The organism is Streptomyces canus 299MFChir4.1 (genome assembly GCF_000383615.1).
Lineage (GTDB): Bacteria > Actinomycetota > Actinomycetes > Streptomycetales > Streptomycetaceae > Streptomyces > Streptomyces canus_C.
Map to the genome: position 1 here is coordinate 67,276 of NZ_KB911586.1, position 113,098 is coordinate 180,373.

Annotated in this window: 116 protein-coding genes, 1 tRNA gene and 1 pseudogene (1 of these 118 cut by a window edge); 94 read left to right on the forward strand and 24 right to left on the reverse strand. The window is 69.1% G+C overall.

Annotated elements, in window-relative coordinates; genetic code table 11:
• Positions 1–146 precede the first annotated feature (146 nt).
• The gene (locus H293_RS0113965; RefSeq protein ID WP_020118511.1) at positions 147–1,202 is read left to right on the forward strand and encodes a UDP-N-acetylmuramate dehydrogenase; all 1,056 of its coding nucleotides are present in this window, start codon (positions 147–149) and stop codon (positions 1,200–1,202) included.
• Positions 1,203–1,221: 19 nt separating this feature from the next.
• On the opposite strand, the gene H293_RS0113970 is transcribed toward H293_RS0113965, so the two are convergent.
• A complete protein-coding gene (locus H293_RS0113970; RefSeq protein WP_020118512.1) occupies positions 1,222–1,854 on the reverse strand; it encodes an NAD(P)-dependent oxidoreductase in 633 nt (210 codons plus the stop codon).
• Positions 1,855–1,972: 118 nt separating this feature from the next.
• On the opposite strand from H293_RS0113970, the gene H293_RS0113975 reads away from it, so the two are divergent.
• Entirely contained in the window at positions 1,973–2,590 is a 618-nt protein-coding gene (locus tag H293_RS0113975) for a TetR/AcrR family transcriptional regulator (protein WP_020118513.1), read from the forward strand.
• A gap of 16 nt (positions 2,591–2,606) precedes the next feature.
• Positions 2,607–3,248, forward strand: a complete 642-nt coding sequence (locus H293_RS0113980) for a hypothetical protein (RefSeq protein WP_020118514.1) — start codon at positions 2,607–2,609, stop codon at positions 3,246–3,248.
• Here H293_RS0113980 and H293_RS0113985 read toward each other — a convergent pair.
• Positions 3,229–4,269, reverse strand: coding sequence for an adenosine deaminase (locus tag H293_RS0113985; RefSeq protein ID WP_020118515.1), 1,041 nt, complete (start codon positions 4,267–4,269; stop codon positions 3,229–3,231). The two genes, H293_RS0113980 and H293_RS0113985, sit on opposite strands and share 20 nt — an antisense overlap.
• Before the next feature lie 119 nt (positions 4,270–4,388).
• The gene (locus H293_RS0113990) at positions 4,389–5,615 is read right to left on the reverse strand and encodes a pyridoxal phosphate-dependent aminotransferase (protein ID WP_020118516.1); all 1,227 of its coding nucleotides are present in this window, start codon (positions 5,613–5,615) and stop codon (positions 4,389–4,391) included.
• Between the two features lie 248 nt (positions 5,616–5,863).
• Here H293_RS0113990 and H293_RS0113995 point away from each other — a divergent pair.
• The 50 genes from H293_RS0113995 to truA all read left to right on the forward strand — a co-directional run bounded on the left by H293_RS0113995 (position 5,864) and on the right by truA (position 46,107).
• Positions 5,864–5,936, forward strand: a tRNA-Trp gene (locus tag H293_RS0113995).
• A gap of 109 nt (positions 5,937–6,045) precedes the next feature.
• Positions 6,046–6,333, forward strand: a complete 288-nt coding sequence (gene secE, locus H293_RS0114000; protein WP_020118517.1) for a preprotein translocase subunit SecE — start codon at positions 6,046–6,048, stop codon at positions 6,331–6,333.
• Positions 6,334–6,413: 80 nt separating this feature from the next.
• Entirely contained in the window at positions 6,414–7,268 is an 855-nt protein-coding gene (nusG, locus tag H293_RS0114005) for a transcription termination/antitermination protein NusG (protein WP_020118518.1), read from the forward strand.
• A 166-nt stretch (positions 7,269–7,434) separates the two neighbouring features.
• A complete protein-coding gene (rplK, locus tag H293_RS0114010; protein ID WP_007384044.1) occupies positions 7,435–7,869 on the forward strand; it encodes a 50S ribosomal protein L11 in 435 nt (144 codons plus the stop codon).
• 86 nt (positions 7,870–7,955) lie between these two features.
• The gene (rplA, locus tag H293_RS0114015; protein WP_020118519.1) at positions 7,956–8,681 is read left to right on the forward strand and encodes a 50S ribosomal protein L1; all 726 of its coding nucleotides are present in this window, start codon (positions 7,956–7,958) and stop codon (positions 8,679–8,681) included.
• Between the two features lie 113 nt (positions 8,682–8,794).
• Positions 8,795–9,637 (forward strand): SCO4651 family lipoprotein, encoded by an 843-nt coding sequence (locus H293_RS0114020; RefSeq protein ID WP_020118520.1) that lies wholly within the window; start codon positions 8,795–8,797, stop codon positions 9,635–9,637.
• Positions 9,638–9,752: 115 nt separating this feature from the next.
• The gene (locus H293_RS0114025; protein ID WP_020118521.1) at positions 9,753–10,580 is read left to right on the forward strand and encodes an SCO4651 family lipoprotein; all 828 of its coding nucleotides are present in this window, start codon (positions 9,753–9,755) and stop codon (positions 10,578–10,580) included.
• Between the two features lie 286 nt (positions 10,581–10,866).
• Positions 10,867–11,397, forward strand: a complete 531-nt coding sequence (gene rplJ / locus H293_RS0114030; protein WP_007384048.1) for a 50S ribosomal protein L10 — start codon at positions 10,867–10,869, stop codon at positions 11,395–11,397.
• Positions 11,398–11,520: 123 nt separating this feature from the next.
• Complete coding sequence (gene rplL / locus H293_RS0114035) at positions 11,521–11,904, forward strand: 50S ribosomal protein L7/L12 (protein ID WP_020118522.1); 384 nt, start codon at positions 11,521–11,523, stop codon at positions 11,902–11,904.
• Positions 11,905–12,464: 560 nt separating this feature from the next.
• The gene (gene rpoB, locus H293_RS0114040) at positions 12,465–15,950 is read left to right on the forward strand and encodes a DNA-directed RNA polymerase subunit beta (RefSeq protein ID WP_020118523.1); all 3,486 of its coding nucleotides are present in this window, start codon (positions 12,465–12,467) and stop codon (positions 15,948–15,950) included.
• A gap of 100 nt (positions 15,951–16,050) precedes the next feature.
• A complete protein-coding gene (locus tag H293_RS0114045) occupies positions 16,051–19,950 on the forward strand; it encodes a DNA-directed RNA polymerase subunit beta' (protein ID WP_020118524.1) in 3,900 nt (1,299 codons plus the stop codon).
• 273 nt (positions 19,951–20,223) lie between these two features.
• Entirely contained in the window at positions 20,224–20,844 is a 621-nt protein-coding gene (locus H293_RS49475; protein ID WP_397895343.1) for a DUF1707 and DUF4190 domain-containing protein, read from the forward strand.
• A gap of 330 nt (positions 20,845–21,174) precedes the next feature.
• Entirely contained in the window at positions 21,175–21,546 is a 372-nt protein-coding gene (gene rpsL / locus H293_RS0114060) for a 30S ribosomal protein S12 (protein WP_003948652.1), read from the forward strand.
• A 2-nt stretch (positions 21,547–21,548) separates the two neighbouring features.
• A complete protein-coding gene (gene rpsG, locus H293_RS0114065; RefSeq protein ID WP_007384059.1) occupies positions 21,549–22,019 on the forward strand; it encodes a 30S ribosomal protein S7 in 471 nt (156 codons plus the stop codon).
• Positions 22,020–22,058: 39 nt separating this feature from the next.
• Positions 22,059–24,185 (forward strand): elongation factor G, encoded by a 2,127-nt coding sequence (fusA, locus tag H293_RS0114070; RefSeq protein ID WP_020118526.1) that lies wholly within the window; start codon positions 22,059–22,061, stop codon positions 24,183–24,185.
• Positions 24,186–24,339: 154 nt separating this feature from the next.
• Positions 24,340–25,533, forward strand: coding sequence for an elongation factor Tu (gene tuf / locus H293_RS0114075; protein WP_020118527.1), 1,194 nt, complete (start codon positions 24,340–24,342; stop codon positions 25,531–25,533).
• 302 nt (positions 25,534–25,835) lie between these two features.
• Positions 25,836–27,038, forward strand: coding sequence for an acyltransferase family protein (locus H293_RS0114080; protein WP_051138105.1), 1,203 nt, complete (start codon positions 25,836–25,838; stop codon positions 27,036–27,038).
• 83 nt (positions 27,039–27,121) lie between these two features.
• Positions 27,122–27,475, forward strand: coding sequence for a hypothetical protein (locus tag H293_RS0114085; protein ID WP_020118529.1), 354 nt, complete (start codon positions 27,122–27,124; stop codon positions 27,473–27,475).
• Positions 27,476–27,548: 73 nt separating this feature from the next.
• Entirely contained in the window at positions 27,549–28,379 is an 831-nt protein-coding gene (locus H293_RS0114090; RefSeq protein ID WP_020118530.1) for a hypothetical protein, read from the forward strand.
• 508 nt (positions 28,380–28,887) lie between these two features.
• Positions 28,888–29,196 carry a 30S ribosomal protein S10 gene (gene rpsJ, locus H293_RS0114095; protein ID WP_003948644.1) on the forward strand — a complete coding sequence of 103 codons (309 nt, stop codon included), beginning with the start codon at positions 28,888–28,890 and terminating at the stop codon, positions 29,194–29,196.
• Positions 29,197–29,213: 17 nt separating this feature from the next.
• Positions 29,214–29,858 (forward strand): 50S ribosomal protein L3, encoded by a 645-nt coding sequence (rplC, locus tag H293_RS0114100; protein WP_020118531.1) that lies wholly within the window; start codon positions 29,214–29,216, stop codon positions 29,856–29,858.
• Positions 29,859–29,863: 5 nt separating this feature from the next.
• Entirely contained in the window at positions 29,864–30,520 is a 657-nt protein-coding gene (gene rplD, locus H293_RS0114105) for a 50S ribosomal protein L4 (RefSeq protein WP_020118532.1), read from the forward strand.
• The gene (rplW, locus tag H293_RS0114110) at positions 30,520–30,939 is read left to right on the forward strand and encodes a 50S ribosomal protein L23 (RefSeq protein WP_007384067.1); all 420 of its coding nucleotides are present in this window, start codon (positions 30,520–30,522) and stop codon (positions 30,937–30,939) included. The genes rplD and rplW overlap by 1 nt, the downstream gene beginning before the upstream one ends.
• A 38-nt stretch (positions 30,940–30,977) precedes the next feature.
• On the forward strand, positions 30,978–31,814 hold the full coding sequence (gene rplB, locus H293_RS0114115) for a 50S ribosomal protein L2 (RefSeq protein ID WP_007384068.1): 837 nt from the start codon (positions 30,978–30,980) through the stop codon (positions 31,812–31,814).
• 12 nt (positions 31,815–31,826) lie between these two features.
• Positions 31,827–32,108 carry a 30S ribosomal protein S19 gene (gene rpsS / locus H293_RS0114120; protein ID WP_020118533.1) on the forward strand — a complete coding sequence of 94 codons (282 nt, stop codon included), beginning with the start codon at positions 31,827–31,829 and terminating at the stop codon, positions 32,106–32,108.
• Positions 32,109–32,152: 44 nt separating this feature from the next.
• Positions 32,153–32,500: a 50S ribosomal protein L22 gene (gene rplV, locus H293_RS0114125; protein ID WP_006604878.1), complete on the forward strand. Its 348-nt coding sequence runs from the start codon at positions 32,153–32,155 to the stop codon at positions 32,498–32,500.
• Entirely contained in the window at positions 32,500–33,333 is an 834-nt protein-coding gene (gene rpsC / locus H293_RS0114130; RefSeq protein ID WP_020118534.1) for a 30S ribosomal protein S3, read from the forward strand. Before rplV ends, rpsC begins: the two co-directional genes overlap by 1 nt.
• A gap of 5 nt (positions 33,334–33,338) precedes the next feature.
• Positions 33,339–33,758, forward strand: coding sequence for a 50S ribosomal protein L16 (rplP, locus tag H293_RS0114135; RefSeq protein WP_004927269.1), 420 nt, complete (start codon positions 33,339–33,341; stop codon positions 33,756–33,758).
• Complete coding sequence (gene rpmC / locus H293_RS0114140; protein WP_005481220.1) at positions 33,758–33,982, forward strand: 50S ribosomal protein L29; 225 nt, start codon at positions 33,758–33,760, stop codon at positions 33,980–33,982. Before rplP ends, rpmC begins: the two co-directional genes overlap by 1 nt.
• The gene (gene rpsQ, locus H293_RS0114145) at positions 33,982–34,269 is read left to right on the forward strand and encodes a 30S ribosomal protein S17 (protein WP_007384073.1); all 288 of its coding nucleotides are present in this window, start codon (positions 33,982–33,984) and stop codon (positions 34,267–34,269) included. Before rpmC ends, rpsQ begins: the two co-directional genes overlap by 1 nt.
• A gap of 102 nt (positions 34,270–34,371) precedes the next feature.
• On the forward strand, positions 34,372–34,740 hold the full coding sequence (gene rplN / locus H293_RS0114150; RefSeq protein ID WP_003998823.1) for a 50S ribosomal protein L14: 369 nt from the start codon (positions 34,372–34,374) through the stop codon (positions 34,738–34,740).
• A 2-nt stretch (positions 34,741–34,742) separates the two neighbouring features.
• Positions 34,743–35,066 (forward strand): 50S ribosomal protein L24, encoded by a 324-nt coding sequence (gene rplX, locus H293_RS0114155; RefSeq protein ID WP_003992365.1) that lies wholly within the window; start codon positions 34,743–34,745, stop codon positions 35,064–35,066.
• Complete coding sequence (gene rplE, locus H293_RS0114160) at positions 35,066–35,623, forward strand: 50S ribosomal protein L5 (protein WP_007384074.1); 558 nt, start codon at positions 35,066–35,068, stop codon at positions 35,621–35,623. The genes rplX and rplE overlap by 1 nt, the downstream gene beginning before the upstream one ends.
• Before the next feature lie 5 nt (positions 35,624–35,628).
• On the forward strand, positions 35,629–35,814 hold the full coding sequence (locus tag H293_RS0114165) for a type Z 30S ribosomal protein S14 (RefSeq protein ID WP_003948630.1): 186 nt from the start codon (positions 35,629–35,631) through the stop codon (positions 35,812–35,814).
• A gap of 210 nt (positions 35,815–36,024) precedes the next feature.
• Positions 36,025–36,423 (forward strand): 30S ribosomal protein S8, encoded by a 399-nt coding sequence (gene rpsH / locus H293_RS0114170; RefSeq protein WP_007384075.1) that lies wholly within the window; start codon positions 36,025–36,027, stop codon positions 36,421–36,423.
• 25 nt (positions 36,424–36,448) lie between these two features.
• Positions 36,449–36,988 carry a 50S ribosomal protein L6 gene (gene rplF, locus H293_RS0114175; RefSeq protein WP_020118535.1) on the forward strand — a complete coding sequence of 180 codons (540 nt, stop codon included), beginning with the start codon at positions 36,449–36,451 and terminating at the stop codon, positions 36,986–36,988.
• Between the two features lie 3 nt (positions 36,989–36,991).
• Complete coding sequence (gene rplR / locus H293_RS0114180; RefSeq protein ID WP_007384077.1) at positions 36,992–37,375, forward strand: 50S ribosomal protein L18; 384 nt, start codon at positions 36,992–36,994, stop codon at positions 37,373–37,375.
• A 39-nt stretch (positions 37,376–37,414) separates the two neighbouring features.
• Entirely contained in the window at positions 37,415–38,023 is a 609-nt protein-coding gene (gene rpsE, locus H293_RS0114185; protein WP_013001409.1) for a 30S ribosomal protein S5, read from the forward strand.
• The gene (rpmD, locus tag H293_RS0114190; RefSeq protein ID WP_005481207.1) at positions 38,023–38,205 is read left to right on the forward strand and encodes a 50S ribosomal protein L30; all 183 of its coding nucleotides are present in this window, start codon (positions 38,023–38,025) and stop codon (positions 38,203–38,205) included. The genes rpsE and rpmD overlap by 1 nt, the downstream gene beginning before the upstream one ends.
• 2 nt (positions 38,206–38,207) lie before the next feature.
• On the forward strand, positions 38,208–38,663 hold the full coding sequence (gene rplO, locus H293_RS0114195; RefSeq protein ID WP_003974249.1) for a 50S ribosomal protein L15: 456 nt from the start codon (positions 38,208–38,210) through the stop codon (positions 38,661–38,663).
• A gap of 176 nt (positions 38,664–38,839) precedes the next feature.
• Positions 38,840–40,153, forward strand: a complete 1,314-nt coding sequence (secY, locus tag H293_RS0114200; RefSeq protein ID WP_020118536.1) for a preprotein translocase subunit SecY — start codon at positions 38,840–38,842, stop codon at positions 40,151–40,153.
• Positions 40,153–40,815 (forward strand): adenylate kinase, encoded by a 663-nt coding sequence (locus H293_RS0114205; protein ID WP_020118537.1) that lies wholly within the window; start codon positions 40,153–40,155, stop codon positions 40,813–40,815. Before secY ends, H293_RS0114205 begins: the two co-directional genes overlap by 1 nt.
• 138 nt (positions 40,816–40,953) lie before the next feature.
• On the forward strand, positions 40,954–41,790 hold the full coding sequence (gene map / locus H293_RS0114210; protein WP_007384082.1) for a type I methionyl aminopeptidase: 837 nt from the start codon (positions 40,954–40,956) through the stop codon (positions 41,788–41,790).
• A 153-nt stretch (positions 41,791–41,943) separates the two neighbouring features.
• Positions 41,944–42,165, forward strand: coding sequence for a translation initiation factor IF-1 (infA, locus tag H293_RS0114215; protein ID WP_003948620.1), 222 nt, complete (start codon positions 41,944–41,946; stop codon positions 42,163–42,165).
• 59 nt (positions 42,166–42,224) lie between these two features.
• Entirely contained in the window at positions 42,225–42,338 is a 114-nt protein-coding gene (gene rpmJ / locus H293_RS0114220) for a 50S ribosomal protein L36 (protein ID WP_003998809.1), read from the forward strand.
• Positions 42,339–42,524: 186 nt separating this feature from the next.
• Positions 42,525–42,905, forward strand: coding sequence for a 30S ribosomal protein S13 (gene rpsM, locus H293_RS0114225; protein ID WP_007384083.1), 381 nt, complete (start codon positions 42,525–42,527; stop codon positions 42,903–42,905).
• A 70-nt stretch (positions 42,906–42,975) separates the two neighbouring features.
• On the forward strand, positions 42,976–43,380 hold the full coding sequence (gene rpsK / locus H293_RS0114230; protein ID WP_003956432.1) for a 30S ribosomal protein S11: 405 nt from the start codon (positions 42,976–42,978) through the stop codon (positions 43,378–43,380).
• Positions 43,381–43,554: 174 nt separating this feature from the next.
• Positions 43,555–44,577, forward strand: coding sequence for a DNA-directed RNA polymerase subunit alpha (locus H293_RS0114235; RefSeq protein WP_003966937.1), 1,023 nt, complete (start codon positions 43,555–43,557; stop codon positions 44,575–44,577).
• Positions 44,578–44,662: 85 nt separating this feature from the next.
• On the forward strand, positions 44,663–45,175 hold the full coding sequence (rplQ, locus tag H293_RS0114240) for a 50S ribosomal protein L17 (protein ID WP_020118538.1): 513 nt from the start codon (positions 44,663–44,665) through the stop codon (positions 45,173–45,175).
• 77 nt (positions 45,176–45,252) lie between these two features.
• Positions 45,253–46,107 carry a tRNA pseudouridine(38-40) synthase TruA gene (truA, locus tag H293_RS0114245; protein WP_020118539.1) on the forward strand — a complete coding sequence of 285 codons (855 nt, stop codon included), beginning with the start codon at positions 45,253–45,255 and terminating at the stop codon, positions 46,105–46,107.
• Positions 46,108–46,125: 18 nt separating this feature from the next.
• Here truA and H293_RS0114250 read toward each other — a convergent pair whose 3' ends face one another.
• Positions 46,126–50,520 carry an Ig-like domain-containing protein gene (locus H293_RS0114250; RefSeq protein ID WP_020118540.1) on the reverse strand — a complete coding sequence of 1,465 codons (4,395 nt, stop codon included), beginning with the start codon at positions 50,518–50,520 and terminating at the stop codon, positions 46,126–46,128.
• Positions 50,521–50,683: 163 nt separating this feature from the next.
• Complete coding sequence (locus H293_RS49480) at positions 50,684–51,892, reverse strand: glycosyl hydrolase family 28-related protein (protein ID WP_020118541.1); 1,209 nt, start codon at positions 51,890–51,892, stop codon at positions 50,684–50,686.
• Positions 51,893–52,370: 478 nt separating this feature from the next.
• Here H293_RS49480 and H293_RS0114260 point away from each other — a divergent pair, with 478 nt between their 5' ends.
• From H293_RS0114260 to H293_RS0114285, 6 genes are read left to right on the forward strand one after another with little or no spacing between them, the layout of a single operon-like run.
• On the forward strand, positions 52,371–53,786 hold the full coding sequence (locus H293_RS0114260) for a glycosyltransferase family 2 protein (RefSeq protein ID WP_028807832.1): 1,416 nt from the start codon (positions 52,371–52,373) through the stop codon (positions 53,784–53,786).
• Between the two features lies 1 nt (position 53,787).
• Positions 53,788–54,801 (forward strand): glycoside hydrolase family 26 protein, encoded by a 1,014-nt coding sequence (locus tag H293_RS0114265; RefSeq protein WP_020118543.1) that lies wholly within the window; start codon positions 53,788–53,790, stop codon positions 54,799–54,801.
• Positions 54,798–56,627 carry an ArnT family glycosyltransferase gene (locus H293_RS0114270; protein WP_028807833.1) on the forward strand — a complete coding sequence of 610 codons (1,830 nt, stop codon included), beginning with the start codon at positions 54,798–54,800 and terminating at the stop codon, positions 56,625–56,627. The genes H293_RS0114265 and H293_RS0114270 overlap by 4 nt, the downstream gene beginning before the upstream one ends.
• A gap of 55 nt (positions 56,628–56,682) precedes the next feature.
• A complete protein-coding gene (locus H293_RS49485; protein WP_020118544.1) occupies positions 56,683–58,026 on the forward strand; it encodes a UDP-glucose dehydrogenase family protein in 1,344 nt (447 codons plus the stop codon).
• Positions 58,016–58,771 (forward strand): polyprenol monophosphomannose synthase, encoded by a 756-nt coding sequence (locus tag H293_RS0114280; RefSeq protein WP_020118545.1) that lies wholly within the window; start codon positions 58,016–58,018, stop codon positions 58,769–58,771. Before H293_RS49485 ends, H293_RS0114280 begins: the two co-directional genes overlap by 11 nt.
• Positions 58,772–58,779: 8 nt before the next feature.
• Positions 58,780–59,307 carry a GtrA family protein gene (locus tag H293_RS0114285; protein ID WP_020118546.1) on the forward strand — a complete coding sequence of 176 codons (528 nt, stop codon included), beginning with the start codon at positions 58,780–58,782 and terminating at the stop codon, positions 59,305–59,307.
• Between the two features lie 34 nt (positions 59,308–59,341).
• Here the strand turns inward: H293_RS0114285 and H293_RS0114290 are convergent, their stop codons facing one another.
• Complete coding sequence (locus H293_RS0114290) at positions 59,342–60,232, reverse strand: hypothetical protein (protein WP_020118547.1); 891 nt, start codon at positions 60,230–60,232, stop codon at positions 59,342–59,344.
• A gap of 325 nt (positions 60,233–60,557) precedes the next feature.
• On the opposite strand from H293_RS0114290, the gene rplM reads away from it, so the two are divergent.
• The 3 genes from rplM (at position 60,558) to glmM (ending at position 63,114) form a co-directional block, all read left to right on the forward strand.
• Positions 60,558–61,001 (forward strand): 50S ribosomal protein L13, encoded by a 444-nt coding sequence (gene rplM / locus H293_RS0114295; protein WP_028807835.1) that lies wholly within the window; start codon positions 60,558–60,560, stop codon positions 60,999–61,001.
• Between the two features lie 42 nt (positions 61,002–61,043).
• Complete coding sequence (rpsI, locus tag H293_RS0114300; protein ID WP_007384094.1) at positions 61,044–61,565, forward strand: 30S ribosomal protein S9; 522 nt, start codon at positions 61,044–61,046, stop codon at positions 61,563–61,565.
• 190 nt (positions 61,566–61,755) lie between these two features.
• Positions 61,756–63,114, forward strand: coding sequence for a phosphoglucosamine mutase (gene glmM / locus H293_RS0114305; protein WP_020118548.1), 1,359 nt, complete (start codon positions 61,756–61,758; stop codon positions 63,112–63,114).
• Positions 63,115–63,199: 85 nt separating this feature from the next.
• Here glmM and H293_RS0114310 read toward each other — a convergent pair whose 3' ends face one another.
• A complete protein-coding gene (locus tag H293_RS0114310; protein ID WP_020118549.1) occupies positions 63,200–64,120 on the reverse strand; it encodes a DUF389 domain-containing protein in 921 nt (306 codons plus the stop codon).
• Between the two features lie 26 nt (positions 64,121–64,146).
• On the reverse strand, positions 64,147–65,115 hold the full coding sequence (gene coaA / locus H293_RS0114315) for a type I pantothenate kinase (RefSeq protein ID WP_020118550.1): 969 nt from the start codon (positions 65,113–65,115) through the stop codon (positions 64,147–64,149).
• A 169-nt stretch (positions 65,116–65,284) separates the two neighbouring features.
• Here coaA and glmS point away from each other — a divergent pair, with 169 nt between their 5' ends.
• Positions 65,285–67,132, forward strand: coding sequence for a glutamine--fructose-6-phosphate transaminase (isomerizing) (glmS, locus tag H293_RS0114320; RefSeq protein ID WP_028807837.1), 1,848 nt, complete (start codon positions 65,285–65,287; stop codon positions 67,130–67,132).
• On the opposite strand, the gene H293_RS0114325 is transcribed toward glmS, so the two are convergent.
• From H293_RS0114325 to H293_RS0114340, 4 genes are all read right to left on the reverse strand, one after another.
• Entirely contained in the window at positions 67,119–68,936 is a 1,818-nt protein-coding gene (locus H293_RS0114325) for a M16 family metallopeptidase (protein WP_020118552.1), read from the reverse strand. The two genes, glmS and H293_RS0114325, sit on opposite strands and share 14 nt — an antisense overlap.
• 17 nt (positions 68,937–68,953) lie before the next feature.
• Positions 68,954–69,913, reverse strand: a complete 960-nt coding sequence (locus H293_RS0114330) for a hypothetical protein (protein WP_028807838.1) — start codon at positions 69,911–69,913, stop codon at positions 68,954–68,956.
• Between the two features lie 66 nt (positions 69,914–69,979).
• On the reverse strand, positions 69,980–70,168 hold the full coding sequence (locus tag H293_RS0114335) for a DUF397 domain-containing protein (protein WP_020118554.1): 189 nt from the start codon (positions 70,166–70,168) through the stop codon (positions 69,980–69,982).
• 7 nt (positions 70,169–70,175) lie between these two features.
• Positions 70,176–71,009 (reverse strand): helix-turn-helix domain-containing protein, encoded by an 834-nt coding sequence (locus H293_RS0114340; protein ID WP_020118555.1) that lies wholly within the window; start codon positions 71,007–71,009, stop codon positions 70,176–70,178.
• A gap of 174 nt (positions 71,010–71,183) precedes the next feature.
• Between H293_RS0114340 and H293_RS52695 the strand changes: the two are divergent.
• Both H293_RS52695 and H293_RS0114350 read left to right on the forward strand, forming a co-directional pair.
• Positions 71,184–71,598: pseudogene (locus H293_RS52695) on the forward strand (ATP-binding protein).
• A gap of 4 nt (positions 71,599–71,602) precedes the next feature.
• A complete protein-coding gene (locus H293_RS0114350) occupies positions 71,603–72,505 on the forward strand; it encodes a hypothetical protein (protein ID WP_028807839.1) in 903 nt (300 codons plus the stop codon).
• A 173-nt stretch (positions 72,506–72,678) separates the two neighbouring features.
• On the opposite strand, the gene H293_RS0114355 is transcribed toward H293_RS0114350, so the two are convergent.
• Positions 72,679–73,200 (reverse strand): SMI1/KNR4 family protein, encoded by a 522-nt coding sequence (locus tag H293_RS0114355; protein ID WP_020118557.1) that lies wholly within the window; start codon positions 73,198–73,200, stop codon positions 72,679–72,681.
• An 89-nt stretch (positions 73,201–73,289) separates the two neighbouring features.
• Between H293_RS0114355 and H293_RS61645 the strand changes: the two genes are divergently transcribed.
• Complete coding sequence (locus H293_RS61645; RefSeq protein ID WP_397895344.1) at positions 73,290–73,688, forward strand: hypothetical protein; 399 nt, start codon at positions 73,290–73,292, stop codon at positions 73,686–73,688.
• Between the two features lie 8 nt (positions 73,689–73,696).
• On the opposite strand, the gene H293_RS0114365 is transcribed toward H293_RS61645, so the two are convergent.
• Complete coding sequence (locus H293_RS0114365; RefSeq protein ID WP_020118560.1) at positions 73,697–74,320, reverse strand: histidine phosphatase family protein; 624 nt, start codon at positions 74,318–74,320, stop codon at positions 73,697–73,699.
• A gap of 86 nt (positions 74,321–74,406) precedes the next feature.
• On the opposite strand from H293_RS0114365, the gene H293_RS0114370 reads away from it, so the two are divergent.
• Positions 74,407–74,667 carry a hypothetical protein gene (locus tag H293_RS0114370; protein WP_020118561.1) on the forward strand — a complete coding sequence of 87 codons (261 nt, stop codon included), beginning with the start codon at positions 74,407–74,409 and terminating at the stop codon, positions 74,665–74,667.
• Between the two features lie 30 nt (positions 74,668–74,697).
• A complete protein-coding gene (locus H293_RS0114375) occupies positions 74,698–75,069 on the forward strand; it encodes a holo-ACP synthase (RefSeq protein ID WP_020118562.1) in 372 nt (123 codons plus the stop codon).
• 23 nt (positions 75,070–75,092) lie between these two features.
• Here the strand turns inward: H293_RS0114375 and H293_RS0114380 are convergent, their stop codons facing one another.
• On the reverse strand, positions 75,093–75,380 hold the full coding sequence (locus H293_RS0114380; protein WP_020118563.1) for a hypothetical protein: 288 nt from the start codon (positions 75,378–75,380) through the stop codon (positions 75,093–75,095).
• Between the two features lie 366 nt (positions 75,381–75,746).
• Between H293_RS0114380 and H293_RS0114385 the strand changes: the two genes are divergently transcribed.
• The 6 genes from H293_RS0114385 (at position 75,747) to H293_RS59165 (ending at position 81,291) form a co-directional block, all read left to right on the forward strand.
• A complete protein-coding gene (locus H293_RS0114385; RefSeq protein WP_020118564.1) occupies positions 75,747–77,186 on the forward strand; it encodes a bifunctional ADP-dependent NAD(P)H-hydrate dehydratase/NAD(P)H-hydrate epimerase in 1,440 nt (479 codons plus the stop codon).
• 212 nt (positions 77,187–77,398) lie between these two features.
• Complete coding sequence (locus H293_RS0114390) at positions 77,399–77,914, forward strand: M23 family metallopeptidase (protein WP_020118565.1); 516 nt, start codon at positions 77,399–77,401, stop codon at positions 77,912–77,914.
• Between the two features lie 92 nt (positions 77,915–78,006).
• Complete coding sequence (alr, locus tag H293_RS0114395) at positions 78,007–79,176, forward strand: alanine racemase (protein ID WP_020118566.1); 1,170 nt, start codon at positions 78,007–78,009, stop codon at positions 79,174–79,176.
• 72 nt (positions 79,177–79,248) lie between these two features.
• Complete coding sequence (locus tag H293_RS0114400) at positions 79,249–80,502, forward strand: alpha/beta fold hydrolase (protein ID WP_020118567.1); 1,254 nt, start codon at positions 79,249–79,251, stop codon at positions 80,500–80,502.
• Positions 80,474–80,980 (forward strand): tRNA (adenosine(37)-N6)-threonylcarbamoyltransferase complex ATPase subunit type 1 TsaE, encoded by a 507-nt coding sequence (tsaE, locus tag H293_RS0114405; RefSeq protein ID WP_020118568.1) that lies wholly within the window; start codon positions 80,474–80,476, stop codon positions 80,978–80,980. The genes H293_RS0114400 and tsaE overlap by 29 nt, the downstream gene beginning before the upstream one ends.
• Before the next feature lie 137 nt (positions 80,981–81,117).
• Positions 81,118–81,291 (forward strand): hypothetical protein, encoded by a 174-nt coding sequence (locus H293_RS59165; protein WP_020118569.1) that lies wholly within the window; start codon positions 81,118–81,120, stop codon positions 81,289–81,291.
• Positions 81,292–81,409: 118 nt separating this feature from the next.
• Here H293_RS59165 and H293_RS0114415 read toward each other — a convergent pair whose 3' ends face one another.
• Positions 81,410–81,955: a hypothetical protein gene (locus tag H293_RS0114415; protein ID WP_020118570.1), complete on the reverse strand. Its 546-nt coding sequence runs from the start codon at positions 81,953–81,955 to the stop codon at positions 81,410–81,412.
• Between the two features lie 177 nt (positions 81,956–82,132).
• On the opposite strand from H293_RS0114415, the gene tsaB reads away from it, so the two are divergent.
• The 4 genes from tsaB to H293_RS0114435 are packed head-to-tail and all read left to right on the forward strand — an operon-like array spanning position 82,133 to position 84,642.
• Positions 82,133–82,789: a tRNA (adenosine(37)-N6)-threonylcarbamoyltransferase complex dimerization subunit type 1 TsaB gene (gene tsaB, locus H293_RS0114420; RefSeq protein ID WP_020118571.1), complete on the forward strand. Its 657-nt coding sequence runs from the start codon at positions 82,133–82,135 to the stop codon at positions 82,787–82,789.
• Positions 82,786–83,316 (forward strand): ribosomal protein S18-alanine N-acetyltransferase, encoded by a 531-nt coding sequence (gene rimI, locus H293_RS0114425; RefSeq protein ID WP_020118572.1) that lies wholly within the window; start codon positions 82,786–82,788, stop codon positions 83,314–83,316. The genes tsaB and rimI overlap by 4 nt, the downstream gene beginning before the upstream one ends.
• Positions 83,309–84,394 carry a tRNA (adenosine(37)-N6)-threonylcarbamoyltransferase complex transferase subunit TsaD gene (gene tsaD, locus H293_RS0114430; protein ID WP_020118573.1) on the forward strand — a complete coding sequence of 362 codons (1,086 nt, stop codon included), beginning with the start codon at positions 83,309–83,311 and terminating at the stop codon, positions 84,392–84,394. The genes rimI and tsaD overlap by 8 nt, the downstream gene beginning before the upstream one ends.
• Positions 84,391–84,642, forward strand: coding sequence for a hypothetical protein (locus tag H293_RS0114435; RefSeq protein ID WP_020118574.1), 252 nt, complete (start codon positions 84,391–84,393; stop codon positions 84,640–84,642). Before tsaD ends, H293_RS0114435 begins: the two co-directional genes overlap by 4 nt.
• 9 nt (positions 84,643–84,651) lie before the next feature.
• Here H293_RS0114435 and H293_RS0114440 read toward each other — a convergent pair whose 3' ends face one another.
• Positions 84,652–86,952 carry a beta-xylosidase/alpha-l-arabinosidase gene (locus H293_RS0114440; RefSeq protein WP_020118575.1) on the reverse strand — a complete coding sequence of 767 codons (2,301 nt, stop codon included), beginning with the start codon at positions 86,950–86,952 and terminating at the stop codon, positions 84,652–84,654.
• Between the two features lie 131 nt (positions 86,953–87,083).
• Between H293_RS0114440 and H293_RS0114445 the strand changes: the two genes are divergently transcribed.
• The 6 genes from H293_RS0114445 (at position 87,084) to H293_RS0114470 (ending at position 94,840) form a co-directional block, all read left to right on the forward strand.
• The gene (locus tag H293_RS0114445) at positions 87,084–88,160 is read left to right on the forward strand and encodes a LacI family DNA-binding transcriptional regulator (RefSeq protein ID WP_028807842.1); all 1,077 of its coding nucleotides are present in this window, start codon (positions 87,084–87,086) and stop codon (positions 88,158–88,160) included.
• A 163-nt stretch (positions 88,161–88,323) separates the two neighbouring features.
• Positions 88,324–89,358 carry an LCP family protein gene (locus tag H293_RS0114450; RefSeq protein ID WP_078612575.1) on the forward strand — a complete coding sequence of 345 codons (1,035 nt, stop codon included), beginning with the start codon at positions 88,324–88,326 and terminating at the stop codon, positions 89,356–89,358.
• A 106-nt stretch (positions 89,359–89,464) separates the two neighbouring features.
• Complete coding sequence (locus H293_RS0114455; protein WP_020118578.1) at positions 89,465–90,874, forward strand: FG-GAP and VCBS repeat-containing protein; 1,410 nt, start codon at positions 89,465–89,467, stop codon at positions 90,872–90,874.
• A gap of 136 nt (positions 90,875–91,010) precedes the next feature.
• Entirely contained in the window at positions 91,011–91,367 is a 357-nt protein-coding gene (locus H293_RS0114460) for a YciI family protein (RefSeq protein ID WP_020118579.1), read from the forward strand.
• Positions 91,368–91,474: 107 nt separating this feature from the next.
• On the forward strand, positions 91,475–92,683 hold the full coding sequence (locus tag H293_RS0114465) for an RNA polymerase sigma factor (RefSeq protein ID WP_259294478.1): 1,209 nt from the start codon (positions 91,475–91,477) through the stop codon (positions 92,681–92,683).
• A 114-nt stretch (positions 92,684–92,797) separates the two neighbouring features.
• On the forward strand, positions 92,798–94,840 hold the full coding sequence (locus tag H293_RS0114470) for a cell wall-binding repeat-containing protein (RefSeq protein ID WP_259294470.1): 2,043 nt from the start codon (positions 92,798–92,800) through the stop codon (positions 94,838–94,840).
• Here the strand turns inward: H293_RS0114470 and H293_RS0114475 are convergent.
• A complete protein-coding gene (locus tag H293_RS0114475) occupies positions 94,818–96,014 on the reverse strand; it encodes a class I SAM-dependent methyltransferase (RefSeq protein ID WP_020118582.1) in 1,197 nt (398 codons plus the stop codon). The two genes, H293_RS0114470 and H293_RS0114475, sit on opposite strands and share 23 nt — an antisense overlap.
• A 91-nt stretch (positions 96,015–96,105) precedes the next feature.
• Here H293_RS0114475 and H293_RS0114480 point away from each other — a divergent pair, with 91 nt between their 5' ends.
• From H293_RS0114480 to groL, 4 genes are all read left to right on the forward strand, one after another.
• Positions 96,106–97,047 (forward strand): polysaccharide deacetylase family protein, encoded by a 942-nt coding sequence (locus H293_RS0114480; protein WP_199790160.1) that lies wholly within the window; start codon positions 96,106–96,108, stop codon positions 97,045–97,047.
• A complete protein-coding gene (locus H293_RS0114485) occupies positions 97,044–97,829 on the forward strand; it encodes a polysaccharide deacetylase family protein (RefSeq protein ID WP_020118584.1) in 786 nt (261 codons plus the stop codon). Before H293_RS0114480 ends, H293_RS0114485 begins: the two co-directional genes overlap by 4 nt.
• Before the next feature lie 299 nt (positions 97,830–98,128).
• Positions 98,129–98,437 (forward strand): co-chaperone GroES, encoded by a 309-nt coding sequence (gene groES / locus H293_RS0114490; protein WP_028807844.1) that lies wholly within the window; start codon positions 98,129–98,131, stop codon positions 98,435–98,437.
• Positions 98,438–98,549: 112 nt separating this feature from the next.
• Complete coding sequence (groL, locus tag H293_RS0114495) at positions 98,550–100,175, forward strand: chaperonin GroEL (protein WP_020118586.1); 1,626 nt, start codon at positions 98,550–98,552, stop codon at positions 100,173–100,175.
• Between the two features lie 81 nt (positions 100,176–100,256).
• Here groL and H293_RS0114500 read toward each other — a convergent pair whose 3' ends face one another.
• From H293_RS0114500 to H293_RS0114510, 3 genes are all read right to left on the reverse strand, one after another.
• Positions 100,257–100,946, reverse strand: a complete 690-nt coding sequence (locus H293_RS0114500) for an ester cyclase (protein WP_020118587.1) — start codon at positions 100,944–100,946, stop codon at positions 100,257–100,259.
• A 64-nt stretch (positions 100,947–101,010) separates the two neighbouring features.
• A complete protein-coding gene (locus tag H293_RS0114505) occupies positions 101,011–101,784 on the reverse strand; it encodes an SDR family NAD(P)-dependent oxidoreductase (RefSeq protein WP_028807845.1) in 774 nt (257 codons plus the stop codon).
• Between the two features lie 50 nt (positions 101,785–101,834).
• Complete coding sequence (locus tag H293_RS0114510; protein ID WP_020118589.1) at positions 101,835–102,503, reverse strand: MOSC domain-containing protein; 669 nt, start codon at positions 102,501–102,503, stop codon at positions 101,835–101,837.
• A gap of 81 nt (positions 102,504–102,584) precedes the next feature.
• Here H293_RS0114510 and H293_RS0114515 point away from each other — a divergent pair, with 81 nt between their 5' ends.
• The gene (locus H293_RS0114515) at positions 102,585–103,481 is read left to right on the forward strand and encodes a LysR family transcriptional regulator (RefSeq protein WP_020118590.1); all 897 of its coding nucleotides are present in this window, start codon (positions 102,585–102,587) and stop codon (positions 103,479–103,481) included.
• Positions 103,482–103,552: 71 nt separating this feature from the next.
• On the opposite strand, the gene H293_RS0114520 is transcribed toward H293_RS0114515, so the two are convergent.
• Positions 103,553–103,879 (reverse strand): WhiB family transcriptional regulator, encoded by a 327-nt coding sequence (locus tag H293_RS0114520; protein ID WP_007384136.1) that lies wholly within the window; start codon positions 103,877–103,879, stop codon positions 103,553–103,555.
• Between the two features lie 382 nt (positions 103,880–104,261).
• Between H293_RS0114520 and H293_RS0114525 the strand changes: the two genes are divergently transcribed.
• The 4 genes from H293_RS0114525 (at position 104,262) to H293_RS0114540 (ending at position 108,661) form a co-directional block, all read left to right on the forward strand.
• Positions 104,262–104,873, forward strand: coding sequence for a response regulator transcription factor (locus H293_RS0114525; protein WP_003948568.1), 612 nt, complete (start codon positions 104,262–104,264; stop codon positions 104,871–104,873).
• A gap of 295 nt (positions 104,874–105,168) precedes the next feature.
• Positions 105,169–105,756, forward strand: a complete 588-nt coding sequence (locus H293_RS0114530) for a sigma-70 family RNA polymerase sigma factor (protein WP_007384137.1) — start codon at positions 105,169–105,171, stop codon at positions 105,754–105,756.
• Between the two features lie 158 nt (positions 105,757–105,914).
• On the forward strand, positions 105,915–107,417 hold the full coding sequence (gene guaB, locus H293_RS0114535; RefSeq protein ID WP_020118591.1) for an IMP dehydrogenase: 1,503 nt from the start codon (positions 105,915–105,917) through the stop codon (positions 107,415–107,417).
• A 119-nt stretch (positions 107,418–107,536) separates the two neighbouring features.
• Positions 107,537–108,661 carry a GuaB3 family IMP dehydrogenase-related protein gene (locus H293_RS0114540; RefSeq protein ID WP_020118592.1) on the forward strand — a complete coding sequence of 375 codons (1,125 nt, stop codon included), beginning with the start codon at positions 107,537–107,539 and terminating at the stop codon, positions 108,659–108,661.
• Between the two features lie 480 nt (positions 108,662–109,141).
• Here the strand turns inward: H293_RS0114540 and H293_RS0114545 are convergent, their stop codons facing one another.
• Complete coding sequence (locus tag H293_RS0114545) at positions 109,142–110,359, reverse strand: nucleotide sugar dehydrogenase (RefSeq protein ID WP_020118593.1); 1,218 nt, start codon at positions 110,357–110,359, stop codon at positions 109,142–109,144.
• A gap of 311 nt (positions 110,360–110,670) precedes the next feature.
• Here H293_RS0114545 and H293_RS0114550 point away from each other — a divergent pair, with 311 nt between their 5' ends.
• Positions 110,671–112,377, forward strand: a complete 1,707-nt coding sequence (locus tag H293_RS0114550; protein WP_028807846.1) for a glycerol-3-phosphate dehydrogenase/oxidase — start codon at positions 110,671–110,673, stop codon at positions 112,375–112,377.
• A 99-nt stretch (positions 112,378–112,476) separates the two neighbouring features.
• Here the strand turns inward: H293_RS0114550 and H293_RS0114555 are convergent, their stop codons facing one another.
• Positions 112,477–113,098 carry the 3' portion of a serine hydrolase domain-containing protein gene (locus tag H293_RS0114555; RefSeq protein WP_028807847.1) on the reverse strand. The gene runs 422 nt beyond the window's last position, so the window shows 622 of its 1,044 coding nt (coding positions 423–1,044); its start codon lies off the right edge, out of view; the stop codon is at positions 112,477–112,479.

A 113,098-nucleotide genomic window follows, 5' to 3' on the forward strand; every position in this document is an offset into this window, starting at 1 on the left:
ACCGCACGCGCTACACAAGCCCCCACCGGGCCCGCAGCTGCGCCGCAGGCATCAGGGGCGCGGGGAACTGCGCAAAAACGCCCGCCCCCACCGAACCCGCACCCGAACCCCGCCCCACCGCCGGAGGCCCCCGTACGCTGTACCCCGTGCAGGAACGACACGACGCCCCCCTCGCCCCCCTGACCACCTTCCGCCTCGGTGGCCCCGCCACCCGCCTCGTCACCGCGACGACCGACGCCGAGGTGATCGAGGTCGTCCGCGAGGCCGACGCCACCGGCACCCCCCTCCTCGTCATCGGCGGCGGGTCCAACCTCGTCATCGGGGACAAGGGCTTCGACGGCACCGCTCTCGTCATCGCCACCAAGGGCTACGAACTCACCGGCACCCACCTCACCCTCGCCGCCGGCGAAGTGTGGACCGACGCCGTCGCACGCACTGTGGAGGCCGGACTCGCCGGGATCGAATGTCTGGCCGGCATCCCCGGCTCCGCGGGCGCGACCCCCATCCAGAACGTCGGCGCCTACGGCCAGGAGGTGTCCTCCACCATCACCGAGGTCATCGCCTACGACCGCCGCAGCGGTGCGACCGTCACCCTCACCAACGACGACTGCGCCTTCTCCTACCGCCACAGCCGCTTCAAGGAAGACCCCGCCCGCTACGTCGTCCTGCGCGTCCGCTTCGACCTGGAGGACGCCGACGGCCTCTCCGCGCCGGTCAAGTACGCCGAGACCGCCCGCACCCTGGGCGTGGAACCCGGCGACCGCGTCCCCCTCACCCAGGCCCGCGAGACCGTCCTGAAGCTGCGCGCGGGCAAGGGCATGGTCCTGGACCCCGACGACCACGACACCTGGTCGGCGGGCTCCTTCTTCACCAACCCCCTCCTCACGGCGGCCCAGTTCGCGGAGTTCCACGCGCGCGTGAAGCACCACCTCGGCGAGGACGCCGTACCGCCGGCCTACCCCGCGGGCGACGGCCGCACCAAGACCTCCGCGGCCTGGCTCATCGACAAGGCCGGCTTCACCAAGGGCTACGGCACCGGCCCCGCCCGCATCTCCACCAAGCACACCCTGGCCCTCACCAACCGGGGCAACGCCACCACGGAGGACCTCCTCGCCCTGGCCCGGGAGGTCGTGGCAGGCGTACGGGACACCTTCGGCATCACCCTGGTCAACGAGCCGGTGACAGTGGGCGTCAACGTGTAGCCGACCAGGTCCGAAAGCGTCAGTACGCCACCCCGACCCCCTGCTTCACGACTCCCGCGTCCCCCACCATCCCCAGCATCGCGTGCGCCACATCCGCCCGCGAGATGAACCGCCCCCGAGCCGGAAACCCCCCGGCCACCACGCGGTACACGCCGGTCACGGGCTTGTCCTGAAGGCGCGGCGGACGCACGACGGTCCAGTCCGCACCGCTCGCCGCCAGCTCCGCCTCCATCGCGCTCAGGTCGGCGTAGACGTCCTTCAGTACGGCGGACACGAGCCCCCGCATCCACCGGTCCACCGCCCCCTCGTCCACCGGCGCCGGCCCGACCGGCCCCGCGCTGACGGCCAGCACCCGCCGGACCTGCTCCGCCTCCATCGCGGCCAGCACGACGCGGGTCAGCCGCGTCGCGATCCCGGCGTCCTTGCGGGCGCGCGGCCCGAGCCCGGACAGCACCGCGTCCCGCCCGGCCACGGCGGGCCGCAGGACCTCCGGGCCGGTGAGGTCCGCGCGGACCACCTCCAGCCGTGCGCCGGTGACGGTCAGCCGGGCAGGATCCCGTACGACCGCCGTGATCTCATGGCCCGTCGCCAGGCCCTGCCGGACGAGCTCGCGCCCTATGCCCCCGGTGGCACCGAAAACCGTGAGTTTCATGGGTACTCCCGTACTCGAAGGAGGTGGGTGAGTATTCACTCACCCCTGCCTCCCTCTAGAGTGGGTAAGTACTCACCCACCCGTCAAGCCCGCCATCCGACCAAGGGGACCGAACAGCATGGAGCCCAAGCCCGGTCCGGCCCGCGTCCGCATCCTTGACGCCGCCCACGAGCTGATGCTCACCGTGGGGCTGGCGCGTACCACGACCAAGGAGATCGCCAAGGCGGCCGGCTGCTCCGAGGCGGCGCTGTACAAGTACTTCGCCGGCAAGGAGGAGGTGTTCATCCGCGTCCTCGCGGAACGCCTCCCGAGACTGGCCCCCCTGCTGCACGCCCTCGCCGCCGAGCCGGGCCGCCACAGCCTGGAGGAGAACCTCACCGAGATCGCCCGCCAGGCCGCCCTCTTCTACGAGCAGAGCTTTCCGATCGCCGCCTCGCTGTACGCCGAGACCCAGCTCAAGCGGCGCCACGACGACGCGATGCGCGAGATGGAGTCAGGCCCGCACAAGCCGATCGAGTGGCTCGACGCCTACCTCCGCGCCGAGCAGTCCATCGGCCGGGTCGCCCCCGATGCCGACACCTTCGCCGCCGCCTCCTTGCTGCTCGGCGCCTGTGCCCAGCGCGCCTTCGCCTACGACGCCACCGCGGACGGCGTACGGCCGCCGGTGGAGGAGTTCGCGAGCCGGCTGGCCAGGACCCTGCTGGGCGGAATCTCGGTTGCCGGGGAATCGGTGTGACCGTCACGCTGGGCCCATGCGGCTGAGGCTCACCGAGTTCAGACCCCGTATCGGTCCCCACGAACACCGGGTCGTCCAGCCCCGTCACACTCTGCGCCATGCCTCCTTGACCGCTCCGGAGCCGATCGGTCTGCTCCTCGGCGACCACGACGGGCTGAACCGGCTCGCCGGCCTGTTCTCCTTCGCCGCCCACTCGCGGCACACGATCGTCCATGTGCCGCTGCGGGACGGGGTCCCGCCGGACAAGGGCCAGGGGGAGCGGGTGAACCTCGTCCTGGCCCACCACTCGTACGGACTGCGTCCCAGCAAGTGGCCCGAGCTGCGGCACGCGCTCAGAACCGGTGCCCCGCTGTCCGTGGAGACCGACCAGGCCCGTACCCGCGACGACGCCGAGGCCTGGCGGCGACGGCAGACGCACGCGGACTTCCGGGACGAGCTGCGGCACGCCACCCACGCGCGTACGTTCTTCCTGTTCGGCAGCCGGGACGCGTTCGCGCAGACGGCCGTGGATCTCGCGTGGGCTGCGGACTGGGGGCCGCGCCAGAAGGGGGCCGACACGGGGGCGTCCGTCCTGGCCACGGGGGTCTCACCGAAGCAGCCGCCCGGCGGCGGCCACCCCTACGAGGTGCTCGTCTGCTTCAAGAAGCCGGCCCGCTGAGCCAGTCGTCCACCCCCGACAGCAGCTTGGTCTTCACGTCCTCCGGCGCCGCCGAACCCCGTACCGACTGTCGGGCCAGTTCCGCGAGTTCCGCGTCCGAGAACCCGTGCCAGCGCCGGGCGATCTCGTACTGGGCGGCCAGCCGGGACCCGAACAGCAGGGGGTCGTCGGCGCCCAGTGCCATCGGCACCCCCGCCTCGAACAGCTTCCGCAGCGGCACGTCCTCGGGCTTCTCGTACACGCCGAGAGCCACGTTCGACGCCGGGCACACCTCGCACGTCACCTGCCGGTCGGCCAGCCGCTTCAGCAGCCGAGGGTCCTCCGCCGCGCGCACCCCGTGCCCGATCCGCGTGGCGCTCAGGTCGTCCAGGCAGTCCCGCACCGAGGCAGGACCGCTCAGCTCGCCGCCGTGCGGCGCCGACAGCAGCCCGCCCTCGCGCGCGATGTGGAACGCCCTGTCGAAGTCCCGTGCCATGCCCCGGCGTTCGTCGTTCGACAACCCGAAGCCCACCACGCCCTTGTCCGCGTACCGCACCGCGAGCCGGGCCAGCGTGCGCGCGTCCAGCGGATGCTTCATCCGGTTCGCGGCGACCAGCACCCGCATCCCGAGCCCGGTCTCCCGCGAGGTCGTCTCGACCGCGTCCAGGATGATCTCCAGCGCCGGGATCAGACCACCCATCCGGGGGGCGTACGACGTCGGGTCGACCTGGATCTCCAGCCACCCCGAGCCGTCGCGGACGTCCTCCTCCGCGGCCTCCCGCACCAGCCGCTGGATGTCCTCGGGCTCCCTCAGGCACGAGCGCGCCGCGTCGTACAGCCGCTGGAACCGGAACCAGCCGCGCTCGTCCGTGGCCCGCAGTCTCGGGGGCTCGCCACTGGTCAGTGCGTCGACCAGGGCCTCGGGCAGCCGCACTCCGTACTTGTCGGCCAGTTCCAGAACCGTCGCCGGGCGCATCGAGCCCGTGAAGTGCAGGTGCAGATGGGCTTTCGGCAGCTCAGAGACATCACGTACACGCTCCATTCCAGGATCCTGCCGTACGTCACGGGCGTCCCGGTACCACTTTCCCCTTTAGTGGTCTTGCTCGCACAAAAAAAGGGACCAGCTACTCACGCGAGTAGCTGGTCCCTTTTGCGGCGACCTCAGTCGCGCGCCTCCGCCAGCAGCTTCTGGATCCGCGAGACACCCTCGACGAGATCCTCGTCACCCAGCGCGTACGACAGCCGCAGATAGCCCGGCGTGCCGAAGGCCTCGCCCGGGACGACCGCGACCTCGGCCTCCTCCAGGATCAGCGCGGCCAGCTCGACCGTGTCCTGCGGGCGCTTGCCGCGGATCTCCTTGCCGAGCAGGTCCTTGACCGACGGGTAGGCGTAGAAGGCGCCCTCGGGCTCCGGGCAGAGCACGCCGTCGATCTCGTTGAGCATGCGGACGATCGTCTTGCGGCGGCGGTCGAAGGCCGTGCGCATCTCCGCCACCGCGTCGAGGTTGCCGGAGACCGCGGCGAGGGCCGCGACCTGGGCGACGTTCGACACATTGGACGTGGCGTGCGACTGGAGGTTGGTCGCGGCCTTGACGACGTCCTTCGGGCCGATGATCCAGCCCACCCGCCAGCCCGTCATGGCGTACGTCTTCGCGACCCCGTTGACCACGACGCACTTGTCGCGCAGCTCGGGCAGGAGTGCGGGCAGCGAGGTGAACTTCGCGTCGCCGTAGACGAGGTGCTCGTAGATCTCGTCGGTCAGCACCCACAAGCCGTGCTCGACTGCCCAGCGGCCGATCGCCTCGGCGTCGGCCTGGCTGTAGACGGCGCCGGTCGGGTTGGAGGGGGAGACGAAGAGGACGACCTTCGTCTTCTCGGTGCGGGCCGCCTCCAGCTGCTCGACGGAGACCCGGTAGCCGGTCGTCTCGTCGGCGACGACCTCCACCGGGACACCGCCGGCCAGCCGGATCGACTCCGGGTAGGTCGTCCAGTACGGCGCCGGGACGATGACCTCGTCGCCCGGGTCGAGGATCGCGGCGAAGGCCTCGTAGATCGCCTGCTTGCCGCCGTTGGTCACCAGGATCTGGGACGCCTCGACCTCGTAGCCGGAGTCACGGAGCGTCTTCGCGGCGATCGCGGCCTTCAGCTCGGGCAGGCCGCCGGCCGGCGTGTAGCGGTGGTACTTCGGGTTCGAGCAGGCCTCGATCGCGGCCTGGACGATGTAGTCCGGGGTCGGGAAGTCCGGTTCACCGGCGCCGAAGCCGATCACCGGCCGCCCGGCGGCCTTGAGGGCCTTGGCCTTGGCGTCCACGGCGAGGGTGGCGGATTCGGAGATCGCGCCGACTCGGGCGGAGACCCGGCGCTCGGTGGGAGGGGTTGCAGCGCTCATGGGGCCCATCGTTCCAGACCGGAAACTTCTCCGGCACACGGGTTTCACAGACTGAACAACAGCTGAACAACCGTCCGGATTCGCCCCGCACACTGGACGATCTTCCGCCCCCAAGGCCCGTACGGGCGCTTTCTGTTCGACGAGGGCCCGTGGACCACGTACACTCTCACCTCGTTGGCCTTCAGCAGCCGCCCGTCCAGGTGCACACCGAGCACTCGGTCGGATGCGGTACGTTGGGGGGCACACAAAGGGTCGTAGCTCAATTGGTAGAGCACCGGTCTCCAAAACCGGCGGTTGGGGGTTCAAGTCCCTCCGGCCCTGCTACACACACCTTTCGCCAGGATGTGTGCGCATGTACGTACAGCAACGCACCGCCGTGCGGCTCCAACCGGGCGCGGCACGGCCACGACCCGGGAACAGGTGAGGACGAATGGCGGATGCCGTGGGCTCCATCGACACGCCTGGCGCCCAGGACGAAGTGCCGGAGACCAAGAAGAAGACCCGCAAGGGCGGTAAGCGTGCCAAGAAGGGCCCGCTGAAGCGTCTCGCGACCTTCTACCGGCAGATCGTCGCCGAACTCCGCAAGGTCGTCTGGCCAACGCGGAATCAGCTGACGACGTACACGACCGTGGTGATCGTCTTCGTCCTCGTCATGATCGGTCTGGTGACCGTGATTGACTATGGACTCAACCACGCCGCCAAGTACGTATTCGGCTGAGCACAGAGCGAAGGGCGCCGAGGTTACCGGCGCCCCTTTTCGCATGTTCCACCCCATGTATCCAGGAAGAAGCAGCCACCGTGTCTGACCAGAACCTGAACGACGCCATCGAGCCCGACGAGTCTGTCGACGACGAGCTCGACATCGTCGAGGGCGCGGACGAGGACCCGGATGAGGTCGAGGCTGCCGACGCCGAGGCCGGCGTGCCCGCCGAGGAAGCCGCCCTCCACGTCGAGGACGAGTCCGGCGGCGACGTCGAGGCCGTCGAGGACGAGGAAGAGGAAGAGGCGGACGCCGAGGAGGAGCCGGCCGAGCCGGTCGACCCCGTCGCCGCCCTCCGCGAGGAACTGCGGACCCTTCCCGGCGAGTGGTACGTCATCCACACCTACGCCGGTTACGAGAACCGCGTGAAGACCAACCTCGAGCAGCGTGCCGTGTCGCTGAACGTCGAGGACTTCATCTTCCAGGCCGAGGTGCCGCAGGAAGAGGTCGCGCAGATCAAGAACGGCGAGCGCAAGACGATCCGTCAGAACAAGCTCCCCGGCTACGTGCTGGTGCGCATGGACCTGACGAACGAGTCCTGGGGCGTCGTCCGCAACACCCCCGGCGTCACCGGCTTCGTGGGCAACGCCTACGACCCGTACCCGCTGACCCTGGACGAGATCGTCAAGATGCTCGCCCCGGAGGCCGAGGAGAAGGCCGCCCGCGAGGCCGCCGAGGCCGAGGGCAAGCCGGCTCCGGCCCGCAAGGTCGAGGTCCAGGTGCTGGACTTCGAGGTGGGCGACTCGGTCACCGTCACCGACGGCCCGTTCGCCACGCTGCAGGCCACGATCAACGAGATCAACGCCGACTCGAAGAAGGTCAAGGGCCTCGTCGAGATCTTCGGCCGCGAGACCCCGGTCGAGCTGAGCTTCGACCAGATCCAGAAGAACTGACGTCTTCCGGACAGAACTTCCGACCAGGTCAGGCGGGCTGTCACAGCTCGTCTGACCTGCTCGGTTTTTGGCCGCGCATCTATACCCGCTATCGTTGTGCGGTATGCCTGCGTCCGGGTGGTCCCCGTACGCGGGCAGGACCCGAATCGAAAGGACCCGGAGAGCTATGCCTCCCAAGAAGAAGAAGGTCACGGGGCTCATCAAGCTCCAGATCCAGGCCGGTGCCGCCAACCCGGCTCCGCCGGTCGGCCCCGCGCTGGGTCAGCACGGCGTGAACATCATGGAGTTCTGCAAGGCCTACAACGCCGCGACCGAGTCGCAGCGTGGCTGGGTGATCCCGGTGGAGATCACGGTCTACGAGGACCGCTCCTTCACCTTCATCACCAAGACCCCGCCGGCCGCGAAGATGATCCTCAAGGCCGCGGGCGTGGAGAAGGGCTCCGGCGAGCCGCACAAGACCAAGGTCGCCAAGATCACTCAGGCGCAGGTCCGCGAGATCGCCACCACCAAGATGCCCGACCTCAACGCCAACGACCTGGACGCCGCCGCGAAGATCATCGCCGGTACCGCGCGTTCCATGGGCGTCACGGTCGAGGGCTGAGCCCCACCCCCCTCGTACACCAAGCAGAAGTGGCAGGGCCTGCTCGGCCCGTACCACGACTCCTTTCAGAACACACAGGAGCAGTTGTGAGCAAGCGCAGCAAGGCTCTCCGCGCTGCGGACGCCAAGGTCGACCGGGAGAAGCTGTACGCCCCGCTCGAGGCCGTCCGTCTCGCCAAGGAGACCTCCACCTCCAAGTTCGACGGCACCGTCGAGGTCGCCTTCCGTCTGGGTGTCGACCCGCGCAAGGCGGACCAGATGGTCCGTGGCACCGTGAACCTCCCGCACGGCACCGGTAAGACCGCCCGGGTCCTGGTCTTCGCGACCGGTGACCGTGCCGAGGCCGCTCGTGCCGCGGGCGCCGACATCGTCGGCGCCGACGAGCTCATCGACGAGGTGTCGAAGGGCCGTCTGGACTTCGACGCCGTCGTCGCCACCCCGGACCTCATGGGCAAGGTCGGCCGCCTCGGCCGCGTGCTCGGTCCCCGTGGTCTCATGCCGAACCCCAAGACCGGCACCGTCACCCCCGATGTCACCAAGGCTGTCAACGACATCAAGGGCGGCAAGATCGAGTTCCGCGTCGACAAGCACTCGAACCTGCACTTCATCATCGGCAAGACGTCGTTCGACGACACCAAGCTGGTGGAGAACTACGGCGCGGCGCTGGAGGAGATCCTCCGTCTGAAGCCGTCCGCCGCCAAGGGTCGCTACATCAAGAAGGCCGCCATCAGCACCACGATGGGCCCCGGCATTCCGCTGGACTCCAACCGCACCCGCAACCTCCTCGTCGAGGAGGACCCGGCCGCGGTCTGAGACACCGGCAGGTTCACGGGCCCCGCACCTTCCGAGGTGCGGGGCCCGTTCCCATGTGCGGGGACGGTGCTCTGAGTTAGCGTGCGAGCAGGGCACTTGCACCAGGGGGACGCATGAAGAGGACGACGGTCTGGCTCACGACGGCCGCCGTACTGGCGGCACTCGCCGCCTGTACGTCCTCCGGCTCCTCCGACCGGCCCGAGGAGCGCAGGCGGACGGCCTCGACCCCCGCCTCCCTCCCGGCCCTGCGCACCGCGGAAGGCTCCACCGTGCGGGCCCGGAGCGCCCGGGTGAGATCCACCACCGTGATGGGCACCCAACTGTCCCTCACCGCCGACGGCGTCCTGGCCTGGCGCGAGGGCCTGTCCGGGGCCCTCACCCTCGACTACACCGGCGGCACCGCGGCCGAGACGATGCGCGCTCTCGGCGTCACGTCCATGGAGGCCCGCTACCTCGCCGACGCCTACTACGCGCGCATGGGTGACACCTTCGCCGCGAAGACGGGCGGCAAGCACTGGCTCAGGTACGCCTACGACGACCTGAAGAACCTCGGCGGGGGCGCCGACCTCGCCGACCAGATGCGCTCCACCACCCCGAACCAGTCGGTGCGGCTGCTGCTGGACTCCGCCGACGTGCGCGAGCTCGGCCGGGAGACCGTGGACGGCCAGGCCACCACGCACTACGCGGGCACCGTCGACGTCGAGGACGTCACCGACACCGAGCTCCGGCAGCGCCTCCAGAACGCCGACGTCACCGCCGAGACCCTCGACATCTGGATCAACGACAAGAACCTGTTGGTCAAGAAGGTCGAGAAGACCAGCACGGCGAACGGCAGGGTGACCCAGACCGCCCACTACAGCGACTACGGCGTCAAGGTCGCCGTACGGAAGCCGCCGGCCGCCGACACCGCGGACTTCAAATCCCTCCTGTCACAGTCGAGCACCAACCCCACCTGAGCCGCAGGCAATTCACGGCCCCCTCGCGCGCCTCTCGGTTAAGCTCGCGGTCTTGTCTGTGAATCGACCATGTGTTCCTTGGGGGGAATCAGTGGCTACTTCTGTACGACGTTCCGTGCGCGGTCGGACCATCGGCGCCGGGCTCGCCGCCGTGGCCCTCGCCGCGGGTGCGGTGAGCTGTTCCAAGGGGGGCGACGAGTCGCCCGAGATGACGCCCGCCGCTGCGGTCGCGAAGGCGGCGAAGAACACGGAGGACATCACCTCCTTCCACTACCGGATGAAGGGCGAGATGCCCGAGCAGGGGCGGGTCCAGGCCGAGGCCGCCATGCGGACCAAGCCCGACCTCGCGATGAGCATGAAGATGACCGCGGCCGGTCAGGGCTCCGCGGAGATCCGTCTCGTCGACAAGGCCATGTACATCGGCGGCAACGCCGAGCTGGCCAAGGAGATGGACGGCAAGAAGTGGATGAAGTTCGACCTGTCCTCGCTCGGCAAGGACGGTGGGCTCGGTGCCACCGCGCCCGGCGCCGGCCAGGCCGACCAGAACCCGGCCTCCATGTCCTCCTTCCTCAACGGCGCCAAGAACGTGAAGAAGGTCGGCACCGAGACCGTGGACGGGGTCAAGACGACCCATTACGCGGGCGATGTCACCCTGGCCGAGCTCAAGGCATCCTTCAAGGACGCCGACAAGTCGGTCCGTGAGCAGCGCGAGAAGAGCACCGAACAGCTCCAGAAGCTGGGCCTGGACAAGTTCACGATGGACATGTGGGTCGACGGTGAGAACCACGCCAAGCAGTTCCGCATGCGGGGCGACGCCGACAAGGGCAAGTTCGACATGACCTTCACCTTCCTCGACTACAACAAGCCCGTGACCGTCGAGGCACCGCCCGCGAAGGACACCGCCGACCTGGCCGAGATGATGAAGGAACTCCAGAAGAGCTGAGCGCCGTAGGACCGGATTTGCTTGACAGGGATCCGGTCCCGTACGCTCCTACAGAAGCCAAAGACCGCTGGTCGTTGCCGTGTCCTCGCAAGAGGGGGCGGTGGCCGAAGGATCCGCTGAAAATTGCGGACGACCCGCGCAGGTGACTGTGGATGTGCTCCCGGGAACACGTGCCTTGCGTATGTGATCGCGGTCGAGCTACGCCCCGTGCGCCTGCGCCGGGGCGTTTCGTTTTGTGCAGCCCCTTCTGAGCGGTCCTCATCACCCGGAAGGAGGCCGACGCTCTATGGCAAGGCCCGACAAGGCTGCCGCGGTAGCCGAGCTGACGGAGCAGTTCCGCAGCTCGAACGCCGCCGTGCTGACCGAGTACCGGGGTCTCACCGTGGCGCAGCTCAAGACGCTGCGTCGTTCGCTCGGTGAAGACGCCCAGTACGCCGTGGTGAAGAACACGCTGACCAAGATCGCGGCCAACGAGGCCGGGATCTCGACGCTCGACGACCTGTTCAACGGTCCGACGGCGGTTGCCTTCATCACCGGTGACCCGGTGACGTCGGCGAAGGGTCTTCGTGACTTCGCCAAGGACAACCCGAACCTCGTCATCAAGGGCGGTGTCCTTGACGGCAAGGCGCTGTCCGCCGACGAGATCAAGAAGCTTGCGGACCTCGAGTCCCGCGAGGTTCTGCTCGCCAAGCTGGCGGGTGCCTTCAAGGGCAAGCAGACTCAGGCTGCTCAGGTCTTCCAGGCGCTCCCGTCGAAGCTCGTCCGCACCGTGGACGCGCTCCGTGCCAAGCAGGACGAGCAGGGCGGTGCCGAGTAACTCGGCTCGCATCATGACCGCCGCCTGAGGCAGCCGCCCCGGGAAGTGGTCGTAGCGGGCCGAACGTACGCCCGCCAGACATGTACATCGGCACCAGCCGAATTAGTGGAAGGATCGCCCCTCATGGCGAAGCTCAGCCAGGAAGACCTGCTCGCGCAGTTCGAGGAGATGACCCTCATCGAGCTCTCCGAGTTCGTGAAGGCCTTCGAGGAGAAGTTCGACGTCACCGCCGCCGCGGCCGTCGCCGTTGCGGGCCCGGCCCAGGGTGGCCCCGCCGCCCCGGTCGAGGAGGAGCAGGACGAGTTCGACGTCATCCTCACGGGTGCCGGCGACAAGAAGATCCAGGTCATCAAGGTCGTGCGTGAGCTGACCTCCCTGGGTCTGAAGGAGGCCAAGGACCTCGTGGACGGCGCCCCGAAGCCCGTTCTCGAGAAGGTCGCCAAGGAGGCCGCCGAGAAGGCCGCCGAGTCCCTCAAGGGCGCCGGCGCCTCCGTCGAGGTCAAGTAACACCTCACAGGCCTTTTCGATCGGCCTGTAACGCGCAAGCACCGAAGAGCGATCATCCATCCGGGTGGTCGCTCTTCGGCGTTCCTGGAGGCGCGGTCACGGTTACCTTGCGGCCTCGTGGGCGAGGGGTATGGTGATCTTCGTCGTGTCTCCCGGAACCTCAGGTTCGGGCAGGGGGGCCTTGACGAACCGCACGCAGCGCGCAATTCTCAGGACGCGTCGCCAGAACGGTCCGAATCCGAGGCATGGATCGGCGACGAAGAGGGCAGTATCAACGTGCGTTGAGGGCACCATGCCGAGGACGTTGAGGGCAGCGAGAGTTTTTGAAGACCGGGCAGAAAAGCAGGGCTGGACATCAGTGCGCCAAGTGGCTACACTGACCCTTTGCGCTGCCTGTTAGCTGTCCCCTGCCCGTCACCAGGGGTCTGCCCTCGCCTCAGCATCGACGACCGGACCATCTCTGAGCTGGCCTTTTGGCCACATCGAAGAGACCTGTGTCTGTGCCGCGGAGAGGGCCCGGGGAGCGCGTAGTGAGTCCGAGCCCTCGGAAGGACCCCCTCTTGGCCGCCTCGCGCACTGCCTCGACCGCGAATACGAACAACGCCGCCAGCACCGCCCCGCTGCGCATCTCCTTTGCAAAGATCAAGGAGCCTCTTGAGGTTCCCAACCTGCTCGCGCTGCAGACCGAGAGCTTTGACTGGCTGCTCGGGAACACCGCCTGGCAGAGTCGGGTCGAGGAGGCTCTTGAGTCCGGTCAGGACGTCCCCACCAAGTCCGGTCTGGAGGAGATCTTCGAGGAGATCTCCCCGATCGAGGACTTCTCCGGGTCGATGTCGCTGACGTTCCGCGACCACCGTTTCGAGCCGCCGAAGAACAGCATCGACGAGTGCAAGGAGCGCGACTTCACGTACGCCGCCCCGCTCTTCGTTACGGCGGAGTTCACCAACAACGAGACCGGCGAGATCAAGTCCCAGACGGTCTTCATGGGCGACTTCCCGCTCATGACCAACAAGGGCACCTTCGTCATCAACGGCACCGAGCGTGTCGTGGTGTCGCAGCTGGTCCGCTCGCCGGGTGTCTACTTCGACTCCTCCATCGACAAGACGTCCGACAAGGACATCTTCTCGGCCAAGATCATCCCGTCCCGGGGTGCCTGGCTGGAGATGGAGATCGACAAGCGCGACATGGTCGGTGTCCGCATCGACCGCAAGCGCAAGCAGTCCGTCACCGTGCTCCTGAAGGCTCTCGGCTGGACCACCGAGCAGATCCTTGAGGAGTTCGGCGAGTACGAGTCGATGCGCGCCACCCTGGAGAAGGACCACACCCAGGGCCAGGACGACGCGCTGCTCGACATCTACCGCAAGCTGCGTCCGGGCGAGCCCCCCACGCGTGAGGCCGCCCAGACGCTTCTGGAGAACCTCTACTTCAACCCGAAGCGTTACGACCTCGCCAAGGTCGGCCGCTACAAGGTCAACAAGAAGCTGGGTGCGGACGCTCCGCTGGACGCGGGCATCCTGACCGTCGAGGACATCATCTCGACGATCAAGTACCTGGTGAAGCTGCACGCCGGCGAGACCGAGACCACCGGTGACAGCGGCACCTCGATCGTCGTCGAGACCGACGACATCGACCACTTCGGCAACCGTCGTCTGCGCAGCGTCGGCGAGCTCATCCAGAACCAGGTCCGCACGGGTCTGGCTCGTATGGAGCGCGTCGTCCGTGAGCGCATGACGACCCAGGACGTCGAGGCGATCACGCCGCAGACCCTGATCAACATCCGGCCGGTCGTCGCCTCCATCAAGGAGTTCTTCGGCACCAGCCAGCTGTCGCAGTTCATGGACCAGAACAACCCGCTGTCGGGTCTCACCCACAAGCGCCGTCTGTCGGCTCTTGGCCCGGGTGGTCTCTCCCGTGAGCGGGCCGGCTTCGAGGTCCGTGACGTGCACCCCTCGCACTACGGCCGTATGTGCCCGATCGAGACGCCCGAAGGCCCGAACATCGGTCTGATCGGTTCGCTCGCCTCCTACGGCCGCGTCAACGCGTTCGGTTTCGTCGAGACGCCGTACCGCAGGGTCACCGGCGGCGTCGTCACCGACGAGGTCGACTACCTGACGGCCGACGAGGAGGACCGCTTCGTCATCGCGCAGGCCAACGCCACGCTCAACGACGACATGCGGTTCGAGGAGTCCCGGGTCCTGGTCCGCCGTCGTGGCGGTGAGGTCGACTACGTCCCCGGTGACGACGTCGACTACATGGACGTCTCGCCGCGCCAGATGGTGTCGGTCGCGACCGCCATGATCCCGTTCCTCGAGCACGACGACGCCAACCGTGCCCTCATGGGCGCGAACATGATGCGTCAGGCGGTGCCGCTCATCAAGAGCGAGTCCCCGCTCGTCGGCACCGGCATGGAGTACCGCTCCGCCGTCGACGCCGGCGACGTGGTCAAGGCCGAGAAGGCGGGTGTGGTCCAGGAGGTCTCCGCGGACTACATCACCACCGCCAACGACGACGGCACGTACATCACGTACCGCCTGGCCAAGTTCGCCCGCTCCAACCAGGGCACCTCGGTCAACCAGAAGGTCATCGTCAACGAGGGCGACCGGATCATCGAGGGCCAGGTCCTGGCCGACGGTCCGGCCACCGAGAACGGCGAGATGGCGCTGGGCAAGAACCTGCTCGTGGCGTTCATGCCGTGGGAGGGTCACAACTACGAGGACGCGATCATCCTGTCGCAGCGCCTCGTGCAGGACGACGTCCTCTCCTCGATCCACATCGAGGAGCACGAGGTCGACGCCCGTGACACCAAGCTCGGCCCCGAGGAGATCACCCGGGACATCCCGAACGTCTCCGAGGAGGTCCTCGCCGACCTCGACGAGCGCGGCATCATCCGTATCGGTGCCGAGGTCGTCGCCGGTGACATCCTCGTCGGCAAGGTCACGCCCAAGGGTGAGACCGAGCTGACGCCGGAGGAGCGCCTGCTCCGTGCGATCTTCGGTGAGAAGGCCCGTGAGGTCCGTGACACCTCGCTGAAGGTGCCGCACGGCGAGATCGGCAAGGTCATCGGCGTCCGCGTCTTCGACCGTGAAGAGGGCGACGAGCTGCCGCCGGGCGTGAACCAGCTGGTTCGTGTCTACGTGGCGCAGAAGCGCAAGATCACGGACGGTGACAAGCTCGCCGGCCGACACGGCAACAAGGGTGTCATCTCCAAGATCCTGCCCATCGAGGACATGCCGTTCCTCGAGGACGGGACCCCGGTCGACATCATCCTCAACCCGCTGGGTGTGCCGTCCCGAATGAACCCGGGACAGGTTCTGGAGATCCACCTCGGCTGGCTCGCCAGCCGCGGCTGGGACGTCTCCGGCCTCGCCGAGGACTGGGCGCAGCGCCTCCAGGTCATCGGCGCCGACGCCGTCGCCCCGGGCACCAACGTCGCGACCCCGGTCTTCGACGGTGCCCGTGAGGACGAGCTCGCGGGTCTGCTCCAGCACACCATCCCGAACCGCGACGGCGAGCGCATGGTGCAGCCGACCGGTAAGGCGAGGCTGTTCGACGGCCGCTCCGGCGAGCCGTTCCCGGAGCCGATCTCGGTCGGCTACATGTACATCCTCAAGCTCCACCACCTGGTCGACGACAAGCTCCACGCCCGCTCGACCGGTCCGTACTCGATGATCACCCAGCAGCCGCTGGGTGGTAAGGCCCAGTTCGGTGGCCAGCGCTTCGGTGAGATGGAGGTGTGGGCGCTGGAGGCATACGGCGCCGCGTACGCCCTCCAGGAGCTGCTGACCATCAAGTCCGACGACGTGACCGGCCGCGTGAAGGTCTACGAGGCCATCGTCAAGGGCGAGAACATTCCCGAGCCCGGCATCCCCGAGTCCTTCAAGGTGCTCATCAAGGAGATGCAGTCCCTGTGCCTCAACGTGGAGGTGCTGTCCTCGGACGGCATGTCCATCGAGATGCGCGACACCGACGAGGACGTCTTCCGCGCGGCGGAAGAGCTCGGCATCGACCTGTCCCGGCGCGAGCCGAGCAGCGTCGAAGAGGTCTGACGGGAGTCCGGCCGGAGGACCTGGTGAGGGACCTCCGGCCGGCCCCTGGACCCCCGTTTCAGACCCCAAGACTTACAACCCTGAGAGGGATTGACGCATAGTGCTCGACGTCAACTTCTTCGATGAGCTCCGGATCGGTCTGGCCACCGCTGACGACATCCGTCAGTGGAGCCACGGCGAGGTCAAGAAGCCCGAGACCATCAACTACCGCACCCTCAAGCCCGAAAAGGACGGACTCTTCTGCGAGAAGATCTTCGGTCCGACCCGGGACTGGGAGTGCTACTGCGGCAAGTACAAGCGTGTCCGGTTCAAGGGCATCATCTGTGAGCGCTGCGGCGTCGAGGTGACTCGCGCCAAGGTGCGCCGTGAGCGGATGGGCCACATCGAACTGGCCGCCCCTGTCACGCACATCTGGTACTTCAAGGGTGTCCCGTCGCGTCTGGGCTACCTGCTCGACCTGGCTCCCAAGGACCTCGAGAAGGTCATCTACTTCGCGGCGTACATGATCACGTACGTCGACGAGGAGCGCCGTACGCGTGACCTGCCCTCCCTGGAGGCGCACGTCTCCGTGGAGCGTCAGCAGGTCGAGAACCGTCGTGACGCCGACCTCGAGGCCCGCGCCAAGAAGCTGGAAAGCGACCTGGCCGAGCTGGAGGCCGAGGGCGCCAAGGCCGACGTGCGCCGCAAGGTGCGCGAGGGTGCCGAGCGTGAGATGAAGCAGCTGCGCGACCGTGCGCAGCGCGAGATCGACCGTCTCGACGAGGTGTGGACCCGCTTCAAGAACCTCAAGGTCCAGGACCTCGAAGGTGACGAGCTGCTCTACCGCGAGCTGCGCGACCGCTTCGGCACGTACTTCGACGGTTCGATGGGTGCCGCGGCGCTGCAGAAGCGCTTGGAGTCCTTCGACCTCGACGAGGAGGCCGAGCGTCTCCGCGAGATCATCCGTACCGGCAAGGGCCAGAAGAAGACCCGTGCGCTGAAGCGGCTGAAGGTCGTGTCTGCCTTCCTGCAGACCTCCAACAGCCCCAAGGGCATGGTCCTCGACTGCGTCCCGGTCATCCCGCCGGACCTTCGCCCGATGGTGCAGCTGGACGGTGGCCGCTTCGCGACCTCCGACCTGAACGACCTGTACCGCCGTGTGATCAACCGCAACAACCGTCTGAAGAGGCTTCTCGACCTCGGTGCGCCCGAGATCATCGTCAACAACGAGAAGCGCATGCTTCAGGAGGCTGTTGACGCCCTCTTCGACAACGGTCGTCGCGGTCGTCCGGTCACCGGTCCCGGTAACCGCCCGCTGAAGTCCCTCAGCGACATGCTGAAGGGCAAGCAGGGTCGATTCCGTCAGAACCTGCTCGGCAAGCGTGTGGACTACTCCGCGCGTTCCGTGATCGTCGTCGGTCCGCAGCTGAAGCTGCACCAGTGTGGTCTGCCGAAGGCGATGGCGCTGGAGCTCTTCAAGCCGTTCGTGATGAAGCGCCTGGTCGACCTGAACCACGCGCAGAACATCAAGAGCGCCAAGCGCATGGTGGAGCGCGGCCGCACGGTCGTGTACGACGTCCTCGAAGAGGTCATCGCCGAGCACCCGGTTCTGCTGAACCGTGCTCCCACCCTGCACCGCCTCGGCATCCAGGCCTTCGAGCCGCAGCTGGTCGAGGGCAAGGCCATCCAGATCCACCCGCTCGTCTGCACCGCGTTCAACGCGGACTTCGACGGTGACCAGATGGCCGTGCACCTTCCGCTGTCCGCGGAGGCGCAGGCCGAGGCCCGCATCCTGATGCTGTCCTCGAACAACATCCTCAAGCCCGCCGACGGCCGTCCGGTGACGATGCCGACCCAGGACATGGTCCTCGGTCTGTTCTTCCTCACCACCGACGGCGAGCTGCGTGACACCAAGGGCGAGGGCCGCGCGTTCGGCTCCACGGCCGAGGCGATCATGGCGTTCGACGCCGGCGAGCTGGCGCTCCAGTCGCAGATCGACATCCGCTTCCCGGTGGGCACCATCCCGCCGCGTGGCTGGACGCCGCCCGCGCAGGAGGAGGGCGAGCCGGAGTGGCAGCAGGGGGACACCTTCCGCCTGCGCACCACCCTGGGCCGCGCGCTCTTCAACGAGCTGCTGCCCGAGGACTACCCGTTCGTCGACTACTCGGTGGGCAAGAAGCAGCTCTCCGAGATCGTCAACGACCTGGCCGAGCGCTACCCCAAGGTCATCGTGGCGGCGACGCTCGACAACCTGAAGGCGGCCGGCTTCTACTGGGCGACCCGTTCCGGTGTCACCGTGGCCATCTCCGACGTCGTCGTTCCCGAGGCGAAGAAGGAGATCGTCAAGGGCTACGAGGCGCAGGACGAGAAGGTCCAGAAGCAGTACGAGCGCGGTCTGATCACCAAGGAAGAGCGCACGCAGGAGCTCATCGCGATCTGGACCAAGGCGACCAACGAGGTCGCCGAGGCGATGAACGCGAACTTCCCCAAGACCAACCCCATCTTCATGATGGTTGACTCGGGTGCCCGAGGAAACATGATGCAGATGCGGCAGATCGCCGGTATGCGTGGTCTGGTGTCGAACGCGAAGAACGAGACCATCCCGCGTCCGATCAAGGCGTCCTTCCGTGAGGGCCTGTCCGTGCTGGAGTACTTCATCTCCACGCACGGTGCCCGTAAGGGTCTGGCGGACACCGCCCTGCGTACCGCCGACTCGGGTTACCTGACCCGTCGTCTGGTGGACGTCTCGCAGGACGTCATCATCCGCGAGGAGGACTGCGGCACCGACCGCGGCCTCAAGCTCCAGATCGCGGAGGTCGGCGCGGACGGCGTGCTGCGCAAGGCGGACGACGTCGAGACCAGCGTGTACGCCCGTGCGCTGGCCGAGGACATCACGGTCGACGGCAAGGTGCTGGCCCCGGCCAACACCGACCTCGGCGACGTCCTCATCGACGAGCTCGTCAAGCACGGTGTCTCCCAGGTCAAGACCCGCTCGGTCCTGACCTGCGAGTCCGCCGTCGGCACCTGCGCCATGTGCTACGGCCGCTCGCTGGCCACCGGCAAGCTGGTCGACATCGGTGAGGCGGTCGGCATCATCGCCGCCCAGTCCATCGGTGAGCCCGGTACCCAGCTGACGATGCGTACCTTCCACACCGGCGGTGTGGCCGGTGACGACATCACCCAGGGTCTGCCGCGTGTCGTCGAGCTCTTCGAGGCCCGTACCCCGAAGGGTGTCGCCCCGATCTCCGAGGCCCAGGGCCGCGTGCGGATCGAGGAGACCGAGAAGACCAAGAAGATCGTCATCACGCCGGACGACGGCAGCGACGAGACGGCGTTCCCGATCTCGAAGCGCGCGCGTCTTCTGGTCAGCGAGGGCGAGCACGTCGAGGTGGGCCAGAAGCTCACCGTGGGTGCCACCAACCCGCACGACGTGCTGCGCATCCTGGGTCAGCGTGCCGTCCAGGTCCACCTGGTCGGCGAGGTCCAGAAGGTCTACAACTCGCAGGGTGTGTCGATCCACGACAAGCACATCGAGATCATCATCCGGCAGATGCTGCGCCGCGTGACGATCATCGAGTCCGGCGACGCCGAGCTGCTGCCCGGTGAGCTGGTCGAGCGTTCGAAGTTCGAGACCGAGAACCGTCGTGTGGTCCAGGAGGGCGGTCACCCGGCCTCCGGTCGTCCGCAGCTGATGGGTATCACCAAGGCCTCGCTGGCGACGGAATCCTGGCTGTCGGCCGCCTCCTTCCAGGAGACGACCCGAGTCCTGACGGACGCGGCGATCAACGCCAAGTCCGACAGCCTCATCGGCCTCAAGGAGAACGTCATCATCGGTAAGCTCATCCCGGCCGGTACGGGTCTGTCCCGCTACCGCAACATCCGGGTCGAGCCGACCGAGGAGGCCAAGGCCGCGATGTACTCGGCCGTCGGCTACGACGACATCGACTACTCGCCGTTCGGCACGGGGTCCGGCCAGGCTGTTCCGCTGGAGGACTACGACTACGGTCCGTACAACCAGTAGGACCTGCGTCTGAACGACTGAAGGGCGCCCACTCCGTCTTCGTCCGGGGTGGGCGCCCTTCGGCGTTCGTACCGGGGCTACCGCGCTACCGGGCTCAGGAGGCCGTGGAGCGCGTCTGGAGCCCCGCGGGCTGGGTCCCGGCCCGGGGTCTCCCACCGGCTCTCCATCGCGGCTGAGCCGCCTGGGCGTTTCCGGTGGAGGATGCGGGAACCTGTCCCGGTATCGGAGCGTTGGAGCATCATGGAGGCATTCGACCGCCCAGGGGGTGCTCCTGTGTCGCAACCGTCGTGGCAACCGTGGCAGGGCAAGGACGAGTCGCCGTCAGGGCCGGGCAGGGACGGCCCGGTGGCGGGGTCCTGGTCCGGCGCGCACGCCCCTGTCGCGCGCCCCTGGCCCGGATATGCCGCTCCGCAGCCCGTCGGCTCCGCCATGCTCGCCTCGCACGCCGACCGTGAGCGGGCCGTCGATGTGCTGCGGGCCGGGTACGGGGAGGGGCGGCTGGAGAAGGGCGAGTTCGACAAGCGGGTGGAGCGGGCGTACGGGGCGCGGACCGTGGGGGAGCTGGCGCTGCTCGTCGCCGATCTGCCGCTCGGGCCCATGCCGCAGCCGGCGCCCGTCACCGCCGTACCGCGGACGTTTCTGCCGGCCCCTCGGCCGCGGGCGAACGGGAAGGCGGTCGGAGCCGCCGTGTGCGGGCTGCTGTGTGTGCCGACCTTCGGGTTCACCGGGATTCCGGCGGTGATCCTCGGGCACGCGGCGCGGGCGGAGATCGAGCGGACGGGAGAGGGAGGTGACGGGCTCGCGCTGACCGGGCTCGTGTTCGGCTGGCTGTCGATCGCCGCGTGGTCGATCCTGATGACGCTGGTGGTCGCGGTGGGGCTCGCCTCCGGGTGAGCGCCCGAAGGCGCCGCTCTCATGTGTGCGCCACGTGAAATCGAAGATCGTCCACGGCGTAGGGGCTTGACATCGACCCCTCCGCGAGGGTGCCGCCGTCCATCTGTTTTGACCGCAGCGAATGAGCTGGGTACGCTCAGACCTTGTGCCTGGGGTGTGCCCTGGCTCCCGTGCGTGCCTTCAACCGCATAGGGGGAGTCGTAAGCGGCCACCGTAATCTGCGCCCTTTTCGCCTCGCGGCGGAAGTCCGCGGCTTCGACACACCCGACCGCGTGGGTCGGCGAAGTTCCAGGTTAGCTTCACACTCGGCACACAGAAACCGGAGAAGTAGTGCCTACGATCCAGCAGCTGGTCCGGAAGGGCCGGCAGGACAAGGTCGAGAAGAACAAGACGCCCGCGCTTGAGGGTTCGCCCCAGCGCCGTGGCGTCTGCACGCGCGTGTTCACGACCACCCCGAAGAAGCCGAACTCGGCCCTGCGTAAGGTCGCGCGTGTGCGTCTGACCAGCGGGATCGAGGTCACTGCTTACATTCCGGGTGAGGGACACAACCTGCAGGAGCACTCCATCGTGCTCGTGCGCGGCGGCCGTGTGAAGGACCTGCCCGGTGTTCGTTACAAGATCATCCGCGGTTCGCTTGACACCCAGGGTGTCAAGAACCGCAAGCAGGCCCGCAGCCGCTACGGCGCCAAGAAGGAGAAGTAAGAATGCCTCGTAAGGGCCCCGCCCCGAAGCGCCCGGTCATCATCGACCCGGTCTACGGTTCTCCTCTTGTCACCTCCCTGATCAACAAGGTGCTGCTGAACGGCAAGCGCTCCACCGCCGAGCGCATCGTGTACGGCGCCATGGAGGGCCTGCGCGAGAAGACCAGCAACGACCCGGTCATCACGCTGAAGCGCGCGCTGGAGAACATCAAGCCCACGCTTGAGGTCAAGTCCCGCCGTGTCGGTGGCGCCACCTACCAGGTGCCGGTCGAGGTCAAGCCCGGCCGCGCCAACACGCTGGCGCTGCGCTGGCTGGTCGGTTACTCCCGCGCCCGTCGCGAGAAGACCATGACCGAGCGTCTGCTCAACGAGCTTCTCGACGCTTCGAACGGCCTCGGTGCGGCCGTCAAGAAGCGCGAGGACACCCACAAGATGGCCGAGTCCAACAAGGCCTTCGCGCACTACCGCTGGTAGTCGCAGACCCCATCGAGACCGAGAGAAGACTGAAGCCTTATGGCTACCACTTCACTTGACCTGGCCAAGGTCCGCAACATCGGGATCATGGCCCACATCGACGCGGGCAAGACGACCACCACCGAGCGGATCCTCTTCTACACCGGCGTCAGCTACAAGATCGGTGAGGTCCACGACGGCGCCGCCACCATGGACTGGATGGAGCAGGAGCAGGAGCGTGGCATCACGATCACCTCTGCTGCCACCACCTGTCACTGGCCGCTCGAGGACGACGACTACACGATCAACATCATCGACACCCCCGGGCATGTCGACTTCACGGTCGAGGTGGAGCGTTCGCTCCGCGTCCTCGACGGTGCCGTCACGGTGTTCGACGGTGTCGCGGGTGTCGAGCCGCAGTCCGAGACGGTGTGGCGTCAGGCCGACCGTTACGGCGTGCCGCGTATCTGCTTCGTGAACAAGCTGGACCGTACCGGCGCCGAGTTCCACCGCTGTGTGGACATGATCTCGGACCGTCTGGGCGCCGTCCCGCTCGTCATGCAGCTGCCGATCGGCGCCGAGATGGACTTCAAGGGCGTTGTGGACCTGGTCCGCATGAAGGCGCTCGTGTGGTCCGCCGAGGCGGCGAAGGGCGAGATGTACGACGTCGTCGACATCCCGGCCACGCACACCGAGGCTGCCGAGGAGTACCGCGGCAAGCTGGTCGAGGCCGTCGCGGAGAACGACGACGAGATCATGGAGCTGTTCCTTGAGGGCCAGGAGCCCACCGAGGAGCAGCTGTACGCCGCGATCCGTCGTATCACCATCGCGTCCGGCAAGTCCGACGGCGTCACCGTCACCCCGGTGTTCTGCGGCACCGCGTTCAAGAACAAGGGCGTCCAGCCCCTGCTCGACGCGGTCGTGCGCTACCTGCCGACCCCGCTCGACGTCGAGGCCATCGAGGGCCACGACGTCAAGGACCCCGAGGTCGTCGTCAAGCGCAAGCCGTCCGACGACGAGCCGCTGTCCGCGCTCGCGTTCAAGATCATGAGCGACCCGCACCTGGGCAAGCTCACCTTCGTCCGGATCTACTCCGGTCGCCTGGAGTCCGGCTCCGCGGTGCTGAACTCCGTCAAGGGCAAGAAGGAGCGCATCGGCAAGATCTACCGCATGCACGCGAACAAGCGTGAGGAGATCGAGTCGGTGGGCGCCGGCGACATCGTCGCCGTCATGGGCCTCAAGCAGACCACCACCGGTGAGACGCTGAGCGACGACAAGAACCCGGTCATCCTGGAGTCCATGGACTTCCCGGCGCCGGTGATCCAGGTCGCCATCGAGCCCAAGTCCAAGGGTGACCAGGAGAAGCTGGGTGTCGCCATCCAGCGTCTCGCGGAGGAGGACCCCTCCTTCCAGGTCCACTCGGACGAGGAGACCGGCCAGACCATCATCGGTGGTATGGGCGAGCTGCACCTTGAGGTGCTGGTCGACCGTATGCGCCGTGAGTTCAAGGTCGAGGCCAACGTCGGCAAGCCGCAGGTCGCCTACCGTGAGACGATCCGCAAGGCCGTCGAGCGCGTCGACTACACGCACAAGAAGCAGACTGGTGGCACTGGCCAGTTCGCCAAGGTGCAGATCGCGATCGAGCCGATCGAGAGCGGCGACGCCTCGTACGAGTTCGTGAACAAGGTGACCGGTGGCCGTATCCCGAAGGAGTACATCCCTTCGGTGGACGCCGGTGCGCAGGAGGCCATGCAGTTCGGCATCCTCGCCGGGTACGAGATGACGGGCGTTCGCGTCACGCTTCTCGACGGCGCCTACCACGAGGTCGACTCCTCCGAGCTCGCGTTCAAGATCGCCGGCTCGCAGGCCTTCAAGGAGGCCGCCCGCAAGGCCAGCCCCGTGCTGCTCGAGCCGATGATGGCCGTCGAGGTCACCACGCCCGAGGACTACATGGGTGAGGTCATCGGCGACATCAACTCCCGCCGTGGTCAGATTCAGGCCATGGAGGAGCGGGCCGGTGCCCGCGTCGTGAAGGGCCTCGTGCCCCTCTCGGAGATGTTCGGCTACGTCGGAGACCTCCGTAGCAAGACGTCGGGTCGCGCAAGCTACTCGATGCAGTTCGACTCCTACGCCGAGGTTCCGCGGAACGTCGCCGAGGAGATCATCGCGAAGGCCAAGGGCGAGTAACGCACCGCGTTCGCACGCTTTAGGCTTGACTCCGGAGCCCGGAGGGGCATTCACCCGCATTTGTGGGAGAGTGCCCCCGGGCCGAGGCTTTCCAGCAAAGATCACCTGGCGCCGATGAAGCAAGGCGTTCAGAACCACTCCACAGGAGGACCCCGTGGCGAAGGCGAAGTTCGAGCGGACTAAGCCCCACGTCAACATCGGCACCATCGGTCACATCGACCACGGTAAGACGACCCTCACGGCCGCCATTACCAAGGTGCTGCACGACGCGTTTCCGGACCTGAACGAGGCCTCGGCCTTCGACCAGATCGACAAGGCTCCCGAGGAGCGCCAGCGCGGTATTACGATCTCGATCGCGCACGTCGAGTACCAGACCGAGACGCGTCACTACGCCCACGTCGACTGCCCCGGTCACGCGGACTACATCAAGAACATGATCACCGGTGCCGCTCAGATGGACGGCGCCATCCTCGTGGTCGCCGCCACCGACGGCCCGATGCCGCAGACCAAGGAGCACGTGCTCCTGGCCCGCCAGGTCGGCGTTCCGTACATCGTCGTCGCCCTGAACAAGGCCGACATGGTGGACGACGAGGAGATCCTGGAGCTCGTCGAGCTCGAGGTCCGCGAGCTGCTCTCCGAGTACGAGTTCCCGGGCGACGACCTGCCGGTCGTCAAGGTCTCGGCGCTCAAGGCCCTTGAGGGCGACAAGGAGTGGGGCCAGTCCGTCCTCGACCTGATGAAGGCCGTCGACGAGTCGATCCCGCAGCCCGAGCGTGACGTCGACAAGCCGTTCCTCATGCCCATCGAGGACGTCTTCACGATCACCGGTCGCGGTACGGTCGTCACCGGCCGTATCGAGCGTGGTGTCCTGAAGGTCAACGAGACCGTCGACATCATCGGCATCAAGACCGAGAAGACCACCACCACGGTCACCGGCATCGAGATGTTCCGCAAGCTGCTCGACGAGGGCCAGGCCGGTGAGAACGTCGGTCTGCTGCTCCGTGGCATCAAGCGCGAGGACGTCGAGCGCGGCCAGGTCATCATCAAGCCGGGTTCGGTCACGCCGCACACCCAGTTCGAGGCCCAGGCCTACATCCTGTCCAAGGACGAGGGTGGCCGCCACACGCCGTTCTTCAACAACTACCGTCCGCAGTTCTACTTCCGTACGACGGACGTGACCGGCGTCGTGACCCTCCCCGAGGGCACCGAGATGGTCATGCCGGGTGACAACACCGAGATGAAGGTGGAGCTCATCCAGCCCGTCGCCATGGAAGAGGGCCTGAAGTTCGCCATCCGTGAGGGTGGCCGGACGGTCGGCGCCGGCCAGGTCACCAAGATCACCGCCTGATCTTGACCTGACAGGTCTCCGAGACCCGTAGGTCTCTGAAGGGGCCCGTACGACTTCGGTCGTACGGGCCCCTTCGCCTTGGTGCAGGGTTGCCCTGTGGAGGGTTGCCCGCCCAGCGGGTGAAGAGTGGGCGAACTCCGCGGGACCTCTTTCCGAGGCTTCGGCCAACTGTCCGCCGAGGCTGCCCCGAATGTTCCTGTCTGGCCACTGTGGGGTGGTTGTGAGGGTCGTAGCCTGAGGCGTCCGGTGGCCACTCCCGGCCCGGGATTCCCTCGCGAGGACGGACGGACCCGCAGGTGTCGATGCAGGACGCGGACAGCAGACGGTCGATACCCCGACGGGTCGTCAGCGGCCTGCAGCAGCCCCTTCCGCCGCTCGCGGTGCCCGCCCCGCCGGGCCGGCCCGCCCGCACCGCCCGGCACGCCGTCGTACGCGACCGTGCCGGGCGCCGGCTGTACGCCATCGACGGCATCCGGCTCCTCGCCGCCCTGATGGTCGCCGTGCACCACTACGCCGGCACCCGTCGCGTCGACCAGCCGGGCAACCGCATCTGGGACCGGCCGGTCTCCGACATCATGCCGACGGTCTTCCGGTTCGCCTCCTACGGCTGGATCGGCGTCGAGATCTTCTTCGTGATCAGCGGCTTCGTGATCTGCATGTCCTGCTGGGGCCGTACCCCCCGGCAGTTCTTCACGTCACGGGTGATCCGGCTGTATCCGGCGTACTGGTTCGCCATCGTCTTCACCACGGCCGTCCTGATCACCCTGCCGGGCGTGTGGGACCGTCTGCGCACCCGGGACGTCCTGCTCAACTTCACGATGCTGCAGTCCGGTTCGGGCGTGATGAACGTCGACGGCGTCTACTGGACCCTCTGGTCGGAGCTCCGCTTCTACCTCCTGTTCCTGGTGGTCGTGTGGAGCGGCCTCACCTACCGCAAGGTCGTCGTCTTCTGCTGTGTATGGGGCGCCGCGGTCATGCTCGCCCCGATCTCGAAGCTCCCCCTCCTCGAACTGGTCGCGAACCCGGAGGGCGCCTGGTACTTCATCGCGGGCCTCTCCCTGTACCTGATGCACCGCTTCGGCCAGGACCTGCTGCTGTGGGGCATCCTGGCGATGGCCTGGCTGATGGGCCAGCGCGAACTGGGCCTCAGGATCGACGAGGTCGAGCACGTGTCGGGGTGGCGGGGGAGCGTGGCCATCTTCACCGTGTTCCTGCTCGTCATGGTCGCCGTCGCCCTGGGCGCGACGGACCGCATCCGCTGGAAGTGGCTGGTGACGGCCGGCGCGCTGACGTATCCGCTGTACCTGATGCACTACGCGGCGGGTACGGTCCTCATCAACCGCCTGCGCGACACCATGGACGCCCGTCTCCTGATCGCCTCCGTCATCGCCGGCTTCATGCTGCTGAGCTGGCTGGTCCACCGGTTCGTGGAGCGCCCGGTGGCACGGCTGCTGAAGCGGGGGCTGGACACGTCGTTCGCGCGGCTGAGGAACGCGGGCGCCTGACCCCATACGGCGCGTACGGCGACTGAGTGTTCTGAGTACGAACGCTCATGCGACCGGGGGCATCCGGGCGCTGTGATGGACCCATGCCGGACCTCACGCTCGACGACGACCGCGCGACCGCCGCCTGGGTCGCCCCGCTGCTCTCGACGCTCCTCACCCTGCCCGCGTGTGTGCTCGTCTACTTCGTCGGCGGCCTCTCCGCGATGGCCTGCGACTCCTGCGCGGGCCCCGAGGCCGACCGCTTCGAGTCGAGCTTCGACCTCGCCTTCCCGGTGCTGCTCGGGGGCCTGGGAACCGCCCTGTTCCTGCTCGCGGCCAGCTGGGCCCTGCCGTGGGAGCGCCGCAGCACGGGCCGCCGGGTGGGATTCGCCGTGGCGGCCCCGGCGCTGGTGCCGTGCGTCTACGCCCTGTTCGCGGTGCTGGTGGACTGGCCGTAGCCCAAGCGAACGTCATGATCAGGTCATGGGATAGTCTGCGCGCTTCCTGTCCCGCACCACGAAAGAGGTGGCAATGACCATTGGCAGACGCGCGGCCACCGGGATCGCGCTCGCGGGGGCCCTGGCCCTCACGCTCCTGAACGCCCCGGCGGCCCAGGCCCAGGACACCGGCATCACCGTGTCCGACATCGTGATCAACAAGGGCAAGCCGATCGTCGTCGGCACCTCGAAGGTGGTGGAGCCGTCCCTCGCCTTCAAGATCACGCTGCCGGCCGGATACAGCACGAGCGATCCGTCCCGGTACGACGCGTTCCCCTTCCTCTACCGGGGAGCCCTGCCGCAGGACCTGGCCGGTTCCATGGAGAACTACATCGGCCCCGGCGGCTACACCTGCTACGAGCAGAGCGACAGGAAGGCCGACTGCGAGGGGTCCCTCTACATCGACCCCGACCGGAGCCATGACGAGGTCGACTCCAACGCCGACGCCACCACCTGGAAGACCGGCGTCTCCCTGCTCCTGTTCAAGGCCAATGGGAACCTCGCGGCCCACGAGCGCGAGACCCGGCCTCTGACCGTCCGGCTCAAGCGGGCGGCGAAGGTCACCGTGGACGCCTCACCGGAGCCGGTCGTCAAGGGCAGGAAGATCACCGTCACCGGCAGGCTCACCCGCGCGGACTGGGCGACCAAGAAGTACGGCGGCTACGGCGGCCGTTCGGTCACCCTCCAGTTCCGCGAGACGGGCACCAGCTCCTTCGTCACGGTGAAGAAGGTCACGACGAGCAGCACCGGCGCCCTGAAGACCACGGTCACCGCCTCGAAGGACGGGACGTGGCGGTGGGCGTACGGGGGGAACGACACGACGGGGGCCGCGACCAGCGGTGGGGACCACGTGGACGTGCGCTGACCAGGGGTTTCGGCTCAGCTGCGGTCTCCCCGCCGAGCGGTGGGGAGACCGGCGCCCGGACGGACCCGGCGTCCACCGGGAGGAGAAGGAAGGCCTCGAGGGCCTCCGCCACGTCGGTCAAAGCGGCAATGTGTTTGACCTGCGTCACTCCCGGGGTATTGTCTCCGGCTCGATTGGCCAGGCCCCTGCCCCGTATGGCAGACTAGCGGGGTTGCTCGGTCGAGTGTTGATGCTGTGCGCCTCCCGCCGGGAGGACCGGAAGCGAGTCCCACAGTACTCGTCGCCCTAACTGCCGTAAGGCAGCGCTGGGGCGGACGTACGGGAATCTTTCGGGAAGCGGAGTGCGGCACTGGCCAGGCGCCCGGTGAACCTCTTTCCCAGACAAGGGATGTTCGAACAAGGGACATCTGTGTCGGTGAGAGTGCGACACACCCGACCGCGTGGGTCGGCGGAAGTCGAAGGAACACCGGGTTCCAGAGCGGTAAATAGACAGGACTACGGAGTAGCCATGGCGGGACAGAAGATCCGCATCCGGCTCAAGGCCTACGACCACGAGGTCATCGACTCCTCGGCGAAGAAGATCGTCGAGACGGTGACGCGCACTGGTGCGTCGGTCGCGGGCCCGGTGCCGCTGCCCACTGAGAAGAACGTGTACTGCGTCATCAAGTCGCCGCACAAGTACAAGGACTCGCGCGAGCACTTCGAGATGCGCACGCACAAGCGTCTGATCGACATCCTCGACCCGACCCCCAAGACCGTTGACTCTCTGATGCGACTCGACCTCCCGGCCGGTGTCGACATCGAGATCAAGCTCTGAAGGCCGGTGATCTGAGAATGGCTAAGCAGATCAAGGGCATCCTGGGCGAGAAGCTCGGCATGACGCAGGTGTGGGACGAGAACAACCGTGTTGTTCCGGTCACCGTCGTCAAGGCCAGCCCCAACGTCGTGACCCAGGTGCGTACGAACGATGTCGACGGCTACGAGTCGGTCCAGATCGCCTTCGGCGAGATCGACCCTCGCAAGGTGAACAAGCCCCTCAAGGGTCACTTCGCCAAGGCCGACGTCACGCCCCGCCGCCACCTCGTCGAGATCCGCACCGCGGACGCCTCCGAGTACACGCTGGGCCAGGAGATCTCCGCGGAGGTCTTCGAGGCCGGCGTCAAGGTGGACGTGACCGGCAAGAGCAAGGGCAAGGGCTTCGCCGGTGTCATGAAGCGTCACAACTTCAAGGGCCTCGGCGCCGGTCACGGCACCCAGCGCAAGCACCGCTCTCCCGGCTCCATCGGTGGCTGTGCCACCCCGGGCCGTGTGTTCAAGGGCCTCCGCATGGCGGGTCGCATGGGCAACGAGCGGGTCACCACCCAGAACCTGACCGTTCACGCCGTTGACGCGGAGAAGGGCCTGCTCCTCATCAAGGGCGCGGTTCCTGGTCCGAACGGCGGCCTCGTCCTGGTCCGCACCGCGGCCAAGGGGGCCTGAGGACTATGAGCACCATTGACATTCTGTCGCCCTCCGGCGACACCGCCGGGACCGTTGAGCTCCCGGCCGAGATCTTCGACGTAGAGAAGATCAGCATCCCGCTGCTTCACCAGGTCGTCGTCGCGCAGCTGGCCGCCGCCCGTCAGGGCACGCACAAGGTCAAGCGTCGTGGCGAGGTCCGCGGTGGCGGCAGGAAGCCGTACCGCCAGAAGGGCACCGGCCGCGCCCGTCAGGGTTCGACCCGTGCGCCGCAGTTCGCCGGCGGTGGCGTCGTCCACGGCCCCACGCCGCGTGACTACTCGCAGCGGACCCCGAAGAAGATGAAGGCCGCGGCCCTGCGCCACGCCCTCACCGACCGGGCCCGCAACAACCGCATCCACGTCGTCTCCGGCGTCATCGAGGGCGAGAGCCCGTCGACGAAGGCCGCGAAGACGCTCTTCGGCAAGATCAGCGAGCGCAAGAACCTGCTGCTCGTCATCGACCGTGCCGACGAGGCCGCGTGGCTGTCCGCCCGCAACCTGCCCCAGGTCCACATCCTGGAGCCGGGCCAGCTGAACACGTACGACGTTCTCGTCTCGGACGACGTGGTCTTCACCCAGGCCGCCTTCGAGTCCTTCGTGTCCGGCCCGAAGGCCAACGACACCGAAGGGAGCGAGGCCTGATGGCTACGCGTCACCCGAGCATCGCCTCCAAGGCTGCCAAGGCCGCCAAGGCCGCGCGCGTCGCCAAGGCGCGCCGCCACGAGGCCGAGGGCAAGAACACCGTCGTCACCGCGCCCAGCAAGGCGTTCACGGACCCCCGTGACGTCCTGCTGAAGCCGGTCGTGTCCGAGAAGAGCTACGCGCTTCTCGACGAGGGCAAGTACACGTTCATCGTGGCCCCCGGCGCCAACAAGACCCAGATCAAGCAGGCCGTCCAGGCGGTCTTCTCGGTCAAGGTCACCGGGGTGAACACGATCAACCGCCAGGGCAAGCGCAAGCGGACCCGCACCGGCTTCGGCAAGCGTGCCGACAGCAAGCGCGCGATCGTGACCCTTGCCGAGGGCGACCGTATCGACATCTTCGGCGGTCCGTCCGCGTAAGCGGGTCGGATCGTCCGATATCGGACGAGGACTGAGAAATGGGAATCCGCAAGTACAAGCCGACTACGCCGGGCCGTCGTGGCTCCAGCGTCGCCGACTTCGTCGAGGTCACGCGGTCCACGCCGGAGAAGTCGCTGGTCCGCCCGCTGCACAGCAAGGGCGGCCGTAACAACGCCGGTCGTGTGACCGTTCGCCACCAGGGTGGCGGACACAAGCGCGCCTACCGAGTGATCGACTTCCGTCGTCACGACAAGGACGGCGTGCCGGCGAAGGTCGCGCACATCGAGTACGACCCCAACCGCACCGCGCGCATCGCGCTGCTGCACTACGCGGACGGCGAGAAGCGCTACATCCTCGCCCCGCGCAACCTGCAGCAGGGTGACCGCGTCGAGAACGGTCCCGGGGCCGACATCAAGCCGGGCAACAACCTGGCGCTCCGCAACATCCCGGTCGGTACCACGATCCACGCGATCGAGCTCCGTCCCGGTGGCGGCGCCAAGTTCGCCCGCTCCGCCGGTGCCTCCGTGCAGCTGCTGGCGAAGGAGGGCACGATGGCCCACCTTCGTATGCCCTCCGGTGAGATCCGCCTGGTCGACCAGCGCTGCCGCGCCACGGTCGGCGAGGTCGGCAACGCCGAGCAGAGCAACATCAACTGGGGTAAGGCCGGCCGCAAGCGCTGGCTGGGCGTCCGCCCGACCGTTCGCGGTGTGGCGATGAACCCGGTTGACCACCCCCACGGTGGTGGTGAGGGCAAGACCTCCGGTGGTCGCCACCCGGTCAGCCCCTGGGGTCAGAAGGAGGGTCGTACTCGTTCGCCGAAGAAGGCTTCGAACAAGTACATCGTCCGCCGCCGCAAGACGAACAAGAAGCGCTAGGAGCGGGTTTAGATGCCGCGCAGTCTCAAGAAGGGGCCCTTCGTCGACGACCACCTGATCAAGAAGGTGGACGCCCAGAACGAAGCCGGTTCCAAGAACGTCATCAAGACCTGGTCCCGTCGCTCGATGATCGTCCCGGCCATGCTCGGCCACACGATCGCGGTGCACAACGGCAAGATCCACATCCCGGTGTTCGTCACCGAGTCGATGGTCGGCCACAAGCTCGGCGAGTTCTCGCCGACGCGCACCTTCCGGGGTCACGTCAAGGACGACCGGAAGTCGAAGCGCCGCTAAACGCGGATCGCATTCAGACACGTAAGTAACTGAGAGGGACAACCATGGAAGCCAGGGCCCAGGCGCGGTACATCCGCGTTACGCCCATGAAGGCCCGCCGCGTGGTGGACCTTATCCGTGGCATGGACGCCACGGAGGCTCAGGCTGTTCTGCGATTCGCTCCGCAGGCAGCCTCAGTGCCCGTCGGCAAGGTGCTCGACAGCGCCATCGCCAACGCCGCGCACAACTACGACCACACCGACGCCGGCAGCCTCGTCATCTCCGAGGCGTACGTCGACGAGGGCCCGACCCTGAAGCGGTTCCGGCCGCGCGCCCAGGGCCGTGCCTACCGGATCCGCAAGCGGACCAGCCACATCACCGTGGTCGTCAGCAGCAAGGAAGGAACCCGGTAATGGGCCAGAAGGTTAACCCGCATGGGTTCCGGCTCGGTGTCACCACGGACTTCAAGTCCCGGTGGTACGCCGACAAGCTGTACAAGGACTACGTCAAGGAAGACGTCGCCATCCGTCGGATGATGACGTCCGGCATGGAGCGCGCCGGCATCTCGAAGGTGGAGATCGAGCGCACCCGTGACCGTGTGCGTGTGGACATCCACACCGCTCGTCCGGGCATCGTCATCGGCCGCCGTGGCGCCGAGGCCGACCGCATCCGCGGTGACCTCGAGAAGCTCACGGGCAAGCAGGTCCAGCTGAACATCCTCGAGGTCAAGAACCCCGAGACCGACGCTCAGCTGGTTGCCCAGGCCGTCGCCGAGCAGCTCTCCTCCCGCGTCTCCTTCCGCCGCGCCATGCGTAAGAGCATGCAGTCGGCGATGAAGGCCGGCGCCAAGGGCATCAAGATCCAGTGCGGTGGCCGCCTCGGCGGCGCCGAGATGTCCCGCTCGGAGTTCTACCGCGAGGGCCGCGTGCCCCTGCACACGCTCCGCGCGAACGTGGACTACGGCTTCTTCGAGGCCAAGACGACCTTCGGCCGCATCGGCGTGAAGGTCTGGATCTACAAGGGCGATGTCAAGAACATCGCCGAGGTCCGCGCCGAGAACGCTGCTGCCCGCGCCGGCAACCGCCCGGCCCGTGGTGGCGGCGGCGCCGACCGCCCGGCCCGTGGTGGCCGTGGCGGCGAGCGCGGCGGTCGCGGTCGTAAGCCGCAGACGGCTCCCGCTGCCGAGGCCCCCAAGGCCGAGGCTCCGGCTGCCGCTCCGGCTGAGAGCACCGGAACGGAGGCCTGACCGACATGCTGATCCCCCGTAGGGTCAAGCACCGCAAGCAGCACCACCCGAAGCGCCGTGGTCAGGCCAAGGGCGGTACGACGGTCGCGTTCGGCGAGTACGGCATTCAGGCCCTCACGCCGGCGTACGTGACCAACCGCCAGATCGAGGCGGCCCGTATCGCGATGACCCGCCACATCAAGCGTGGCGGCAAGGTCTGGATCAACATCTACCCGGACCGCCCGCTCACGAAGAAGCCTGCCGAGACCCGCATGGGTTCCGGTAAGGGTTCTCCCGAGTGGTGGATCGCGAACGTGCACCCGGGCCGGGTCATGTTCGAGCTGTCCTACCCCAACGAGAAGATCGCCCGTGAGGCCCTGACTCGCGCCGCTCACAAGCTGCCGATGAAGTGCCGGATCGTCAAGCGCGAGGCAGGTGAAGCGTGATGTCGGCCGGTACCAAGGCGTCCGAGCTGCGCGAACTGGGTGACGAGGAGCTGCTGAACAAGCTCCGCGAAGCCAAGGAAGAGCTGTTCAACCTCCGCTTCCAGGCGGCGACGGGTCAGCTCGAGAACCACGGTCGGCTCAAGGCCGTCCGTAAGGACATCGCGCGGATCTACACCCTGATGCGTGAGCGCGAGCTGGGCATCGAGACGGTGGAGAGCGCCTGATGAGTGAGAGCAACGTGACTGAGCAGACTGCAGAGGCCCGCGGCTTCCGCAAGACCCGTGAGGGTCTCGTCGTCAGCGACAAGATGGACAAGACCGTCGTCGTCGCCGTCGAGGACCGCGTCAAGCACGCGCTGTACGGCAAGGTCATCCGCCGTACCAACAAGCTCAAGGCGCACGACGAGCAGAACGCTGCCGGCGTCGGCGACCGGGTCCTCCTCGCGGAGACCCGCCCGCTGTCGGCGACCAAGCGCTGGCGCGTCGTCGAGATCCTCGAGAAGGCCAAGTAATTTCCTGCGGGGCCAATCCCGCAGGTCAGTTCCGCCAGGCTCGGGGCGGGTGTGCCACTCGCACGCCCGCCCCGGGAACCGGCAGACAAACAGGAGATAGACGTGATCCAGCAGGAGTCGCGACTGCGTGTCGCCGACAACACTGGTGCGAAGGAGATCCTTTGCATCCGTGTGCTCGGTGGCTCCGGTCGCCGCTACGCGGGCATCGGTGACGTCATCGTCGCCACCGTCAAGGACGCGATCCCCGGTGGCAACGTGAAGAAGGGTGACGTCGTCAAGGCGGTCATCGTTCGCACCGTGAAGGAGCGCCGCCGTCCGGACGGCTCGTACATCCGCTTCGACGAGAACGCCGCCGTCATTCTGAAGAACGACGGCGACCCTCGCGGCACCCGTATCTTCGGCCCCGTCGGCCGTGAGCTGCGCGAGAAGAAGTTCATGAAGATCATCTCGCTCGCGCCGGAGGTGCTGTAAGCATGAAGATCAAGAAGGGCGACCTGGTCCAGGTCATCACCGGTAAGGACAAGGGCAAGCAGGGCAAGGTCATCGCGGCCTTCCCCCGCGAGGACCGCGTCCTGGTCGAGGGTGTCAACCGGGTCAAGAAGCACACCAAGGCCGGCCCGACCGCTCGCGGTTCGCAGGCCGGTGGCATCGTCACGACCGAGGCGCCGATCCACGTCTCCAACGTCCAGCTGGTCGTTGAGAAGGACGGCAACAAGGTCGTCACGCGTGTCGGTTACCGCTTCGACGACGAGGGCAACAAGATCCGCGTTGCCAAGCGGACGGGTGAGGACATCTGATGGCTACCACCACGACTCCGCGTCTCAAGACGAAGTACCGCGAGGAGATCGCGGGCAAGCTGCGTGACGAGTTCAAGTACGAGAACGTCATGCAGATCCCCGGTCTCGTCAAGATCGTGGTCAACATGGGTGTGGGCGACGCCGCCCGCGACTCCAAGCTGATCGACGGCGCGATTCGCGACCTCACCACGATCACCGGTCAGAAGCCGGCCGTCACCAAGGCCCGTAAGTCCATCGCGCAGTTCAAGCTGCGTGAGGGCCAGCCGATCGGTGCCCACGTCACGCTTCGTGGCGACCGCATGTGGGAGTTCCTGGACCGCACCCTGTCGCTCGCGCTGCCGCGCATCCGCGACTTCCGTGGTCTGTCCCCCAAGCAGTTCGACGGCCGTGGCAACTACACCTTCGGTCTCACCGAGCAGGTCATGTTCCACGAGATCGACCAGGACAAGATCGACCGTACCCGGGGCATGGACATCACCGTGGTGACCACGGCGACCAACGACGCTGAGGGCCGCGCGCTCCTTCGTCACCTCGGCTTCCCCTTCAAGGAGGCGTGAGCGAGATGGCGAAGAAGGCTCTGATTGCCAAGGCTGCTCGCAAGCCCAAGTTCGGTGTACGTGGCTACACGCGCTGCCAGCGCTGCGGCCGTCCGCACTCCGTGTACCGCAAGTTCGGCCTGTGCCGCGTGTGCCTTCGTGAGATGGCTCACCGTGGCGAGCTGCCGGGCGTGACCAAGAGCTCCTGGTAATCCCGCTTTTCAGGGATTCCGAAGCTCTCGGTAAGTAAAGGGCTCGGTCAGGTGCCCACCCCTCCATGGCTTAGGCTAGGAGGGTTGGGCGCCTGGACGCCCATACGACTTACTACGCCGTAGGTCCACCGCACCGCACCCGCCTCGTCTCGGATCGAGGAGAGGGATGGGCACCTGGAAACCCCGGCGAGAGAGGCCGAAGGCCAATTCATGACCATGACTGATCCGATCGCAGACATGCTTACGCGTCTGCGGAACGCGAACTCGGCGTACCACGACTCCGTGACGATGCCGGCGTCCAAGATCAAGTCTCACATCGCGGAGATCCTCCAGCAGGAGGGCTTCATCACGGGCTGGAAGGTCGAGGACGCCGAGGTCGGCAAGAACCTCGTTCTCGAGCTGAAGTTCGGCCCGAACCGTGAGCGCTCCATTGCGGGCATCAAGCGGATCTCCAAGCCCGGTCTCCGGGTTTACGCGAAGTCCACCAACCTGCCGAAGGTGCTCGGCGGCCTGGGCGTGGCGATCATCTCCACGTCGCACGGTCTCCTCACCGACAAGCAGGCCGGCAAGAAGGGCGTAGGCGGAGAAGTCCTCGCCTACGTCTGGTAGCGGAAAGGAATCGGAGGAAACAGCTATGTCGCGTATTGGCAAGCTCCCCATCACGGTTCCCGCCGGCGTGGACGTCACCATCGACGGCCGTACGGTGTCGGTGAAGGGGCCCAAGGGCTCCCTCTCGCACACCGTCGCTGCGCCGATCGACATCGCCAAGGGTGAGGACGGCGTTCTCAACGTCACCCGCCCCAACGACGAGCGTCAGAACAAGGCCCTGCACGGCCTGTCCCGCACGCTGGTGGCGAACATGATCACCGGCGTGACCCAGGGTTACGTGAAGAAGCTCGAGATCAGCGGTGTCGGTTACCGCGTGCAGGCCAAGGGTTCGAACCTCGAGTTCGCTCTCGGCTACAGCCACCCGATCACCGTCGAGGCCCCCGAGGGCATCACCTTCAAGGTGGAGGCCCCCACCCGGTTCTCGGTCGAGGGCATCGACAAGCAGAAGGTCGGCGAGGTTGCGGCCAACATCCGCAAGCTGCGCAAGCCCGACCCGTACAAGGCCAAGGGCGTCAAGTACGAGGGCGAAGTCATCCGCCGCAAGGTCGGAAAGGCGGGTAAGTAAGCCATGGCATACGGACAGAAGATCCTGAAGGGCGACGCCTACAAGCGCGCCGCGATCAAGCGCCGTCACATCCGGATCCGGAAGAACATCTCCGGTACGGCGGAGCGTCCCCGTCTGGTCGTTACCCGCTCCAACCGCCACATCGTGGCCCAGGTGATCGACGACATCAAGGGTCACACCCTGGCGTCGGCGTCCACCCTGGACACCACGGTCCGCGGTGGCGAGGGCGACAAGTCCGCGCAGGCCAAGCAGGTCGGTGCCCTGGTCGCCGAGCGAGCCAAGGCCGCCGGTGTCGAGGCTGTCGTATTCGACCGTGGTGGCAACCAGTACGCCGGGCGCATCGCCGCCCTGGCGGACGCCGCCCGCGAAGCCGGCTTGAAGTTCTGAGCCGTTCGTAGCTAGCGGAAAAAGAGAGAGGTAATTCCAATGGCTGGACCCCAGCGCCGCGGTGGCGGTGCCGGTGGCGGCGAGCGGCGGGACCGGAAGGGCCGTGACGGCGGCGCTGCTGCCGCCGAGAAGACCGCGTACGTTGAGCGCGTTGTCGCGATCAACCGCGTCGCCAAGGTTGTGAAGGGTGGTCGTCGCTTCAGCTTCACCGCGCTGGTCGTGGTGGGCGACGGTGACGGCACCGTGGGTGTCGGTTACGGCAAGGCCAAGGAGGTGCCGGCCGCCATCGCCAAGGGTGTTGAGGAGGCCAAGAAGCACTTCTTCAAGGTCCCCCGTATCCAGGGCACCATCCCGCACCCGATCACGGGTGAGAAGGCGGCGGGCGTCGTCCTGCTCAAGCCGGCGTCCCCCGGTACCGGCGTTATCGCCGGTGGCCCGGTGCGTGCCGTGCTCGAGTGCGCCGGCGTTCACGACATCCTGTCGAAGTCGCTCGGCTCGTCGAACGCGATCAACATCGTGCACGCGACCGTGGAGGCCCTGAAGGGTCTGCAGCGTCCCGAGGAGATCGCGGCTCGCCGTGGTCTGCCCCTCGAGGACGTCGCTCCCGCGGCTCTGCTGCGTGCGCGTGCCGGGGCTGGTGCTGCGTAATGGCTCAGCTCAAGATCACGCAGACGAAGTCGTACATCGGCAGCAAGCAGAACCACCGTGACACCCTGCGCTCCCTTGGTCTCAAGGGCATCAACACGCAGGTCGTCAAGGAGGATCGTCCCGAGTTCCGCGGCATGGTGCACACCGTCCGCCACCTCGTGACGGTCGAGGAGGTCGACTGATCATGGCGGAGAACAACCCGCTCAAGATCCACAACCTCCGTCCCGCCCCGGGCGCCAAGACCGCCAAGACCCGTGTGGGTCGTGGTGAGGCGTCGAAGGGTAAGACGGCCGGTCGTGGTACCAAGGGTACGAAGGCCCGTTACCAGGTTCCGGAGCGCTTCGAGGGTGGCCAGATGCCCCTCCACATGCGTCTTCCGAAGCTGAAGGGCTTCAAGAACCCGTTCAAGACCGAGTTCCAGGTCGTGAACCTCGACAAGCTGGCCGCGCTCTACCCCGAGGGTGGCGAGGTCACCGTCGAGGGTCTGGTGGCCAAGGGTGCCGTTCGCAAGAACAGCCTCGTCAAGGTCCTCGGCCAGGGCGAGATCTCCGTGGCGCTGCAGGTGACGGTCGACGCCGTCTCCGGCTCCGCCAAGGAAAAGATCACCGCCGCCGGCGGCACGGTCACCGAGCTCGTCTGAGCGCGATGACCTGAAGCAGTACCCACCGGGGATACCTCACAACGAGGTATCCCCGGTTGGTCGTTCCACGGCAGGCGGCGGCCCGGGTAAGGTGGCCTGCACTGCTTTCCCACATATTCGTCGAACCTCAAGACCGTCACCCTTGACGCAGTAGCGCGGGGGTCGCAGGAGGCACCGTGCTCACCGCGTTCGCCCGGGCGTTCAGGACGCCCGACCTGCGCAAGAAGCTGCTCTTCACGCTCGCCATCATCGTGGTGTACCGCGTGGGTACCCATGTCCCGATCCCTGGCGTCAACTACAAGTCCGTCCAGGAGTGTGTGGACCAGGCGTCCGGCAACCAGGGACTCTTCGGTCTGGTCAACATGTTCAGCGGTGGCGCGCTGCTGCAGATCACGATCTTCGCGCTCGGCATCATGCCGTACATCACGGCGAGCATCATTCTGCAACTGCTCACCGTCGTCATCCCGCGCCTGGAAGCCCTCAAGAAGGAGGGCCAGGCCGGCACGGCGAAGATCACGCAGTACACCCGTTACCTCACGGTGGCGCTCGCCATCCTGCAGGGCACGGGCCTGGTGGCCACCGCCCGCAGCGGCGCCCTCTTCTCGGGCTGCACGGTCGCGTCGAGCATCGTCCCGGACCGCGCGATCTTCACCACGATCGTCATGGTCATCACGATGACCGCCGGTACGGCCGTCGTCATGTGGCTCGGTGAGCTCATCACCGACCGCGGCATCGGCAACGGCATGTCGATCCTGATGTTCATCTCGATCGCCGCCACCTTCCCGTCCGCCCTGTGGGCCATCAAGAAGCAGGGCACCCTGGCCGGCGGCTGGATCGAGTTCGGCACCGTGATCGCGGTCGGCCTGGTCATGGTCGGTCTGGTGGTCTTCGTCGAGCAGGCCCAGCGCCGTATCCCGGTGCAGTACGCGAAGCGCATGATCGGCCGTCGGTCCTACGGCGGTACGTCGACGTACATCCCGCTGAAGGTCAACCAGGCCGGTGTGATTCCGGTCATCTTCGCGTCGTCGCTGCTCTACATCCCGGCGCTGGTCGCGCAGTTCTCGAGTGGCACATCGAGCTGGAAGACCTGGATCGAGGCCAACCTCACCAAGGGCGACCACCCGATCTACATCAGCATGTACTTCTTGCTCATCGTCTTCTTCGCGTTCTTCTACGTGGCGATCTCCTTCAACCCCGAGGAAGTCGCCGACAACATGAAGAAGTATGGTGGCTTCATCCCGGGCATCCGGGCTGGCCGACCGACCGCTGAGTACCTCTCCTACGTACTCAACCGGATCACCTGGCCGGGTTCGCTGTACTTGGGTCTGATCGCTCTTGTGCCAACACTGGCGTTGGTCGGCTTCGGGGCAAGCCAGAACTTCCCCTTCGGCGGGACAAGCATCCTGATCATCGTGGGTGTGGGTCTCGAGACGGTGAAGCAGATCGAGAGCCAGCTCCAGCAGCGCAATTACGAAGGGTTCCTCCGCTGATGCGTATCGTCCTCGTCGGGCCGCCGGGCGCCGGTAAGGGAACGCAGGCCGCGTTCCTCGCCTCGAACCTGTCGATCCCGCACATCTCCACGGGCGACCTGTTCCGCGCCAACATCAGCCGGCAGACGGACCTCGGCAAACTCGCGAAGTCCTACATGGACGCGGGCAACCTGGTCCCGGACGAGGTCACCATCGGGATGGCCAAGGACCGCATGGAGCAGCCGGACGCCGAGAACGGCTTCCTGCTCGACGGCTTCCCGCGCAATGTCTCGCAGGCCGAGGCGCTCGACGAGATGCTGCAGACCGAGGGCATGAAGCTGGACGCTGTGCTGGACCTCGAAGTCCCCGAGGAGGAGGTCGTCAAGCGCATCGCCGGCCGCCGCATCTGCCGCAACGACTCGGCGCACGTCTTCCACGTGTCGTACAAGGCGCCGAAGCAGGACGGCGTCTGTGACGTCTGCGGCGGCGAGCTGTACCAGCGCGACGACGACTCCGAGGAGACGGTCCGCAAGCGCCTGGAGGTCTACCACACCCAGACCGAGCCGATCATCGACTACTACAAGGCCCAGGGCCTGGTGGTCACGATCTCGGCGCTCGGCAAGGTGGAGGACGTCACCGGCCGTGCCATGGAGGCGCTCCAGCACGAGGGCGACGCCGCGTAGCGGTCTTTCCGCAGCGGTTTTCCACGTACGACAGCCGCGGTTCCCTTCCGAGGGGGCCGCGGCTGCTGTGTGGGTGCACGTATCGTTGACGGCACCCGTCCCTCAAGATTTCCCCGGTTTCAGAAAGGCTTCCGCCGCATGGTGCAGATCAAGACCCCCGAGCAGATCGCCAAGATGCGCGAGGCGGGGCTGGTCGTCGCCGCCATCCACGCGGCGACCCGAGAGGCCGCGGTGCCCGGGGCCACGACCAGGGATCTCGACCAGGTCGCGCGCAAGGTCCTCGCGGAGCACGACGCCAAGCCGAACTTCCTGGGGTACGGCGGTTTCCCGGCGACGATCTGCACCTCCGTGAACGAGGTCGTCGTCCACGGCATCCCGTCCGACGAGGTCGTCCTCAAGGACGGCGACATCATCTCCATCGACTGCGGCGCGATCATCGACGGCTGGCACGGGGACGCGGCCTACACGGCCTTCGTGGGCTCGGGTCACGCTCCGGAGCTGCTGGAGCTCTCGCGGGTGACCGAGGAGTCCATGTGGGCCGGCATCGCGGCGATGAAGCAGGGCAACCGGCTCGTCGACGTCTCCCGGGCCATCGAGACGTACATCCGCCGCCAGCCGAAGCCGGGCGGCGGCCGCTACGGGATCATCGAGGACTACGGCGGTCACGGCATCGGCACCGAGATGCACATGGACCCGCACCTGCTGAACTACGTCGACCGGCGCCGGGGGAAGGGGCCGAAGCTGGTCACCGGGTTCTGCCTGGCGATCGAGCCGATGGTGTCCCTGGGCACCCCGAGGACGGAGGTCCTGTCGGACGACTGGACGGTCATCACGACGGACGGTACGTGGTCGTCCCACTGGGAGCACTCGGTGGCGCTGACGGACGAGGGGCCGCTGGTTCTGACGGCTCCCGACGGCGGCAGGGCGAAGCTCGCGGAGCACGGGATCACCGCCGCGCCCGACCCGCTCGCTTAATGATCTACCTTCTGGGGCATCCTTCCTCGATTCGTCTTTCGGTGAGCCCTGACGTAGACTGACTCGTCGGCTCTCGTGCACCCGCATGTCCGCATGCGCCCTCAGGGGAAGCGCAGGGGAGTCGATCAAGGTAGTCGATTCGAAGGGCGAAGCGTGGCCAAGAAGCAAGGTGCCATCGAGATCGAGGGCACTGTCGTCGAGTCTCTTCCGAACGCCATGTTCAAGGTCGAGCTCCAGAACGGCCACCAGGTCCTGGCTCACATCAGCGGAAAGATGCGTATGCACTACATCCGTATCCTCCCTGACGACCGGGTCGTGGTGGAGTTGTCTCCGTACGACCTGACACGTGGCCGGATCGTCTACCGGTACAAGTAGATCTTGCCCGCATCCCGCTGCGGCGGGGTGGTGGCACTGACCCGGAGAACCTCAATCCCATGAAGGTCAAGCCGAGCGTCAAGAAGATCTGCGACAAGTGCAGGGTGATCCGCCGTCACGGCCGGGTCATGGTCATTTGCGAGAACCCGCGCCACAAGCAGCGCCAGGGCTGACGCAGGACCGAACCCTCTGCTCTCGCAGGGATTCGCGCGACGCAAGCTGAATTTGTTCATACGCGGAGCCCAGACGTCTTTCGTCTGACACCCCCGGTTCGGAGGCCGGGGACCCAGTTCGTACCTGGTACGGCGGCTGGGAACCGGCTCTGTGGAAGACCTCCGAAGATCACCAGGAGCCATTGAATGGCACGCGTTTCCGGTGTTGACATCCCGCGCGACAAGCGCGTGGAGGTCGCCCTGACCTATGTGTTCGGCATTGGCCGGACCCTTTCGCAGCTGACGCTGGCCGAGACCGGCATCAACCCGAACACCCGCGTTCGCGACCTCTCCGAGGAGGAGCTCGTCGCGATTCGTGAGTACGTCGACAACAACCTCAAGACCGAGGGTGACCTCCGTCGCGAGGTCCAGGCCGACATCCGCCGCAAGGTCGAGATCGGCTGCTACCAGGGTCTGCGTCACCGTCGTGGACTGCCCGTCCGTGGTCAGCGCACCAGCACGAACGCTCGTACCCGCAAGGGCCCGCGTCGCGCCATCGCCGGCAAGAAGAAGCCGGGCAAGAAGTAGTCCTCAGCGGACAACGCTTCATCAGCGGTCTTCGCTGTAGGACCGACCACCTCCCCGTAGGAGTTTGTAGATGCCCCCCAAGGGTCGTCAGGGCGCTGCCAAGAAGGTGCGCCGCAAGGAAAAGAAGAACGTCGCTCACGGGCACGCCCACATCAAGAGCACGTTCAACAACACGATCGTCTCGATCACGGACCCCTCGGGCAACGTGATCTCCTGGGCCTCCGCCGGCCACGTCGGCTTCAAGGGCTCGCGCAAGTCCACCCCCTTCGCCGCGCAGATGGCCGCCGAGTCGGCCGCCCGCCGCGCGCAGGAGCACGGCATGCGCAAGGTGGACGTGTTCGTCAAGGGTCCCGGCTCCGGCCGTGAGACCGCGATCCGCTCCCTCCAGGCCACCGGCCTCGAGGTGGGTTCGATCCAGGACGTCACCCCCACCCCGCACAACGGCTGCCGTCCGCCGAAGCGCCGCCGCGTCTGACGCGGTCGCGTCTGACACAGGCCGTGTTTGAGGCCAGGTTGTCTTGAGGTCGCGGGCGGTACGGCTCTTCGGGGCCGTGCCGCCCGTACCCTTGCAGTACCCCGTGCTTTCACCGGTGCGGGTCCGTCGGGCGTCAAATAGCGGGCGTCCACGAAAGAAGGATCTGATCCACACATGCTGATCGCTCAGCGTCCGTCACTGACCGAAGAGGTCGTCGACGAATTCCGCTCCCGGTTCGTGATCGAGCCGCTGGAGCCGGGCTTCGGTTACACCCTCGGCAACTCCCTCCGCCGCACCCTCCTGTCGTCGATCCCCGGTGCCGCTGTCACCAGCATCCGCATCGACGGTGTCCTGCACGAGTTCACCACCGTGCCGGGCGTCAAGGAGGACGTCACCGACCTGATCCTCAACATCAAGCAGCTGGTCGTCTCCTCGGAGCACGACGAGCCGGTCGTGATGTACCTGCGCAAGCAGGGCCCGGGTCTGGTCACCGCCGCCGACATCGCGCCCCCGGCCGGTGTCGAGGTGCACAACCCCGACCTCGTCCTCGCCACGCTCAACGGCAAGGGCAAGCTGGAGATGGAGCTCACGGTCGAGCGTGGCCGCGGTTACGTGTCCGCCGTGCAGAACAAGCAGGTGGGCCAGGAGATCGGCCGTATCCCGGTCGACTCCATCTACAGCCCGGTGCTCAAGGTCACGTACAAGGTCGAGGCGACCCGTGTCGAGCAGCGCACCGACTTCGACAAGCTGATCGTCGACGTCGAGACCAAGCAGGCGATGCGTCCCCGTGACGCCATGGCCTCCGCCGGTAAGACCCTGGTCGAGCTGTTCGGTCTCGCTCGCGAGCTGAACATCGACGCCGAGGGCATCGACATGGGCCCGTCCCCCACGGACGCCGCCCTTGCCGCCGACCTGGCGCTGCCGATCGAGGAGCTGGAGCTCACGGTCCGCTCCTACAACTGCCTCAAGCGTGAGGGCATCCACTCCGTGGGTGAGCTCGTGGCGCGCTCCGAGGCCGACCTCCTGGACATCCGCAACTTCGGTGCGAAGTCCATCGACGAGGTCAAGGCGAAGCTGGCCGGCATGGGCCTGGCCCTCAAGGACAGCCCGCCCGGATTCGACCCCACGGCCGCCGCCGACGCCTTCGGCGCCGACGACGACGCGGACGCGGGTTTCGTGGAGACCGAGCAGTACTGATCGGTCGTTGCCGGTGAGCATCCGCTCATCGGGTTCCTGACCCCGGTACCTGATACGGCCGGGGCAGACACACAGGAGATAGAAAATGCCGAAGCCCACCAAGGGTGCCCGTATGGGCGGCAGCGCCGCGCACGAGAAGCTGCTCCTCGCGAACCTGGCGAAGAGCCTCTTCGAGCACGGCCGTATCACCACCACCGAGGCGAAGGCGCGCAAGCTGCGTCCGTACGCCGAGCGTCTGGTCACCAAGGCGAAGAAGGGCGACCTTCACAACCGCCGTCAGGTGCTCCAGGTGATCACGGACAAGAGCATCGTGCACACGCTCTTCACCGAGATCGGCCCGCGCTACGAGAACCGTCCCGGTGGCTACACCCGCATCACCAAGATCGGTAACCGCCGTGGCGACAACGCGCCCATGGCTGTCATCGAGCTGGTCGAGGCGCTGACGGTCGCGCAGCAGGCGACGGGTGAGGCCGAGGCCGCCACCAAGCGTTCCGCCAAGGACGCCGAGGCTGCTCCGGCCGCCGAGGAGACCAAGGTCGACACGGCCAAGGCCGACGACACCGAGGCTCCGGCTGAGGGTGACGCCAAGGACGCCTGACGCTTCCGCGTCGTGACGGGCCCGCCCCTTCGGGGGCGGGCCCGTCTGGCATTTCCCGTTCCTGAGAGGATCCAGGGGTGAGCGACGAAGTACAGCCCGGTTACGTCCGTGTCCGCCTCGACCTGTCCTACGACGGATCCGACTTCTCCGGATGGGCCAAGCAGGCCGGCGGCCGGCGGACCGTACAGGGTGAGATCGAGGACGCGCTGCGGACGGTCACGCGGTCGAAGGACGTGACGTACGAGCTGACCGTGGCCGGACGCACCGATGCCGGGGTGCACGCGCGGGGGCAGGTGGCACATGTGGATCTTCCCGAGGGGCTGTGGGCGGAGCATCGCGAGAAGCTGCTGAAGCGGCTGGCGGGGCGGCTGCCGAAGGATGTGCGGGTGTGGTCCCTGCGGGAGGCGCCGGCGGGGTTCAACGCGCGGTTCGCGGCTCTGTGGCGGCGGTACGTCTACCGGGTGGGGGACCAGTCGGGTGGTGTGGACCCGCTGCTTCGCAACCATGTGCTCTGGCACGACTGGGAGTTGGACGTCGCCGCCATGGACGCCGCCGCCAAGTCCCTCGTCGGGGAGCACGACTTCGCGGCGTACGCGAAGAAGCGTGAGGGAGCGACGACGATCCGCGAGATCCTCGACTTCTGGGTGCGGCGGCGGGCGGACGGGGTCGTGGAGATCGAGGTCCGGGCCGACGCCTTCTGCCACAACCAGGTGCGGTCCATGGTCGGCGCGCTGCTGTTCGTGGGGGACGGGCACCGGGGTGTGGAGTGGCCGCGGAAGGTGCTGGACGCGGGTGTCCGGGACAGTGCCGTCCATGTCGTACGGCCGCACGGGCTGACGCTGGAGGAAGTCGGGTATCCGGCGGACGAGTTGTTGGCGGCGCGGAACAAGCAAGCGCGGAACAGGCGGTCGTTGCCCGCGGCCGGGTCCTGAACCGGCCGCAGGCGGAGCTCACTGTCTGACGGTGAAGTACTGCCGGGCGCCCCAGGTGCTGAGGTTGGTGGTGTCACGGCTGCTGTGGACGTACTGGGCGGCCACCCGGTACCTGTTGTTGACGGAGTGGGTGAGGGACATCCGCTGGCGGCCGGTGCTGGTGGAACTGAGGGCCGAACAGGGGCTGGTGCTCTGTGTGTGCCAGGCGCCGCTGTAGTACCGCTGCACCCGGTAGAGCACGCACTGGCCGGCCTTGTTCGGGGTGACGGTGACGTCCAGTTGCTCCTTGGCGGTGTGGTGATACACCCGGTAGAGAGTGCTGCCGTAGTGCGTGGTCGTGTAGTGGCCGGACAACGTCTCCGCGACCCGTACCTGGGTCTGCGCGGTGCGGGCGGCGGTCTTCGGGGCGTACCGGTAGTCACCGGCGAACACCGCGCTGAATGTGGTGTTGCGGGTGAGCTTGTAGGACCCGGCCAGGTCGCCGTGGGAGTCCACCGCGCCCGACTTCACCAGGACCGATGTGCCGCCGAACGGCTTGGCGTAGATCGCCACCGTACGGCTGTTGTACGTCGTACCGAGGTGAGCGGTGATCTTCGCGGTCTGACCGTACGCATACGTCGAGTGGTCCGTGGTGATGGTCACGGACGCCGAGGCCCGGGACACCTGAACGGTGGCGGTGCCGCTGCCCGGCTTGTGTGAGATGTCGCCGCCGTAGGTCACCTTGTAGGAGTTGGCGCCGCCGATCTGCGGGGTGTCCGAGAACGTGAACGAACCGTTCGGTGCGACCTTCGCGTCTGCGAGTGCGGTGCCGGAGGTGTGGCCGAGGTCGGTCTTCGTGACCTTGACGACCCCACCGGCGGCGAAGGGCGCGCCGGAGAGCGTGCCGGACACGGTCAGCTTCTGCGCGCGGGTGGACGTGGCCGGGGCCGTCATGGTGACCGTGGTGACCAGCTTCGATGCCTGGACGAGGCTCGTGGTGCTCGCCGGGTCGTGGGTCGCGTCCCCGGCGTAGCTCGCGGCGTAGGTGTAGGTTCCCTCGGCCGGCGGGGTGTCGGTGAAGGTGAGGGAGCCGTCCGCCTTCGTCGTCACGTCGGGGAGCGCCGTCCCGTTCCGGGTGATGTGCACCGGCTGCCCCGCGGGGAGCGCCGCGGACGAGGTCAGTGTGCCGGTGACGGTGAGCGGTCGGCCGGGGACGGCCGGGCTCGAGGTGGAGAGGTGGAGGGAGGTGGTCGCCGCCGGGCCCTGGGCGATGACCGGACCGCTCACCGTCTGCACGTCGGCACTGTCGGTGTTGGCACCGGAGAAGGCGAGGAGCGCGGTGGGAGTCAGTGTCGGTGTCGCGTCCACCACCTGGGTCCCGTCGATCCAGACGTACACATGGCCGGTGGCCACCTGGACGTCGACTTGGTGCGTGCCCTGGCGCAGGGAGGTGGTGAGCGGGACCACCGACTGGTAGGTGATCGTCGACGAGCCGGCCGAACTGCGGCCGATCCCTACGAAGTTCTGCGTCTTCAGCGTGGTGTTGTAACCGGTGCCGAGCGCGATCACCGTGCCCGGCCGTCCCGCGATGCCGAGACTGTCGCCGAACCCGCCCAGCGCCGAGGCGGAGTTCTGGGCCGGGTCGAGGAGAGTGAGTGCCATGCCCTTCCCGCCGGTGCCGGGGCCGAACTTGGTGGTGAACGTCGCCCGCAGACCGTCGGTGCGCAACGGCTTGGTGTAGACCGCCGAGCCCGCCTTGTAGCCGGTGGCCGGGGTCAGCTGGACGCCGCCGCCGTCGGCCTGCACCGCCGAGCCGTTGGTCTGCCACAGTCCGTCGGCGGTCGAGGTGGTCGTGGCGGTGCCCCTGCCGGTGCCCTTGACCTGTACGTACATGGCGCCCTGGGGGTTGCCGCTGTCGTCGGTCCCGGTGCCGGTGACCTCGTAGGAGGCGCTCAGATCCGCGGCCGACCGCGGGGTGAACGTCACGCTCTGCACGGCGGTCTGCTCGGGACCGATGACCAGGCCCTCCGACAGCTGCAACGGGCTGTTGAAGTCACCCGTCGGTGCCTTGGCCTTGGTCACCGTCACCGGGATGTTGCCGGTGTTGGTGATGGTGAACGACAGGGACTTCGAGCTGCCGACCGGGACCTGACCGAAGTCCAGCGCGCTGGTGGAGAACTCCAGGTGTCCCTTCCCCGTGATGGCCGTCGCGCCGACCGGCACGCTCAGGGTGTGGGCGGCGCCGCCGCTGCCGCTGCTGCTGATCACGAGCGCGTCGCTGTCGACCTGGTCCGTGGTCGGCGTGTAGGTGACCGAGAGCACGAACGAGCCACCGGCCGGGACGACCGTCCCCGCGCTGGGCAGCCCCGAGGCGGAGAAGGCGCCGCCTGGCGCGCCGACGGAGGTGACGGTCTCCGGTTCGGTACCGGTGTTGGTGACCTGCAGGTTCAGCGTCGAGGTGCTGCCGGTGGGCACCTCGCCGAAGTCGAGGGAGCCGGGCGCCGCCCCGAAGCCCGGCCTGGTGCCGATGCCGTGGAGGGCGAAGACCAGCTTCTGGCCGTCCGACAGGTTGGCGGTCAGTGTGCCGTTGACGCCGCCGGTGGTCGTGGGGGCGAAGCTGATCGGAACGTCGAGGGTGGCGTCCGTCGCCAGCGGGGTGGGCCGGTCGGGTGTGGGTACGGCGGACGGGTCGACCGTGAACGGACCGGAGGCCTTGAGCCCCGTGATGCTGACGTCCTGGGTGGCCGTCAGCTTCATCTGCGCGGAGCCGCCGGCGCCGACCCCGACCTGGCCGAAGTCCAGCGAGGCCGCGGTCAGGGCGGTCCTGGCCGGGCTGCCGAAGCCGTAGAGCACACCGTCCCGGGTGCCGACGTACACCTTGCCGCGCTCGGCGGTCGGCGTGCTGAACTTCGTCGCGGTGCCGATCGGCGCCGACCACAGCAGCTGGAGACGGCCGTTGCCGTCGGGGGTGGGGCTGTAGGCGCGCAGGGTGCCGTCGGCCCCGGAGGCGTTGCTCGCGGAGGTCATCCACACCAGGGCGCTGGACTCGTCCGTGCCGTTGGACGTGACCAGGGGAGAGCCGCTGCTGTAGCCGAAGGTGTCCTGGCTCTGGCCGGTGAGGGTGAGCGTGGGTGTACCACCGTTGCGCACGCCGTACTTGAGGGCGCGCAGCGGACCCTGGTTGCCGACGACGTAGACGTAGCCGCCGTCGCCGCCCCAGAAGGCGGGGTGCCCCCACATGCCCTGATAGGGGCCGGACACGCTGACCGCGGCGTCGCCGCCCTGGGGTCCCTGGCCCATGCCGCCGAGGTTGTCGCGGTCGAGCAGGAACACCCGTCCGTCCTTGCCCTGCTGGACGAGCAGGTGCGGGTGCTCGCTGGTGCCGAAGCCGTCCGGCAGCGCCATCGGGGCGCCCGAGGAGATGTCCTGGTCGTTGAGGTCCAGGGTGGCGGCATTGCTGGGGCTGAAGAAGTCGGCCGTGCTGAGGCTGTTGTCCGCGCCTGCCTGGAGGCGTACGACGGACTCGGCCAGGGTTCCCTGGACGGTCTTGCCCGGGCCGGGCGCCGGGCTGATGCCGTTGCCGGTGCTGAAGAAGATGCGGCCGGGCCCGTCCGAGACCAGACCTCCGCCCGCCTGCCAGATGCCGGCGCCGCCGATGCCGGCCCCGGTCGCCGTGGCCCACATCGAGGTGATGCTGTGCGCCGTGGTGCTCACGCCGACCACATAGCCGCGGTACGGCCATGCGTCGCAGTGGGCGCCGAAGCCCGCGTAGACGACGCCGTTCATCAGCAGCAGGCCGGGGCGTTGCTGCTGATAGTAGGCGTCGAAGGTGGCGCCGGGGTCGTTGACGGGGCTTCCGGCGATGGTGACCGGCCACCCGGAGCGCTCGGCTCCGGAGGCGGGGTCGACCGCGTGCATCAGCCAGATGGGGTGGCGGTGGGTGGAGGTGCCGTCGTCGATCTTGGTGGTGAAGTAGAGGGAGTTGGTGGCGGGGTCGTAGACGGGTGTCGCGGTCGCGCCGATGTCCGGCACGAGGTCCCCGCAGCCGATCGCCGACGCCGGCCATGAGGGTCCGTAGTTCTTGCTCCACTCGATCGCGCCGGTGGTGCGGTCGAGACCGTACAGGGTGTTCCTCTCGGTGACGGCGATCACCTGGCCGCCCAGCACCAGCGGCTGGGCGTATATCTGACCGTCCAGTTTGGTGGCGAAGAGCCGGCCGAAGGCGGAGGACTGGACGACCGCCGGGGAGAGCGAGGATTCGTCCGGGTCCCAGTTGGTGCGCAGGTTGTCGACGCCCTGGGTGTTCTGGTCGGCCTGGGCCGAGGACGCCACCAGGCTGATCGTCGTGCCGATCAGCGCCGCAGTGGCCACGGCCACGATGGAGAGCAGCCATGTGCGCCGCCGACCGCGGTGGCGTCCACCGCGTGCGGGCATGGAAAACCCGGGCAAATCGGGACCCCCCTCGGGTTCGCGCCCGGAACGGTCACGGGCACGGCACAAACGTGAAGACCAAGTGGTTGTTCTTATCATCAGTTGAGGTTTTTGGGCACTATGGGGCGCGTTTCACTTCGGCATCGTCAGCGGGAATGGCGGGTTCTCAGCCCGTGCCGACGAGCGTGCCCTTCACGAACTTCGTGTTGCCGGTGCCGTTCTGCCAGGGGGACGAAACTCCCTGGAGGTGGCCTGAGTTGACCACCACGTAGGCCGAGTTGTCGGCCCGTACGCCGTACTGGGGACTCGCCGCTCCCGTTCCGTCGTCGTCCTTGCCCGTGAGGACGACCAGGCCGTCGGCGATGACCTTGCACTGCGAGCTCGCGACCCCCAGCCCCGCGTATCCGCCGCCACCGGTGCCGTTGTTCTCGCCGTCCCGGGTGAGATTCGTGGCCGACAGCACGAGGACCCCGGTGGTGTCCGTCGCGTGGACGTACATGCCGTGCCAACCGTTCCGGTCGGTGGAACACGCGACCATCTTGATCACGCCGGGCAAGGACTCGATGTCGAATCCGTGCAGCTTCGACCACTCCGCCCGGCAGCTGGTGAAGGAGGAGTTGCCCGCGCCCGACATCCACCAGCCGCAGCCGCCGACGCCCAGGACGTACACGTCGTGGAAGACGGAGTCGGTGGAGTTGTTGAGCACGATGCCGTGGGAACCGGTCCACAGCACGGAGACGCGGTCGTAGTGCAGGCAGAACGGTGCCTGGGGTCCGCCCGTGGCGTTGAAGTTGTACCAGGTGTTGATACCGATGCCCGTGACGGAGCGGACATGGACGTCCCGGAGCTGCAGGTGCTGGATCTGCCCGGTCGCGCGGATGCCGTCGATCTCCGCTCCGGAGCGGGGCAGGTCGGAACCGTCGATGGTCAGGGAGAAGATGCGCTGCGCGTTGGCCGGGCGGGAATAGCCGCCCAGTTGCCGGTCCAGGACCTCGACGACGGCGTCTCCTGTGAACGACGGAAGGGGACGGATGCCGACCACCGGGTTCTCGGCCCCCGGCTGGGACTCACCGCCGGCGTGCGAACCCTGGAGGGTCACATACGGGCCGATGCGCAGCGGAGCGCTCGTGCGGTACACCCCCGCGGGGAGCACGGTGACGTTGCCCGGCCGACAGGCGTCCAGTGCCGTCTGGATCGCCGCGGTGTCGTCGGTGGTGCCGTCGCCCTTGGCGCCGAGGTCCTTGACGTTCACCCACCCCGCGTCCGCCGCCACGGCGGTGGCGTCACCCGCGGAGACCGCTGTGGCGGACACGGCGACGCCGCCCACCGCGAGGGCCGATCTGAGGACGGAGCGTCGTGAGTTCGAACCCGTCATGTGGTGCCTGCCCCCTGGGTGGTCGGAGATCGTCGATCAGTACCTCCCATCAGAGGGCAGATCGGTCTGCCCGGGGCACGGGATGTGAAACCTGTTAGTTATCCCTCATTTCGCAGGAGATAGCGGACATAGGCCACTTAGTTCCCGTAAGTGCTCAGTCAACTCTTACGCCTTTCATATAACTCGGATAATCTTTCGCAACTCGGCCACAAGTTCTACAGATGTGGCTGGAAATGGTGGGGGTCAACGGGCCGGTAGGGGCCCATTGGTGGTTTTCTTCATGAGTTCAGTTGGCCCGGTACGGGCCGGGGGGCGTCGTGCCGCGCGTCAGAGCAGTGGGCGAAGGAGAGCCGGGCGAGGTGTCGAAGCTCCGTTGGGGCTGCTGCCGTTGCCGCCCACGGACAGGGAGAAGTACTCCTACGCCCGAAGGAACCTGTGGATCCTGACGATCTGCTCGTTGATCAGCTTCTGCTGTCTGGTGGTGAGCCAGTTCAAGCTGGCGCAGTCCACGCCGGTGCTGTGGATCTACACGCCGCTGCTGGTCTTCACCGTGCTCTACTACCTGGTCTCGCTCCGGGTGAACGGTTTCACCAAGGACTTCGACATCGAGCACCACAAGCGGCTGGTGCATGACTGGCGACCGGGTGTCCACCCCACGGTCGACGTGTTCCTGCCGGTGTGCGGCGAGCCCATCGAGGTGCTGCACAACACCTGGCGGCACGTCCGGCAGATGGCCGACCACTACCCCGGCGTCTGCGTCCCGTTCGTCCTGGACGACGGCGCCGACCCCCAGCTGGAGGCGATGGCCCGCGACTTCGGGTTCCGCTACGGCACCCGGGAGAACCGCGGCTGGTTCAAGAAGGCCGGCAACCTGCACTTCGGGTTCGGGCAGTCCGACGGTCAGTACATCCTGATCCTGGACGCCGACTTCACCCCGCGCGCCGACCTCCTCGAAGAACTGCTGCCGTACATGGAGGCCGACCCGAAGATCGGCATCGTGCAGTCCCCGCAGTACTTCCGGGTGCTGGACTCGCAGAACTGGATCGAGCGTGGCGCGGGCGCCGTGCAGGAACTGTTCTACCGGTCGGTGCAGGTCTCCCGGCAGGGCAGTGACGGAGCGATCTGCGTCGGCTCCTGCGCCGTGTACCGGCGGGCCGCGCTGGAGACCAACGGCGGTACCACCCTGATCGAGCACTCCGAGGACGTGCACACGGGGTTCGACCTCCGGGGCCTCGGCTGGGACCTGCGCTATGTGCCGGTCGCCGTCTCCACGGGAGTGTGCCCGGACACCGCCGGCGCCTTCTTCAACCAGCAGTACCGCTGGTGTTCCGGCTCGATGAGCCTGTTCGGCAGCAGGAAGTTCTGGGAGCGCAAGATCAGGCTCTCCAGCCGTCTGTGCTACATGTCCGGGTTCTTCTACTACATCCACACGGCGCTCTTCACCTTCGCCGCACCGGTCATCCCGATCGTGCTGCTGGTGATGATGCCGGACAAGCTGAGGGTCGAGCATCTGCTCCTGGTGGTGCCCAGCATCGTCTACACCACGATCGTCTTCCCCATGTGGCACAAGGCGCCCTACCGCCTGGAGGCCTGGGCCGCCCGCATGATGTACGGCTGGGCGCACGTCTTCGCCATCTGGGACATCCTGCGCAAGAACCGCATGGGCTGGCAGCCCACCGGCTCCTCCGGCGCCAAGAAGAACAAGACCCGGCGCTTCTGGATCGGCATGTGGGTCTGGAGCGGCGGCACCGCGCTGATCTGGGTCGTGGCGGCGGTCTACCGGACGTTCACCATGGACGCCCCGAACTTCGCCCTGATCCTGTCCTCCGGACTCTTCTACGCCCTCGTCGTGGGCCGCGTGCTGGTCCAGCCACGGGAGAAGGTGACCGCCTGACATGCGATTCCCCACAGGCACACGTACCGCGGTCGCCGCTGCCCTGATCAGCGTCCTCACCCTCGGCGGCTGCTCCGTGCTCGACGACTCGAACAGTGCCTCACCCGATGGACGGGCCCAGGGCGCGGATCCGTCGCGGAGCGCGGACAGCGATATCCCGTACGACGTCGTCCCGCTGCTCAAGCCGGCCAAGAAGTACTACGGAGCCGCCGTCGAGGGCGCGCCCACCTCCATGCAGGGCGTCGACGCGTACACCGGGATGACCGGCAAACAGCCCAACCTCATCGAGTACTACGCGGCCTGGGGCGACGGCTTCGACGCCAGCGGAGTCCGCAACGCCTGGAAGAAGGGCGCCCTGACGCTGATGTCCTGGGAGCCCTTCGACAGCTCCCTCGCCGACATCGCGGCCGGGAAGTCCGACGCGTACCTCAAGAAGTACGCGACCGCGGTCCGCAAGCTGAACCTGCCCGTCGTGATCGACTTCGCCGACGAGTTCAACGGCAACTGGGAGAAGTGGGGTACGAAGCACGTCACCCCTGAGGAGTACGTGGCCGCCTGGCGGCACATTCACGACACCTTCATCGACGCCGGAGCCTCGAACGTGATCTGGGCCTGGACGCCCAACATCATCAACCCGGTCAAGAGCGTGCGGCTGAAGCCGTACTACCCGGGGGACGCCTACGTCGACTGGGTCGGCCTCGTCGGCTACTGGACGCTCGGTCAGGACAACACCTTCAACAGCGTCTTCGGTCCGACCATCGACGAGATCCGTGCCTTCACCAAGAAGCCCATGCTCCTGGCCGAGACCGCGGCGATGCCGGGTGAGCGACGGCGGGCCGACATCCGCAACCTGTTCGCGGGTGTGGAGGCCGACGACAACATGCTCGGCTTCATCTGGTTCAACCACAGGAAGCGTGCCGACTGGCGGTTGGAGGCGAGCCCGCTGGCCCTCAAGGAGTTCAAGCGACTGGCTGCCGACGACCGTTTCGGCTTCGACATACGGAAGCCGAGATGACCTCCCGACACGATCACCACACCCCGCAGCCCTACGATCCCGACGCCGAGGACGACGCCGGCGGCTGGTTCAACTCCAACGGCCGGGTGCGGCCGCACCAGCAGGAGCAGTACCAGCAGCACGGGTACGGGTATGACGACGGGCGGCACTCCTACCAGGGGCAGCAGCAGACCGGGCAGCCGTTCTCCTCCGGCATCCCGGAGCAGCCGCAGACCGGTTACGACGACCAGCCGACGTACGCCCTGCGTACGGTCACGTACCAGCAGGTGCCCGAGGACGAGCCCGGGTACCACATCCCCGAGTCTCCCGACGCGGGCTGGGACGACGCTCCGAGCAAGCGGCGGGCGTGGGTCAGCCGCGGTGTCCTGGCGGTCGTCCTGCTCATCCAGGCCGTGCTGTCGCTGCGGCTGTCCAACACGGCCTTCCAGGACGAGGCCCTGTACCTCGCGGCGGGCCACAACATCATCGACCACTGGGCGAGCGGCACCCCGTTGCACAGCGGGTACGAGTCGTACTTCTCCGGGTCGCCGATGCTGTACCCGGTCGTCGCGGCCGTCGTGGATGGGTACTTCGGGCTGTCAGGGGCCCGGCTGCTGAGCCTGGTGTGCATGCTCGGCGCGACCGCGCTGCTGTACTCCTTCAGCCGGCGCATGTTCAACGAGCGGGTCGCCCTGGTCGCCGCGGCGCTTTTCGCGGTCACCCAGCCGACCATCGTGCTCGGCTGGTTCGCCACCTACGACGCCCCGGCGATCTTCCTGCTGGCCCTCAGCACCTGGATCGTCGTCCGCACCAACAAGGCGCCTGTGATCGCCGTGCTGCTCGCGGCGCCGCTGATGGTGCTGGCGGTCGCGGTGAAGTACGCGTCCGCGCTGTACGTGCCGACGCTCATCGTGCTGGCCGCGCTCACGGCCTGGCACCACAAGGGCTGGCGGTGTGTGCTGCGGGCGCTTCTGCTCGGCCTCGGCACAGCCGCGCTGGTCGGCGTCGGCCTGATGTACACGAATGTGCTCGCCGGTGTGAAGTCGACGACCACCAACCGTGCCCACGGCGCCGACACCGCCATGTCCCTGGCGGAGAAGTCCGTGGAATGGGGCGGCCTGATGTTCGCCGCCGCCGTCGCGGGTGCGGTGGCCTACACGCTGCGTGGCCGGATGAACGAGTCGCCGCGCTCTCACGGGCTGGCCGGTCCCGGCTGGCGCTGGCGTGCCCTGACGGGCCTGGTACTGGCGGGTACCGCGCTGCTGGCCCCCGCGTACCAGATCCACCTCAGCACGTCGGTCTCGCTCTACAAGCACCTGGACTTCGGTCTGCTCTTCGCCGCCCCGATGGCCGGTGTCGGTGTGATCCGGCTGGTCGGCAAGCACTTCCGCTATCCACAGCTGGGCATCCTGCTCTGGGTCACCGCACTGTGCCTCGGCGTCTCGCAGTCGGAGTGGCGCTTCGGTCTGTGGCCGGACTCCACTCCCCTCGTGAAGGCGATCGAGCCGTACATGAAGCCCCAGGGCAAGTACCTCGGTGCCACCTACGAGGTGCCTGTCTACTACCTGCGGGGCAAGACGGAGCAGGACCAGTGGACGTCGACCTATGGCATCGGCTACTCGGACAAGAACGGCAAGATCCACCACGGACAGGAGGGGTACCGGCTCGCCATCCAGGCCGGCTACTTCGACCTCGTCGTCCTGGACGGCATCGCGACGCCGGACATCGACAAGTACATCGAGCAGCAGGTGACCAAGAACGGGAACTACCGCTTGGTCGGCAAGATCCCGTACCGGCTCAGCGGGGGCGGTACCGGCGCGTACCAGATCTGGGCGAAGACGTCCTGAGCCGGTCGGCCACCCCTGTTCCTCCTTGCTCATGTCTTCACGAAAGGCCGTACCCATGCGGCTCACAGTCATCGGCACCGGCTATCTCGGTGCCACCCACGCCGCCTGCATGGCGGAGCTGGGACACCAGGTGCTCGGGGTCGACGTGGACCCCGACAAGGTCGCCGCGCTGCAGGCGGGCCGGGTGCCCTTCCACGAGCCCGGGCTGCCCGAGCTGATCGCGAAGCACACGGCGAGCGGACGGCTCCGGTTCACCACCGACTACGCGGCGGCCGGGGCCTTCGGCGAGGTGCACTTCGTGTGTGTGGGCACTCCCCAGCGCTCGGGTTCCGAGGGTGCCGACCTGACCTACGTCGACGCGGCCTTCGCGGCCATCGCCGAGCACGCGGCCGAGGGGGCCCTGCTGGTCGGAAAGTCGACCGTGCCGGTGGGGACGGCGGAGCGGCTGGCGGCGCTGCACGAGGGTGCCGAGGTCGCGTGGAACCCGGAGTTCCTGCGCGAGGGCTTCGCCGTGGAGGACACCCTCCGGCCGGACCGGCTGGTGTTCGGGGTGCGGTCTTCGCACACGGAAACGACCCTCCGCCGGGTGTACGCCCCCGTCCTCGACGCCGGTACCCCGCTGGTCACCGCCGACTTCCCGACCGCCGAACTGGTCAAGACGGCCGCCAACGCGTTCCTCGCCACCAAGATCTCCTTCATCAACGCGATGGCCGAGGTCTGCGAGGCCGCGGGCGGCGATGTCGGTGTCCTCGCCGAGGCGATCGGACACGACGACCGGATCGGCCGGAAGTTCCTGCGCGCGGGCATCGGCTTCGGCGGCGGCTGTCTGCCCAAGGACATCCGGGCCTTCGCGCACCGCGCCGGGGAACTGGGGGTCCCGCTGGACTTCCTGCGGGAGGTCGACGCGATCAACATGCGCCGCCGCGACAAGGTTGTCGACGTGGCGCGCGAGCTGTGCGGGGGTTCGGTCCTGGGGGCCCGGATCGCCGTGCTCGGAGCGGCCTTCAAGCCCGACTCCGACGACATCCGTGACTCGCCCGCGCTGAACGTGGCCGCCCGGCTGCGTCTCGACGGCGCCGATGTCACGGTGTACGACCCCGAGGCGCTGGACAACGCCCGCAAGGCGTTCCCGCTCCTCGGCTACGCGATGTCGGCGGAGGACGCGCTCAGGGGAGCCGATCTCGTGCTGCATCTGACCGAATGGCCGCAGTTCCGGGAGATCGACCCGGAGCGGGCCGCACAGCTGGTGAGCCGTCCGCGGATCGTGGACGGCCGCGGGGTACTCGACGCGGGCCGCTGGACCGCGGCGGGCTGGTACTTCCGGGCGCTGGGCAGACCCGCGCTCGTCGGGAGGGAACCCCTTCGGGGTCCTCAGGGGAGGGAAAGAAATGACGTATGACCTGGGGGGTGACCGCGGCACCGTGGTGATGCCCACCTACAACGAGGCGGCGAACCTGCCCCGCATGGCCGAGCTGGTCCTCGGCCTGCCGATCGACGGGCTGCATCTGAAGATCGTCGACGACTCCAGCCCGGACGGGACCGGACGGATCGCCGAGGAGCTCGCCGAGAAGTACAACTGGGACGGGCGGCGCCGGATGAGCGTGCTGCACCGGACCGAGAAGGACGGGCTCGGGCGCGCCTACGTGGCCGGCATGAGTGCCGCGCTGGACGAGGGCGCCGCGTACGTCGTCCAGATGGACGCCGACGGCAGCCACCCGGTGGAAGCGGTCCCCCGCATGCTCGGTACGGCCGTGGCGTCCGGGGTCGGCCTGGTCGTCGGCAGCCGGTACGTGGAGGGCGGCTCGCTGGACGAGGAGTGGGGCAGGCACCGTGTCCTGTTGTCACGCTTCGCCAACCGGTACGCCCGGACCGTGCTCGGCACCAAGATCCGGGACATCACCGCCGGCTTCAACCTGTGGTCGGCGGCCACCCTGCGGGACGTCGACCTCGCGACCCTGGACAGCGCCGGCTACAGCTTCCAGGTCGAGCTGAAGTTCAAGGCCGTCCGGGCCGGGCACAGCGCCGTGGAGATTCCGATCCGCTTCGAGGAGCGCACCGAGGGCGTCTCCAAGATGAGCCTCTCGACGCAGATCGAGTCGGCGGTGATGCCGGTACGGCTGCGACTGCGCAACCGACGGGGTTGAGCGGGACGGTGAGCAGCGGACGTCACGCGCTTCCCTCCAGGTTCGGGAAGCTGTACCGCGAGATCGCGAAGTTCGGCATGGTCGGTGCGTCGGGCTTCGTGGTCAACCTCGCGGTCTTCAACCTCATCAGGACCGTCACGGAGTGGCAGACCGTCCGGGCGAGCGTCCTGGCCACGGTCGTCGCGATCCTGGGCAACTACCTCGGACTGCGGTACTTCGCGTACCGCAACCGGGACCAGGAGGACCGCAACAGCCGCAGGAAGGAGCTGACCCTCTTCCTGTTGTTCAGCGCGATCGGCCTGGTCATCGAGAACTCGGTTCTCTATGCCACGACCTACGGGTTCGGCTGGGACGGCACGCTCGCCACCAACGTCAGCAAGTTCCTCGGCATCGGCGTGGCGACTCTGTTCCGCTTCTGGTCCTACCGCACCTGGGTCTTCAGGGCGGCCGGGAGCCGGCGGACGGCCGACAGCCCGCCGGAACCCGTCATGCCGTATCCCGAGCCCGTTCTGAGCGGCTCCTGGGAGCGGACCTGAAGGAACCGGACCCGGCGCGCCGAGGCGCGCCGGGTCACTCGCCCGCGGCCGTCGACGCCTGGGCCTCGCCCCGCCGGTGGATCTGGCGGAAGGTGAACTCCGCCAGATTGTTGCCGATGCTGAAGACCGCGGTGTCCTTCTCCGTGACGTTCTTGCCGCCGGCGAAGCCCGCGATGGTGAAGTAGGCGTAGCGGCCGTAGGAGTTCGAGGTGGTGCGGCAGATCGCGGAGTTGCAGAAGGGCTTGACCGCGCCGCCGGACAGCGACTTGACGATGTCCTTCTTGGTGTTGACCTGGCCCTTCGCCTTCGCCGCCAGGGCCTCCGTGTCGAAGACGGCCACGCCGACCGTCACCGAGACGCCGTCCTTGGTGTAGCTGACGCGCATGAACTGGGTGCAGCCGTTGGCCTTGAGGATCTTGCCGAGGCTCGCCTGGACGGTGTCGGCCGCGGCGCAGTTCTTCGTGTCGGAGGTCGTGCCCTTCTTGTACACCGTCGAGCCCATGGTCAGCTGGGTGCCCGGGAAGAGGATCTTGGCGCTGAGCGGGGCCGTGTCCTTGGCCTTGCTGGCGATGAAGTCCTTCGGGTCCAGCGGCGGCGGGGCGCTGGTCGGCGCGAACGACGGGGCGGTCCCGGTCGCGCTGGGGATCGCGGCGGCCGGCAGCGAGGACGGCGGCTTGTCCGCCTGGTCGTCACCGCCGCTCGCCGACACGACGGCCATCGCCACGGCGGTGCCTATCGCGACCGTGGCGAGCGCACCGCCGACGATGAAGAACAGCCGACGCCGTCTGTTGCGGATCTCGGAGGCCTCGGCGAGCGCGGCCCAGTCCGGGGTCTGCTCGCCCCCGCCGCTGCTCCACGGCTGCTGTGACTGCGGTTTCCAGGGATCCCACTGGGACGGGGGTCCCCCCTGCTGCCCAAAGCTCATGGGGCGCATCTTAGACGGGGTGCGGGAGGTGCTGTCGGGCCTGTGGACACTGGCCTCGGGACCTTTCCGGCACCCGTGCACATCTCGGCCGCGGAGTGGCTGTGAGGGCCTCGTTTTGACCCGTCCGTGGGACCCCGGGTATCCTGCATCTTCGTTGTGTATTGGCTCCCTCGTTCTCACGCGAGAGACCTTTACCTAGGTTCCCTGGAGCAGTTACCAGTGGGCGGCATACGGGCAGTGCCCCGGCCATTGTCGTCCCCAGCTGCACGATCGCTTCAGTGATGCCATGTCTCAGCACCCATCCACTGAAGAAGAAGGCTGCGAAGTGCGTACGTACAGCCCTAAGCCCGGCGATGTGACTCGCCAGTGGCACGTCATTGACGCTCAGGACGTCGTCCTGGGCCGTCTGGCTACCACTGCCGCGAACCTCCTCCGTGGCAAGCACAAGCCGACCTATGCCCCGCACATGGACATGGGCGACTTCGTCATCATCATCAACGCCGACAAGGTGCACCTGTCCGGCAACAAGCGGACCCAGAAGATGGCGTACCGCCACTCCGGCTACCCGGGTGGTCTGCGCTCCGTCCGCTACGACGAGCTGCTCGACAAGAACCCCGAGAAGGCCGTCGAGAAGGCCATCAAGGGCATGATCCCCAAGAACAGCCTGGGCCGTCAGATGCTCTCCAAGCTGAAGGTCTACTCGGGCGACCAGCACCCGCACGCTGCGCAGCAGCCGGTGCCGTTCGAGATCACCCAGGTCGCGCAGTAAGTCCGGCCACCCCCTAAGACTGAAGAGAATCTGAGGAGAATCGTGGCCGAGACCACCGTCGAGACGCCCGTCGAGGGCGAAGAGATCGTCGACATCGACAGCTACACCACCGAGTCCGAGGTCCCCGTCGAGGGCGAGTACACCTCGGAGTCGCTCGCGGGCCGCTTCGGCGACCCGCAGCCCGCGGCCGGCCTGGGCCGTCGCAAGAACGCCATCGCCCGCGTCCGGATCGTCCCGGGCACCGGCAAGTGGAAGATCAACGGTCGCACCCTTGAGGACTACTTCCCCAACAAGGTGCACCAGCAGGAAGTCAACGAGCCCTTCAAGGTGCTCGAGCTCGAGGGCCGCTACGACGTCATCGCCCGCATCGCGGGTGGCGGTGTCTCCGGCCAGGCCGGTGCGCTCCGTCTCGGTGTCGCCCGCGCGCTGAACGAGGCCGACGTGGACAACAACCGCGGCGCCCTCAAGAAGGCCGGCTTCCTCCGTCGCGACGACCGTGCGGTCGAGCGCAAGAAGGCCGGTCTCAAGAAGGCCCGCAAGGCCCCGCAGTACAGCAAGCGTTAATCTTCGCTGCCTGTTCTGCTCGTACCTGCTCGTTCCCACGAGCCAGCAGTACGTCCGTTCGCCCCGGCGGCACGCCACAGTGCCGCCGGGGCGTTCGTTTATCACAGCCTTAGGCGTATAACGGCACAAGGCGCTCAAAGGCTCATGTGATCGGATGATCTCCGTAAGTGACGCTTCCTCAGGAGGACAAGTGGGACGACTCTTCGGCACGGACGGCGTGCGCGGTGTCGCGAACGCGGATCTGACGGCCGAGATGGCGCTCGGTCTGTCCGTCGCGGCGGCGCATGTGCTGGCCGAGGCGGGTACGTTCCAGGGCCACCGGCCGACGGCCGTGGTCGGACGGGACCCGCGCGCGTCCGGGGAGTTCCTGGAGGCCGCCGTGGTCGCGGGCCTCGCGAGCGCCGGTGTGGACGTGCTGAAGGTCGGCGTGCTGCCGACGCCCGCGGTGGCGTATCTCACCGGTGTGCTCGGCGCCGACCTCGGCGTCATGCTCTCCGCCAGCCACAACGCCATGCCCGACAACGGCATCAAGTTCCTCGCGCGGGGCGGGCACAAGCTCGACGACGAGCTGGAGGAGCGCATCGAGGCCGTCTACGAGGAGCACAAGGGCGGCGAGCCCTGGGAGCGGCCGACCGGCGGCGGCGTCGGCCGGGTCCGCGAGTACACCGAGGGCTTCGACAAGTACGTGGCGCATCTGATCGCCGTACTGCCGAACCGCCTCGACGGGCTGAAGATCGTCCTCGACGAGGCGCACGGCGCTGCCGCCCGGGTGTCGCCGGAGGCGTTCTCCCGGGCCGGCGCCGAGGTCATCACCATCGGTGCCCAGCCGGACGGGCTCAACATCAACGACGGTTGCGGCTCCACGCATCTCGGGCTGCTGAAGACCGCCGTGGTCGAGCACGGTGCCGATTTCGGCATCGCGCACGACGGGGACGCGGACCGGTGCCTGGCCGTCGACCACACCGGCGAGGAGGTGGACGGCGACCAGATCATGGCGGTGCTCGCGCTGGCGATGAGGGACCGGTCGGCGCTGCGGTCCGACACCGTCGTCGCGACGGTCATGTCGAACCTGGGGTTCAAGCTGGCCCTGGAGCGGGAGGGGCTCCGGCTCGTCCAGACCGCGGTGGGGGACCGGTATGTGCTCGAGGAGATGAAGCAGCACGGGTACGCCCTCGGCGGTGAGCAGTCCGGGCACGTCATCATCCTGGATCACGCCACGACCGGCGACGGGACGCTGACCGGGCTGATGCTGGCGGCTCGCGTCGCGGAGAGCGGGCGGTCGCTGAAGGAGCTGGCCTCCGTGATGGAGCGGCTTCCCCAGGTGCTGATCAACGTGCCCGACGTGGACCGGTCGCGGGTCTCGACGTCCGGGGAGCTGGCGGCGGCGGTGACCGAGGCCGAGCGTGAACTCGGGGCCACCGGGCGGGTGTTGCTGCGTCCGTCGGGGACCGAGCCGCTGGTGCGGGTGATGGTCGAGGCGGCGGACATCGATCAGGCCAGGTCTGTGGCCGGGCGGCTCGCCGATGCCGTGAAGTCGGCGCTCGGCTGAGTAATGGCCCGGCAGGGGCGGGGGGTTGGCGTGTGTCGCGGGCCGCGGGAGCGCCGTGGCTTGTCGCGCCGTTCCCCGCGCCCCTTCAGGGGCGCTTTCGCCAGAGCCACTTCTGGGTCAGCAGGGTGAGGGTGCCGGCGAGGACGATGCCCAGCAGGTTCAGCAGCAACTGGTTCGTCGAACCCACCGTCTGATCCATGTCGCCGTAGGCCAGGGCGACCGCCGCGTTCGCCGCCGCCGGGACCGTGGTGACCGAGATGGCCACGCCCACCAGGGCTCCTGACTTCGCCGAGGTCAGGGAGAGCGTGCCCGCGACTCCTGCCAGCACCGCCACCACGAACGAGAACGCGTCGGGGGCGTAGACGAAGGCGGTGTTGGGACGGTCGCCCTCCAGGTCGGACTTGTGGAAGAGGTTCAGGGCGTCCATGAACCAGGTGAAGCCGACCGTCACCGCCATCGCCGCCGCGAACCCCACCAACAGGGCGATCAGGGAACGCAGCGCCAGCCGCGGGTGGCGTTGGACGATCGCCGTGCTGAAGGCCGCCAGCGGGCCGAACTCCGGGCCCACCGCCATCGCGCCCACGATCAGGATCGCGTTGTCGAGCACCACACCGCAGGCCGCGATCATCGTGGCCAGCGTGATGAACGCGAGGTAGGTGACGGAGAGGGTCGACTCCTCGTGCGTCGCGTCCGTCAGGTGCTCCCACAGGACGGCGTCCACGCCCTCGCCGGGTGCCTCGTCCTCGGCCTTGTCCGCGCGCTTGGACAGCGACAGGTCGATGTTCTCGACGGCGATGGAGCCGGTCTTGTCGAGCTCCAGCTTCCGCAGCTCGCCGATGAGTTCGTCACCCGCCTCACGGGCCACGTCACACATCACGACGTCACCCGCCGGGTTGCGGGCGGCGCCCGGCACGACGACGAGGTGGGTGGCGCCGACCGTCTTCTCGATCAGGCGGACCACGGCATCGGTCTTGTCGGCCGGGGTGATCAGGCGCAGATGCAGCATGGCGCCTATTTAACAGGCGGGCGTTTCTAGAGCTTACGGAGGCTGAGCTTGCGCACCTTGTGGTCCTGGCCCTTGCGGATGACGAGGGTGGCGCGGCCGCGGGTGGGGGCGATGTTCTCCACCAGGTTGGGCTTGTTGATGGTGCGCCAGAGGGTGCGGGCGTAGTCGACGGCCTCCTCCTCCGAGACCTGGGTGTACTTCCTGAAGTACGAGTCGGGGTCCTGGAAGGCGGTCCGGCGGAGCTTCTTGAACCGGCTGAGGTACCAGCGCTCGATGTCCTCGGCGCTCGCGTCGACGTACACGCTGAAGTCGAAGTAGTCGGCGAGACCGACTCGGGTGCGGCCGTCCTTGCCGGGCAGGGCGGGCTGCAGGACGTTGAGGCCCTCGACGATCAGGATGTCGGGGCGGCGGACGGTGAGCCGCTGGTCCGGGACGATGTCGTAGATCAGGTGGGAGTAGACGGGGGCGGTGACCTCGTCCTTGCCCGCCTTGATGTCGGCGACGAACCGGGTCAGCGCGCGGCGGTCGTACGACTCGGGGAAGCCCTTGCGCGACATGAGCCCGCGCGCCTCCAGCTCCCGGGTGGGGAGCAGGAAGCCGTCGGTCGTGACCAGCTCCACGCGCGGGTGCTCGGGCCAGCGGGACAGCAGGGCTTGCAGGAGGCGGGCGACGGTCGACTTGCCCACGGCGACCGATCCCGCGACGCCTATGACGAACGGGGTGCCCGACTGGGAGCCCTGCTCGCCGAGGAAGGTGTTCAGGGCGCCCCTGAGGCCGTCCGTGGCGCCGACGTAGAGATTCAGCAGCCGGGACAGCGGGAGGTAGATGTCCCGCACCTCGTCGAGGTCGATCACGTCACCGAGGCCGCGCAGCTTCTCGACCTCTTCGGCGTTCAGCGGGAGCGGCGTCTTCTCGCGCAGCGCACTCCACTCTGAGCGGGTGAGATCGACGTAGGGAGTCGCCTCCGGCTTGTGCCGGTGGGCGCTCCGGGGCATCGGGGAGACCGGAGAGATCACAGTCCATTGTTAACGGAGTTTGAACGGGGTGGGGGGTGGGGTGCGTCACGCGGGGCGTCCGGGCGTACACCGGGCGGGTGGCCTCAATATCCGAATCCGGGCACGAAGTGCCGTGATCCGGCGCTCTCCGGCCCCTAGGCTGCCGCGCATGTGCGGAATCGTGGGATACGTGGGGTCGCAGTCGGCGCTCGATGTCGTGATGGCCGGGCTGAAGCGGCTGGAGTACCGGGGGTACGACTCGGCCGGTGTCGCCGTGGCGGCGGACGGGGGGCTGGCGGCGGCCAAGAAGGCCGGGAAGCTGGTCAATCTGGAGAAGGAGCTGGTGGACCGGCCGCTGCCGACCGGGCTCACCGGGATCGGGCACACGCGGTGGGCCACGCACGGCGGGCCGACGGACGCCAACGCGCATCCCCATCTGGACAACGCGGGGCGGGTCGCGGTCGTCCACAACGGGATCATCGAGAACTTCGCCGCACTGCGGGCCGAACTGGAGGAGCGCGGACACGAGCTGGCCTCCGAGACCGACACCGAGGTCGTCGCGCATCTGCTCGCCGAGGAGTTCTCCGCGACCGCCGACCTCGCGGAGGCGATGCGGCTGGTGTGCCGGCGGCTGGAGGGGGCGTTCACGCTGGTCGCGGTGCACGCGGACGAGCCGGACGTCGTGGTCGGCGCCCGGCGGAACTCGCCGCTCGTCGTCGGCGTCGGTGAGGGCGAGGCCTTTCTCGCCTCCGACGTGGCCGCGTTCATCGCGCACACCCGTTCCGCGATCGAGCTCGGTCAGGACCAGGTCGTCGAACTGCGGCGCGACGGCGTGACGGTGACGGGCTTCGACGGCCGCCCCGCCGATGTCCGCTCCTTCCACATCGACTGGGACGCCTCGGCCGCCGAGAAGGGCGGCTACGACTACTTCATGCTCAAGGAGATCGCCGAGCAGCCGAAGGCGGTCGCCGACACGTTGCTCGGCCGTATCGACGCGGCCGGCTCCCTGAGCCTGGACGAGGTCCGGATCTCCGCCGCCGAGCTGCGCGAGGTGGACAAGGTCGTCATCGTCGCCTGCGGTACGGCCTTCCACGCGGGGATGATCGCCAAGTACGCCATCGAGCACTGGACCCGTATCCCCTGCGAGGTGGAGCTTGCGAGCGAGTTCCGCTACCGGGACCCGATCCTCGGACCGCGCTCCCTCGTGATCGCCATCTCCCAGTCCGGGGAGACCATGGACACCCTCATGGCGCTGCGGCACGCCCGCGAGCAGGGTTCGAAGGTGCTCGCGATCTGCAACACCAACGGCTCGACGATCCCCCGGGAGTCGGACGCGGTGCTGTACACGCACGCGGGGCCCGAGGTCGCCGTGGCGTCGACGAAGGCGTTCCTGACGCAGCTCGTGGCGTGTTACCTGGTGGCGCTGTACCTGGGGCAGGTGCGGGGCACCAAGTGGGGCGACGAGATCTCCGCCGTCATCCGGGACCTGTCGCACATCTCCGGCGAGGTCGAGCGGGTGCTGGAGACCATGGAGCCGGTGCGGGAACTGGCGCGGTCGCTGGCCGGCAAGAACACCGTGCTGTTCCTCGGGCGGCACGTCGGGTATCCGGTCGCGCTGGAGGGCGCGCTGAAGCTCAAGGAACTCGCCTACATGCACGCCGAGGGCTTCGCGGCGGGAGAGCTGAAGCACGGGCCGATCGCCCTGATCGAGGAAGACCTGCCCGTGGTGGTGGTCGTGCCGTCGCCCCGGGGGCGGTCGGTGATCCACGACAAGATCGTGTCCAACATCCAGGAGATCAGGGCCCGGGGAGCGCGGACGATCGTGATCGCGGAGGAGGGGGACGAGGCGGTGGTGCCGTACGCCGATCACCTGATCCGGATTCCGGCCACTCCGACCCTGCTGCAACCGCTGGTGGCGACCGTGCCGTTGCAGGTGTTCGCCTGCGAGCTGGCCACCGCCCGGGGGAACGAGGTCGACCAGCCCCGGAACCTGGCGAAGTCGGTCACTGTGGAGTAGTCGGCTGCCCGGTTCGGTACAGGTTGCGGGCGGCGCGGATCAGCAGGAACTCCAGCGCGCATCCGGCGATCGCGGCGAGTCCCATCGGGGACGAGTCCTTGATCCCGTTGACGACGAGGGCGACGAGGAGGACGGGCCACAGCGTGGCCAGCGCGGTCACGAGGACGAAGTGGCCCGTCACGCGTCCGGCCGCCGGCTCGCGGTCCTCGGACCGCTTCCGGCCCTCGGTCTGCTTCCGGCCGCCGGCCGGGGTCCGCGCGTCGGGGGCCGTCCGTTCCCGGGGCTGGGGGATCTCCTCCGCCGGGCGGGCCGGGAGGGGGACGACCGCGGCGGCGGGAACGGCCTTGTCCAGTACGGCGATCCGCTCGGCCGTGACGTCCCCGAACAGCGTCGGCTCCACGGCTATCCGGAACCCGTCGAGGCCGGTCAGGCACCGGGCGCCGTCGGGCCGGGTGGTCATCGCGGCGCAGGCGTCGTACCGCACGGTGACCAGCCCGCCCGGCGTCGACAGCGTCACGCCCACCGCCCCGATGATCAGCGTGACGTCGTCGTCCTCCAGGGACGGGTGCAGGGTGCCGGAGACCCCGGACGGCGAGAAGCGGGGGGCCGGGGTGAGGCCCGCCCACTCGGCGCCCCGGGCCGGTACCTGGAGCAGCCCGCCGTCCCACGCCTCGCGGGCCGCCTCCCGCAGGTCGTCGATCCCGACGGCCCTGAGTTCGTCCCTGTGCTGCTCGGGAGTCAGGCTCCGGTGGCCGGTCAACAGGCTGAGCGCGTACGACGGCAGCAGGGCCGCGCCGAGGTCGGGGACGTCGTAGCGCTTGAGCAACTTCCCGCGCGCGGAGTCCAGTTCGGCCTGCTCGATCCGGCCGGCGCGCAGCCGGGCGAAGGCGTCGACGAAGCCGCCGACCGCCGCGTCCTGCTTCTGCGGCAGCGCGTCGGCGTATGCCGTGAGGGTGGCGAAGTCGGCGTCGCGCGAGGAGTAGTCGGCCTCCGCCGAGTAGGAGTAGCCGCCCTTCTGGCGCAGGTCCTGGAAGAGGGCGCGGCCCAGCACCTCGGCGAACACGGCGGCCGCGGTGGAGCGGCGCACGACGGAGGTGAAGACGAGGTGGCCGTCCTCGCCGCGGAGGTAGGCGGGTGTGACGGGGAGCGCGCTGGACGGGGCGGGGGTGGGGAAGCGGTGGCCGGCGGGCAGGGTGAGGTCCAGGCCGTCCGGTACGCGGTCCGCGGTGAGGAACAGTACGGCGTTGTCCCGGGTGAAGCGGGTATCGGCCCAGTGGCGCACCTGGTCGGCCGTCAGACTCCGGGTGCCGAGTTCGTCGACGCTGGACAGGCCGTAGCCCTGGGCGCCGTAACGCCACAGCGGCATCGAGGACATGGGCCCCTGCCCGCGGCTGCCCGCCTCGGTGCGCAGTATCTCCTTCTCCGTCTCCAGCCGGTCCATCGGGAGGTCGTGCAGGGCCGCGCAGACGCTGTTGAGGTACGTGACGACCTCCGTCTCGTCGCCGGTGACATGGAAGAGGGTGTACGTGCTCGCCGTGGCGCCGTTGTAGTGCAGGTCGGACAGGCCCAGGTGGAACAGGGCGAGGTGTTCGACGAGGTGCGTGATGCCGGCGGTGGGCAGGGTCTCGTCGGCATGGCCCACCCGGAAGGCGAGACCGGCGGTGATCTCGCCGGGGCGCGGGGCGAAGAGGGTGGGGATGCCGTCGACGGTGGTGTGGCGGACGATGCCGTCGAGGGCGTCGAGGGCGTCGAGGGCGTCGAGGGCGTCGAGTTCCGGGGCGGGCGGGTGCTCGTGTGTGGTCATGTCGGGTGTCGTCTCCCTCAGAGCGTCGCCGACGCGGCGGTGCGGAACTCCGTGAAGCGGGTCTTCCAGTCGGGCACGGTCTGCCAGAAGGTCTCGGACACGGTGTCGCCCAAGGCGGCGAAGTGCCGGGCGGCGTCGCCGAGATGGCCGCCGAGGGAGAAGGCCAGCGCGAAGGTGCTGTGGCTCTCGGTCCACTGCCAGTCGCGACGGTGGTCGGGGTGCAGGACGGACGCGCGGGCTGCGTGGAGCAGTTCGTCGCGTACGGATACGTCCCGCAGGTACTCCCTGGCTTGGGCGCCTTCCAGCTCGGCGCAGTGCTCGATGTGGGCCTCGGCGACCAGGACGCCGGCGTGCGAACCGTCCGGCGCGGCGCTCGCGCACTCCTGGGCGAAGCCGTGCGCGGCCTCCCAGGAACCGCCCCACTTGGGGCAGAGCTGCTTCAGCAGGTGCGACTGGGCACGGACGTGGTGCGGGTGGTGTTCCGCCAGCCGGTCGTAGCGCCGCCGGGCCTCGGACTGCCCCAGCGTCAGCCCACGGGCGGTCGCCAGCCGGGCGGTCCATGCCGGGACGTACGCCGGATGCTCCGCACACACCTCGATCAGCAGCAACTCCGCCTTGCGCAGCCAGTCCTGGAACAGCTCGGCCTGGTCCCGCGAGAGGTCCTTGCCGAGACCGCGGCCCCGGGCGCGCCACCCGAGGTGGATGTACCGCTCGGCGAGGAGGGTACGGGGGAGCGGGTCGGCGGGCTCCGCCTTCGCCGCCTTCTCCAGGAACCACTCGGTCCGGTCGACCCCGGCGAGGAGCGCTGCCGCGAAGCAGACGCCCTCGGCATCGGCGACGGGGATCCCCTCGAAGAACGCCCGCGTGGCCGCCCAGTCCCCGTCCCACGCGGCGGCCCGCAGCGGGGCGAGCCCGGGCACCGCGTCGAACGGGTCGGTCACCAGTGGTCTGGCCCCGCCGACAGCACTTTCGCCCATACGACGGTCCCCCTGGCCTGGTCGATACGCGGTGCTGCGCAGGCTAGCAGGAGGGGTTACGCGGGGTTACTGGGTTTTGGGTGTGCGCTTGAGGGCGTTGAGGAAGGTGGTGAAGGTGGGGGTGGTGAGGGTGAGGGTGGCTCGGGTGGGGGATTTGGAGTCACGGATGGATATGTGGGTGGGGGAGGTGGCTATCTCGACGCATTCGTTGCCGTCGCCCTCGCCCGAGTATGAGGACTTCTGCCAGTGGTCCATGAAGGGCTCACAGCTCCTTTGCCAGCCTGTGGATGAAGTCGCGGGACTCGTTCGGTTCGAGTGATACGGCCTCCACCATATGGAAGCGAGTTCGGTAGATGTTGAGTTGCGCCTCGGAGTCGATGAGGACCGAGCCATGAGGCGCGTCTCGTACCACGGTGTCCAGCTTCGGCAGAGGGCCACCTGCGTACGTCATCGTGCTGGAGGCGGCAAAGTCGTCCAGGTCGAACGGAATGGCTCGCAAGGTGACGTGCTCTGCTTCGGAGAGCTCAAGGAGCCGTGCGAGCTGGGCCCTTGAGGTGGCGCGATCTTTGACCCTGATGCGAAGCGCCGCCTCATGGACCAGTGCCGTGTATGGGATGGCGATCTTCTGGCGCGCCTTGCGGTGCTGGATGCGCAGCTCAAGCTCTTCATGAGGGAGTTCGGGCAGCCTGGACGAGAAGACGGCACGGGCGTATCCCTCCGTCTGCAACAGGCCCGGCACATACAGGACGGCTACGTGGTGCAGGAACCGGGCATGGTGCTCCAGCTCCGACAGGTCGAGGAAGGGCGTGGGCAGCAGGCCCCGGTACTCCTCCCACCAGCCGCGTGTCCGGTCGGTGGCCATGGAGACCAGGGCTTCGATGAACTCCCGGTCGGTGCAGGCGTAGTGGGAGGCGAGGCGGCGCACCCGCTGCTCGCTCACGCCCGTGATGCCGGATTCGATGTGGGTGATCTGAACCCGGTTCACCCCTAGCAGTGCCGCGGCCTCGATGGTGGTCAGCCCCGCGGCTTCGCGGAGCCTTCGGAGTTCGACTCCCAGGCGCATCTGACGTGCGGTCGGTTCGCGCCTCTGGACCATCTACTGCTCCTCGTTCGGGGTCGGATTACGCGATCACCTTGCTCCGACACACATGTTACCCCTACTGTCGGTGACGCAACGAACACGCTACGGAAGCGCACCGCTGCGCCCTGCCATGGCGACCGCGGCACTGCCACCGCAGCCAATCCCCCTCCAAGTGACTGGAGTTGACGCATGCCCAAAAACGAGCCCGAGCCCTGGGAGTACACGTTGTACATCCCGAACGACCCCCGAGCCGTCACCGTCGCCCGCCGAACCCTCCGCCTCATCCTCACGATGCACGGCCTGATCCGCCTGACGGACACCGCGGAGCTCCTCGCGGCGGAGTTGGTGTCGAACGCTGTACGTCATACGAAGGGGCCGGCCGCGCTGCGGGTGCGCTGGTCGGCTGGGGGTGCTGCGGATCGGGGCGTGGGACGCGAACCCCGAACCTCCTGAGCCGCCAGGGGAGTTGGACCTGTTGCGGGAGGCGGAGGAGGGGAGGGGGCTGGCGTTGGTGAAGGCGTGCGCCGACCTGTGGGGGTGGCAGCCGCTGTCCAGGAACGGCAGCCGGGGAAAGCTCGTGTGGTGTGACCTGGCCGCGGCATAGCTCGTTGATCACCTCGTCGCACGAGGCGATGCACCGGATCTTCCAGAAGGACCCGGCGCTTCTGACCCGGGCGCTGCAGCAGGTCTTGGGTGTGCCGATACCCGAACCGCGTGAGTTCGCCGCGATGAACGTCGATCTCACCGAGGTCGAGCCGGTCGAGCGTCGGGTGGACACGTTGCTGCGGGCGGAGACGGACGAGGGGGTCTACCTCCTGGTCGTGGAGTCGCAGGGTGAGCCGGACCAGCGCAAGTGGGGCAGCTGGCCGTACTACCTCAGCTATCTGTACGAGAAATACCGCTGCGATCCCGTCCTGATCGTCGTCACGCAGAGCAGTGCGACGGCTCGCTGGGCGGCTCAGCCCATCCATCTCGGGGTGCGGGGATGCCCTTCGCTGACCGTGCGCCCCCTGGTGCTGGGTCCGGACAATGTGCCGGTCATTGCGGACGAGCGGGAGGCGGAGAGAGATGTACCCCTTGCGGTGCTCTCGGCGATGACACATGGCCGGGGCCGGAACTCCGCCGTCATACTGGAATCCCCTGCAGCCGCCCTGCGGACCATCGACGCGGACAGTGCCGCGGTCTTCGTGCAGTTCGTCGACTCGTGCCTGGCGGACCCCCGGGCCCAGCAGATGTGGAGGGACCTGATGACGGCGATCAACTACTTCTGGCGGCACCCGCTGGCGGAGCAGGTGCGCGCGGAGGGGCGCGAGGAGGGGCGCGAGGAGGGCATGATCCGTGAGCGCGTTCAGATGACGCTGCAGATCCTGGAGTGGCGGGGCATCCTGGTTCCGGACTCGGTGCGGAACCGGGTGGAGGCATGCTCCGACCTGGAACAGCTCGAGGTGTGGGCCCAGCGGGCGGTTCACGCGTCGAGGGCGGAGGATCTCTTCGCCGAAGGCCGGAGCTGAGGGACGGGCCAGGGCGGAATAAAGCGCCTGGCGCCCCCGGCCGCTCGCTGTACGGCTCGACTCTTGGCAGCCTGGCTGGGCACCGTGGCGGGAGCGATCGCCTCGACCGGGTCGGGCCGCCAGGCACCCGTCTCAACTTTTTGCCTGTAGTCCACCCTGGCGGATTTCTTGTCCTACGCGATGGATCCCCCAGGGGAATACGAGTCGATATTCACGCAGTATGCGAGCACGTCTGAGAAATCGCCGAAGAACATACTGTCCCCTTCGCCCACCCACCAGAATCTCTCCGTCAGCACTGTGGGTGCTTGCAACATGAAGATCCCTTTAGCTCCGTCACTGTCGATCGCGACGGGAAACAGTTCAATGTCTTCCGGCAAGCGTGCATCGACCGGGGTTCCCGACTCTCGGATGATCTGCAGGAATTGAAGAGATACCTTCTCTGGGTTCTCCTGCAGCCAGTCCCGACACCCAAGAATCCGCATGTCCGGGAAGAAGCTGTCCATGCCGTCCGTCAAGGAGAGGAACTCCCTGTATCGCTGCTCCAGCTCCTGTCCGGCGAATGAGCTGAGCTCAGTGATCTGTTGGTCCGTTGCAGGTGGGTACAGGCGCGGCACAAGTCCGAAAGCCGGGGACTCGGACAAGTATTCGCGAATCCTTTGGGTTGCCAGCTCGATGAGTAGGTTCTGCACTTCCACGTCTTCTCTGTTCCCTAAGAGCGGTTGATCTGGCATACACCGTACTGCCCCGGCGATACGGTTCCTGTCTCAAGCTCTGTTGTGTTGATATCGGTGGCGACCTTGGAAAGCGACTGAATGACGGAGTCCTGGACCCAGTCGATACGGCCGACGCTGTCATATCCGTGGGAGGCGATGCCTGCCATGGTCTTGCGCGCCGTCATGTTGCCGTCGGCGTTGTAGCCGTACTCGGCGGTGCCGCCTGGGCCGGCCGCCGTGGTGATCGCGGAGGGGTTACCTCCGAGGCCGCCGTCCCAGCCCTCAGGCGCCCGTGGGACGCGAACCCCGAACCGCCGCATCCGCCGGGACAGTTGGATCTGTTGCGGGAGACGGAGGAGGTGAGAGGGCTGGCGTTGGTGAAGGCGTGTGCCGACCTGTGGGGGTGGCAGCCGTTGGCCAGGCATGGCAATCGGGGGAAGTACGTGTGGTGCGAGCTGGCCGCGGCCTGAGGGTGGCTTCAGATGTGCGACTCGGGAGGGAAGCCCGTCCAGCGCAGTTCGGCGGGCAGGTGGCGCATGTCGTTGGAGACCAGGACGGAGGCCGCTCGGCCGGGCGCGTAACGGATGACCGTGAGCGCCGCGTTGGCGTGGTTGAGGCCGAGCCAGCGCCACTTCGGGGCGTGCATGGCGTCCCGGACGAGCCAGGCGACGAGGAAGTTGTGGGTGACGACCAGTTCGTGTCGGTCGTCCCCGCCGGGCACGGGGCCGGTGAAGAGGTCGAGTGCCTGGCGGGCCAGCGAGGCGCCCTGTTCGCGCTCGTCGTCGGTGGTGTCGGCGAGGAAACGAAGGTAGAAGTCGGCTGCTTCGGGCGGGAGTTCGTCCCTGGGGGGTACGTAGGGGACGTAGTCGCCCGCGACCTCTGAGACGAGTGCGGGGACGTTCTTCAACTGGTCGCGGACCAGCCGGGCGGTCTGTACCGCCCGCGGCAGCGGGCCGTGGTGGACGGCCGTGAAGGGGATACCCCGAAGGCGCCGACCGAGCAGTGTCGCCTGCTGCCGACCCGCCTCCGTGAGTCCGCTCTCGTCAGGCAACGCCTCACCGTGCCGAGCGAGGTAGAGGTAACGGGTGGCCGTGCCGGTCATCTGAGGCTCCTCTGCGCGTCAAACATGCGTACTTCCTTGAGGTCGCGCTGGGCAAGACCCCAGCCGGAGAGAAATGGAATCGGATCATGTCCTTCGTCAGCTACTTCCCTGGCCGGGGAACGGTTCGTGAGACGGCCTATCTGGAGGGGAAGGCAGAGGGCGAAGCCAGGAGCATCCTCTCCGTGCTGGAAGTACGCGGTATCCCCGTGCCGGACAGCGTGCGCGAGCGCATCACCAGCTGCACCGATCTCCACCGCATGGACGCCTGGCTGGACCGTTCCCGAACGGTTGAGCGGGCCGAGGATCTGTTCGCCGAGGACGGAGACGCCGACAAGCCGATCTCGTGACCGGCGCCGCTCGGATCGTAAAGTGCCCGGATGAGCATCATCGGGGTCGGTATCGACGTTGCCGAGATCGAGCGGTTCGCGGCGTCGCTGGAGCGTACGCCGGGGATGGCCCGGCGGCTGTTCCTGGACAGCGAGTTGACGCTGCCCAGTGGGGAACGGCGGGGGATCGCCTCGCTCGCCGCCCGCTTCGCCGCGAAGGAAGCGCTGGCCAAGGCGCTCGGGGCGCCGGCCGGACTGCACTGGACCGACGCCGAGGTCTTCGTCGAGGACAGCGGGCAGCCCCGGCTGCGGGTCACGGGGACCGTGGCCGCGCGGGCCGCCGCCCTCGGGGTGCGGTCGTGGCACGTGTCGCTCAGTCATGACGCCGGAATCGCGTCGGCCGTGGTGATCGCGGAGGGCTGACCACCGACACGGCCGTGCGGCACTCAGGCGGCCTGGTCCCACTCCGCGCGGACATCCTCCTCGGCCTGCGGGCCACGACCGCCGCTGCCGGTCGTCTTCTCGCGAGCGCGCAGCGCGGCCCAGGCCACGGCTGACGCGCAGGTGAGGTACCAGGGCAGCGGCCAGACCGTGTCCCACCAGCCGGTGTGCGGGGAGACGGTGACGTCGACCGCGGCCGCGGTCCAGGCGGCGGCCAGGCTCCAGCACAGCAGGCGCCCGGCCCAGCGGACGGCCAGGGCGAGGTGCCCGACGGGTCTGTCCGGGTCGGTCATCGCGGAACGTCCTCCACGGGATGGGGGCGAGGGTGCGGCTGCGCTCGCCGAAACGCCCTCAGTGTGCGGTCTGTGGAACGGTTCCGCACAGGGGGTGGAAGGGGGTTGCCGTGACGTCTGAGACGACCTCAGGTCCGGGCATATGCCACAAGTACGTGATGGTGCCTGGTGAGCGCTTACGTTTCGGGTGGGAAACGAGCGTGAATCTGGCCGGAAGTGAACGTCTCGGGTCCCCATTCCCTGCCGGTCCTGACTGGGAATGCGCTTTCGGGGAACCGGGCTCCCGCGTCGACGGCCGGAACCGATCGTTCCGGGCCCGTCTCCCATCTTGTTCATCTCCGCCCGCGACGGGGGACACTCGAACCCATGCGTACTGCGTACAACGTGGACACGGTCAGGACCGCCGAGCGGGAGTTGATGGCGCGGCTTCCGGAAGGCGCGCTGATGCAGCGGGCGGCCGCCGGACTGGCCGCCGCCTGCGCGGATCTGTTGGGGCGGGTGTACGGCCGCAGGGTCGTGCTGCTCGTCGGGAGCGGGGACAACGGCGGCGACGCCCTCTACGCGGGGGCGCGCCTGGCGCGGCGGGGCGCCGGGGTGGCCGCCGTGCTGCTCGCGCCCGAACGCGCCCACTCCGCGGGGCTGGCCGCGCTGCGGCGGGTAGGCGGGCGGGCCGTGGGGATCGACGGTGCCGAGCGGCTGATCGAGGAGGCCGACCTGGTCCTCGACGGGATCGTGGGGATCGGCGGCAAGGGCGGGCTGCGGCCCGACGCGGCCCAGCTGGCCGAGGTGGCCGAGCGGTCCCGCGCCGCCGTCGTCGCCGTCGATCTGCCGAGCGGCATCGACGCCGACACCGGGGAGGTGCGCGGGGCGGCCGTACGGGCCGACCTGACCGTCACGTTCGGGACGCACAAGCCGGGGCTGCTGATCGATCCCGCGCGGGAGTACGCCGGTTCGGTGCGGCTCGTCGACATCGGGCTGAACGCCGTCCTGCCCGCCGAGGCGGAGCTGGAAGCCCTGCAACACGCCGATGTACGACGGCTGTTGCCCGTGCCGAGCGGCGAGAGCGACAAGTACCGGCGAGGTGTCGTCGGGATCGCCGCCGGGTCCGCGCGGTATCCGGGGGCCGCCGTGCTCGCCGTGTACGGCGCACTGCGCGGCGGCGCCGGGGCCGTGCGGTACGTCGGGCCCGCCGCGGACGCCGTGATCGCCCGCTTCCCCGAGACGCTCGTCTCCGACCGGGGGCCGAAGCGGGCCGGGCGGGTGCAGGCGTGGGTCGTCGGACCGGGAGCCGGGGACGACGCCTCGGCCGTCGCGGAGGTGCTGGCGTCGGACGTGCCGGTGCTCATCGACGCGGACGGGCTGCGGCTGGCCGACCGGGACGCCGTACGCGCGCGGACCGCGCCGACCCTCATGACCCCGCACGCCGGAGAGGCCGCAGCCCTCCTCGGGGTGCCGCGCGAGGAGGTCGAGGGCGCCCGGCTGGCCTCGGCGCGGGAACTCGCCGGGCGCTACGGCGCGACCGTGCTGCTCAAGGGGTCGACCACGCTGGTCGCCGACGCGGGCGGCGGCGCCGTACGCGTGAACCCGACCGGGACGGCATGGCTGGCCACGGCCGGCAGCGGGGACGTCCTGTCCGGCCTCGCGGGGTCCCTGCTCGCCTCGGGGCTGAGCGCCCTGGACGCCGGCAGCACGGCCGCGTACCTGCACGGTCTCGCCGGACGGTTCGCGGCGGACGGGGCACCGGTCGGGGCGCACGACGTGGCCGAGGCCGTACCGGCGGCCTGGAGGGACGTGCGGGATGCCTGACGGCGGCCTGGCAGACGGGTGCATCGGCGCGAACTAGTACCTGATGGGACCAATACCGCTCGGTCGAATATGCGGAGCCGAAAGGGCGATGTTTCGCTGGCCGCATGGATGAGCCAAATATACGAGGCACCACCCGGCGTGAATGGCTGGGCGGAGCGGCAGTCGTTCTGGGGAGTCCCGTTCTCGGTTTCCGAGAGGACCACCCGGAACCCTTGGAGGAAGAGCCCGGCGGCAACTGCGGCAGCGACTACGACCAGGAATACGAGGAGCTGCTGGCGGCCGCCGAGGACATCGAGGTCAGCGACCGCGCCCTGGCGCCGGCCAAGTGGACTCGCCCTATCCGGAAACGGGCCAGGGTGACCATGCGCTACGGGGTGCGGGGAAACTGGCTGGCCGGTTACCACACCGGAGTGGATCTTGCGGTGCCGACGGGAACCCCGGTTTACGCGGTGGGCAGCGGCGCCGTCGTCCTGGCCAGCTGGTCGGGGGCGTACGGAAAAGCCGTGACGATCAAGCTGAGCGACTCCCGGTACGTCGTCTACGCCCACCTGTCGCGCATCTCGGTCGCGAAGGGCGCCAAGGTCAAGGCCGGCACCCGGATCGGGAGCAGCGGCGCCACCGGGCGCGCCACCGGCCCGCACCTGCACTTCGAGGTGCGCGCCCGGCGCCCGTACGGTTCCGACATCGACCCGGTGAAGTACCTGGCCCGGCACGGTCTGATCCTCTGACGCACGCGTGACGCGCGCGTGGGCGCGTCCTGGGTACGTCCCGGGACGTGCTCATCGGCGGTGTCGGTGGCCTCTGAGACACTGGGGGCGCCATGAACGAGACAGCAACTGCCCCGACCGCACCGCTGCGCGCCCGCGCCGAGATCGACCTGGCCGCGCTGCGGGCCAATGTGCGGACCCTGCGCGCCCGCGCGTCGGGCGCCGCCCTCATGGCCGTGGTCAAGTCCGACGCGTACGGCCACGGCGCGGTGCCCTGTGCCCGCGCCGCGGTCGAGGCGGGCGCGGGGTGGCTCGGGACCGCCACGCCGGAGGAGGCCCTGGCACTGCGCAAGGCCGGGCTGCCGGGGCGGATCATGTGCTGGCTGTGGACGCCCGGCGGCCCCTGGCGGGAGGCGATCGAGGCCGACCTCGACGTCTCCGTCAGCGGGATGTGGGCGCTGCGGGAGCTCGTCGCGGCGGCTCGCGAAGCCGGTGTCCCCGCGCGCGTGCAGCTCAAGGCCGACACCGGCCTCGGGCGGGGCGGCTGCCAGCCCGGCGAGGACTGGGCCGAGCTGGTCGCCGAGGCCCTGCGCGCACAGTCCGAAGGACTCCTGCGCGTCACCGGGCTCTGGTCGCACTTCGCCTGCGCCGACGAGCCCGGGCATCCCTCCATCGCCGCCCAGCTCACCCTCTTCCGGGAGATGCTGGCGTACGCCGAGAGCCGGGGCGTGCGCCCCGAGGTGCGGCACATCGCCAACTCGCCCGCCACGCTCACCCTTCCGGAGAGCCACTTCGACCTCGTCCGCACCGGCATCGCGACCTACGGCATCTCGCCCAGCCCCGAGCTCGGCGTCCCCGCCGACTTCGGACTGCGCCCGGTGATGACGCTGTCGGCGTCGATCGCGCTGGTCAAGCGGGTCCCCGGCGGCCATGGCGTCAGCTACGGCCACCACTACGTCACCCCGGGCGAGACCACCCTCGGCCTCGTGCCGGTCGGCTACGCGGACGGCATCCCGCGCCACGCCTCCGGGGCCGGACCGGTCCTGGTCGACGGCAAGTGGCGCACGGTCGCCGGGCGGATCGCCATGGACCAGTTCGTCGTGGACCTCGGCGGCGACGAGCCCCCCACCGGTACCCGGGCCGTGCTCTTCGGCCCCGGGGACCGGGGCGAGCCCACCGCCGAGGACTGGGCGCAGGCCGCGGGCACCATCGCCTACGAAATCGTGACCCGCATCGGAACGCGCGTTCCCCGCGTCTATGTGAATGAGGAACAAGCGGGGTAACCGCACAGTGGGCGTCAGAACAGCCAGTCGTGCGACACCGGTATCACCCGACCCAGTGAACAGGAGCGGTACGTGAGCGAGAGCAGTGCGGAGGCCGTCGTCGACGCCGCCGCGTCGATGGCCCTCGCCTCCGCGACGGGGGCCGGCGCCGGCTGGCGCCGGGCGACCGGGGTCGCCGGCGCCGCGATAGGCGTGATCGCCGCCGGCGCGGCGGCGGGAGTGGCCCTGGAGCGGCTCACCGTCGGGCGCGGGATGCGGCAGAAGGCGCGGCTCGCCCTCGACTCGACCGGGCCGTACGGCTCCCTTCGCGGCACCCCCGGCAAGGCGTACGCCGACGACGGCACCGAGCTGTACTACGAGGTCGACGACGTCGACCCGGAGGCGGGGCCCGCGCTGTCGCCGCGCCGCCGCCGGCTGTTCGGGCGCAAGGCCCCCGCGCCCGTCACCGTCGTCTTCAGCCACGGCTACTGCCTCAGCCAGGACTCCTGGCACTTCCAGCGCGCGGCGCTCCGGGGTGTCGTACGGACCGTGCACTGGGACCAGCGCAGCCACGGGCGGTCCGGGCGGGGTGCGCGGCAGGTGCAGGACGGGGTGCCGGTCGACATCGACCAGCTCGGGCAGGACCTGAAGGCCGTCATAGACGCGGCCGTGCCGCAGGGGCCGATCGTGCTCGTCGGGCATTCCATGGGCGGCATGACCGTCATGGCACTCGCCGACCAGTACCCCGAGCTGATCCGTGACCGGGTGGTCGCGGTGGCCCTGGTCGGTACGTCGTCCGGGCGGCTCGGCGAGGTCAACTTCGGGCTGCCCGTCGCGGGCGTCAACGCGGTGCGGCGGGTGCTGCCGGGCGTCCTCAAGGCGCTGGGTCAGCGGGCCGACCTGGTGGAGAAGGGGCGGCGGGCCACCGCCGACCTGTTCGCCGGGGTCATCAAGCGGTACTCCTTCGCCTCCCGGGACGTCGACCCGGCCATCGTCAGGTTCGCCGAGCGGATGATCGAGGGCACCCCGATCGACGTCGTCGCCGAGTACTACCCGGCGTTCGACAACCACGACAAGACCGCCGCCCTCGCCCACTTCGCGGACAAGCCCGTGCTCGTCCTGGCCGGCGTGGGCGACATGGTCACCCCCAGCGAGCACAGCGAGGCGATCGCCTCCCTGCTCCCCGAGGCGGAACTCGTCCTGGTCCCGGACGCCGGACACCTGGTCATGCTGGAGCACCCGGAAGTGGTCACCGACCGCCTCGCCGACCTGCTCACCCGCGCGGGGGCGGTGCCCGCAGGGGCTACCGTTGGCGGTTATGGAAGCAGTACCGCGCAACCCGGTTGAGACCGAGCTGACCGTCACCTCCCCCGAGCAGATGCGCGAGCTGGGCCTGAAGCTCGCCAAGCTGCTGCGCGCCGGGGACCTCGTGATGCTCAGCGGGGAGCTCGGCGCGGGCAAGACGACACTGACCCGCGGACTCGGTGAGGGGCTGGGGGTGCGGGGGGCCGTCACCTCGCCGACCTTCGTGATCGCCCGGGTGCATCCGTCCCTGGGGGACGGGCCGCCGCTGGTCCACGTGGACGCGTACCGCCTGGGCGGCGGGCTCGACGAGATGGAGGACCTCGATCTCGACGTGTCGCTGCCGGAGTCGGTGATCGTCGTGGAGTGGGGCGAGGGCAAGGTCGAGGAACTGACCGAGGACCGGCTCCAGGTGCAGATCCACCGCGCGGTCGGTGACACCACCGACGAAGTGCGGCACGTGACGTTCACTCCGGTCGGGGAGCGCTGGGCGACGGCCGACCTCGGGGTGCTCACCGCCTGAGCAGCGCGCGTTCCTGTGAACGTTCCGACAATCCGTCGGCAAGATGTTGCATTGGATGTCTCGTGCGTGGTCACATGGTATCCCGCTCGTAGTTAGGTGTACCTAACTACGCCGCCCCCGAACTTCAGGAGGCGTCCATGTCGGCCACCGAGAACCGGTCCCAGCCGCAGCCGTACGCGCTCGTCGGCGGTGTGTCCATGCGTGACCTGCTGGCGTCCTGCGCGGCGGCCGAGGCCGTCTCCACGCCTCCGCGGGTGCCCGATCCGGGGACGGCGCGGGCGGTTGCCGCCGAGCGCCCCAAAGCGGCCTGACGCCCGGCCGCGCCCGCGGCCAGAACGCCCGACTGCGTCCGTAGGCGGCCTGGTGCCCGGCCGCGCTCGAAGGCGGCCCGGCGCCCCGCCGCGTCCGAAGGCGGCCCGAGCGACCGGCTCAGTGGATCACCGCGACCCGCGCCCCGATCGTCGCGAAGTCCCACATCGCGTCACCGTCCCGGCGGGACTCCCGGATGCCGCCCGTCGGCACGGTGGTCATGTCGGCGGGAGGAGTCTCCCGCACGGCCGCGCTGAAGCCGATCGCCACGCCGTCGACGCTGGTGAAGCGGACCACGTGCTCGATGGGGGTGCCGTCGGTGCCGGTCACGGAGTTCGAGCGGCTGGTGACCTCGTAGACGCCGGGGGCGGGGTCGACGGTGCCCGGGATGACCTCGAAGGTGCGGATGACCTTGTCGCCGGAGCCGACCAGCCAGACGCGGTTGTCGTCCAGCGAGTACACGACGCGTTCACCGGCGCCGGAGCCCGGCGGCAGGGCGGCGGGGTCCTGCTGGTGGCGGGGGACCTTGGCGGCGACGGCCGCGGGACCGCTGCCGGCCGATGTCCTGGTGGGGACCGTCGCGGCGGCCTGGTAGGCGAGGAAGCCGACCGTCGCGAGGGCCGCTGTGGTGAGGGCGGTCACGAAAGCCGCGTTGCTGGTTGCCACCGGTCACCTCTTGAGTACTTGGTCCTGATTTGTGGCGACCGTAGCAGGTTGTCGAGCGGGTCCCGTGCCGTCCCGGCCGGTCACGCGCGTGCGGCGGCGCCGCACGCCGGTACCCCCTTCGAGCCCCGGTTGCGGCCTGCGGCCGCTCAGGTCCTCCCGGAGCCGTAGGCTGTTTGCGTGCTCTTGCTCGCTCTGGATACCGCCACCCCCGCCGTGACCGTCGCCCTGCATGACGGGCGGGACGTCGTCGCCTCGTTCCTTCAGGTGGACGCGCGTCGGCACGGGGAGCTGTTGTTGCCGGCCGTCGACCGGGTGCTCGCGGACGCGGGGGTGAAGCTGGACGCGGTCACCGGGATCGTCGTGGGCATCGGACCCGGGCCCTACACCGGACTGCGCGTCGGGCTCATGACCGCCGACACCTTCGGGCTCGCGCTCGGGGTCCCCGTGCACGGGATGTGCACCCTGGACGGACTCGCCTACGCGTCCGGCCTCGGCGAGGGCCCCTTCGTCGTGGCGACCGACGCGCGGCGCAAGGAGGTCTACTGGGCCACCTACTCCGACCCGCGCACCCGCACGAGCGAGCCCGCGGTCGACCGGCCCGCCGACATCGCCGAGCAGGTCGAGGGGCTGCCCGCGGTCGGTGCCGGGGCGCTGCTCTACCCGGACACCTTCCCCGTAGCCCGCGAGCCCGAGCACGTGTCGGCCGCCGCGCTCGCCGCCCTCGCCGCCGAGCGGATCGGGGCCGGGGAGGAACTGCCCGCCCCGCGGCCGCTGTACCTGCGGCGGCCCGACGCGCAGGTGCCCAAGAACTACAAGGTGGTCACCCCCAAGTGACCACACCCGTGATTCCCGTGCTGCGTGAGATGCGCTGGTGGGACATCGACCCCGTGCTGGAGCTGGAGAAGGACCTCTTCCCGGAGGACGCCTGGTCCCGGGGCATGTTCTGGTCCGAGCTCGCGCACTCCCGGGGGCCCGAGGCCACCCGGCGGTACGTGGTGGCCGAGGAGGGCGGGCGGATCGTGGGATACGCCGGTCTCGCCTCCGCCGGTGAGCTGGCCGACGTCCAGACGATCGCCGTCGCCCGCGACCACTGGGGCACCGGACTCGGGGCGACCCTGCTGACCGAGCTGCTGCGGGCCGCGACCGCCTTCGAGTGCGCCGAAGTGATGCTGGAGTGCCGGATCGACAACGTCCGCGCCCAGAAGCTCTACGAGCGCTTCGGCTTCGAGGCCATCGGGTTCCGGCGCGGCTACTACCAGCCGGGCAACGTGGACGCCCTGGTCATGCGACTGACCACAGCATCCGACAGCGGCTCCGCCGCGGTATCGACATCCGACCGAGGAACCGAGATCAATGGCTGACGAACCGCTTGTCCTGGGCATCGAGACCTCCTGTGACGAGACCGGCGTCGGCATCGTCCGGGGGACCACCCTGCTGGCCGACGCCATCGCGTCCAGCGTCGACGAGCACGCCCGGTTCGGCGGGGTGGTGCCCGAGGTGGCCAGCCGGGCGCACCTCGAAGCGATGGTGCCGACCATCGAGCGGGCCCTGAAGGACGCCGGGGTGAGCGCGCGCGACCTCGACGGCATCGCCGTCACCGCGGGTCCCGGACTCGCCGGGGCGCTGCTCGTCGGGGTCTCCGCGGCGAAGGCGTACGCCTACGCCCTCGGCAAGCCCCTCTACGGCGTCAACCACCTCGCCTCCCACATCTGCGTCGACCAGCTGGAGCACGGGGCGCTGCCCGAGCCGACGATGGCGCTGCTGGTCTCCGGCGGCCACTCCTCGCTGCTGCTGTCGAGTGACATCACCTCAGATGTCCGGCCGATGGGCGCGACCATCGACGACGCGGCCGGCGAGGCCTTCGACAAGATCGCCCGGGTGCTGAACCTCGGCTTCCCCGGCGGCCCGGTCATCGACCGGTACGCGCGCGAGGGCGACCCGTCGGCGATCGCGTTCCCGCGCGGACTGACCGGGCCGCGCGACCCGGCGTACGACTTCTCCTTCTCCGGCCTGAAGACGGCCGTCGCCCGCTGGATCGAGGCCAGGCGGGCCGCGGGGGAGGAGGTGCCGGTGCGTGACGTGGCGGCCTCCTTCCAGGAGGCGGTCGTGGACGTGCTGACCCGCAAGGCCGTGCGGGCCTGCAAGGACGAGGGTGTCGACCACCTGATGATCGGCGGCGGTGTGGCCGCCAACTCCCGGCTGCGGGCCCTGGCCCAGGAGCGCTGCGAGGCCGCCGGGATCCGCCTGAGGGTCCCGCGGCCCAAGCTGTGCACCGACAACGGCGCGATGGTCGCCGCCCTCGGCGCCGAGATGGTGGCACGCAACCGCCCCGCCTCCAGCTGGGACCTCTCCGCCGACTCCTCGCTGCCGGTGACGGACCCGCACGTGCCGGGCCACGACCATGTGCACGAGGTCAGCAAGGAGAACCTCTACTCGTGACGGTCGCGCTGATGTGGGAGGCCCGGGCGGTCGAGGGCCGCGGCGAGGAGCTCCTCGCCTGGGCCCGCCGACAGGAGCTTGCCGTACGGCCGTTGCGGCGCGAGACCCTCCGGGCGCCGCAGGACCGCGTTCTCGTCATCACGTGGTGGGACGCGGCCTACGACGCCGAGCTGCCCGAACTCCCGGAGCCGGGCGATGAGTTGGTCGCACGGGGCGTGCACCGGTGGCGGTTCGAGTCGGTGGAGTGACCGCGGGTTCTACGACACCTCCGTCTCGCAGCGCAGCCGCCGGTCCGTGCCCACCTCGCACACCGCGCCCGTGACACGCAGCGGTGCCGTGTGCCGGACCTCCGCGCTCGACGCCGACAGCCGGAGCTCCAGGTCGCCCGGTTCGACGACGCGGCGGCCCTTGCGGTCGGTGAAGGCCGACAGCTCGGCGTGGAAGCGGAAGGTCACGCGGCGGGACTCACCCGGCTCCAGCTCCAGCCGCTGGTAGCCGATCAGCCGGACGTCCGGGCGGGTCACCGAGGCCACCGGGTCGTGCAGATACAGCTGGACGACCTCGGCACCCGCCCGGCCCCCCGCGTTGCGCACGGTCAGTGACACGTCGTACGTGCCGTCCGTGCCGATCTCCGCCGGCGCAGCCCCGGTGAACTCCTCCCACACGAACTCCGTGTAGGAGCGCCCGTGTCCGAAGGCGTACAGCGGGGTCGGGTCCAGGTTGCTGACCTCGCCCGCGAGGCCGAGCGGCGGCTGGAGGTAGGTCCACGGCTGACCGCCGGGCACCCGCGGCACGCTCACCGGGAGGCGGCCCGAGGGGTTGACCCGGCCCGACAGCACGCCCGCGACGGCCGGGCCGCCCTCCTCCCCGGGGAAGAAGGCCTGCACGACCGCGCCGAGCCGGCCGTCCCAGCGGCCGAGCGCGTAGGGGCGGCCGGTCAGCAGGATCAGCACGACCGGGACGCCGGTGGCGACCAGCGAGTCCAGCAACTCGCCCTGGACACCCGGCAGTCGCAGGTCCGTCACATCGCAGCCCTCGCCCGACGTGCCCCGGCCGAACAGGCCCGCCCGGTCCCCGAGCACCGCCACACAGACGTCCGCCTCGGCCGTCCGGGCCACCGCCTCCTCGAAGCCCCCGGTGTCCGGGTCGTCCACCCCGCAGCCCTCGGTGAACGTCACCTTGGCGTCGGGGAGTTCGGTGCGCAGCGCCTGGAGGACCGTGGGGATCTCGATGCCCGTCGGGATGTCGGGGTGGTGGGTGAGGACATGGGAGGGGAAGGAGTAGCAGCCCAGCATGGCGAGGGCGTCGGCGGCGCGGGGGCCGACCACCGCGATCCGGGTGTCCGGGGCCAGCGGGAGCAGGCCGTCCGGGTTGTCGAGGAGGACCACCGACTCCTCGGCGAGGCGGCGGGCCAGGGCCCGGTTCGTCGTCGAGTCGAGGTCGATCCGCTCGGTGGGCTCCGGGCTCCAGTCCTCGTCCAGGAGGCCCAGCTCGCACTTCTGGAGCAGCACCCGGCGGGCCGCCCGGTCGATCAGCGACTCGGGGACCTCGCCCGCGCGGACGGCCTCGATCAGGGGGGTGCCGTAGCACTTGAGGGTCGGCAGCTCGACGTCGAGGCCCGCCGCGAGGGCCGCGTGCGCGGCGCCCGCCTCGGTGCCGGCGATGCGGTGCTGGGTCTGGAGGAAGCCGACGCCGAAGTAGTCGGCGACCACCGTGCCGGTGAACCCCCACTCCTCGCGCAGCAGTTCGGTCAGCAGGCCGGGGTCGGCGGAGGCCGGGACACCGTCCGTGTCCGTGTACGCGGCCATCACCGAGCGCGCCCCGCCCTCGCGCAGGGCGAACTCGAAGGGCGGCAGGGTGATGTCGGCGAACTCGCGCACGCCCGCGCGCACGGGCGCGAGGTTGCGGGCGCCGGCCGAGGAGGCGTACCCGGCGAAGTGCTTGAGCGTGGCGACGATCCCGGCCGACTCCAGGCCGCGGACGTAGGCGGCGCCGATCGTGCCCACCAGGTACGGGTCCTCGCCGATCGTCTCCTCGACCCGCCCCCAGCGCGGGTCGCGGACGACGTCCAGAACGGGGGCCAGTCCCTGGTGGACGCCGACCGCGCGCAGGTCGCGGCCGATGGCGCCGGCCATCTCCTCGACCAGTCCGGGGTCCCAGCTCGCACCCCACGCGAGCGGGACCGGGTAGGCGGTGGCCTGCCAGGTGGTGAAGCCGGCCAGGCACTCCTCGTGGGCCAGCGCCGGGATGCCGAAGCGGCCGGCCTCGGTGATACGGCGCTGGGCGCGGGCCAGTGCCTGCGCGCCCAGCGCCGGGTCCACGGGGGCGGTGCCGAAGGGGCGGGTGAGCTGGCCAAGACCCCGGGTGATCAGCTCGGCCCAGTCGTAGTCGGCGGTCATCTCGCGCTGGAGGGGGGCGACTCCGTCCCCGTCCGTGCTGGCGCCCACCCACACGCCGTAGAGCTGGGCGGTCTTCTCCTCCAGGGTCATCCGGGAGATGAGGTCGTCGACGCGGGCGGAGGCGGTCAGGGCGGGGTCACGCCAGGGCGCGGTGGTCATGTAACTCCTGTCGGGCTCGACTGGCAGGTCGACAACCTAACGAATGTTTCGATATGCAATCCGAATGTTTTGGGAACCTAGGGCCGTCAGGAGGGTTCGTCAAGAGGTCGCGCAGGGATACGATCGCCGCCATGACACCCCCGGAGCCCGCTGAAACCCGGACGACTTCCCCTGCGGTGGGACGGTCGCAGCAGACCGCGACCCTCGCCGAGATCGCCCGGGAGGCCGGCGTCTCGGCGCCGACAGTTTCGAAGGTCCTCAACGGCCGGGCCGACGTCGCCCCCGCGACCCGCGCCCGCGTCGAGGACCTGCTGCGCGCGCACGGCTACCGGCGCCGGCGTGCCGAGGCGAGCCGTTCGCCCCTGATCGACCTGGTCTTCCACGAGCTGGAGAGCGCGTGGGCGATGGAGGTCATCCGGGGGGTGGAGAACGTGGCCCGCGACGCCGGGCTCAGTGTCGTGCTGAGCGAGAGCGCGGGACGGCTCACCCCCGGGCGCACCTGGGCCGACCAGGTCGCCGCCCGCCGCCCCCACGGGGTCGTCCTCGTGCTGTCCGGGCTCGACGAGTCCCAGCGCGCGCTGCTGGGCAGCAGATCGATCCCGTTCGTGGTCATGGACCCGGCCGGCGATCCGGGCGCCGACGTCCCCTCCATCGGCGCGACCAACTGGCAGGGCGGACTCGCCGCCACCCGGCACCTCGTCGAGCTGGGCCACCGCAGGATCGGTGCGATCAGCGGGCCCTCCCGCATGATGTGCAGCCGCGCCCGGGTCGACGGCTACCGGGCGGCCCTGGAGACCGCGGGACTGCCCGTCGACCCCGAGCTGATCATGGCCGGCGACTTCCACCACGAGACCGGCTACCGCCAGGGCCTGGAACTGCTGCGCCGCCCGGACCGGCCCACCGCGGTCTTCGCCGGCAACGACCTCCAGGCGCTCGGCCTGTACGAGGCGGCCCGCGAGCTGGGGCTGCGCATCCCGGAGGACCTGAGCGTGGTCGGGTTCGACGACCTTCCGGTGGCGCCCTGGGTGGGACCGCCGCTGACGACCGTACGGCAGCCGCTGACCGAGATGGCCGAGGCCGCGGCCAAGCTGGTCCTCGACCTGGGCCGGGAGGGCGGCAGCCCGGCGGCGACCCGCGTGGAGCTGGCGACGAGCCTGGTGGTGCGCAGCAGCACGGCGCGCCGCGCCGGGCCGGAGCCGGGTGCCTAGGAATGTGCCGCGGGGGCGAAGCAAATCGGTTGCACGACCGAAACTTTCGGAGGCGCCCGACATCCGGTCCCGGCCGTGACGCTGGGATGAGAAGTCTGAGATTTTCCGAAGAAAGCCACCCGGGCGCCGTTCCTCGTAATAATTCGGACCTACGTTCGTCCCTGTGACGGGAGACGACGAGGGTGGACGAGTGGGCCGGCGGCCGGGAGTGCTGAAGGTCGTCGGCCTCACCCTCGCGGGAGCGCTGGTCGCGGGATGCGCCGCGGCGGGCTGGGCGTACTGGCACCTCAACAGCAACATCAAGAGCGTCGACATCAACAGCGCGCTCGGCGACGACCGCCCCGCCAAGCCGACCCCGACCCCCACCGCCTCCCAGGAGGCACCGCTGCCCACCGAGGCCGTGAACATCCTGGTCCTGGGCTCGGACTCGCGCAGCGGCGAGGAGAACGAGGCGCTCGGCGGCGGCAGCAGCACCGGCGCCCGGTCCGACACGGCGATGGTCGTGCACATCGACGCGGGCCGCACCGCGGCCACCGTCGTCAGCATCCCCCGCGACACCCTCGTCACCCGCCCGTCCTGCCCTCTGAAGAGCGGGGGCTCCACGGCGGTCTCGTACGGCTCGATGTTCAACAGCGCCTATGGGGTGGGCGGTCCGGTGTGCGCGGTCAAGACCGTCGAGTCGATCACGGACGTCCGCATGGACCACTACATCGAGATCGACTTCTCGGGCTTCGCGAAGCTGGTGAACGCCCTCGGCGGGGTCACGGTGACCACGGACGAGGACATCGCCGACGACGACAGCCACCTGCGTCTGAAGGCGGGCACCCACCACCTGAACGGCAAGCAGGCCCTCGCGCTCGCCCGCACCCGGCACGGCATTGGCGACGGCAGCGACCTGGGCCGCATAGGCCTCCAGCAGAAGCTGGTGAAGGCCCTGCTGGAGCAGATCTCCTCGACGAACCTCCTGACGAGCCCGGCCAAGCTGTACTCCGTCGCCGACGCGGTCACCGGCAGTCTCACCACCGACACCGGCCTCGACTCCCTGACCGAACTGACGAGCCTCGGCGAGAGCCTGAAGGGCCTGTCGAGCGACGAGGTGAAGACGGTGACCATGCCGGTGGTGACCGCACCCTCGGACCCCAACCGGGTGGTGGCGAAGGAGCCCGCGGCGAGCGAGCTGTGGGAGTCGCTGCGCTGAGTTCTCGCTGACGTGTTCACCGAAAAACTGGATGACTGCTGCAACCAGCGGGCGTCCAGGGGTGTCTGTTGCGGTGACCACACTGCAGTAACCAGGGGGAACACAGATGTCCAACTCGCGTTCGTACAGAGCTTGGTCCGTACCGCTGATCGCCGGAGTGCTCGCGCTCGGCGGGATCCCCGCTCTCGCCGGCAGCGCCGCGGCGGCCGAATCCAAGGCCGTCCAGGACGACTTCAACGGCGACGGCTACAAGGACCTCGCCGTCGGCGCCCCGATCGCCACCATCGGCGGCAAGCGGGGGGCGGGCTACGTCACCGTCATGTACGGCGGCCCGCACGGCCTGACCAAGGACGGCCGCACCATCATCAGCCGCTCCACCAGTGGAATCCCGGGCGATCCCGCCGCGGGCGAGAACTTCGGCTACCAGCTGTCCACGGGGGACCTGGACGGCGACGGGCGCACCGACCTGATCATCGGACAGGCGGACTCGAACCGGGACGCGGTCGTCGTCTGGGGCGCCAAGGAGGGCCTGTCCGGCGGGGTGTCCGTGCCCGCGGCGACCACCCAGGCGGGCGACTTCGACGGTGACAGCTGGCCGGACCTGGTCCTGTTCCGCGGCGGCCGTGCCCCGGGCGACGACCCGCTCGGCACCGAGGCCACCGTCTGGCGGGGCCCGATCTCCCGGGACGGGAAGCCGACCGCCACGCAGGAGTTCGGCTCGACCAAGGTGGAGCCCTTCGACGTGATGTACGCGGCCGCCGGGGACGTCAACGGCGACGGCCGCGACGACCTCGCGCTGACCGTCTACACCGGCGACGGCGGCGTCGGCTCCCAGCTGTACCTGGCCAACGCCTCCGGAGGCGGCTTCACCTACGCCGACTCCCCTGCGGGCAGCGGCCAGGTGGCCTTCGGCGACGTCAACGGCGACGGCTTCGGCGACGTCGTCCGGGGCGTCCCGAACGACTCCTCGGTCACCGTGGCCCTCGGCTCGGCCTCCGGTCTGAAGCCGGCGTCGACCTGGAAGTCGTACAGCCAGGACACCGAAGGCGTCCCCGGCGGCAAGGAGGAGGACGACCGTTTCGGCGACGCGGTGACCGCCGGTGACGTCAACAACGACGGCTACGCCGACGTGGCCGTGGGCTCGCCCGGCGAGAAGCTCGGCGACAAGCAAGGGGCCGGCATGGTCAACGTCCTCTACGGCGGCCGCGGCGGCCTGACCGGCACGGGCTCCCAGGGCTTCACCCAGGACACCGACGGCGTCCCCGGCGCCGCGGAGGCGGGCGACAACTTCGGCGACGCGGTCAGCGTCCTCGACATCAACGGCAACGGCTACGCGGACCTCGCGGCGGCTGCGGCCGGCGAGAACAGGGCCGAGGGCGCGAACGCCGGCGAAGGCGCGGTCTGGTCGCTGCGGGGACGTCCGACGGGCATCGTGACGGACGCGGCGTTCACCTTCGGACCCCGCACGGTCGGGGCGCCGGTCGACAGGGCGACCTTCGGCGGCTCGCTGTCGTAGCAGGTCAGAGCCATGATGGAGGGCCCGGGAAGAATTCTCCGAAGAAATCCGCGGAGTCTGTCGATCCCGGGCCCTGCCGATCGACGCACTGGTGAGAGGCCGGGAAGGACCGGCCCCGAGCGACCGAGGAGTCACCATGCCGCGCTACCTGTCGATGGTCCAGATCGACGAGAAGACCGCCCCCGCCGAGGGTCCCAGCGACGCGCTGATGCAGCGCATGGGCGAGCTGATCGAGGAGATGACGAAGGCCGGAGTGCTGCTCGACACCGCCGGGCTCACGCCGACCGCCCAGGGGACCCGGGTGCGGTGGGAGAAGGGGCAGCTGTCGGTGACCGACGGGCCCTTCACCGAGGCGAAGGAGGTCGTCGGGGGCTACGCGATCGTCCAGGCCAAGGACATGGCCGAGGCGATCGAGTGGACCAAGCGCTTCCTGAAGGTGCACGAGGAGCACTGGACGGTCACCTGCGAGGTGCGGGAGATCGTGGAGGGCTGAGCCCGCTTCCTTGGCTCCACGGCCGTGGCGGTGTCGAATGGGGGGCTGTGACCACCTCACAGCCCTCCCACACCGACGCCCGATCCTCCGTCGAGACCGTCTTCCGCATGGAGTCGCCGCGCATCATCGCCGGTGTCACCCGTGTCGTGAGGGATGTCGGCATCGCCGAGGAACTCGCCCAGGACGCCCTGGTCGCCGCGCTGGAGCAGTGGCCGCGCGACGGCGTCCCCGACAACCCGGGCGCCTGGCTCATGGCCATCGCGCGGCGCAAGGCGGTGGACCTCGTCCGCCGCCGGGAGAACTACGCCCGCAAGCTGACCGAGATCGGCCGGGACCTGTCGGAGACCGCCCCGCCGGAGGAGCCCGCCGACCCCGAGGACATCGACGACGACCTGCTCAGGCTCGTCTTCACCACCTGCCACCCGGTGCTGTCCGCCGAGGCCCGTACCGCCCTCACCCTGCGCCTCCTCGGCGGCCTGACCACCCCCGAGATCGCCCGCGCCTTCCTCGTCCCGGAGGCGACGGTCGCCCAGCGCATCGTGCGCGCCAAACGGACCCTCGCCACGAAGAACATCGCCTTCGAGGTGCCCTACGGCCCCGACCGCGAGGCCCGGCTCGGCTCGGTCCTGGACGTCATCTACCTGATCTTCAACGAGGGTTACGCGGCCACCGCCGGCGACGACTGGCTGCGCCCCTCCCTGTGCGAGGACGCCCTGCGCCTGGCCCGGCTGCTGTCCTCCCTCATGCCGAAGGAACCCGAAGTGCACGGCCTGGCGGCTCTGTTGGAGTTCCAGGCCTCCCGCACGGCCGCCCGCACCGGGCCGCGCGGCGAGCCGGTGCTCCTCAGGGACCAGAACCGCAGCCGCTGGAACCGCATGCTCATCGCCCGCGGCATCAAGGCCCTGGCCCGCGCGGAGGCCACGGCCACCGGCGCCCCCGGCCCCTACGTCCTGCAGGCCACCATCGCCGCCTGCCACGCGCACGCGTACGCCTACGACGAGACCGACTGGCCGGCCATCGCCACCCTCTACGCCCTGCTCGCCGCCCGCGCCCCCTCCCCGGTCGTCGAACTCAACCGCGCGGTCGCCGTCTCGATGGCCGAGGGCCCCGGTCCGGCCCTGGAGATCGTCGACGCGCTCACCGACGAACCCGCGCTGCTCGACTACCACTGGCTGCCGAGCGTGCGCGGCGACCTCCTCGCCCGCCTCGGACGGACGACCGAGGCGCGGGCCGAGTTCGAGCGGGCGGCCGCCCTGACCCGCAACGAACGGGAGCGGGAGCTGCTGCTGGACCGGGCTCGGGAGTGCGGCGAGTGACCGGTTTTCGAACGGTTGCACGTTCGTAAATTCGTTCCCCTCGCGTCTCGTCCGCGCCCTACAGTGACTCAGCCTCTATGGAGAGGCTGTGAAAGACGTGTGGGGGATGACAACTTGAGACTGTTCACGCGCCGCCGTGCCGCGGCGCTCGCGTCGGCGGCGGCGCTCGCCGCGGTGGGCACCCTGGCCGCCGCGCCCGGCGCCGCCGCCGACGACGCGGGGCCCTGGCCGGGCACCGAGGGCCGGATCCTGACCGACGGCCCGGTGCTCGTCGACACCGTCACCGGCAAGCAGACCGCGGTGCCCAACACCTACGGCACCTATGCCGCCTGGGCCCCGGACGGCAGTCGGCTGGTCACCGCCTGGAGTCAGATCACCAGCATCCGCCCCAGCGGCGGCTCGAAGTTCACTCTGCCCTGGGCGGAGGGAATGCGCTCCAGCGCCCAGTACCAGGACCTCACCTTCTGGTGGGGTGGTCGTTACGTCGTCTTCTCCACCGGCGGCCAGCTCGCCTACGGCCCCTCCGACGCCTCCTGGGCGCCCCGCCCGCTGCTGTCGTCGGCTCTGGAGCCGTCCACCGTCTGCGACACCGACCCGACGGTGAGCCCGTCCGGCACGGTCGCTTTCGAACGCCGTATCAACTACGGCTGCTACGACAACGCCGGCGTGTACGTCTACGACCCGTCCGCCAAGACGGTCAAGCGGGTCCTCACCAACGCCGGGCAGCCCGCCTACTCGCCCGACGGCACCAAGCTGGCCTTCGTCCGCAAGGACACCGACGGCAAGCAGCAGATCTTCACGGCCAAGGCCGACGGTACCGACGTCAAGCAGCTCACCACCGGCCCGGGCTACGTCGCCAACCCGTCCTGGTCGCCCACCGGCGCCCGGATCGTCTTCGACGCGCACACCACGGGCGACAGCGCCGACGTACAGACCACCGAGTACGCCGACGTGGCCTCGGGTGAGCGCACGGCCGTCCCGGGCACCCCGCAGGGCGGCAACCCGAGCTGGCAGCCGTTGCGCAAGAACACCACCGCCCGGATCTGGGGCTCCGGCAGCACCCCGACCGTCGTCGCGGCCTCCCGCTGGACCTGGAACAAGGTCGGCACCAGCGTGCCGGGCCTGATGGACGCCAAGGCGGCCGTGCTGACCAACCAGGACAGCACCGCGTACTCGCTGACCGCGCCCGCGCTGGCCGGCAAGAAGCAGGGGCCGGTCCTGGCGACCCCGAAGGGCGGGCTGTCGGCGGCGGTGAAGGCCGAGCTGAAGCGGGTGCTGAAGCGGGGGGCCAACGTCTATCTCCTCGGCCCCACGTCCGTCCTGAGCTCCACGGTCACCTCCCAGGTGAAGGCCCTCGGCTTCACACCCAAGCGGCTGACCGGCGCGGACCGCTTCGCGACCTCGGTGGCCGCCGCCAAGACGATCACCACCGGCCCGAAGTACGTCTTCCTGGCCTCCGGCACCGACGCCTACGCGTCCCTCCCGGCCGCCGCCGCGGCCGGTGCCGACGGGACGAGCAGCGCGGGCGGTCTGGTCCTCACCAACGGCAAGACGCTGACGTCGTCGGTGAAGTCGTACCTCAACGGCCTCAACCCCAACAAGACCATGGTCATCCCGGTGGGTTCGGACGCCAGGTACGCGCTGACCCACACGAACTTCTCCAGGTGGCCCTCCTCGTACTCGTACTACCCGATCTCGGGGAAGACCAGGGCGGCCCTCTCGGTGGCCGTCGCCAAGTTCTGGTGGAGCACGCCGAGCAACGTAGCCCTCGCGTACTCCGGTTCCTGGCGCGACGGACTGTCGGCGGCCGGGGCGATGAACGTCTTCGGGCCGGTGCTGTGGACCTCCCGCGCCACCCTCTCGTCCGAGCTGACGAGCTATCTGCTGCGCGAGTCCGCGAGCACCAACTCCGTGGTCGCCTTCGGTGGTACGGGCAACCTCTCCGCGGGCACTCTCGGTTCGGCGGGCGCCTCGGTCGCGGCGAACGGCGCCCAGGTCGTCTACACGCCGTTCCGCAACGGCGACGAGCCGGCGAGCACCCGGACGAGCGCCCTGCGCACCGGCGGCGACGAGACCCGGAACGCCACCGCGGCGCGGACCGGCCCGGTCGGCGCCGACCCGCACCTGGAGCCGCTCAGGACGGTCCAGCACCAGTGACGGCCCTCGCGGGGGCGCCGATCAGCATGGTCGGCGCCCCCGCGACCCGGGTCAGGAACACGGTCGCCGAGTGCGGCCCGTGCTGCTTCGGCAGGGCCTTGCGCCGCAGTTCCTCCGGTTCGACGGCCGACCCCCGCTTCTTCACGGTCAGGATCCCGACCCCCCGCTCCCGCAGCAGTGCCTTCAACTTCTTCACGTTGAAGGGGAGTTGATCGGTGATCTCGTAGGCGGTGGCGTACGGCGTCGCGTGCAGGGCGTCCGAGGTCACGTACGCGATGGTGGAGTCGACGAGTCCGCCCTCGACCTCCTGTGCCACCTCGGCGACCAGATGGGCCCGGACGACGGCACCGTCCGGCTCGTACAAGTACCGCCCCACAGGACGGACTTCGGGATCGGGAAGACCTCGGCCCAGCAGCGTCCGAGGGCCTGGCAGCAGCGTCGCCCGTACCGCGCCCGGTGCTGTGCCGCCGAACCACAGCACCGCCTCCTTCACGTCCCCGCCGTCGGAGATCCACTCCACCTCGGCCTGCGCGGGAACCGCCTCGTGCGGGATGCCCGGCGCGACCTTCAGCGCCGCGTGCGGGGCCTTGAGAGCCGCCCGCACGGCCCACGACAGGGGCGGCGAGTAGGCCTCCGGGTCGAAGATGCGGCCCCGCCCGCCCCGCCTCGCCGGATCCACGAACACGGCGTCGTACGAGTCCGTGCCGACCTCCGTGACGTCCGCCTCCCGTACGTCGATCAGACCGGCCAGTCCCAGCGCGTCCGCGTTCGCCCGCGCGGCCGCCGCCGTCAGCGGGTCCCGGTCCACGGCGAGGACCCGGATCCCGGCCCGGGCCAGCGCGATCGCGTCACCGCCGATCCCGCAGCACAGGTCCGCGACGGAGGTGACGCCCATCGCCTTCAGCCGGAGGGCCCGGTACGCCGCCACGCTCGCCCGTGTCGACTGCTCCACCCCGTTCGGCGTGAAGAACATCCGCTCCGCGTCCTCGGCCCCGAACTTCGCCACCGCCCGCTGCCGCAGCCGGGCCTGGCCGAGCGCCGCGGAGACCAGTTCGGCGGGGTGCTCGCGGCGCAGCCGGGTGGCGACGGCGAGTTCGTCGGCGGGGGCGGTGCCGCGCACGTCGTCGAGGAGGGCACGGCCCTCGGGGGTGAGGAGGGGGGCGAGGTCGTTCACCGGGTCATTGTGGGCCAGTCGGTGGACGGTCCGCTTCCGCGCGGCGGTGTCGGACCCGGTGCGAGGCCGTGACCTGCGAGGATCCGGCGCCATGGGAACAGTAGGACAAAGCTATAAAAATGGTGCGTGGGGGGTGTCGATCCGCGGCGGACTCGTCCTCCTGGCCGTGGCCGCCCTGCTCTCCGGCTGCGCCCGTCCGGCCGGGACCGACGCGCGACCGTGGCAACCCCTCAAGGCACCCCCGGCCCCGGCACCCGCCGCCGACCTCCAGGCCGACAAGACCCTCATCCGGGCCGCCAGGCTCCGCGCCGAGCAGACCCGGATCGCCGCCGCCAGGCGCTGGGGGCTGAAGAGGGTCCCGCTGGTGGCCCCGCCGGCCCCCGTGACCAAGCCCCGCATCACCACCCGCCACGGTTTCGAGGTCGAAGGTCACGAGGAGAAGGGCCTGCCGCCGGTCTTCACCACGATTCCCACCGAGCAGAAGATCGTCTTCCTCACCCTCGACGACGGCGCCGAGAAGGACCCCGCGTTCCTGCGGATGATGACCGAGCTGAACATCCCGTACACCGCCTTCCTCAGCGGCTACCTGATCAAGGACGACTACGGCTACTTCCGGAAGATGCGGGACCGGGGGGTCGTGCTCGACAACCACACGCTCCACCACCCCTACCTGCCCGGGCTGTCGTACGCCCGCCAGAAGCGCGAGATCTGCGGGATGCAGGACGTCATCGAGAGGCACTACGGCGAGCGGCCCGCCCTGTTCCGCCCGCCCTACGGCAACTACAACGAGGACACCCTGCGCGCGGCCAGGTCCTGCGGCATCAGGTACGCGCCGATCTGGAACGAGGAGGTCTTCGTCGACCACTGGGAGTACCGCGAGTGGGACCAGCGGATCCACCCCGGCGACATCGTGCTCAGCCACTTCCGGGGCCGGGAGGACTGGAAGGGCACGATGACCGACATGGTCCGCCGCTTCCTGGACAAGGTCACGGCCGAGGGGTACGCCGTCGCACGACTAGAGGACTACCTGTGAGACCGCGGATCCTGGTCGCCGCGGGGCTGGCGGCCGTACTCCTCACCGGCTGCGCGCAGTCCGTGGACCCCATCGAACGGCTGGGGAAGAAAGCGGTCCAGCGGGTGGGGCCGTACGGACCGTCGAGGGCGGACGGACGGCCATACCGCCACTGGGGCCTGCCGGCCCCGCTGCCGGCGCCGCCGCGGATCCCGGCCCGCACGACGGCGCGCCGGGGCGGCCTGCCGCCGGTCGTACGGCGCGTCGAGACCTCCGACAAGGTCGTCTTCCTCACCTACGACGACGGCGTCGAGAAGGACCCGCGGTTCGTCGAGCTGGTCCGTGAACTGCGGCTGCCCGTCAGCATGTTCCTCACGGACAGCGTCGTCGGCCCCGGCTACGGACACTTCGCGCGCCTCCAGTCGGTCGGCGCGGGCATCCAGAACCACACCCTCGACCACCCCGCCCTGCGCGGTCTGCCGTACACCGGCCAGCGCGCCGAGATCTGCGGCCAGCAGGAGAAGGTGCGGTCCCGCTTCGGCATCCGGCCACGGCTGTTCCGGCCGCCCTACGGCATCTACGACCGCACGACCCTGCGCGCGGCGGCCGACTGCGGGCTCTCGGCGGTGGTGCTGTGGAGCGTGCCGCCGAAGGGGGAGCCCCGGGGGCTGAGGGCGGGCGACATCGTGTCGGTGACGTCAGGGGGGACGACGGGGCCGACCCTGACGGAACGGACGACGAGGTTGCTCCGGGAGATCCAGCGGCGGGGGCTGACAGTGGGGCGGCTGGAGGACTACCTGTAGGCAATCCAGCCCGTCCGGCGTTTGAGGACGAGGCCTTCCGGGCCGAAGCGGGGGTCTGGGGGCGGCAGCCCCCAGGACGGCCACCCCCACCCACCCGCACCCGAATTCCGCCCAGCCCGCGCGGCGAATTAGCAGTCCGCTTGACCGAGTGCTAATCACGGTCATAGTCTCGGCTCTGGCACTCCCCCCTGGAGAGTGCCAACACAGCGACGGGCAGGTCCGGCACCCGCGACGACGGATCCACCTGGTCGCCACCTCAGACAGTCAACCCCGTGATCTCCGAAGGGGGAGGTCGGATCGTGACGACCACCAGCTCCAAGGTTGCCATCAAGCCGCTCGAGGACCGCATTGTGGTCCAGCCGCTCGACGCCGAGCAGACCACCGCCTCTGGCCTGGTCATCCCGGACACTGCCAAGGAGAAGCCCCAGGAGGGCGTCGTCCTGGCCGTCGGCCCGGGCCGCTTCGAGAACGGCGAGCGTCTTCCGCTCGACGTGCAGACCGGCGACATCGTGCTGTACAGCAAGTACGGCGGCACCGAGGTGAAGTACAACGGCGAGGAGTACCTCGTCCTCTCGGCCCGCGACGTGCTCGCGATCATCGAGAAGTAATTCACCCCAGCATTTCTCTGAGCTGCGCCCCTGGCCCCCGCGATCACTAACAAGCCGGGCGCCCGGGGCGCAGTCTCTTTTCACCTAGATTTCCGAGAGGGCTCACGCTCCCATGGCGAAGATCCTGAAGTTCGACGAGGACGCCCGTCGCGCCCTCGAGCGCGGCGTCAACAAGCTTGCCGACACGGTCAAGGTGACGATCGGCCCCAAGGGCCGCAACGTCGTCATCGACAAGAAGTTCGGCGCTCCCACCATCACCAACGACGGCGTCACGATCGCCCGCGAGGTCGAGATCGAGGACCCGTACGAGAACCTCGGTGCCCAGCTGGTGAAGGAGGTGGCGACCAAGACCAACGACATCGCGGGTGACGGCACCACCACCGCCACCGTGCTCGCCCAGGCGCTCGTGCGCGAGGGCCTGAAGAACGTCGCCGCGGGTGCCTCCCCGGCGCTGCTGAAGAAGGGCATCGACGCGGCCGTGGCCGCGGTCTCCGAGGAGCTCCTCGCGACCGCCCGCCCGATCGACGAGAAGTCCGACATCGCCGCCGTCGCCGGTCTGTCCGCCCAGGACAGCCAGGTCGGCGAGCTCATCGCCGAGGCGATGGACAAGGTCGGCAAGGACGGTGTCATCACCGTTGAGGAGTCCAACACCTTCGGTCTGGAGCTGGACTTCACCGAGGGCATGGCCTTCGACAAGGGCTACCTGTCGCCGTACATGGTCTCCGACCAGGAGCGTATGGAGGCCGTCCTCGACGACCCGTACATCCTGATCAACCAGGGCAAGATCTCCTCGATCCAGGACCTGCTGCCGCTGCTGGAGAAGGTCATCCAGGCGGGCGCCTCCAGGCCGCTGCTGATCATCGCCGAGGACGTCGAGGGCGAGGCCCTGTCGACCCTGGTCGTCAACAAGATCCGCGGCACGTTCAACGCGGTCGCCGTCAAGGCCCCCGGCTTCGGCGACCGGCGCAAGGCGATGCTGCAGGACATCGCGACGCTGACCGGCGCCGAGGTCATCTCCGAGGAGGTCGGCCTCAAGCTCGACCAGGTCGGCCTCGAGGTGCTGGGCTCCGCCCGCCGCGTCACCGTCACCAAGGACGACACCACGATCGTCGACGGTGCCGGCGACGCCGCCGCCGTCCAGGGCCGCGTGGCCCAGATCAAGGCCGAGATCGAGAACACCGACTCCGACTGGGACCGCGAGAAGCTCCAGGAGCGCCTCGCGAAGCTGGCCGGCGGCGTGTGCGTGATCAAGGTCGGCGCCGCCACCGAGGTGGAGCTGAAGGAGAAGAAGCACCGTCTGGAGGACGCCATCTCCGCGACCCGCGCCGCGGTCGAGGAGGGCATCGTCTCCGGTGGTGGCTCCGCTCTGGTCCACGCCGCCAAGGTGCTCGAGGGCGGCCTCGGCAAGACCGGCGACGAGGCCACCGGTGTCGCCGTCGTCCGCAAGGCCGTCGTCGAGCCGCTGCGCTGGATCGCCGAGAACGCCGGCCTGGAGGGCTACGTCATCACCTCCAAGGTCGCCGAGCTCGACAAGGGCCAGGGCTTCAACGCCGCGACCGGCGAGTACGGCGACCTGGTCAAGGCCGGCGTCATCGACCCGGTCAAGGTCACCCGCTCCGCCCTGGAGAACGCCGCCTCCATCGCCTCCCTCCTGCTCACGACCGAGACCCTGGTCGTCGAGAAGAAGGAAGAGGAGGAGCCGGCCGCCGCCGGGCACGGCCACGGCCACTCCCACTGAGCCCAGCGCTCGCAAAGGAGGCCCCCGTTCCCTCTGAGGGAACGGGGGCTTTCCCCTTCGCGGGTCACAGGGTTCGGGCCGTCATTGTCCGAGCACTCCCAGCTGTTCCATCAGCCCCGCACGGTCGTACTGCCACCAGCCCTCGCAGATCCGCCCGTCCCGGAACCGGTGCCAGGTGGTCCCGGTCATGGTCACGTTCTGCCCGCTCGCCGGGATTCCCACGAACTCGCCGGTGTGCTTGCCCGCCCAGGTCCAGCGGGTGCACACCCGGTCGTCCTGGGCGATCTGGTCGTCCACGCGGAAGGTGAAGGCGAAGGCCCGCCGCCACCCTTCGTACTCCTCGCGCGCGGCCGCAAGCCCCAGAGCGTCCGGATTGGCCGGATCGTGGTCCAGGTAGTCGTCGGAGAACCCTTCGAACACGGCGTCCGGCTCGGCCCGCCCGGCCCGCTCGAAGAACTGCCGTGACGTCGCCGGGTTGAGCTGCTCGTCCCGCACCACGTCCAGATCCGTGAAGGTCGGCATCCCGTCGCACAGCGCGACCATCCCCTGGAAGATCCGTTCGGTCTCCGGCAGTCCCGAATTCCGCATCGCCTCCTCGTACGACGGGAACTCCACGATCTCGACGAAGTGCGAGGTGTCGGACCGGTCCTTGCCGACCACCGCGTGCGTCGCGGTCCGCTTCCCCTTGGTCTGCTCGACCCACGTGTCCATCAGCCGGTCCATCTCGTCGAAACGGCTGGTCCTGCAGTCGATGAGCTGTACGAACGTCATACGCGATCACCTCCGGCCCCCCTGGGTCCGGTTCGAACAGCACCATTGTCCGCCTTTTCGGGCCCTACTGCGGCCCGTACTTGCGCCCCGTCCTCGACGTGACCTCGCCCAGCAACCCCCGGGGCGCCACCTTCACCAACGCCATCAGGGCCTTGTAACGCGGGTCCGGGATCGACAGGGTCTTGCCGTGGGCCAGGTCGCCGAGGGCCGCGGCGACCAGCTTGTCCGCGTCGAGCCACATCCAGCCGGGGATGTTGTCCGTGCCCATCCCGGCCCGCTGGTGGAACTCGGTCCGCACGAACCCCGGGCACAGGGCCATCAACCGGACCCCGCTGCCCGCCAGGTCCTTCGCCGCGCCCTGCGTGAACTGCACGACCCACGCCTTCGAGGCGCCGTACGTCCCGCGCGGCACGAACGCGCCCACCGAGGCGACGTTCACGACACCCCCGCGCCCCCGCTCCCGCATCGCCTCCGACGCCGCCGACGTCAGTCGCAGCACCGCCTCGCAGTGCACCTTGAGCATCTTCAGCTCGTCGGCCATGGAGACGTCGAGATAGCGGCCCTTGCTGCCGAAGCCGGCGTTGTTGACGAGGAGGTCGACGGGGGACCTGCGGTCGGACAGACGGTCGGCGACCGCCTCGATGCCCGGGTCCGTGGCGAGGTCGGCGGTGAGGACCTCCGCCTCGATGCCATGGCGGTCGTGGAGTTCGGTCGCCTGGTCCTGGAGCCGCTTGGTGTCGCGGGCCACCAGCACCAGGTTGTGCCCGTCAGCCGCCAGCCGTCGTGCGAACGCGGCACCGATGCCCGCGGTCGATCCCGTAATCAATGCCGTTGTCATGGCGCAAGATTAATGACCGGGACCGACAGCGTCCGCCAGGCGATGGCCCGTCAGGCGCCGTGCTTCTCCACATACTCCAGCGCCCATTTCCGCACCTCCGGATGGAGCGCCTCGCCCGCCGCCAACAGCCTTGGCTGAAGTGGCCGTTCGGTGGTCATCGCCCGGAACGCCAGGGCGACCGTCACGTCGTGGTCCGGCCGGTGCACGATCTCGACCGGGTCACCGGTACGGATCTCGCCCGGCTGGATCACCCGCAGATACGCGCCCGGCGCGCCCTTCTGCGTGAACCGCTTCACCCAGCGCGGCTCGCCCATGTGCCCCTGAAAGGTGCCGCAGGGGATCCGCGCGCTGGTGACCTCCAGCACCACCTCGGGCCCGATCCGCCAGCGCTCGCCGATCCGCGCGCCGGAGACGTCGATGCCCCCGGTGGTGAGGTTCTCGCCGAACGCGCCGTTGGCGAGCGAGCGGCCCAGCTCGCCCTCCCACGCGTCCAGGTCCTCGCGCGCCATCGCGTACACGGCCTGGTCGTCGCCGCCGTGGTGCTGCCTCTTGCACACCGCGTCCCCGGCGAGCCCGCTGCCGCCGATGCCCTTGGGACCGGGAGCGGCCACCCGCACCGGCCCGTCGACCGGCCGCTTGTCGATACCGGTGACGCCCTCCGGATTGTCCGTGTACGGAACGGCCTTCTCGCGACCCATGTTCACCGACAGCAGCTTCATGTCCGGCACGGTAGGGGAGAGGAACCCAAAGGTGCCATGCATTATTCGCCGCTATGTCAAAGCAGGGCTTATCCTCGAAGAGTGATCGAGGCCCGACATCTCCGTGTCCTGCGCGCCGTCGCCGCCACCGGCTCCTTCTCCGCCGCGGGCCGCGAACTGGGCTGCACCCAGCCCGCCGTCAGCCAGCAGATGAAGGCTCTGGAGACGTCGGTGGGCACGCCGTTGCTCATCCGCACCGGTCGCGAGATGCGGCTGACCGAGGCGGGCCAGGCCCTGGTGCGGCACGCCGCCGGCATCCTGGCGGGCCTCACGGCGGCCGAGGAGGAGGTCGCCGCCATCGCCGGGCTGCGGGCCGGGCGGGTCCGGCTCGTCTCCTTCCCCAGCGGCAGCTCCACCCTCGTGCCCACCGCCCTCGCCGCCCTGCGTGCCGCCCACCCCGGCACCCGGGTCTTCCTGGAGGAGGCCGAACCCCCGCAGTCCGTCGGCCTGCTGAGGGAGGGCGACTGCGACATCGCGCTCGCCTTCCGCTACGAGGGGGCCGCCGGCGGCGACGAGTGGGACGACCTCGTCGTACGGCCCCTGCTGACCGACCGGCTCGTCGCCCTCGTACCGGAGCGGCACCGGCTCGCGCGCGCGGGGTCCGTGGCCATCGGGGAGCTCGCCGGGGAGTCGTGGATCGCCGGGTGCCCGCGCTGCCGCGGCCAGTTGATCGAGGTGTGCGAGAGCGCCGGCTTCACGCCCCGCATCGACTTCGCGACCGACGACTACCCGGCGGTGGTCGGCCTGGTGGGCGCAGGCCTCGGCGTCGCCGTCCTGCCCCAGCTGGCCGTCGAGTCCGTACGGCCGAGGGGTGTACGCACGGTGACGCTGGAGCCGGCGGTCCGGCGGGAGATCGTCGCGCTCACGCTGCCCGACCTGGCGCAGGTGCCCGCGGTGTCGGCGACGCTGGAGCAGCTGGCGCGCGCGGCCGACCGCTAGGCACGCCGGACAGAGAGCCGCCGGACAGAAAGAAGGGCACGCGTGTGTGCCCTTCAAGGAGAAACGTTCCTTCAGTTGTTCGATGCGCCGCTCCCGACGGATGACGCCGACACCAGCCGGTGCCGGGCCCGCCCCATGAGCTCCTCGCGCTCGTCCTCGGTCAGTCCGCCCCACACGCCGTACGGCTCTCGCACCGCGAGCGCGTGCGCCGCACACTGTGCGCGCACCGGGCATCTCATGCAGACCTCCTTGGCCGAGTTCTCGCGAGCACTCCGGGCCGCACCGCGCTCGCCCTCCGGATGGAAGAAGAGCGAGCTGTCCACCCCGCGACAGGCGGCCAGGAGCTGCCAGTCCCACAGGTCCGCGTTCGGTCCGGGAAGGCGGGAGAAATCTGCCATTGCGTGACCCCTTGTAGCCGTTCTGGGCGGATACGGTGTCCACGACCGTACATCTACGATCTAAGGAGATGAAAATATGACTCATTGCGAATCTAGCCTCAGACACCAGGAAATGGGAAGAAAAGGGTCTGAATGGGGCATGGGTTGTGATGAAACGTTGTGGGTCCGCCGCGCATGTCTGCACCGTGTCCGCACCCTCACGTAGAGTGCCGAAGACAGTGCGCAGCCCCGTAACTCTTTCGGGTGACCGTCGTTGAGAGTGCGGAGGCGGTTGAAACAACAAGTGCTCGGGCAGGCGTCCGAGACGGTCGACCGCACAGGTGACGATTTTCGTACCAGCCTGGAGGCTCAAGGTGACGTGCATCAGCTGCGGAGGGCGGCCATGACATCCGTCCTCGTCTGCGACGACTCCCCGCTTGCCCGAGAGGCGCTCCGCCGCGCGGTCGCGACCGTGCCCGGCGTCGAGCGCGTGACGACCGCGGCCAACGGCGAGGAAGTCCTCCGCCGCTGGGGCGCGGACCGTTCGGACCTGATTCTGATGGACGTGCGCATGCCCGGTCTGGGCGGCGTGGAGACCGTGCGGCGGCTGCTGTCCGCGGACCCCGGTGCGCGCATCATCATGCTCACGGTCGCGGAGGACCTCGACGGGGTCGCTCTCGCGGTCGCCGCCGGTGCGCGCGGCTACCTCCACAAGGACGCCTCGCGCGCGGAGTTGCGCGCCACGGTGACGCAGGCGCTCGCCGACCCGACCTGGCGGCTCGCCCCGCGCCGGCTGCGGTCGGCGGAGATGGGCGCGGCGCCGACGCTGACAGCGCGTGAGATCCAGGTGCTCGAAGGGATGAGCCACGGGCGGTCCAACGCGGAGATCGGGCGCGAGCTGTTCCTGTCCGAGGACACCGTGAAGACGCATGCGCGGCGGCTGTTCAAGAAGCTCGGCGCCTCGGACCGGGCGCACGCCGTGGCGCTCGGGTTCCGGTGGGGCCTGGTTCGCTAGGACTCGGTCCTGTGAGCCGTTGCCGTGTGCGGGTCGTTTGTGGCTGGTCGCGCAGTTCCCCGCGCCCCTGAAGGGGCGCGGCTGCGAGGTTGGCCCAGCGGCCCTGTAGATGCCCCGCTGCTTGTTTCGTGGCGGATGCCGCATCCTTGGAGATGTGGAGTCTCTCGGGGACCAGTCGGTCGAGCGGAAGGGGAGGGCGCAGGGTATGAGTTCCGGCGCACCTGCTCATAACGCTTCGGTGCACAACAACCAGCGCGATGCCACGGATCCAACGACGCCAGGGCACCATGGACCGATGCGTGACGACGAGGCGGCTCATCCCCATGGGGCGATCGGTGCGCTCGTCCACAGTGCCGTGGAAGGGGACGAGCAGGCCACGCACGACCTGCTCGCCCATGTCCACCCGCTGGCCCTGCGCTACTGCCGCACCCGGCTCTCCCGTCTGCCGGGCGACGCCCGGCACTTCGTGGAGGACCTCGCGCAGGAGGTCTGCGTAGCCGTCCTCCTCGCCCTGCCGCGCTACCGCGACACCGGGCGCCCCTTCGAGGCGTTCGTCTTCGCCATCGCCGCGCACAAGGTCGCCGACCTGCAGCGCGCCGCGATGCGCCACCCCGGTTCCACGGCCGTCCCCTCGGACGAGATGCCCGAGCGGCCGGACGACTCGCTCGGGCCCGAGGAGCGGGCGCTGCTCAGCAGCGACGCCGAATGGGCCAAGAAACTCCTGGCCAACCTCCCCGAGAACCAGCGCGAGCTGCTCCTGCTGCGCATCGCCGTGGGGTTGACGGCGGAGGAGACGGGTCAGATGTTGGGAATGTCACCCGGTGCGGTCCGTGTGGCCCAGCACCGGGCGCTGAGCAGGCTGCGAGCGCTGGCCGAGCAGTAGGGCGCGCTCCTGAACGGGCGGTGCGCCGCTTCCGTACGAACATACGAAGCCCGGAGCGGGTCGGAACCGTGTGATCCGCGGAATCCGTGGAATTTGCCACCCTTGCTTCCCGTTAGCATGGACATCCGCACCGATCAAGGCCATTTGGGGAAGGTGTCATGACTGCAAACGTCGACGGAGTGCCCGACAAATTCGCGACGCTCGGGCTCACCTACGACGACGTGCTGCTGCTGCCGGGAGCGTCCGAGGTGCTCCCCAACGCGGTCGACACCTCGTCCCGCATCTCCCGCAACGTCCGGGTCAACATCCCGCTGCTCTCGGCCGCCATGGACAAGGTGACCGAGTCCCGGATGGCCATCGCCATGGCCCGCCTCGGCGGCGTCGGTGTGCTGCACCGCAACCTCTCCGTCGAGGACCAGGTCAACCAGGTCGACCTGGTGAAGCGGTCCGAGTCCGGCATGGTCACCGACCCGATCACCGTGCACCCGGAGGCGACCCTCGCCGAGGCCGACGCGCTGTGCGCCAAGTTCCGCATCAGCGGCGTCCCGGTCACCGACCCGGCCGGCAAGCTCCTCGGCATCGTCACCAACCGTGACATGGCCTTCGAGTCGGACCGCAGCCGTCAGGTGCGCGAGGTCATGACGCCGATGCCGCTGGTCACCGGCAAGGTCGGCATCTCCGGCGTCGAGGCCATGGACCTGCTGCGCAAGCACAAGATCGAGAAGCTTCCGCTGGTCGACGACGCGGGTGTCCTCAAGGGCCTGATCACCGTCAAGGACTTCGTCAAGGCGGAGAAGTACCCCAACGCCGCCAAGGACGCCGAGGGCCGGCTGCTCGTCGGCGCGGCCGTCGGCGCCAGCCCCGAGGCGCTGGAGCGGGCCCAGGCCCTCGCCGCGGCCGGTGTGGACTTCCTCGTCGTCGACACCTCGCACGGACACAACAGCAACGCGCTCAGCTGGATGGCGAAGATCAAGTCGAGCGTCGACGTCGATGTGATCGGCGGCAACGTCGCCACCCGCGACGGTGCCCAGGCGCTCATCGACGCCGGTGTCGACGGCATCAAGGTCGGTGTCGGACCGGGCTCCATCTGCACCACCCGTGTGGTCGCCGGCATCGGCGTCCCGCAGGTCACCGCCATCTACGAGGCCTCCCTCGCCGCCCGCCCCGCGGGCATCCCGCTGATCGGCGACGGCGGCCTGCAGTACTCCGGCGACATCGGCAAGGCGCTCGCCGCCGGCGCCGACACCGTGATGCTGGGCTCGCTGCTCGCGGGCTGCGAGGAGTCGCCCGGCGAGCTGCAGTTCATCAACGGCAAGCAGTTCAAGTCGTACCGCGGCATGGGCTCGCTGGGTGCCATGCAGTCGCGCGGCCAGGCTAAGTCGTACTCGAAGGACCGCTACTTCCAGGCCGAGGTCGGATCCGACGACAAGCTCGTGCCCGAGGGCATCGAGGGCCAGGTGCCCTACCGGGGCCCGCTGTCCAGCGTCCTGCACCAGCTCGTCGGCGGGCTTCGCCAGACCATGGGCTACGTGGGCGCGGCCACCATCGACGAGATGGAGTCCAAGGGGCGCTTCGTGCGGATCACCTCGGCGGGCCTGAAGGAGTCGCACCCGCACGACATCCAGATGACGGTCGAGGCGCCGAACTACAGCCGTAAGTGAGTCCTTCCTGAAGGCCACGCGTGCGTGAGGGCGGCTCCGGGAGCATCCGGGGCCGCCCTTGTCGTACCCGTCGGGGATACTGGAAGGCGCTGCAACGCATCAGGGAAAGGCCACACATCGTGACTGAGATCGAGATCGGGCGCGGCAAGCGCGGCCGCCGGGCGTACGCCTTCGACGACATCGCCGTCGTCCCCAGCCGTCGTACGCGCGACCCGAAGGAGGTCTCGATCGCCTGGCAGATCGACGCCTACCGCTTCGAGCTGCCGTTCCTGGCCGCCCCCATGGACTCGGTCGTCTCCCCGGCCACCGCGATCCGCATCGGTGAGCTCGGCGGTCTGGGCGTGCTGAACCTCGAGGGCCTGTGGACGCGGTACGAGGACCCGCAGCCGCTGCTCGACGAGATCGTCGGGCTCGACCTGGACGCCGCGACCCGCCGCCTCCAGGAGATCTACGCGGCTCCTATCAAGGAGGAGCTGATCGGGCAGCGCATCAAGGAGGTGCGCGACTCGGGCGTGGTCACGGCCGCCGCGCTCTCCCCGCAGCGCACGGCGCAGTTCTCCAAGGCCGTCGTGGACGCGGGCGTGGACATCTTCGTCATCCGCGGTACGACGGTCTCGGCGGAGCACGTCTCCGGTTCGCACGAGCCGCTGAACCTGAAGCAGTTCATCTACGAGCTCGACGTCCCGGTGATCGTCGGCGGCTGCGCGACCTACACGGCCGCCCTGCACCTGATGCGCACCGGCGCGGCGGGCGTCCTGGTCGGCTTCGGGGGCGGCGCGGCGCACACGACCAGGAACGTGCTGGGCATCCAGGTGCCCATGGCGACCGCCGTGGCCGATGTCGCCGCGGCTCGCCGCGACTACATGGACGAGTCCGGCGGCCGGTACGTGCACGTGATCGCGGACGGCGGTGTCGGCTGGTCCGGCGACCTCCCCAAGGCGATCGCCTGCGGCGCCGACGCCGTGATGATGGGCTCCCCGCTGGCCCGTGCCACGGACGCGCCCGGCCGCGGCCACCACTGGGGCATGGAGGCCGTCAACGAGGAGCTTCCGCGCGGCAAGAAGGTCGACCTCGGCACGGTCGGCACGATCGAGGAGGTCCTCACCGGCCCGTCGCACATCCCGGACGGCTCGATGAACTTCTTCGGCGCGCTGAAGCGGGCGATGGCCACGACCGGCTACAGCGAGCTGAAGGAGTTCCAGCGCGTCGAGGTGACGGTGGCGGACTCGCAGCACAAGCGGTAGCGGTAGGGCTTACGGCGGCTTGAGGGCCGGTCATCCCGGGTGGGGTGGCCGGCCTTTGCGTGCCCTGGGGCTTGCGCCGACACGGACGCTATCGCCCCCGCCCCGGCTGACCAGCCCGTTTCCACCCCGAACGCAACCGCGCGCCCCCGCACCACCCCACGCGCTGCCCGCCTCGCCAGGACCGTCTCACCGGGCTACTGGGCGGTGTCGTGGAAGGGGGCGCCGATGGGTCGCCACCGTAAGCCCACCCGCTGGGACCGGATCCGTCTTCGGATGGTGAAGTGCCGGAGGATGTGGATCTTGCGGATTTTCGGATGGTGAGCGGCCGCCCCCAAGCTACCTAGGGGCGGACACTCCGTGATCCATCCAGGAGCCTGCCGCAGTGCCACCTGCGATCGACCCCACCTGTCTCCGTAAGGTACCCGCGCCGCGCCACGCGTGCCACCAGCCCCGGAGCCCGCCGCACCCACGCGCCCCCCTTCACAACCGATGCGCCGCCCCCGTGGGCGTGGCCCCGCGCGTGTCCAGCAGCAGCTGGGCCTTCACCGACAGGCCCTGGAGGTCGTACGTCCGGTGCTGCTGGAGCAGGATCGTCAGGTCCGCGTCGGCCGCCGCCTCGTAGAGGGAGTCCGCGCGCGGGACCGGGCGGTCCAGGACGCTCCAGGACGGGATGTGGGGGTCGTGGTAGCTGACGGAGGCACCGAGTTCCATCAGGCGTACGGCGAGCTCGTGGGCGGGGGTGCCCTGCTGGTCGGCGAGGTCGGGCTTGTAGGTGACGCCGAGCAGGAGGATGCGGGCGCCGCGCGCGGACTTGCCGTGCTCGTTGAGGAGGGCGGCGGCCCGCTGGACGACGTACCGCGGCATCTGGTCGTTGACCTGGCGGGCGAGTTCGACCATGCGCAGGGAGCGGCCGCCGCCGGGGCTGCCGGCGGTGAGGTCGCGGGGGACCGCGTGGCCGCCGACGCCCGGGCCGGGGCGGAACGCCTGGAAGCCGAACGGCTTGGTCTCCGCGCAGCGGATGACGTCCCAGAGGTCGACGCCGAGGTCGTGGCAGAGGACGGCCATCTCGTTGACGAGGGCGATGTTGACGTGGCGGTAGTTGGTCTCCAGGAGCTGGACCGTCTCCGCCTCGCGCGGGCCACGCGCGCGTACCACCTTGTCGGTCAGGCGCGAGTAGAAGGCGGCGGCCGACTCCGTGCACGCGGGCGTCAGGCCGCCGATCACCTTGGGGGTGGTGGCGGGTGTGAAGTCGCGGTTGCCGGGGTCCACGCGGGTGGGCGAGTAGGCGAGGTGGAAGTCGCGGCCCGCGCGCAGACCCGAGCCCTCTTCGAGGAGCGGGCGCAGGAACTCCTCGGTGGTGCCGGGCGGGACGGGGGACTCCAGGATGACGGTGGTGTGCGGACGCAGGTGTGTGCTCAGTGTGCGGGCGGCCGCCTCGACCTGGCTCAGGTCCAGGCCGCCGTCCGGGCCCGAGGGGGTCGGCGCGCAGATGACCGCCGTACGCACGCGGCCGAGTTCGGCCGGGCCCGCGGCCGTCCGGAAGCCCCCCGAGAGCATCCGGCGCAGTTCGGCGGGGCTGAGGGAGCCGGCCTCGGGGCCGGTGCGGTAGCCGAGGGTGGAGATGCCGGCGGCGACAGCGGCCTGGGCCAGGGGCAGTCCGTAGGGACCGAGTCCGATCACGGCGAGATCTGCGGGCATGGCGTGGGCCGTCCTTCCCAGTAACCGAAGCGGGACAGGTGCGCAAGCCCTGTGGACTGGACGAGCGAGCGCAATGTCAGACTAGGAGTAAATATGACCGATATACGGGATTGATTCCGTGTGTCTTCCTGTGGGGTTGTGAGCTTTGGCCTACGCGGCGGTGAAAGTTATCCACAGGCTGAGGGTGACTGGTGGCTGAAGTCGGGCAAGCCGGTCAGGATTGGGCATGGGGGATACGGAGCGGGCCACTCCTCACGGAGGATCCGGCCCTCGACGGTGACCGGTGCGACCGACAGCTGGAGGCAGCAGTGGTGAGGACAGCGACACTGGGGCCGGCGCAGCGCGCCGAGTCACTCGCAGCAATGGCCGAGCGCGAACTGGACATCCTGGTGGTGGGAGCCGGCGTGGTCGGTGCGGGTACCGCGCTCGACGCGGTCACCCGGGGCCTGTCCGTGGGGCTTGTCGAGGCGCGTGACTGGGCCTCGGGCACCTCCAGCCGCTCCAGCAAGCTGATCCACGGCGGCCTGCGCTATCTGGAGATGCTCGACTTCTCCCTCGTGCGCGAGGCGTTGAAGGAGCGCGGACTGCTCCTTGAGCGGCTCGCCCCGCATCTCGTGAAGCCCGTGGCCTTCCTGTACCCCTTGCAGCACAAGGGCTGGGAGCGTTGGTACGCCGGTTCGGGCGTCGCGCTCTACGACGCCATGTCGATGGCCCGGGGGCATGGCCGGGGTCTGCCCAGGCACCGGCACCTGAGCCACCGTCACGCCCTGCGCGTCGCGCCCGCCTTGCGGAAGGACGCTCTGGTCGGCGCGCTGCAGTACTACGACGCCCAGATGGACGACGCCCGCTTCGTGGCCACCCTAGTGCGGACCGCGACCGCCTACGGCGCGAAGACCGCCAACCGCGCGCGGGTGACCGGGTTCCTGCGGGAGGGCGAGCGGGTGGTCGGGGCCCGGGTGCAGGACGTCGAGGCGGGCGGGGAGTACGAGATCCGTGCCAAGCAGGTGGTCAACGCGACCGGGGTGTGGACCGACGACACCCAGGCGATGGTCGGCGAGCGGGGACAGTTCCACGTCCGCGCCTCCAAGGGCATCCATCTCGTCGTGCCCAAGGACCGCATCCACTCCTCGACCGGGCTGATCCTGCGCACCGAGAAGTCCGTGCTGTTCGTCATCCCCTGGGGCCGGCACTGGATCATCGGCACCACCGACACCGACTGGGACCTCGACAAGGCCCACCCGGCCGCCTCCAGCGCGGACATCGACTACCTGCTGGAGCACGTGAACTCGGTGCTCGCGGTGCCCCTGACCCGGGACGACGTCCAGGGCGTGTACGCGGGCCTTCGGCCCCTGCTCGCCGGTGAGTCGGACGCCACCAGCAAGCTCTCGCGCGAGCACACCGTGGCGCATCCGGTACCGGGGCTCGTCGTGGTGGCGGGCGGCAAGTACACGACCTACCGGGTGATGGCCAAGGACGCCGTCGACGAGGCGGTGCACGGCCTCGACACCAGGGTCGCCGAATGCGTCACGGAGGACGTGCCGCTGCTGGGCGCCGAGGGCTACCGGGCGCTGTGGAACGCGCGGGCGCGCATCGCGGCGCGCACCGGGCTTCATGTCGTCCGGGTCGAACATCTGCTGAATCGGTACGGCAGCCTCGCGGAGGAGATCCTCGACCTCATCGCCTCGGACGCCACCCTGGGCGAGCCGCTGCAGGCCGCCGACGACTATCTGCGCGCCGAGGTCGTCTACGCCGCTTCGCACGAGGGCGCGCGGCATCTGGACGACGTGCTGACCCGGCGCACCCGTATCTCCATCGAGACCTTCGACCGCGGGGTGCGCTCCGCCCGCGAGGCCGCCGAGCTGATGGCACCGGTGCTGGGCTGGGACAAGGACCAGATCGAGCGGGAGGTCGAGCACTACGAGAAGCGGGTGGAGGCGGAGCGGGAGTCGCAGCGGCAGCCGGACGACCTGACCGCGGACGCGGCGCGGTTGGGGGCGCCGGACATCGCGCCGTTGTAGCTCGCTCGCAGTGGGGTCGGCCCGTACCGACAGCCGGGTCGGCCCTCATCACTCGAACGAGTGTCGTGAGCCGGGATCTTCGTTCGGAACCCGGTCGTTCTACGAGGTGCGGGGGCAGAACTCGGCGGCGAGCAAGGCCGGTTCGAGGTCGGGGTCTGCCACCGACGTCGTGTTCACGCGGAAGGTGAGGACGCGACGGCCGCCGACCGTGGCTGCGGTGCGCACGTAGCTGCCGGTGATGCGGCCGTTGTGCCCCCACACCGTCGTGCCGCACGGCAGCTTCACCGGGAACAGCCCCATGCCGTACAGGCCGTGTGCGGTGCGGGTGTCCGTCATCTCGTGCAGCCAGTACGGGGACAGCAGCCGGCCGCCGAGCAGTGCCGCGTAGAAGCGGTCCAGGTCGGCGAGGGTGCTCACCAGCTCGCCCGCGGCTCCGGCCACCCGCGGGTCGAGCGCGGCGATGTCGGACCCGTCGGCGGTGTAGGCACGGCCGTGCGGGGAGGGGAGAGAGGTGCGCGAACCGGGAAAGGAGGTGCCCGTCAGACGCAGCGGGGCGATGATCCGCCGCTCGGCCTCGGTGGCGTAGGACTCGCCGGTGACCTGCTGGATCACCAGGCCGAGCAGGACGTAGTTGGTGTTCGAGTAGGAGTAGCGGCCGCGGTCGGCCGGAGGGTGGGTGAGGGCGACACGGACGGCTTGAACGGGAGCGAGGGGCACCAGG

Bases quoted from the DNA above. Each gene is read 5' to 3' on its own strand.
- H293_RS0114520 (WP_007384136.1), bottom strand. From the start codon at position 103,879: ATGGCAGATTTCTCCCGCCTTCCCGGACCGAACGCGGACCTGTGGGAC.
- H293_RS0114525 (WP_003948568.1), top strand. From the start codon at position 104,262: ATGACATCCGTCCTCGTCTGCGACGACTCCCCGCTTGCCCGAGAGGCG.
- H293_RS0114455 (WP_020118578.1), top strand. From the start codon at position 89,465: ATGTCCAACTCGCGTTCGTACAGAGCTTGGTCCGTACCGCTGATCGCC.
- rplP (WP_004927269.1), top strand. From the start codon at position 33,339: ATGCTGATCCCCCGTAGGGTCAAGCACCGCAAGCAGCACCACCCGAAG.
- rplE (WP_007384074.1), top strand. From the start codon at position 35,066: ATGGCTACCACCACGACTCCGCGTCTCAAGACGAAGTACCGCGAGGAG.
- rplO (WP_003974249.1), top strand. From the start codon at position 38,208: ATGGCGGAGAACAACCCGCTCAAGATCCACAACCTCCGTCCCGCCCCG.
- rpsK (WP_003956432.1), top strand. From the start codon at position 42,976: ATGCCCCCCAAGGGTCGTCAGGGCGCTGCCAAGAAGGTGCGCCGCAAG.
- rplD (WP_020118532.1), top strand. From the start codon at position 29,864: ATGAGCACCATTGACATTCTGTCGCCCTCCGGCGACACCGCCGGGACC.
- H293_RS0114370 (WP_020118561.1), top strand. From the start codon at position 74,407: ATGTCCTTCGTCAGCTACTTCCCTGGCCGGGGAACGGTTCGTGAGACG.
- H293_RS0114480 (WP_199790160.1), top strand. From the start codon at position 96,106: ATGGGAACAGTAGGACAAAGCTATAAAAATGGTGCGTGGGGGGTGTCG.
- H293_RS0114290 (WP_020118547.1), bottom strand. From the start codon at position 60,232: ATGAGCTTTGGGCAGCAGGGGGGACCCCCGTCCCAGTGGGATCCCTGG.
- H293_RS0114380 (WP_020118563.1), bottom strand. From the start codon at position 75,380: ATGACCGACCCGGACAGACCCGTCGGGCACCTCGCCCTGGCCGTCCGC.
- tsaE (WP_020118568.1), top strand. From the start codon at position 80,474: ATGGAAGCAGTACCGCGCAACCCGGTTGAGACCGAGCTGACCGTCACC.
- H293_RS0114510 (WP_020118589.1), bottom strand. From the start codon at position 102,503: ATGAAGCTGCTGTCGGTGAACATGGGTCGCGAGAAGGCCGTTCCGTAC.
- rpmJ (WP_003998809.1), top strand. From the start codon at position 42,225: ATGAAGGTCAAGCCGAGCGTCAAGAAGATCTGCGACAAGTGCAGGGTG.
- rpsG (WP_007384059.1), top strand. From the start codon at position 21,549: ATGCCTCGTAAGGGCCCCGCCCCGAAGCGCCCGGTCATCATCGACCCG.
- rpsM (WP_007384083.1), top strand. From the start codon at position 42,525: ATGGCACGCGTTTCCGGTGTTGACATCCCGCGCGACAAGCGCGTGGAG.
- rplQ (WP_020118538.1), top strand. From the start codon at position 44,663: ATGCCGAAGCCCACCAAGGGTGCCCGTATGGGCGGCAGCGCCGCGCAC.
- H293_RS0114530 (WP_007384137.1), top strand. From the start codon at position 105,169: ATGCGTGACGACGAGGCGGCTCATCCCCATGGGGCGATCGGTGCGCTC.
- alr (WP_020118566.1), top strand. From the start codon at position 78,007: ATGAACGAGACAGCAACTGCCCCGACCGCACCGCTGCGCGCCCGCGCC.
- H293_RS0114375 (WP_020118562.1), top strand. From the start codon at position 74,698: ATGAGCATCATCGGGGTCGGTATCGACGTTGCCGAGATCGAGCGGTTC.
- H293_RS0114545 (WP_020118593.1), bottom strand. From the start codon at position 110,359: ATGCCCGCAGATCTCGCCGTGATCGGACTCGGTCCCTACGGACTGCCC.
- map (WP_007384082.1), top strand. From the start codon at position 40,954: ATGGTGCAGATCAAGACCCCCGAGCAGATCGCCAAGATGCGCGAGGCG.
- H293_RS0114265 (WP_020118543.1), top strand. From the start codon at position 53,788: ATGCGATTCCCCACAGGCACACGTACCGCGGTCGCCGCTGCCCTGATC.
- groL (WP_020118586.1), top strand. From the start codon at position 98,550: ATGGCGAAGATCCTGAAGTTCGACGAGGACGCCCGTCGCGCCCTCGAG.
- rplB (WP_007384068.1), top strand. From the start codon at position 30,978: ATGGGAATCCGCAAGTACAAGCCGACTACGCCGGGCCGTCGTGGCTCC.
- H293_RS0113975 (WP_020118513.1), top strand. From the start codon at position 1,973: ATGGAGCCCAAGCCCGGTCCGGCCCGCGTCCGCATCCTTGACGCCGCC.
- H293_RS0114365 (WP_020118560.1), bottom strand. From the start codon at position 74,320: ATGACCGGCACGGCCACCCGTTACCTCTACCTCGCTCGGCACGGTGAG.
- H293_RS0114205 (WP_020118537.1), top strand. From the start codon at position 40,153: ATGCGTATCGTCCTCGTCGGGCCGCCGGGCGCCGGTAAGGGAACGCAG.
- rplJ (WP_007384048.1), top strand. From the start codon at position 10,867: ATGGCAAGGCCCGACAAGGCTGCCGCGGTAGCCGAGCTGACGGAGCAG.
- rplC (WP_020118531.1), top strand. From the start codon at position 29,214: ATGGCTAAGCAGATCAAGGGCATCCTGGGCGAGAAGCTCGGCATGACG.
- tsaD (WP_020118573.1), top strand. From the start codon at position 83,309: ATGGCTGACGAACCGCTTGTCCTGGGCATCGAGACCTCCTGTGACGAG.
- glmS (WP_028807837.1), top strand. From the start codon at position 65,285: ATGTGCGGAATCGTGGGATACGTGGGGTCGCAGTCGGCGCTCGATGTC.
- fusA (WP_020118526.1), top strand. From the start codon at position 22,059: ATGGCTACCACTTCACTTGACCTGGCCAAGGTCCGCAACATCGGGATC.
- H293_RS0113970 (WP_020118512.1), bottom strand. From the start codon at position 1,854: ATGAAACTCACGGTTTTCGGTGCCACCGGGGGCATAGGGCGCGAGCTC.
- H293_RS0114280 (WP_020118545.1), top strand. From the start codon at position 58,016: ATGACGTATGACCTGGGGGGTGACCGCGGCACCGTGGTGATGCCCACC.
- H293_RS0114250 (WP_020118540.1), bottom strand. From the start codon at position 50,520: ATGCCCGCACGCGGTGGACGCCACCGCGGTCGGCGGCGCACATGGCTG.
- H293_RS0114465 (WP_259294478.1), top strand. From the start codon at position 91,475: ATGGAGTCGCCGCGCATCATCGCCGGTGTCACCCGTGTCGTGAGGGAT.
- H293_RS0113985 (WP_020118515.1), bottom strand. From the start codon at position 4,269: ATGGAGCGTGTACGTGATGTCTCTGAGCTGCCGAAAGCCCATCTGCAC.
- secE (WP_020118517.1), top strand. From the start codon at position 6,046: ATGGCGGATGCCGTGGGCTCCATCGACACGCCTGGCGCCCAGGACGAA.
- rplV (WP_006604878.1), top strand. From the start codon at position 32,153: ATGGAAGCCAGGGCCCAGGCGCGGTACATCCGCGTTACGCCCATGAAG.
- rpmC (WP_005481220.1), top strand. From the start codon at position 33,758: ATGTCGGCCGGTACCAAGGCGTCCGAGCTGCGCGAACTGGGTGACGAG.
- rplK (WP_007384044.1), top strand. From the start codon at position 7,435: ATGCCTCCCAAGAAGAAGAAGGTCACGGGGCTCATCAAGCTCCAGATC.
- rpsS (WP_020118533.1), top strand. From the start codon at position 31,827: ATGCCGCGCAGTCTCAAGAAGGGGCCCTTCGTCGACGACCACCTGATC.
- H293_RS0114235 (WP_003966937.1), top strand. From the start codon at position 43,555: ATGCTGATCGCTCAGCGTCCGTCACTGACCGAAGAGGTCGTCGACGAA.
- rpsE (WP_013001409.1), top strand. From the start codon at position 37,415: ATGGCTGGACCCCAGCGCCGCGGTGGCGGTGCCGGTGGCGGCGAGCGG.
- rpsC (WP_020118534.1), top strand. From the start codon at position 32,500: ATGGGCCAGAAGGTTAACCCGCATGGGTTCCGGCTCGGTGTCACCACG.
- H293_RS0114310 (WP_020118549.1), bottom strand. From the start codon at position 64,120: ATGCTGCATCTGCGCCTGATCACCCCGGCCGACAAGACCGATGCCGTG.
- rpsH (WP_007384075.1), top strand. From the start codon at position 36,025: ATGACCATGACTGATCCGATCGCAGACATGCTTACGCGTCTGCGGAAC.
- H293_RS0114460 (WP_020118579.1), top strand. From the start codon at position 91,011: ATGCCGCGCTACCTGTCGATGGTCCAGATCGACGAGAAGACCGCCCCC.
- H293_RS59165 (WP_020118569.1), top strand. From the start codon at position 81,118: ATGTCGGCCACCGAGAACCGGTCCCAGCCGCAGCCGTACGCGCTCGTC.
- H293_RS0114335 (WP_020118554.1), bottom strand. From the start codon at position 70,168: ATGGACCACTGGCAGAAGTCCTCATACTCGGGCGAGGGCGACGGCAAC.
- H293_RS49480 (WP_020118541.1), bottom strand. From the start codon at position 51,892: ATGACGGGTTCGAACTCACGACGCTCCGTCCTCAGATCGGCCCTCGCG.
- H293_RS0114080 (WP_051138105.1), top strand. From the start codon at position 25,836: ATGCAGGACGCGGACAGCAGACGGTCGATACCCCGACGGGTCGTCAGC.
- H293_RS0114325 (WP_020118552.1), bottom strand. From the start codon at position 68,936: ATGACCACACACGAGCACCCGCCCGCCCCGGAACTCGACGCCCTCGAC.
- rplF (WP_020118535.1), top strand. From the start codon at position 36,449: ATGTCGCGTATTGGCAAGCTCCCCATCACGGTTCCCGCCGGCGTGGAC.
- H293_RS0114085 (WP_020118529.1), top strand. From the start codon at position 27,122: ATGCCGGACCTCACGCTCGACGACGACCGCGCGACCGCCGCCTGGGTC.
- rpmD (WP_005481207.1), top strand. From the start codon at position 38,023: ATGGCTCAGCTCAAGATCACGCAGACGAAGTCGTACATCGGCAGCAAG.
- H293_RS0114500 (WP_020118587.1), bottom strand. From the start codon at position 100,946: ATGACGTTCGTACAGCTCATCGACTGCAGGACCAGCCGTTTCGACGAG.
- guaB (WP_020118591.1), top strand. From the start codon at position 105,915: ATGACTGCAAACGTCGACGGAGTGCCCGACAAATTCGCGACGCTCGGG.
- H293_RS0114505 (WP_028807845.1), bottom strand. From the start codon at position 101,784: ATGACAACGGCATTGATTACGGGATCGACCGCGGGCATCGGTGCCGCG.
- H293_RS0114020 (WP_020118520.1), top strand. From the start codon at position 8,795: ATGAAGAGGACGACGGTCTGGCTCACGACGGCCGCCGTACTGGCGGCA.
- rplL (WP_020118522.1), top strand. From the start codon at position 11,521: ATGGCGAAGCTCAGCCAGGAAGACCTGCTCGCGCAGTTCGAGGAGATG.
- H293_RS0114270 (WP_028807833.1), top strand. From the start codon at position 54,798: ATGACCTCCCGACACGATCACCACACCCCGCAGCCCTACGATCCCGAC.
- rplW (WP_007384067.1), top strand. From the start codon at position 30,520: ATGGCTACGCGTCACCCGAGCATCGCCTCCAAGGCTGCCAAGGCCGCC.
- coaA (WP_020118550.1), bottom strand. From the start codon at position 65,115: ATGCCCCGGAGCGCCCACCGGCACAAGCCGGAGGCGACTCCCTACGTC.
- H293_RS0114340 (WP_020118555.1), bottom strand. From the start codon at position 71,009: ATGGTCCAGAGGCGCGAACCGACCGCACGTCAGATGCGCCTGGGAGTC.
- H293_RS0113980 (WP_020118514.1), top strand. From the start codon at position 2,607: ATGCGGCTGAGGCTCACCGAGTTCAGACCCCGTATCGGTCCCCACGAA.
- H293_RS49485 (WP_020118544.1), top strand. From the start codon at position 56,683: ATGCGGCTCACAGTCATCGGCACCGGCTATCTCGGTGCCACCCACGCC.
- rplX (WP_003992365.1), top strand. From the start codon at position 34,743: ATGAAGATCAAGAAGGGCGACCTGGTCCAGGTCATCACCGGTAAGGAC.
- H293_RS0114440 (WP_020118575.1), bottom strand. From the start codon at position 86,952: ATGACCACCGCGCCCTGGCGTGACCCCGCCCTGACCGCCTCCGCCCGC.
- rpsQ (WP_007384073.1), top strand. From the start codon at position 33,982: ATGAGTGAGAGCAACGTGACTGAGCAGACTGCAGAGGCCCGCGGCTTC.
- H293_RS0113990 (WP_020118516.1), bottom strand. From the start codon at position 5,615: ATGAGCGCTGCAACCCCTCCCACCGAGCGCCGGGTCTCCGCCCGAGTC.
- H293_RS0114090 (WP_020118530.1), top strand. From the start codon at position 27,549: ATGACCATTGGCAGACGCGCGGCCACCGGGATCGCGCTCGCGGGGGCC.
- H293_RS0114385 (WP_020118564.1), top strand. From the start codon at position 75,747: ATGCGTACTGCGTACAACGTGGACACGGTCAGGACCGCCGAGCGGGAG.
- H293_RS0114445 (WP_028807842.1), top strand. From the start codon at position 87,084: ATGACACCCCCGGAGCCCGCTGAAACCCGGACGACTTCCCCTGCGGTG.
- H293_RS0114330 (WP_028807838.1), bottom strand. From the start codon at position 69,913: ATGGGCGAAAGTGCTGTCGGCGGGGCCAGACCACTGGTGACCGACCCG.
- H293_RS0114165 (WP_003948630.1), top strand. From the start codon at position 35,629: ATGGCGAAGAAGGCTCTGATTGCCAAGGCTGCTCGCAAGCCCAAGTTC.
- rplR (WP_007384077.1), top strand. From the start codon at position 36,992: ATGGCATACGGACAGAAGATCCTGAAGGGCGACGCCTACAAGCGCGCC.
- rpsJ (WP_003948644.1), top strand. From the start codon at position 28,888: ATGGCGGGACAGAAGATCCGCATCCGGCTCAAGGCCTACGACCACGAG.